Annotated in this window: 99 protein-coding genes and 2 pseudogenes (1 of these 101 only partly in view); 34 read left to right on the top strand and 67 right to left on the bottom strand. The window is 72.4% G+C overall.

Translation table 11 applies throughout. From position 1 onward, the window contains the following. The 3 genes in view from ACFVXJ_RS16860 to ACFVXJ_RS16850 are tightly spaced (at most 11 nt apart) and all read left to right on the top strand, a layout consistent with a single transcriptional unit that may run on beyond the window. On the top strand, positions 1-224 hold the 3' portion of the coding sequence (locus ACFVXJ_RS16860; RefSeq protein ID WP_389662414.1) for a hypothetical protein. It extends 181 nt beyond the left edge of the window; 224 of the gene's 405 nt are visible here — the last part of the coding sequence; its start codon lies beyond the left edge, outside the window; its stop codon occupies positions 222-224. A gap of 6 nt (positions 225-230) precedes the next feature. Continuing rightward, entirely contained in the window at positions 231-683 is a 453-nt protein-coding gene (locus tag ACFVXJ_RS16855; RefSeq protein ID WP_389662413.1) for a thiol-disulfide oxidoreductase DCC family protein, read from the top strand. An 11-nt stretch (positions 684-694) separates the two neighbouring features. Next, on the top strand, positions 695-1,429 hold the full coding sequence (locus ACFVXJ_RS16850) for a TetR family transcriptional regulator (RefSeq protein ID WP_389662412.1): 735 nt from the start codon (positions 695-697) through the stop codon (positions 1,427-1,429). Between the two features lie 22 nt (positions 1,430-1,451). Here the strand turns inward: ACFVXJ_RS16850 and ACFVXJ_RS16845 are convergent, their stop codons facing one another. From ACFVXJ_RS16845 to ACFVXJ_RS16835, 3 genes are all read right to left on the bottom strand, one after another. Next, positions 1,452-3,008, bottom strand: a complete 1,557-nt coding sequence (locus tag ACFVXJ_RS16845) for an ABC transporter substrate-binding protein (RefSeq protein ID WP_389662411.1) — start codon at positions 3,006-3,008, stop codon at positions 1,452-1,454. A gap of 89 nt (positions 3,009-3,097) precedes the next feature. Next, a complete protein-coding gene (locus tag ACFVXJ_RS16840; RefSeq protein ID WP_389662410.1) occupies positions 3,098-4,360 on the bottom strand; it encodes a metallophosphoesterase in 1,263 nt (420 codons plus the stop codon). After that, complete coding sequence (locus ACFVXJ_RS16835) at positions 4,357-4,602, bottom strand: SCO4848 family membrane protein (protein ID WP_361312280.1); 246 nt, start codon at positions 4,600-4,602, stop codon at positions 4,357-4,359. The genes ACFVXJ_RS16840 and ACFVXJ_RS16835 overlap by 4 nt, the downstream gene beginning before the upstream one ends. A gap of 121 nt (positions 4,603-4,723) precedes the next feature. On the opposite strand from ACFVXJ_RS16835, the gene ACFVXJ_RS16830 reads away from it, so the two are divergent. Further along, a complete protein-coding gene (locus ACFVXJ_RS16830) occupies positions 4,724-5,986 on the top strand; it encodes a D-alanyl-D-alanine carboxypeptidase family protein (RefSeq protein WP_389662409.1) in 1,263 nt (420 codons plus the stop codon). Here the strand turns inward: ACFVXJ_RS16830 and ACFVXJ_RS16825 are convergent. From ACFVXJ_RS16825 to glyA, 4 genes are all read right to left on the bottom strand, one after another. Then, on the bottom strand, positions 5,983-6,936 hold the full coding sequence (locus ACFVXJ_RS16825) for a YihY/virulence factor BrkB family protein (RefSeq protein WP_389662408.1): 954 nt from the start codon (positions 6,934-6,936) through the stop codon (positions 5,983-5,985). The genes ACFVXJ_RS16830 and ACFVXJ_RS16825 overlap by 4 nt on opposite strands. 165 nt (positions 6,937-7,101) lie before the next feature. Continuing rightward, on the bottom strand, positions 7,102-7,695 hold the full coding sequence (locus ACFVXJ_RS16820; protein WP_389662407.1) for a 2'-5' RNA ligase family protein: 594 nt from the start codon (positions 7,693-7,695) through the stop codon (positions 7,102-7,104). A gap of 97 nt (positions 7,696-7,792) precedes the next feature. Next, positions 7,793-8,806 (bottom strand): tryptophan--tRNA ligase, encoded by a 1,014-nt coding sequence (gene trpS, locus ACFVXJ_RS16815; RefSeq protein ID WP_389662406.1) that lies wholly within the window; start codon positions 8,804-8,806, stop codon positions 7,793-7,795. Between the two features lie 627 nt (positions 8,807-9,433). Next, entirely contained in the window at positions 9,434-10,702 is a 1,269-nt protein-coding gene (gene glyA, locus ACFVXJ_RS16810; protein ID WP_389662405.1) for a serine hydroxymethyltransferase, read from the bottom strand. Between the two features lie 234 nt (positions 10,703-10,936). On the opposite strand from glyA, the gene rocD reads away from it, so the two are divergent. Beyond that, the gene (gene rocD / locus ACFVXJ_RS16805) at positions 10,937-12,142 is read left to right on the top strand and encodes an ornithine--oxo-acid transaminase (protein WP_389662404.1); all 1,206 of its coding nucleotides are present in this window, start codon (positions 10,937-10,939) and stop codon (positions 12,140-12,142) included. Positions 12,143-12,155: 13 nt separating this feature from the next. Here rocD and ACFVXJ_RS16800 read toward each other — a convergent pair whose 3' ends face one another. Together ACFVXJ_RS16800 and ACFVXJ_RS16795 are read right to left on the bottom strand one after the other, a co-directional pair. Beyond that, a complete protein-coding gene (locus ACFVXJ_RS16800) occupies positions 12,156-13,346 on the bottom strand; it encodes a glutathionylspermidine synthase family protein (protein WP_389662403.1) in 1,191 nt (396 codons plus the stop codon). 16 nt (positions 13,347-13,362) lie between these two features. Further along, positions 13,363-13,662: a hypothetical protein gene (locus ACFVXJ_RS16795; protein ID WP_389662402.1), complete on the bottom strand. Its 300-nt coding sequence runs from the start codon at positions 13,660-13,662 to the stop codon at positions 13,363-13,365. Positions 13,663-13,787: 125 nt separating this feature from the next. Between ACFVXJ_RS16795 and ACFVXJ_RS16790 the strand changes: the two genes are divergently transcribed. Then, positions 13,788-14,588 (top strand): hypothetical protein, encoded by an 801-nt coding sequence (locus tag ACFVXJ_RS16790; protein ID WP_389662465.1) that lies wholly within the window; start codon positions 13,788-13,790, stop codon positions 14,586-14,588. 669 nt (positions 14,589-15,257) lie between these two features. Here ACFVXJ_RS16790 and ACFVXJ_RS16785 read toward each other — a convergent pair. Then, positions 15,258-16,673, bottom strand: coding sequence for a PLP-dependent aminotransferase family protein (locus ACFVXJ_RS16785; RefSeq protein ID WP_389662401.1), 1,416 nt, complete (start codon positions 16,671-16,673; stop codon positions 15,258-15,260). A gap of 46 nt (positions 16,674-16,719) precedes the next feature. On the opposite strand from ACFVXJ_RS16785, the gene ACFVXJ_RS16780 reads away from it, so the two are divergent. Continuing rightward, a complete protein-coding gene (locus ACFVXJ_RS16780) occupies positions 16,720-17,223 on the top strand; it encodes a carboxymuconolactone decarboxylase family protein (RefSeq protein ID WP_389662400.1) in 504 nt (167 codons plus the stop codon). 36 nt (positions 17,224-17,259) lie between these two features. Here ACFVXJ_RS16780 and ACFVXJ_RS16775 read toward each other — a convergent pair whose 3' ends face one another. The 5 genes from ACFVXJ_RS16775 to ACFVXJ_RS16755 form a co-directional block, all read right to left on the bottom strand. After that, positions 17,260-18,207 carry a hypothetical protein gene (locus ACFVXJ_RS16775; protein ID WP_389662399.1) on the bottom strand — a complete coding sequence of 316 codons (948 nt, stop codon included), beginning with the start codon at positions 18,205-18,207 and terminating at the stop codon, positions 17,260-17,262. A 3-nt stretch (positions 18,208-18,210) separates the two neighbouring features. Beyond that, a complete protein-coding gene (locus tag ACFVXJ_RS16770; protein ID WP_389662398.1) occupies positions 18,211-18,606 on the bottom strand; it encodes a hypothetical protein in 396 nt (131 codons plus the stop codon). Further along, complete coding sequence (locus ACFVXJ_RS16765) at positions 18,596-20,326, bottom strand: hypothetical protein (protein ID WP_389662397.1); 1,731 nt, start codon at positions 20,324-20,326, stop codon at positions 18,596-18,598. Before ACFVXJ_RS16765 ends, ACFVXJ_RS16770 begins: the two co-directional genes overlap by 11 nt. 151 nt (positions 20,327-20,477) lie before the next feature. Then, positions 20,478-21,467, bottom strand: coding sequence for a malate dehydrogenase (locus tag ACFVXJ_RS16760; RefSeq protein WP_389662396.1), 990 nt, complete (start codon positions 21,465-21,467; stop codon positions 20,478-20,480). 200 nt (positions 21,468-21,667) lie between these two features. Beyond that, positions 21,668-22,282 (bottom strand): short chain dehydrogenase, encoded by a 615-nt coding sequence (locus ACFVXJ_RS16755; protein WP_389662464.1) that lies wholly within the window; start codon positions 22,280-22,282, stop codon positions 21,668-21,670. Positions 22,283-22,385: 103 nt separating this feature from the next. Between ACFVXJ_RS16755 and ACFVXJ_RS16750 the strand changes: the two genes are divergently transcribed. Beyond that, positions 22,386-23,288: a LysR family transcriptional regulator gene (locus ACFVXJ_RS16750; RefSeq protein ID WP_389662395.1), complete on the top strand. Its 903-nt coding sequence runs from the start codon at positions 22,386-22,388 to the stop codon at positions 23,286-23,288. Between the two features lie 51 nt (positions 23,289-23,339). On the opposite strand, the gene ACFVXJ_RS16745 is transcribed toward ACFVXJ_RS16750, so the two are convergent. Further along, positions 23,340-23,783, bottom strand: a complete 444-nt coding sequence (locus ACFVXJ_RS16745; protein ID WP_389662394.1) for a DUF3017 domain-containing protein — start codon at positions 23,781-23,783, stop codon at positions 23,340-23,342. Then, the gene (locus ACFVXJ_RS16740; protein ID WP_389662393.1) at positions 23,773-24,633 is read right to left on the bottom strand and encodes a bifunctional methylenetetrahydrofolate dehydrogenase/methenyltetrahydrofolate cyclohydrolase; all 861 of its coding nucleotides are present in this window, start codon (positions 24,631-24,633) and stop codon (positions 23,773-23,775) included. Before ACFVXJ_RS16740 ends, ACFVXJ_RS16745 begins: the two co-directional genes overlap by 11 nt. A 254-nt stretch (positions 24,634-24,887) precedes the next feature. Between ACFVXJ_RS16740 and ACFVXJ_RS16735 the strand changes: the two genes are divergently transcribed. Then, the gene (locus ACFVXJ_RS16735) at positions 24,888-25,622 is read left to right on the top strand and encodes an RDD family protein (RefSeq protein WP_389662392.1); all 735 of its coding nucleotides are present in this window, start codon (positions 24,888-24,890) and stop codon (positions 25,620-25,622) included. 82 nt (positions 25,623-25,704) lie between these two features. On the opposite strand, the gene purH is transcribed toward ACFVXJ_RS16735, so the two are convergent. Both purH and purN read right to left on the bottom strand, forming a co-directional pair. Continuing rightward, complete coding sequence (gene purH / locus ACFVXJ_RS16730) at positions 25,705-27,312, bottom strand: bifunctional phosphoribosylaminoimidazolecarboxamide formyltransferase/IMP cyclohydrolase (RefSeq protein WP_389662391.1); 1,608 nt, start codon at positions 27,310-27,312, stop codon at positions 25,705-25,707. Next, positions 27,309-27,932 (bottom strand): phosphoribosylglycinamide formyltransferase, encoded by a 624-nt coding sequence (gene purN / locus ACFVXJ_RS16725; RefSeq protein WP_361312313.1) that lies wholly within the window; start codon positions 27,930-27,932, stop codon positions 27,309-27,311. The genes purH and purN overlap by 4 nt, the downstream gene beginning before the upstream one ends. A 295-nt stretch (positions 27,933-28,227) precedes the next feature. Here purN and ACFVXJ_RS16720 point away from each other — a divergent pair, with 295 nt between their 5' ends. Continuing rightward, positions 28,228-28,761 carry a hypothetical protein gene (locus ACFVXJ_RS16720; RefSeq protein ID WP_389662390.1) on the top strand — a complete coding sequence of 178 codons (534 nt, stop codon included), beginning with the start codon at positions 28,228-28,230 and terminating at the stop codon, positions 28,759-28,761. A gap of 232 nt (positions 28,762-28,993) precedes the next feature. Here ACFVXJ_RS16720 and ACFVXJ_RS16715 read toward each other — a convergent pair whose 3' ends face one another. Beyond that, positions 28,994-30,574, bottom strand: coding sequence for a DUF6350 family protein (locus ACFVXJ_RS16715; RefSeq protein ID WP_389662389.1), 1,581 nt, complete (start codon positions 30,572-30,574; stop codon positions 28,994-28,996). Positions 30,575-30,693: 119 nt separating this feature from the next. On the opposite strand from ACFVXJ_RS16715, the gene ACFVXJ_RS16710 reads away from it, so the two are divergent. Then, positions 30,694-32,160 carry a helix-turn-helix domain-containing protein gene (locus ACFVXJ_RS16710; protein WP_389662388.1) on the top strand — a complete coding sequence of 489 codons (1,467 nt, stop codon included), beginning with the start codon at positions 30,694-30,696 and terminating at the stop codon, positions 32,158-32,160. An 81-nt stretch (positions 32,161-32,241) separates the two neighbouring features. On the opposite strand, the gene sucD is transcribed toward ACFVXJ_RS16710, so the two are convergent. The 5 genes from sucD to ACFVXJ_RS16685 form a co-directional block, all read right to left on the bottom strand. After that, positions 32,242-33,132: a succinate--CoA ligase subunit alpha gene (sucD, locus tag ACFVXJ_RS16705; RefSeq protein ID WP_031145895.1), complete on the bottom strand. Its 891-nt coding sequence runs from the start codon at positions 33,130-33,132 to the stop codon at positions 32,242-32,244. A 21-nt stretch (positions 33,133-33,153) separates the two neighbouring features. Beyond that, complete coding sequence (sucC, locus tag ACFVXJ_RS16700) at positions 33,154-34,332, bottom strand: ADP-forming succinate--CoA ligase subunit beta (RefSeq protein ID WP_329197633.1); 1,179 nt, start codon at positions 34,330-34,332, stop codon at positions 33,154-33,156. A gap of 276 nt (positions 34,333-34,608) precedes the next feature. Further along, positions 34,609-35,778, bottom strand: a complete 1,170-nt coding sequence (locus tag ACFVXJ_RS16695) for a VWA domain-containing protein (protein ID WP_389662387.1) — start codon at positions 35,776-35,778, stop codon at positions 34,609-34,611. Positions 35,779-35,921: 143 nt separating this feature from the next. Continuing rightward, the gene (locus tag ACFVXJ_RS16690; RefSeq protein WP_389662386.1) at positions 35,922-38,210 is read right to left on the bottom strand and encodes a DUF5682 family protein; all 2,289 of its coding nucleotides are present in this window, start codon (positions 38,208-38,210) and stop codon (positions 35,922-35,924) included. Further along, positions 38,207-39,313, bottom strand: a complete 1,107-nt coding sequence (locus tag ACFVXJ_RS16685; RefSeq protein WP_389662385.1) for an AAA family ATPase — start codon at positions 39,311-39,313, stop codon at positions 38,207-38,209. Before ACFVXJ_RS16685 ends, ACFVXJ_RS16690 begins: the two co-directional genes overlap by 4 nt. Before the next feature lie 135 nt (positions 39,314-39,448). On the opposite strand from ACFVXJ_RS16685, the gene ACFVXJ_RS16680 reads away from it, so the two are divergent. Then, entirely contained in the window at positions 39,449-40,786 is a 1,338-nt protein-coding gene (locus ACFVXJ_RS16680) for an SWIM zinc finger family protein (RefSeq protein WP_389662384.1), read from the top strand. A gap of 267 nt (positions 40,787-41,053) precedes the next feature. Continuing rightward, positions 41,054-42,679: a DUF5691 domain-containing protein gene (locus ACFVXJ_RS16675; protein WP_389662383.1), complete on the top strand. Its 1,626-nt coding sequence runs from the start codon at positions 41,054-41,056 to the stop codon at positions 42,677-42,679. A gap of 98 nt (positions 42,680-42,777) precedes the next feature. Here the strand turns inward: ACFVXJ_RS16675 and ACFVXJ_RS16670 are convergent, their stop codons facing one another. After that, a complete protein-coding gene (locus ACFVXJ_RS16670) occupies positions 42,778-43,182 on the bottom strand; it encodes a cobalamin B12-binding domain-containing protein (protein WP_389662382.1) in 405 nt (134 codons plus the stop codon). Between the two features lie 241 nt (positions 43,183-43,423). Here ACFVXJ_RS16670 and ACFVXJ_RS16665 point away from each other — a divergent pair, with 241 nt between their 5' ends. Continuing rightward, positions 43,424-44,251 carry an esterase/lipase family protein gene (locus ACFVXJ_RS16665; RefSeq protein WP_389662381.1) on the top strand — a complete coding sequence of 276 codons (828 nt, stop codon included), beginning with the start codon at positions 43,424-43,426 and terminating at the stop codon, positions 44,249-44,251. A 257-nt stretch (positions 44,252-44,508) separates the two neighbouring features. After that, positions 44,509-46,062 carry a peptidoglycan DD-metalloendopeptidase family protein gene (locus tag ACFVXJ_RS16660; protein WP_389662380.1) on the top strand — a complete coding sequence of 518 codons (1,554 nt, stop codon included), beginning with the start codon at positions 44,509-44,511 and terminating at the stop codon, positions 46,060-46,062. 54 nt (positions 46,063-46,116) lie between these two features. Here ACFVXJ_RS16660 and pcrA read toward each other — a convergent pair whose 3' ends face one another. Both pcrA and ACFVXJ_RS16650 read right to left on the bottom strand, forming a co-directional pair. Further along, the gene (gene pcrA / locus ACFVXJ_RS16655) at positions 46,117-48,630 is read right to left on the bottom strand and encodes a DNA helicase PcrA (RefSeq protein WP_389662379.1); all 2,514 of its coding nucleotides are present in this window, start codon (positions 48,628-48,630) and stop codon (positions 46,117-46,119) included. Positions 48,631-48,717: 87 nt separating this feature from the next. Further along, on the bottom strand, positions 48,718-49,017 hold the full coding sequence (locus tag ACFVXJ_RS16650; RefSeq protein ID WP_389662378.1) for an ArsR/SmtB family transcription factor: 300 nt from the start codon (positions 49,015-49,017) through the stop codon (positions 48,718-48,720). A 120-nt stretch (positions 49,018-49,137) separates the two neighbouring features. Between ACFVXJ_RS16650 and ACFVXJ_RS16645 the strand changes: the two genes are divergently transcribed. The 3 genes from ACFVXJ_RS16645 to ACFVXJ_RS16635 all read left to right on the top strand — a co-directional run bounded on the left by ACFVXJ_RS16645 (position 49,138) and on the right by ACFVXJ_RS16635 (position 51,626). After that, the gene (locus ACFVXJ_RS16645) at positions 49,138-50,022 is read left to right on the top strand and encodes an alpha/beta fold hydrolase (RefSeq protein ID WP_389662377.1); all 885 of its coding nucleotides are present in this window, start codon (positions 49,138-49,140) and stop codon (positions 50,020-50,022) included. 86 nt (positions 50,023-50,108) lie between these two features. Next, complete coding sequence (locus tag ACFVXJ_RS16640; RefSeq protein WP_389662376.1) at positions 50,109-50,462, top strand: hypothetical protein; 354 nt, start codon at positions 50,109-50,111, stop codon at positions 50,460-50,462. A 129-nt stretch (positions 50,463-50,591) separates the two neighbouring features. Continuing rightward, positions 50,592-51,626, top strand: coding sequence for an NlpC/P60 family protein (locus ACFVXJ_RS16635; RefSeq protein WP_389662375.1), 1,035 nt, complete (start codon positions 50,592-50,594; stop codon positions 51,624-51,626). Between the two features lie 15 nt (positions 51,627-51,641). Here the strand turns inward: ACFVXJ_RS16635 and ACFVXJ_RS16630 are convergent, their stop codons facing one another. From ACFVXJ_RS16630 to ACFVXJ_RS16620, 3 genes are all read right to left on the bottom strand, one after another. After that, a complete protein-coding gene (locus ACFVXJ_RS16630) occupies positions 51,642-52,745 on the bottom strand; it encodes an alpha/beta hydrolase (protein ID WP_389662374.1) in 1,104 nt (367 codons plus the stop codon). A 122-nt stretch (positions 52,746-52,867) separates the two neighbouring features. Further along, complete coding sequence (locus tag ACFVXJ_RS16625; protein WP_361129670.1) at positions 52,868-53,557, bottom strand: response regulator transcription factor; 690 nt, start codon at positions 53,555-53,557, stop codon at positions 52,868-52,870. Further along, on the bottom strand, positions 53,554-54,843 hold the full coding sequence (locus ACFVXJ_RS16620) for a PspC domain-containing protein (RefSeq protein ID WP_389662373.1): 1,290 nt from the start codon (positions 54,841-54,843) through the stop codon (positions 53,554-53,556). Before ACFVXJ_RS16620 ends, ACFVXJ_RS16625 begins: the two co-directional genes overlap by 4 nt. A 130-nt stretch (positions 54,844-54,973) precedes the next feature. Between ACFVXJ_RS16620 and ACFVXJ_RS16615 the strand changes: the two genes are divergently transcribed. Together ACFVXJ_RS16615 and ACFVXJ_RS16610 are read left to right on the top strand one after the other, a co-directional pair. Beyond that, on the top strand, positions 54,974-56,290 hold the full coding sequence (locus tag ACFVXJ_RS16615; protein ID WP_389662372.1) for a PspC domain-containing protein: 1,317 nt from the start codon (positions 54,974-54,976) through the stop codon (positions 56,288-56,290). Further along, positions 56,277-56,501, top strand: coding sequence for a hypothetical protein (locus ACFVXJ_RS16610; protein WP_389662371.1), 225 nt, complete (start codon positions 56,277-56,279; stop codon positions 56,499-56,501). The genes ACFVXJ_RS16615 and ACFVXJ_RS16610 overlap by 14 nt, the downstream gene beginning before the upstream one ends. On the opposite strand, the gene ACFVXJ_RS16605 is transcribed toward ACFVXJ_RS16610, so the two are convergent. The 5 genes and pseudogenes from ACFVXJ_RS16605 to ACFVXJ_RS16585 form a co-directional block, all read right to left on the bottom strand. Beyond that, on the bottom strand, positions 56,447-56,965 hold the full coding sequence (locus ACFVXJ_RS16605; RefSeq protein WP_389662370.1) for a DoxX family protein: 519 nt from the start codon (positions 56,963-56,965) through the stop codon (positions 56,447-56,449). The two genes, ACFVXJ_RS16610 and ACFVXJ_RS16605, sit on opposite strands and share 55 nt — an antisense overlap. A gap of 18 nt (positions 56,966-56,983) precedes the next feature. After that, positions 56,984-58,249 carry a hypothetical protein gene (locus ACFVXJ_RS16600; RefSeq protein WP_389662369.1) on the bottom strand — a complete coding sequence of 422 codons (1,266 nt, stop codon included), beginning with the start codon at positions 58,247-58,249 and terminating at the stop codon, positions 56,984-56,986. Positions 58,250-58,365: 116 nt separating this feature from the next. After that, positions 58,366-59,157, bottom strand: coding sequence for a class II aldolase/adducin family protein (locus ACFVXJ_RS16595; RefSeq protein WP_389662368.1), 792 nt, complete (start codon positions 59,155-59,157; stop codon positions 58,366-58,368). A 122-nt stretch (positions 59,158-59,279) separates the two neighbouring features. Then, positions 59,280-60,872: a glutamine-hydrolyzing GMP synthase gene (gene guaA, locus ACFVXJ_RS16590; RefSeq protein ID WP_389662367.1), complete on the bottom strand. Its 1,593-nt coding sequence runs from the start codon at positions 60,870-60,872 to the stop codon at positions 59,280-59,282. 119 nt (positions 60,873-60,991) lie between these two features. After that, positions 60,992-61,835, bottom strand: a pseudogene (locus tag ACFVXJ_RS16585) (helix-turn-helix domain-containing protein). A gap of 43 nt (positions 61,836-61,878) precedes the next feature. Between ACFVXJ_RS16585 and ACFVXJ_RS16580 the strand changes: the two are divergent. Together ACFVXJ_RS16580 and ACFVXJ_RS16575 are read left to right on the top strand one after the other, a co-directional pair. Further along, entirely contained in the window at positions 61,879-62,160 is a 282-nt protein-coding gene (locus ACFVXJ_RS16580) for a hypothetical protein (RefSeq protein WP_389662366.1), read from the top strand. Positions 62,161-62,341: 181 nt separating this feature from the next. Then, positions 62,342-62,635 (top strand): chorismate mutase, encoded by a 294-nt coding sequence (locus ACFVXJ_RS16575; protein WP_389662365.1) that lies wholly within the window; start codon positions 62,342-62,344, stop codon positions 62,633-62,635. A 324-nt stretch (positions 62,636-62,959) separates the two neighbouring features. On the opposite strand, the gene ACFVXJ_RS16570 is transcribed toward ACFVXJ_RS16575, so the two are convergent. The 7 genes from ACFVXJ_RS16570 to ACFVXJ_RS16540 all read right to left on the bottom strand — a co-directional run bounded on the left by ACFVXJ_RS16570 (position 62,960) and on the right by ACFVXJ_RS16540 (position 77,313). After that, complete coding sequence (locus tag ACFVXJ_RS16570) at positions 62,960-64,603, bottom strand: peptidase (protein WP_389662364.1); 1,644 nt, start codon at positions 64,601-64,603, stop codon at positions 62,960-62,962. A 188-nt stretch (positions 64,604-64,791) separates the two neighbouring features. Continuing rightward, positions 64,792-66,573 (bottom strand): GMC oxidoreductase, encoded by a 1,782-nt coding sequence (locus ACFVXJ_RS16565; RefSeq protein WP_389662363.1) that lies wholly within the window; start codon positions 66,571-66,573, stop codon positions 64,792-64,794. A gap of 24 nt (positions 66,574-66,597) precedes the next feature. Continuing rightward, positions 66,598-68,229 carry a succinic semialdehyde dehydrogenase gene (locus tag ACFVXJ_RS16560; protein ID WP_389662362.1) on the bottom strand — a complete coding sequence of 544 codons (1,632 nt, stop codon included), beginning with the start codon at positions 68,227-68,229 and terminating at the stop codon, positions 66,598-66,600. 103 nt (positions 68,230-68,332) lie between these two features. Then, positions 68,333-70,003, bottom strand: a complete 1,671-nt coding sequence (locus ACFVXJ_RS16555; protein WP_389662361.1) for a serine/threonine-protein kinase — start codon at positions 70,001-70,003, stop codon at positions 68,333-68,335. Positions 70,004-70,127: 124 nt separating this feature from the next. Further along, positions 70,128-72,752 carry a serine/threonine protein kinase gene (locus ACFVXJ_RS16550; protein WP_389662360.1) on the bottom strand — a complete coding sequence of 875 codons (2,625 nt, stop codon included), beginning with the start codon at positions 72,750-72,752 and terminating at the stop codon, positions 70,128-70,130. Positions 72,753-72,880: 128 nt separating this feature from the next. After that, a complete protein-coding gene (locus tag ACFVXJ_RS16545) occupies positions 72,881-75,457 on the bottom strand; it encodes a protein kinase (protein ID WP_389662359.1) in 2,577 nt (858 codons plus the stop codon). Positions 75,458-75,606: 149 nt separating this feature from the next. Beyond that, positions 75,607-77,313, bottom strand: a complete 1,707-nt coding sequence (locus ACFVXJ_RS16540) for a glycerol-3-phosphate dehydrogenase/oxidase (protein WP_389662358.1) — start codon at positions 77,311-77,313, stop codon at positions 75,607-75,609. Between the two features lie 298 nt (positions 77,314-77,611). Between ACFVXJ_RS16540 and ACFVXJ_RS16535 the strand changes: the two genes are divergently transcribed. Further along, positions 77,612-78,841: a nucleotide sugar dehydrogenase gene (locus ACFVXJ_RS16535; protein ID WP_389662357.1), complete on the top strand. Its 1,230-nt coding sequence runs from the start codon at positions 77,612-77,614 to the stop codon at positions 78,839-78,841. A gap of 117 nt (positions 78,842-78,958) precedes the next feature. Further along, the gene (locus ACFVXJ_RS16530) at positions 78,959-79,432 is read left to right on the top strand and encodes a hypothetical protein (protein WP_389662356.1); all 474 of its coding nucleotides are present in this window, start codon (positions 78,959-78,961) and stop codon (positions 79,430-79,432) included. Between the two features lie 83 nt (positions 79,433-79,515). Here ACFVXJ_RS16530 and ACFVXJ_RS16525 read toward each other — a convergent pair whose 3' ends face one another. The 4 genes from ACFVXJ_RS16525 to ACFVXJ_RS16510 all read right to left on the bottom strand — a co-directional run bounded on the left by ACFVXJ_RS16525 (position 79,516) and on the right by ACFVXJ_RS16510 (position 84,041). After that, a complete protein-coding gene (locus ACFVXJ_RS16525) occupies positions 79,516-80,640 on the bottom strand; it encodes a GuaB3 family IMP dehydrogenase-related protein (RefSeq protein ID WP_361312369.1) in 1,125 nt (374 codons plus the stop codon). Positions 80,641-80,813: 173 nt separating this feature from the next. Further along, on the bottom strand, positions 80,814-82,322 hold the full coding sequence (gene guaB, locus ACFVXJ_RS16520; RefSeq protein ID WP_389662355.1) for an IMP dehydrogenase: 1,509 nt from the start codon (positions 82,320-82,322) through the stop codon (positions 80,814-80,816). A gap of 213 nt (positions 82,323-82,535) precedes the next feature. Further along, a complete protein-coding gene (locus tag ACFVXJ_RS16515) occupies positions 82,536-83,165 on the bottom strand; it encodes a sigma-70 family RNA polymerase sigma factor (protein ID WP_361312372.1) in 630 nt (209 codons plus the stop codon). A 264-nt stretch (positions 83,166-83,429) separates the two neighbouring features. After that, positions 83,430-84,041 (bottom strand): response regulator transcription factor, encoded by a 612-nt coding sequence (locus ACFVXJ_RS16510; RefSeq protein WP_003948568.1) that lies wholly within the window; start codon positions 84,039-84,041, stop codon positions 83,430-83,432. A gap of 376 nt (positions 84,042-84,417) precedes the next feature. Here ACFVXJ_RS16510 and ACFVXJ_RS16505 point away from each other — a divergent pair, with 376 nt between their 5' ends. After that, complete coding sequence (locus ACFVXJ_RS16505) at positions 84,418-84,744, top strand: WhiB family transcriptional regulator (RefSeq protein ID WP_361312373.1); 327 nt, start codon at positions 84,418-84,420, stop codon at positions 84,742-84,744. 173 nt (positions 84,745-84,917) lie between these two features. On the opposite strand, the gene ACFVXJ_RS16500 is transcribed toward ACFVXJ_RS16505, so the two are convergent. Further along, on the bottom strand, positions 84,918-85,826 hold the full coding sequence (locus ACFVXJ_RS16500) for a LysR family transcriptional regulator (protein WP_389662354.1): 909 nt from the start codon (positions 85,824-85,826) through the stop codon (positions 84,918-84,920). Positions 85,827-85,955: 129 nt separating this feature from the next. Between ACFVXJ_RS16500 and ACFVXJ_RS16495 the strand changes: the two genes are divergently transcribed. Together ACFVXJ_RS16495 and ACFVXJ_RS16490 are read left to right on the top strand one after the other, a co-directional pair. Beyond that, entirely contained in the window at positions 85,956-86,729 is a 774-nt protein-coding gene (locus ACFVXJ_RS16495; RefSeq protein ID WP_389662353.1) for an SDR family NAD(P)-dependent oxidoreductase, read from the top strand. 124 nt (positions 86,730-86,853) lie between these two features. Next, positions 86,854-87,639, top strand: a complete 786-nt coding sequence (locus tag ACFVXJ_RS16490; protein ID WP_389662352.1) for an ester cyclase — start codon at positions 86,854-86,856, stop codon at positions 87,637-87,639. A gap of 94 nt (positions 87,640-87,733) precedes the next feature. Here the strand turns inward: ACFVXJ_RS16490 and groL are convergent, their stop codons facing one another. Together groL and groES are read right to left on the bottom strand one after the other, a co-directional pair. Further along, positions 87,734-89,362: a chaperonin GroEL gene (groL, locus tag ACFVXJ_RS16485; RefSeq protein WP_389662351.1), complete on the bottom strand. Its 1,629-nt coding sequence runs from the start codon at positions 89,360-89,362 to the stop codon at positions 87,734-87,736. Between the two features lie 138 nt (positions 89,363-89,500). Continuing rightward, positions 89,501-89,809 carry a co-chaperone GroES gene (gene groES / locus ACFVXJ_RS16480; protein ID WP_030230757.1) on the bottom strand — a complete coding sequence of 103 codons (309 nt, stop codon included), beginning with the start codon at positions 89,807-89,809 and terminating at the stop codon, positions 89,501-89,503. A 303-nt stretch (positions 89,810-90,112) separates the two neighbouring features. Between groES and ACFVXJ_RS16475 the strand changes: the two genes are divergently transcribed. Further along, positions 90,113-91,516 carry an FtsW/RodA/SpoVE family cell cycle protein gene (locus ACFVXJ_RS16475; protein WP_389662350.1) on the top strand — a complete coding sequence of 468 codons (1,404 nt, stop codon included), beginning with the start codon at positions 90,113-90,115 and terminating at the stop codon, positions 91,514-91,516. Between the two features lie 137 nt (positions 91,517-91,653). Here ACFVXJ_RS16475 and ACFVXJ_RS16470 read toward each other — a convergent pair whose 3' ends face one another. Together ACFVXJ_RS16470 and ACFVXJ_RS16465 are read right to left on the bottom strand one after the other, a co-directional pair. Beyond that, a complete protein-coding gene (locus ACFVXJ_RS16470; RefSeq protein ID WP_389662349.1) occupies positions 91,654-92,028 on the bottom strand; it encodes a VOC family protein in 375 nt (124 codons plus the stop codon). A gap of 258 nt (positions 92,029-92,286) precedes the next feature. After that, positions 92,287-93,165 (bottom strand): polysaccharide deacetylase family protein, encoded by an 879-nt coding sequence (locus ACFVXJ_RS16465; RefSeq protein WP_389662348.1) that lies wholly within the window; start codon positions 93,163-93,165, stop codon positions 92,287-92,289. 143 nt (positions 93,166-93,308) lie between these two features. On the opposite strand from ACFVXJ_RS16465, the gene ACFVXJ_RS16460 reads away from it, so the two are divergent. Beyond that, on the top strand, positions 93,309-94,205 hold the full coding sequence (locus tag ACFVXJ_RS16460; protein WP_389662347.1) for a transposase: 897 nt from the start codon (positions 93,309-93,311) through the stop codon (positions 94,203-94,205). A gap of 15 nt (positions 94,206-94,220) precedes the next feature. Continuing rightward, positions 94,221-94,469: pseudogene (locus ACFVXJ_RS16455) on the top strand (zinc ribbon domain-containing protein); the annotation flags it as partial. Positions 94,470-94,567: 98 nt separating this feature from the next. Here the strand turns inward: ACFVXJ_RS16455 and ACFVXJ_RS16450 are convergent. After that, positions 94,568-95,527, bottom strand: coding sequence for a polysaccharide deacetylase family protein (locus ACFVXJ_RS16450; RefSeq protein ID WP_389662346.1), 960 nt, complete (start codon positions 95,525-95,527; stop codon positions 94,568-94,570). Positions 95,528-95,619: 92 nt separating this feature from the next. On the opposite strand from ACFVXJ_RS16450, the gene ACFVXJ_RS16445 reads away from it, so the two are divergent. Continuing rightward, positions 95,620-96,807, top strand: a complete 1,188-nt coding sequence (locus ACFVXJ_RS16445) for a methyltransferase domain-containing protein (protein WP_389662345.1) — start codon at positions 95,620-95,622, stop codon at positions 96,805-96,807. 38 nt (positions 96,808-96,845) lie between these two features. On the opposite strand, the gene ACFVXJ_RS16440 is transcribed toward ACFVXJ_RS16445, so the two are convergent. The 5 genes from ACFVXJ_RS16440 to tsaB are packed head-to-tail and all read right to left on the bottom strand — an operon-like array spanning position 96,846 to position 100,094. Then, the gene (locus ACFVXJ_RS16440) at positions 96,846-97,478 is read right to left on the bottom strand and encodes a hypothetical protein (protein ID WP_389662344.1); all 633 of its coding nucleotides are present in this window, start codon (positions 97,476-97,478) and stop codon (positions 96,846-96,848) included. A 46-nt stretch (positions 97,479-97,524) separates the two neighbouring features. Continuing rightward, complete coding sequence (locus tag ACFVXJ_RS16435; protein ID WP_389662343.1) at positions 97,525-97,797, bottom strand: hypothetical protein; 273 nt, start codon at positions 97,795-97,797, stop codon at positions 97,525-97,527. Next, entirely contained in the window at positions 97,794-98,912 is a 1,119-nt protein-coding gene (gene tsaD / locus ACFVXJ_RS16430; RefSeq protein ID WP_389662342.1) for a tRNA (adenosine(37)-N6)-threonylcarbamoyltransferase complex transferase subunit TsaD, read from the bottom strand. Before tsaD ends, ACFVXJ_RS16435 begins: the two co-directional genes overlap by 4 nt. Then, a complete protein-coding gene (gene rimI / locus ACFVXJ_RS16425; RefSeq protein ID WP_389662463.1) occupies positions 98,905-99,399 on the bottom strand; it encodes a ribosomal protein S18-alanine N-acetyltransferase in 495 nt (164 codons plus the stop codon). Before rimI ends, tsaD begins: the two co-directional genes overlap by 8 nt. Before the next feature lie 17 nt (positions 99,400-99,416). After that, entirely contained in the window at positions 99,417-100,094 is a 678-nt protein-coding gene (gene tsaB / locus ACFVXJ_RS16420) for a tRNA (adenosine(37)-N6)-threonylcarbamoyltransferase complex dimerization subunit type 1 TsaB (RefSeq protein WP_389662341.1), read from the bottom strand. A gap of 248 nt (positions 100,095-100,342) precedes the next feature. Between tsaB and ACFVXJ_RS16415 the strand changes: the two genes are divergently transcribed. Then, on the top strand, positions 100,343-100,894 hold the full coding sequence (locus ACFVXJ_RS16415; protein WP_389662340.1) for a hypothetical protein: 552 nt from the start codon (positions 100,343-100,345) through the stop codon (positions 100,892-100,894). Between the two features lie 48 nt (positions 100,895-100,942). On the opposite strand, the gene ACFVXJ_RS16410 is transcribed toward ACFVXJ_RS16415, so the two are convergent. The 8 genes from ACFVXJ_RS16410 to ACFVXJ_RS16375 form a co-directional block, all read right to left on the bottom strand. Further along, positions 100,943-101,155: a hypothetical protein gene (locus tag ACFVXJ_RS16410; protein WP_389662339.1), complete on the bottom strand. Its 213-nt coding sequence runs from the start codon at positions 101,153-101,155 to the stop codon at positions 100,943-100,945. A 143-nt stretch (positions 101,156-101,298) separates the two neighbouring features. After that, positions 101,299-101,883, bottom strand: a complete 585-nt coding sequence (tsaE, locus tag ACFVXJ_RS16405; protein ID WP_389662338.1) for a tRNA (adenosine(37)-N6)-threonylcarbamoyltransferase complex ATPase subunit type 1 TsaE — start codon at positions 101,881-101,883, stop codon at positions 101,299-101,301. Further along, positions 101,840-103,099, bottom strand: a complete 1,260-nt coding sequence (locus ACFVXJ_RS16400; RefSeq protein ID WP_389662337.1) for an alpha/beta fold hydrolase — start codon at positions 103,097-103,099, stop codon at positions 101,840-101,842. The genes tsaE and ACFVXJ_RS16400 overlap by 44 nt, the downstream gene beginning before the upstream one ends. Before the next feature lie 47 nt (positions 103,100-103,146). Next, positions 103,147-104,283, bottom strand: a complete 1,137-nt coding sequence (gene alr / locus ACFVXJ_RS16395; RefSeq protein ID WP_389662336.1) for an alanine racemase — start codon at positions 104,281-104,283, stop codon at positions 103,147-103,149. Between the two features lie 110 nt (positions 104,284-104,393). Next, complete coding sequence (locus ACFVXJ_RS16390) at positions 104,394-105,782, bottom strand: NAD(P)H-hydrate dehydratase (RefSeq protein ID WP_389662335.1); 1,389 nt, start codon at positions 105,780-105,782, stop codon at positions 104,394-104,396. A 49-nt stretch (positions 105,783-105,831) separates the two neighbouring features. Beyond that, a complete protein-coding gene (locus ACFVXJ_RS16385; RefSeq protein ID WP_361312411.1) occupies positions 105,832-106,200 on the bottom strand; it encodes a holo-ACP synthase in 369 nt (122 codons plus the stop codon). 12 nt (positions 106,201-106,212) lie between these two features. Then, positions 106,213-108,063, bottom strand: coding sequence for a glutamine--fructose-6-phosphate transaminase (isomerizing) (glmS, locus tag ACFVXJ_RS16380; RefSeq protein WP_389662334.1), 1,851 nt, complete (start codon positions 108,061-108,063; stop codon positions 106,213-106,215). Positions 108,064-108,198: 135 nt separating this feature from the next. Next, the gene (locus ACFVXJ_RS16375) at positions 108,199-108,996 is read right to left on the bottom strand and encodes a hypothetical protein (protein ID WP_389662333.1); all 798 of its coding nucleotides are present in this window, start codon (positions 108,994-108,996) and stop codon (positions 108,199-108,201) included. 296 nt (positions 108,997-109,292) lie between these two features. Between ACFVXJ_RS16375 and coaA the strand changes: the two genes are divergently transcribed. After that, a complete protein-coding gene (gene coaA / locus ACFVXJ_RS16370) occupies positions 109,293-110,312 on the top strand; it encodes a type I pantothenate kinase (protein WP_361312415.1) in 1,020 nt (339 codons plus the stop codon). A 17-nt stretch (positions 110,313-110,329) separates the two neighbouring features. Further along, positions 110,330-111,283: a DUF389 domain-containing protein gene (locus ACFVXJ_RS16365; RefSeq protein WP_389662332.1), complete on the top strand. Its 954-nt coding sequence runs from the start codon at positions 110,330-110,332 to the stop codon at positions 111,281-111,283. A 125-nt stretch (positions 111,284-111,408) separates the two neighbouring features. Here ACFVXJ_RS16365 and glmM read toward each other — a convergent pair whose 3' ends face one another. Next, a complete protein-coding gene (glmM, locus tag ACFVXJ_RS16360) occupies positions 111,409-112,767 on the bottom strand; it encodes a phosphoglucosamine mutase (protein ID WP_389662331.1) in 1,359 nt (452 codons plus the stop codon). Between the last annotated feature and the right edge of the window lie 37 nt (positions 112,768-112,804).

The following is a 112,804-nucleotide window of genomic DNA, read 5'->3' as shown; positions in this document are numbered from 1 at the left end:
TCGGTTTCGTGACCCTCTACCTGCGCTCGACCGAGACCATCACCGAGGCGCGCGGCCTCTTCGAGGCGCTCTCGGTGAAGCTCGGCGTCGTCCTCCTCGTGCTCGGCGTGATGCACCTCGGCAACGTGTGGGTGCTCAACAAGATGCGCCGGCGCGGCGTCATGGAGCGCCGGCAGACCCCGCCGGTCGCCCCCCAGGGGTGGACCGCACCGGCCGGGGCCTGAGCCCCGATGAGCGCGGCCACCACGCCGACCGGCCCGACCGGCCCGACCGAGCCGATCCGGCACCTGACCGTCCTCTACGACGCGAACTGCCCGCTCTGCGTGCACATCCGGCACTGGCTCCTCGGACAGCGGTGGCTCGTGCCGCTGCGGCTCGTCCCCGCCGGATCGGACGCGGCACGGCAGCGGTTCCCGGCCCTGGACCACGCGGCGACACTGCGCCGGATCACCGTGGTCGGGGACCGGGGCCAGGTCTGGACCGACACCGACGCCTTCATCGTCTGCCTGTGGGCCCTGTCCGAGCACCGACCCAAAGCCCATTGGCTCTCCACCCCGGCGGGCCGGCCCTTCGCCCGGGCCGCCATGTACACCGCCTCCGCCTGGCGGGCCGCGGTCCGTACCAACGGCGAGGCCGGTGCGGAAGAAGCGGCCTGTGACGATGCCTGCGCCGTACCCCGATAGGGTCGTACACCGTGACCGATCAGAAGGCTCCGAAGAGCGAGCAGACCCGCACTCTCATCCTCGAAACCGCCCTCCGCCTGTTCCAGGAGCGCGGGTTCGACAAGACGACCATGCGGGCCATCGCCAAGGAGGCGGGCGTTTCGGTCGGCAACGCCTATTACTACTACGCTTCGAAGGAACACCTGGTCCAGGGGTTCTACGACCGGATCTGCGCCGCACACCAGGCGGCGGTCCGGCCGATCCTGGAGAACGAGACCGATCTCCAGAAGCGCCTCGCCGGCGTCCTGACGACCTGGCTGGACATCGCGGCGCCGTACCACGAGTTCGCTTCCCAGTTCTTCAAGAACGCGGCCGACCCGGAGAGCCCGCTCAGCCCCTTCTCGCCCGAATCGGAGCCCGCGCGCAACGCGGCGATCGACATGCACCGCGAGGTGCTGGCGGGCGCGAAGACGAAGGTGCCGGAGGAACTGGCCGACGCGCTGCCCGAGCTGATGTGGCTCTCGCAGATGGGGCTCGTCCTGTACTGGGTCTTCGACCGCTCGCCCGACAGCGAGAAGACCCGCCGGCTCGCCGAGCGCGGCGCGCAGCTCACGACGCGGGGCATCGTCCTCGCCCGGTTCCGGGTGCTGCGGCCGTTGGTGCGGGAGGTCCACGAACTGTTCGCGGACTTCCTGCCGGGCATGGCCCAGACGGCGGTCTCCCGCAAGAAGCGCGCCTCCGACCCGTACCCGCAGGAGAAGGCGTAGGCACCGGTGGCGCGCCGCCGCGTTACAGCCAGTTGAGTTCCGACAGGCGCCAGACGCCCGTGCCGTCGGAGAGGTACTGGGCTCCGCCGACGGCCTCGCGGGACATCACGTAGTCCTTCTTCTGCCAGATCGGCAGGATCGGGATCTGCTGGGAGAGCAGCTTCTGGAGCTCGCGGAAGTCGGTGGCCGCCTCGCCGCGGTCGGAGTGGGTCCGGGTGCGGGCGATCAGGTCGTCGACGGCCTTGTCGGAGTAGCCGTTGTTCATACTGGAGCCGGTGGCGACGAGCGGGGCGAGGAAGTTGTCCGCGTCGGGGAAGTCGGCGATCCAGCCCAGGGTGTAGGCGTCGAATTCACCCGCCGCGTACTCCTTCTGGTAGTCCTGGAACGTGCCGACCACCTTGGTCTTCAGCTGGAACAGGCCGGTGGCGGTGAGCTGCTTGGCGATCTCGTCGGCTTCCCCGACGTTGGCGCCCCGATCGTTGACCCCCAGGGTCAGCGACACCGGAGCCTCGATCCCGGCGTCCTTGAGGATCTTCTTGGCCAGCGCCTCGTCGGGCTTGGGGTAGGTGTCGAAGAACGGCGTGCTGTGGCCGGCGACCCCGGCCGGGACCAGGGAGTAGAGCGGGGTGACGGTTCCCTTGTGGACGTCGGCGGCCAGTTTGGAGCGGTCCAGGACGGCCGCGATGGCCTGGCGCACGGCGGGCTTGGCCACGGTCGACCCGGGCCGGACGTTGAAGATCATGATGCGCGTCTCGGTGCCGCCGGAGACCGCGTAGCGGGTGTCCGTCAGGCCGGGGCCGAGGCCCGCGAGCACCTCGGGCGGCATGTCGCGGTGGGCGACGTCGATCTTGCGGTCCGTCCAGGCCTTGTCGAGTTCGGCGGAGCCCTTGAAGTACTTGACGCTGATGGACGCCGCCGCCGGTTTGGCCTGGCCCTTGTAGGTCGGGTTGGGCTTGAGGTCGGCACTGGCGCCGGCCTCGTACCCGGTGAGGGTGAAGGGGCCCGAGCCGTCGACCTTCTTGCCCTGGCGCAGGGCCTTGGCCGGGTACACGTCCTTGTCGACGATCGAGGCCGCGCCCGTGGCGATCTTGAAGGGGAAGGTGGCGTCGGGGGCCGAGAGGTTGAAGGTGACGGTGTTGCCGCTCGCCTTGACCGATTCCAGGGTGTCGAAGAGCGAGGCCGGACCCTGCTCCGCCTTGATCGCCTTGATCCGGTCGAAGGAGAACTTCACGTCGTCCGCGGTGACCGCGCGCCCGTTGGAGAACTTCACCTCCGGGCGCAGCCGGCACTGGTAGGTGGTGAGCTTCTGCCCCACGAAAGCGCACTCGGAGGCGGCGTCCGGGACCGGCGTGTCGGAGCCGGGCTTGATGGTCAGCAGCGACTGGTAGACGTTGCTGAACAGCGCCCAGGAGCCGGCGTCGTACGCCCCGGCCGGGTCGAGGCTGGAGACGGAGTCGCTGGTGCCGACCCTGATGGCGCCCCCGCCCTCGCCGTCCGGCAGCAGTTGCCACGCCGCCACGCCGCCGGCCGCCGCGAGGACGAGACCTGCCGCGATGACCTTCAGTCGGACAGAACTCATCCCCTGACCCCCGCTATTCACACTAGGCGCTCCGATTATCGGTCAGCCAATCACGGAATATCAGCCACCGGAAGGCCCGTTATGCCTGGTCAGGCCTGGTATGACGCCAGTTCGACCACAGTGATGTCCGACGGCGCGCCGACCCGGACGGGCGGCCCCCAGGCACCCGCTCCCCTCGACACGTAGAGCTGCGTGTCCCCGTAGCGCTCCAGTCCGGCGACGGTCGGGTTGGCCAGTTCGGCGATGTAGTTGCCGGGCCAGAGCTGGCCTCCGTGGGTGTGACCGGAGAGCTGGAGGTCGACGCCGTGCCGGACGGCGTCGTGGATGACGATCGGTTGGTGCGCGAGGAGCACGGCGGTCCGGCCGCGGTCGCGGTCGCCGAGGGCCTTCTCGAAGTCGGGGCCGTGGCCCTCGCTCTGCCCCTGGATGTCGTTGACGCCGGCGAGGTCGAAGTACGGCAGGGCGCGGCGGGCGTTCTCCAGGGGCTCGATGCCGAGTTCCCGGACGTGGTCGACCCACTGTTGGGCGCCGGAGAAGTACTCGTGGTTTCCGGTGACGAAGAAGGAACCGTGCCGGGCCCTGAGCCCGCGCAGCGGCTCGGCGGCCGGGCCGAGGTCGTGCACCGAACCGTCGACGAGGTCGCCCACGATGGCGATGAGGTCGGGTTGGGTGCGGTTGACGGTCTCGACGATCCGGGTGGTGTGGGCGCGGCCGAGGATCGGGCCGAGGTGGATGTCGCTGACGACGGCGATCCGGAAACCCTGCGCGGCGCGGGGCAGCTTGGCCAGGGGCACCCGCACCCGCTTGACGCGGGGGCCGCGCAGCACCCCGTACGTGCCGACGCCCACGGTGCCGAGGGCCGCGGCGGCCGCGGCCCCGCCGACGGTGCGCGAGACGAACCGCCGCCGGGTGAGGTCGGCGGGGGCGGGTTCGGGCGCGGGCGCGGCGGCGGGCGCGGGCTCGGGCGGCTCCGGCGCGGGGGGCGCGGCGGCCCGTACGGGAGTGGCCACGGGGGCGGGGTCCGGTCGGCGCGCGGCGGAGCCGCGCAGCCAGAGCCGGCGCACCGGCTCCGCCACCAGCATCGCCAACGTCAGGTACAGCAGCACGGCCGGCCACATGAACCCGGGCCAGGCCACCGCCCGCTGGAGCCAGAACGGCGCGCCCGCGTGCCCCGCCACCAGCGCGGCGACCGCGAGGACGGGCAGCGCGAACGCCAGGACGGTGCCCGCGCGGCGTGCCGGTCCACCCGGTCGGGTGGTGTCACGGACCAGCCGGACCCACAGCCACCGGTGCACCAGGGCCAACAGGAGCAGTACCGCGAGCGCGGCCACCGCGAAGACGAATACGGTCATCGTGATGCACGCCGCAGCGCCCGCACCCCGCGCAACCCGATCACCCCAACGGCCGTCCCCAGGAGAAAGGACGTGACCGCGAGGAGAAGGTGGACCCAGAAGTACGCCGTAGGGTCACCGGCCGCGTCGAAGGACAGGCCGCTTCCGTTCTTCCACAAATTCCGGACGAAGGTCACCCAGATGAACCAGCTCCACACTCCGAAGGCGAGCAGGAACCAGGAGGCGGCGCGGCTGAGTTTCATGCCCTCAGTATCGGTTTCGCCGTCCGGACGGACACGCCGGGGTGGGCTGTACCGGCGGTGGTCGCGGCGGGTTGACCTGCCCGCTGCCGCGGGCAGCCCATCGGGATGTACGTTCACCTGCGTGTCTGCCAAGAAGACCGCGCTGACGGTCCTGTCCGCCGCGCTGCTGGTCCCCGCCATCCTTTCGGCCCCCGCACACGCCGACCCGGCGGCGCCGCCGTCGGCGCCGGCCGACGGCAAGGGCAAACCTCCCAAGGCGCCCGCGCCGCCGTCGTCGATGTCCAGCGTCGGCGGCGCCGCGCTCGGGCAGCCCGGCACCCAGGTGAGCCTGCTGCCCGGGGCCCCGGCCCTGCCGGCGAACCTCACGGGACGGTCCTGGATCGTGGCGGACGCCGACACCGGCGAGGTGCTGGCCGCGCACAACGCGCACTGGCGGCTCCCGCCGGCCTCCACGATGAAGATGCTGTTCGCGGACACGGTGCTGCCGACCCTCCCCAAGGACCAGGTGCACAAGGTGACCGAGCAGGAGATGGCCGACGTCGGCCAGGGCAGCAGCCTGGTCGGGGTCAAGGAGGACACCGAGTACACCGTCCACGACCTGTGGCTCGGCGTCTTCCTGCGCTCGGGGAACGACGCGGTGCACGTGTTGTCCGCCATGAACGGCGGCATCGACAAGACCGTCAAGGACATGCAGGCGCACGCCGAGGAGCTCCAGGCCCTCGACACGCACGTGGTCTCGCCCGACGGCTACGACGCCCCCGGTCAGGTGTCGAGCGCGTACGACCTCACCCTCATCGCCCGCTCCGGACTGCAGAAGCAGGACTTCCGGGAGTACTGCGGCACGGCGAGCGCCCAGTTCCCGGGCCGGCAGGAGTCGGGCAAGCCGCGCGACTTCTTCGAGATCCAGAACACCAACCGGCTGATGACGGGGGCGGGTGGCATCTCCCCGTACAAGGGCATCGCCGGGGTGAAGAACGGCAACACCAGCATGGCCGGCTCGACCTTCACCGGGGTGGCGCAGCGCGGGAACAAGAGGCTGCTGGTCACCGTGATGAACCCGGACGCCGGCGGGATCAATCCGGTGTACGAGGAGACGGCCGAACTGTTCGACTGGGGCTTCGCGGCGACCGGGAAGGTCAAGCCGGTCGGTGAGCTGGTGCCGCCGAAGAGCGCGGACACCAAGTCGAAGGGGGCGCCGGCGCAGTCGCACGAGCAGAGCCGGGCGGCGGCCGGCGGCGGCGACCCGGGCGACAACGGACTGGGGACCGCGCTGGGCATCGCCGGCGGCGTGTTGGCCGCGCTGGCGGGCGGCACCTTCGCCTTCAACCGGCGGTGGCCCCCGGGCCGGCGCGGGCGCCGGTCGGCGGACGAGGACCTCGTCTAGAGCGCGTCGCCCTTCCGGGCCGGGGCGTCGGCGACGGGTTTCGCCTGGGCGTCGGCGGTGGGTTTCGCCGGGGGCACGTCGGTGGGGGCCTTCTCCGGGCGGGCGTCGTCGGCGGCCGTCCACGCGGCGCAGAACAGCAGCAGCTTGGCCGTGAAGTTGATCCAGAGCAGCAGGGCGATCGGCACGCCGAAGGCCCCGTACATGCTCTTCCCCGCGACCTCCCTGATGTAGCCGCTGAGCAGCAGTTTCAGCAGCTCGAAGCCGGCCGCGCCGATGAGGGCCGCCTGGACCAGCCGGCCCCGCCGCGGCTCGACGCCGGGAAGCAGGGTCAGCAGGTAGAGCAGCAGCAGGAACGCGGCCAGCACGCCGACCAGGAAGGCACCCGTACGCAGGACCACTCCGCCCGCGCCGCGCTGGGGGACGCCGAGCAGCTCGCCGAACTTGCCCACCGCGCTGGCCCCGATGATCGAGGCGGCGGCCGAGGCGAGTCCCGCGGCGCCGAGCCCGAGCAGGACGAGCGCGTCCTTGCCCTTGCGCACGATGGGGTTGCCCTGGTCCTCGTCGTCCTTGTGCCAGACGGCCCGCAGGCAGTCGCGCATCGAGCCGACCCAGCCGATGCCGGTGAAGAGCAACAGGCCGGCGGCCACGAGTCCGACGGTGCCCGCGTTGGCGACGAGCCCGTTGAGGTCGAGCTGGTCGGAGATGCCGGGGACCTGCTGGGAGAGGGTCGTCTGGAGGCGGTCCAGTTGCTCCTGGCTGAGGAGCGCCGCGCCGATGGCGGCGGCCACGGTGATCAGCGGGAAGAGCGCGAGGAAGCTGATGAAGGTGATCGCGGCGGCGAGCCGGGACCAGTGGACGCGGTCGAGTCGCTCGTACGCACGCCAGGCGTGGGTCCGCATCAGGGCTGCCACCAGCGGCCCGATCACCGGGATCTTCGTCAGCCAGTCCATGGGGTCACCGTAAATAGGATGCCGGAAATAGCCGGGATTGCTCCGCTTTGGGCTACGGTCGTCGCTTGTGACTTTTCGCCAGGTGTATTCGATGGGGCATCCGTTTCACGCCCTGGTCCTACGGAGGCTCAGGTTCCGCACGTTCCGGGTCCTTCGGCCCCTCCGTCAGGAGCGGCGTATGACCGTCCCGGCCGCCTCGTTCGTCGGCGAGCCCTGCGCGGGGAAGCCCGCCGGGCCGGGGCCGAAAGGGTACTCGCGCAGCTTCCGCCAGACACCGTCCGAGCCCTGCTCGTAGAGCGCGAACCCGCCGCACAGCCATTGGGCCGAGTAGTCCGCGAGCGTGTCGAACGCCACGTCCATCGCTTCCTCGGAGATCCCGTGGGCGACGGTGACGTGCGGGTGGTACGGGAACGCCAGCTCCCGGTCGAGCGGCCCCTGCGGGTCGCGGAGCCGGCCCTGGAGGCGGGTGCAGCCGGAATCGCCCTCCACCACCTTGACGAAGACGACCGGCGAGAGCGGGCGGAAGGTTCCCGTGCCCTCCAGCCGCATCGCGAAGGCGCGGAAGCCGGCCGCGACCTCGGCGAGGTGGGCCCGGATCGCCGGGAGCCGGTCCGCGTCCACCTCGGTGGGCGGGACGAGGGTGACGTGCGTGGGAATGCCGTGCGCGGCCGCGTCCCCGAAGCCTGCGCGCAGCTCCTGGAGTCGGCTGCCGTACGGCTCCGGGACCGCGATCGAAACGCCGAGCGTTACGGTCCCCACGTCTGTCTCCTCCGTCTGTCGGTTGGCTCTGTCACCGAAGGGTGGTGCCGCCTCAGTGTGGCGGCACCACCCGCCGGACCGCCAGGGCTGTCGTCGGTCAGTGCTTGGCGGGCAGGAAACCGAGCCGGTCGTACGCCTGGGCCAGGGTTTCGGCGGCGACCGCGCGGGCCTTCTCCGCGCCCTTGGCCAGGAGGGAGTCCAACGTCTCCGGGTCGTCCAGGTACTCCTGGGTGCGCTGCCGGAACGGTGTGACGAAGTCGACCATCGCGCCGGCGAGGTCGGTCTTCAGCGCGCCGTACCCCTTGCCCTCGTAGGCGGCTTCGAGGGCGGGGATCGACTCGCCCGTGAGGGTGGAGTAGATCGTGAGCAGGTTGCTGACGCCGGGCTTGTTCGCCGTGTCGAAGCGGATCTCGGCCTCGGTGTCGGTGACCGCGCTCTTGATCTTCTTCTCGGTGACCTTGGGCTCGTCGAGGAGGTTGATCAGGCCCTTGGGGGACGACGCGGACTTCGACATCTTGATCGTCGGGTCCTGGAGGTCGTAGATCTTCGCGACCTCCTTGACGATGTGCGCGGCGGGCAGCGTGAAGGTCCGGCCGAACCGCTGGTTGAAGCGCTCGGCCAGGTCGCGGGTGAGCTCGATGTGCTGGCGCTGGTCCTCGCCGACGGGGACGGCGTTCGCCTGGTAGAGCAGGATGTCGGCGACCTGGAGGATCGGGTACGTGAACAGGCCGACGGTGGCGTTGTTGACGCCGCCCTTGGCGGACTTGTCCTTGAACTGGGTCATCCGGCTGGCCTCGCCGAAGCCGGTGATGCAGTTCATGACCCAGCCGAGCTGCGCGTGCTCGGGGACGTGGCTCTGGATGAAGAGCGTGCAGCGCTCGGGGTCCAGGCCGGCGGCGAGCAGCTGCGCGGCGGAGAGCCGGGTGTTCGCGCGGAGGTCCTTCGGATCCTGCGGCATGGTGATCGCGTGCAGGTCGACGACCATGTAGAAGGCGTCGTGCGTCTCCTGGAGGGCGACGTACTGGCGGATGGCTCCGAGGTAGTTCCCGAGGTGGAACGAACCGGAGGTGGGCTGGATGCCGGAGAGCGCGCGAGGACGATCAGAAGCCATGGCTTCATTCTCTCAGGTGCGACGGCGGGCTCGGGTCCGTCGCCGGCCGGAACCTTCCGGGTCGCACGGCCCGTCCCGGGCCCCCACCGCGATACCGCCGGGTAGCGGCCCGTCCGGATCTTGCCCCGGCCGAGCGACCGCTTTCCGCCGGCCGTTCGCCCCCTGCCGGCGGGGCCGAGCCACTCCTCGCGGCTGCGCCGCCCACCCTCCGGCGGGGGGCCGGCCGCCCGGTGCGGCGGCACCGCGCGCTCTTGTTGTCCCGCGAGGCCGGACCACTCGCTGGGGCTACGCCGCCCACCCTCCGGCGGGGCCGGGCACCTTCCCGCGGCTACGCCGCCGCACCCTCAACCCGGGCGGGGCCACGTCCCTCCACGGTTGCGCCGCGCGCGGTCCGGCCGGGCCGGCCATGCCGTGCGGCGACACCGCCGCTGCACGACGGCGGGGCGCGGCCGCATAAGCCTCGCCGGCGTTTGAGGCGCGGGGTCTGGGGCGGAGCCCCGGGAAACCCGGCCCCGCTGAACACCGGGCTCCGCCCGGACCTCCCCCGGACTCCGTTCGGGGGAGGTCCACTCAAACGCCGGCGAGGCTGGATTTGCGGCCCGGTCAGCCGGCGGGGCCGGGCGACCGTCAGGACAGGGGGAGGCCCGGGGCCGGGTGGGCGGACATCAGGTCCGAGACCTCGCCGCGGATCGCGGCCAGGGCGCGCTCGTCCGAAGCGGCCGCCGCGGGCACCGCACGCGCGATCCACTCCGCCACCACCGGCATGTGCTCCACCGACAACCCCCGCGACGTCAGCGACGGCGTACCGATCCGGATCCCCGACGGGTCGAACGGCTTGCGCGGATCGAACGGCACCGTGTTGTAGTTCACGACGATCCCCGCCCGGTCCAACGCCTTCGCCGCCACCTTGCCCGGCACCCCGCGCGACGTCAGGTCCAGCAGGATCAGGTGGTTGTCGGTACCGCCCGACACCAGGTCGAAGCCCCGCTCCAGCAGCGCGGCGGCCAGCGCCTTCGCGTTGGCGACGACCGCGTGCGCGTACGTGACGAACGCCGGCTGCGCCGCCTCGTGCAGCGCCACCGCGATGCCCGCCGTCGTCTGGTTGTGCGGGCCGCCCTGGAGGCCCGGGAAGACGGCCTTGTCGATGGCCTTCGCGTGCTCCTCCCGGCACATCAGCATCGCGCCGCGCGGCCCGCGCAGGGTCTTGTGCGTGGTCGTGGAGATGACGTCCACGTGGCCCGCCGGGCTGGGGTGCGCCCCGCCCGCGATCAGGCCCGCGATGTGCGCCACGTCCGCGACGAGGATGGAGCCCGCCTCCTTGGCGATCGACCCGAACGCCTCGAAGTCGATCGTGCGCGGCAGCGCGGTACCGCCACAGAAGATGATCTTCGGTCGCTCGGCGAGCGCCAGCTCCCGCACCGCGTCGTAGTCGATCCGCCCCGTCTCCGCGGAGACCCCGTACTGCACGCCCCGGAACCAGGAGCCCGTCGCCGAGACGCCCCAGCCGTGCGTGAGGTGCCCGCCCATCGGCAGGGCCATGCCCATCACCGTGTCGCCCGGCTTCGCGAAGGCCAGGTACACGGCCAGGTTCGCCGGGGAGCCGGAGTACGGCTGCACGTTCGCGTGGTCCACGCCGAACAGGCCCTTGGCCCGCTCGATCGCGAGGGACTCCACCCGGTCGATGTTCTGCTGGCCCTCGTAGTAACGGCGGCCCGGGTAGCCCTCGCTGTACTTGTTCTGCAGGACGGTGCCGGAAGCCTCCAGCACCGCCGCGGACACGTAGTTCTCGCTCGGGATGAGGCGGAGCGTCTCCGCCTGGAGGGTTTCCTCGGCCGCGACGAACGACGCCAGTTCGGGGTCGGTCGCGAAAAGGGCGGGATGGCGGCGCTCTGTCATGGCGGTCCTCCGGGGTCGATGTCTGGTCTCGTCCCCGCGAGGCCCAGGCGAGCGGCCCTGTGTGCGGTCCTGCCCGCACGACTCCCCCGGAGTCGTTTCTCCGTGCGCCAGTCGCCGTGCGTACGCCCCACCCTAGCGGGCGCGCCGCAAGAAAGGTTTCTCCGTCCCCTCCGCGAGCGAACATGGAAGGTGACGCCACCCTCGTCGACTTCCCGCCGGACGATCGGAGACCCCGTGTCGAAGACTGCTGATGCCATCCGCACCGCCGACGCGCACAGCGCGCACAACTACCATCCGCTCCCGCTCGTCGTCGCGTCGGCGGAGGGCGCGTGGATGACGGATGTGGAGGGCCGCAGGTATCTCGACATGCTCGCCGGCTACTCGGCGCTCAACTTCGGCCACGGCAACCGCCGGCTGATCGACGCCGCCCGCGCGCAGTTGGAGCGGGTCACGCTCACCTCCCGCGCCTTCCACCACGACCGGTTCGCGGACTTCTGTACCGAACTCGCCGCCCTGTGCGGCAAGGAGATGGTGCTGCCGATGAACACGGGCGCGGAGGCCGTGGAGACGGCGGTCAAGACGGCCCGCAAGTGGGGGTACGAGGTCAAGGGCGTCCCGGACGGCCACGCCAAGATCGTGGTGGCGGCCGACAACTTCCACGGCCGGACCACCACCATCGTGTCGTTCTCGACGGACCACGAGGCTCGCGACCACTTCGGGCCGTACACCCCCGGCTTCGAGATCGTCCCGTACGGCGACCTCACCGCCCTCTCCCACGCCGTGACCTCGAACACCGTGGCCGTGCTGCTCGAGCCGATCCAGGGCGAGGCCGGTGTCCTCGTACCGCCCGCCGGCTACCTGAAGGGCGTACGGGAACTCACGCGCGAGCGGAACGTGCTGTTCATGGCGGACGAGATCCAGTCGGGCCTCGGCCGCACCGGCGAGACGTTCGCGTGCGCGCACGAGGGCGTCGTGCCGGACGTGTACATCCTCGGCAAGGCGCTGGGCGGCGGCGTCGTCCCCGTCTCCGCCGTGGTCGCCGACCGGGACGTGCTCGGGGTGTTCCGGCCCGGCGAACACGGGTCCACCTTCGGCGGGAACCCGCTCGCCTGCGCGGTCGCCCTGGAGGTGATCGCGATGCTGCGGACCGGCGAGTACCAGCAGCGCGCCACCGAACTCGGCGACCACCTGCACCGGGAGCTGAACCTGCTGGTGGGCGGCGGCGCCGTGACCGCCGTACGGGGCCGCGGGCTGTGGGCGGGCGTCGACATCGACCCGGCACGCGGTACGGGCCGGGAGATCTCCGAGAAGCTGATGGAGCTGGGCGTGCTGGTGAAGGACACCCACGGCTCGACCATCCGGATCGCCCCGCCGCTGGTGATCGGCAAGGAGGACCTGGACTGGGGCCTGGACCAGCTGCGGTCGGTGCTCGCGGTCTGACCGCCGTACCGGTCTAGAGGATGACGTGGGGCAGGAAACGGGCGTACTCGTCCGTGACCGGCCCCGCCGATTCCCGGATGCCGAGCCCCGCCGCCTCCTCCTCGACGACCCACGCGCCGAGCACCACCCGGTTGCCGTCGAAGTCCGGCAGCGGGGCCAGCGCCTGGAATACGTACGTCTCGTCCTCCTCCGCCGCGAACGGCTCCCCGCCCACCGGGTGCAGGGTGACCCCCGCGCCCTCGCGGCCGAGCAGCGGCTTGGCCGCGAAGCCGGTGGTGTGCGCGAGCTCGCGCGGCCCGTCGAGATAGGCGGGCAGCAGGTTCGGGTGTTCGGGGAACAGCTCCCACAGGATCGCCAGCAGCGCCTTGTTGGCGAGCAGCATCTTCCACAGCGGCTCGATCCAGCAGGTGCTGCCGGAGCCGCCGCCGTGATCGTACGTGGCCAGGACCTGCGGACCGAACTCGTCGGCCGCCAGCCACTCCCACGGGTAGAGCTTGAAGCAGCTGCGGATGAACCGCAGCCGGTCGTCCACGAACCGGCCGGACAGGCTGTCCCAGCCGATCTGCTCCACGGACAGTGCGTGCGTGGCCAAACCGGCCTGCTCGGCGGTCTCCTGGAGGTAGGCGACCGTCATCAGGTCCTCGCCGAGTTCGTCGGTCTCGGAGTGGGCGAAGTGGACGGGCCCGGGCGGCAGCAGCTCCGCCTGCCGGCGCCACGCCTCGACGAGGCGCTCGTGCAGGGAGTTCCACTGGTCGGCGCCGGGGAAGCGTTCCTCCATCCAGAACCACTGCGGACTCGCGGCCTCCACCAGCGAGGTGGGGGTGTCCGCGTTGTACTCCAGCAGCTTGGCCGGGGCGCCGGTGTCGTCGTAGCGCAGGTCGAACCGTCCGTACAGGGACGGTTGTTCGGCGCGGCGGCGCCAGGACTCGGCGATGCGCGCGGCGAGCCCCGGATCGGCTATGCCGAGGTCGGCGAAACGGTCGTGCTCGACGATGTGGGCGGCGGCCGCGAGGCACATGGCGTGCAGTTCCTCGACGACGTTCTCCAGCGCCTCCACCTCGGGGAGGGAGAAGGAGTAGTACGCGCTCTCGTCCCAGTAGGGGCGCAGGGAGTCGTCGGGGTAGCGGGTCAGGGGGTAGATCAGGCCCTGCTCCTCGACGGTCTTCTGCCAGTCGGGGCGGGGCTCGATGGTGTGCCGCTTCACGGGGTCTTGCCTTTCCTCAGCCGCCGCCGGAGCCGCTGTGGCCGCCGATGCCGCCGCGGGTGACGGCGGACTTGTCGAAGCTGCCGCCCTTGACCTTGCCGCTGCTGGTGCTGCCGCCGTAGTAGTACGCGCCGCGCCCGCCGCTGCGGCACTCGTTGTCGTTCAGCTTCTGCAACGTGGCGCGGTCGGCGCAGCGCTTGTCGGGCGCGCTGCTGCCGCAGGCCACGAGGGTGGCGGCGAGCAGGCCCATACCGCCGAGGGCGACGGCGCCGGAACGCATGCGGCGCCGGGTGGTGGTGTCGTTGGTGGTGTCCATGTACGGGTTCGCTCCCCCTGGGTGGCTTGCCCGACAGACTAGAGCGGGGCGGCGGGGGGATGGAATCCGGCCGTCGTCACACCCTCGTCACGACGGTGACCTACAGTCTGTTCGTGCTGATTGGGATGGTTTGCGCGCTGGGGGCGGCGGTCTGTTTCGGGACGGCGTCGGTGTTGCAGGCGGTGGCCGCGCGGGCGACGGCGCCGGGAACGGGGTCGGGGGTGGACGCGGCCCTGCTGCTGCGGGCGGTCCGGCAGTGGCGTTACGTGGCGGGGCTGGGCTTGGACGCGGTCGGGTTCGTCCTGCAGATCGTGGCGCTGCGGCACATCCCCATTTACGTGGTGGGAGCGGCGCTGGCGGCCAGCCTGGCGGTGACGGCGGTGGTCGCGGCGCGGCTGCTGCGGGTGCGGCTGAGCCGGGCGGAGTGGTGGGCGGTCGCCGTGGTGTGCGGGGGGCTGGTGATGCTGGGGCTGTCCTCGGGCGAGGAGGGCACCCAGCCGGGGCCGCCCGCGCTGAAGCCGGCGCTGCTGGTGGTGGCGGTGCTGGTGCTGCTCGCCGGGGCGGCGGCGGGCCGGCTCCCGGGCCGCGCGCGGGCGTTGGCACTGGGGCTGGGGGCGGGTACCGGCTTCGGGGTGGTGGAGGTGTCGGTCCGGCTCATCGACGGCGTGGACTTCGCCAACCCGGCCGTGTACGCGCTGCTGTTGGGCGGGGGTGCGGGGTTCCTGTTGCTCACGTCGGCGCTCCAGCGGGGTTCGGTGACGGCGGCGACGGCGGGCCTGGTCCTGGGCGAGACGGTCGGCCCGGCGGCGGTGGGGGTGGTCTGGCTCGGCGACACCCCCCGCGAGGGCCTGGCCTGGCTGGCGGTCCTCGGCTTCGCGGTGGCCGTGGCGGGGTCACTGGCGTTGGCCCGCTTCGGCGAACCGTGACCCTGGCCGGGTGTTTTGCGGGTGCCCTGGCCGGGCGTCTTTGCGGGGCACCGCGGGGGTTGCCCGTGCCGCCGGGCGGGGTCGGTGTTCGCCTCAAACGCCGGCGCGGCTGGGGGTGGTTGCGCCTGGGCGGGGGGTCGGGGGCGTGGACGGGGTGGGCATGATTTATGGCGCCCGAACCGGCTCCCATGGCCGGGCGGGCCGACGCGCCACAAATCACGTTTTAGCCCCGGTCGACCCCCCACCCCGCCCCCACCCCCGACCAACACCTCCAGCCCAACCAGAGGGGACAAACCACCGCCCGGCCGTCAACCTCAGATGACCGCCGGTCCCAGCGGAAAGACAACCGCGGACTCATTCATGCAGCCCAGGGCAGGACGAGGATCAGATACCCACCCAGCGGGCCGGGGTCGGGTGGGGGGTGGGGTGTTGACCGGGGCCAAAACGTGATTTGTGGCCGCCCACAGGCTCCGACATCTCCGATACGGAACAGGCGCCATAAATCATGCCCGCCCCGGACAACACCCCACCCCACGCCCGGCCCCGGCCCCACCCCCAGCCCCGTGGGGGCACCTCCCAGCGGTAGCTGGGGGAGTTTGAGGCGAACACCCACCCCGGCCGGCCCACCGGGCAACCCCCGCGGGACCCCGCACAACGACCCGGCCAGGGCTACGGTAGGGAGGACAGCAGCGCCGACAGCGTCAGCGACCACGCGCTGTCCGGTGGGGTGCCGTAGCCCACCACCACCGCCTCACGGGCCGGCAGGTCGGTCGTGGGGTGGCGGAAGGCCGAGAGGCCCGCCAGGGCCAGGCCCTGGCCCGCCGCCGCCTGGAGCACCGGCCGTTCCATGCCCGGCGCGAGGTCCAGCACCACGTGCAGCCCCGCCGCGATGCCCGCCACCCCCGTCACCGACGCCCGGTCGGACACCGCCTCGACCACCGCGTCCCGCCGCCTGCGGTACCGCGTCCGCATCCCCCGCACGTGCCGGTCGTACGCCCCCGACCGGATGAACTCCGCCAGCGTCAGCTGCTCCACCGCGCCGGAAGTCCAGTCGCTGTGGCCCTTCGCCGCGAGCACCTCCTCCAGCAGCGCGTCCGGCACCACCATCCAGCCCATCCGCAGCCCCGGCGCCAGGGACTTGCTCGCCGTGCCCAGGTACACCACCCGGTCCGGGTCCAGCCCCTGGAGCGCGCCGACCGGCTGGCGATCGTAGCGGAACTCGCCGTCGTAGTCGTCCTCCAGGATCAGGCCGCCGGTGCTCCGCGCCCAGTCGACCGCCGCCGCCCGCCGCCGCGGGGTCAGCGCGCCGCCCGTCGGGAACTGGTGGGCCGGGGTGAGCAGCACCGCGCCCGCCCCCGTACCGGGCAGTTCGTCGGTCCGCGCCCCGGCCCCGTCCAGCCGCAACGGCTGCGTGCGCAGCCCGGCTTCCGTGAGCAGGTCCCGGTGGATGTCGAGGCCGTAGCCCTCGACCGCCACGTCCCGTACCCGCCGCGCCCGCAACACCTTCGCCATCAGCATCAGCCCGTGCGCGAACCCGGCGCACAGCACGATCCGTTCGGGCTCCGCGTACACGCCGCGCGCCCGGGCCAGGTACCCGGCCAGTGCCTCCCGCAGCTCCACCCGGCCGCGCGCGTCGACGGCGTACCCGAGCGCGTCGTTGGGGGCGGCCGTCAGGGCCCGTCGGGTCGCCGCCGCCCAGGCCGCGCGGGGGAAGCTGCCCAGGTCCGGCGAGCCGGGGATGAGGCTGTACGCGGGCCCCCGGCGGGCGGGGGGACGTACCCGGGCGGCGGTGGGCGCCGGGGTCGCGCGGCGAGGTCTGGCCCGTTCCGCGACGCGGGTGCCCGAGCCCTGGCGGGCCGTCAGCCAGCCCTCCGCGACGAGTTCCGCGTACGCCTCCGCGACCGTGTTCCGGGCGATGGCCAGGTCCGCCGCGAGCGACCGCGAGGACGGCAGCCGGGTTCCGGGCGCGAGCCGCCCGCTGCGCGCGGCCTCGCGCAGGGCCTCCGTCAGTCCGGCGCGCAGGCCCCGTCCGGCGGTGAGGTCGAGGTGCAGGTCGGCACCGAAAGTGGCCCAGGATTCCGTCATGGATGTGGACCATATCGGCGGGCTGCCCTCTTCGTACGGTGGAAGCATGACGACGACGACGAACACCACGGAACACGCCCCCGAAGAGCCCGCCCGGCTGAACTGGTACAAGCACGCGCCCGAGGTCTACAAGGCCATGGTCGCCCTGGAGATCGCCTCCAAGAAGGGCCTCGACCCGGTCCTGACCGAGCTGGTCAAGACCCGCGCCTCGCAGCTCAACGGCTGCGCCTTCTGTCTGGACATGCACACCAAGGACGCCCTGGCGGCGGGCGAGAGCGTCGAACGGCTCGTGCAGCTCTCCGCCTGGCGGGAGTCCCGGCACTTCTACACCGAGAAGGAGCTGGCCGCGCTGGCGCTGACGGAGGCGGTGACCGTCCTGACGGACGGTTTCGTCCCCGACGAGGTCTACGCGACCGCCGCGGAGCACTTCGAGGAGCCCGAACTGGTCCAGCTGATCGCCGCGATCACGACGATCAACGCCTGGAACCGGTTCGGGGTCACCTGCCGCCTGGTCCCGGGCCACTACACGCCGGGCATGTACGGCAACTGAGTCACCGGGCCCCGGCGGCACCGGGCCGCCGGCGCCTCATCCGCCGGGCCGGAACGCCTCCAGCGCCGCCGCGTGGTGCGCCCGGGTGACCGCCCAGTCGGCGGCCGGTCCTGCGGTCAGTACGGCCCATTTGCCTCCGTCGGGGGTACGGGAGACCCGTTCCACGCCCCGGCGGCGGCCGTGGGACTCCACGCTGTCGTACTCGTAGACCAGTTCCGCCGCGTCATCCGATCCGGGGACCTGGCCGACGCGGATCTCCTCGTAGCCCGGGGTGCGGGCGCGCAGGTCGGCGGAGGCGCCTTGTACGGCCTGCAGCGGGCTGAGTTCCGCTTCGCTGACCCGGAAGACCTGGAGCAGCGACGTGCGGTCGGGCGACCGGTAGAAGACGCCGCTCTCGCTCTCCTCGCGGGCCCAGCCGGTGGGGACGGCGATGGTGAAGCCCTTGGGGTCGCGGACCGTCTCGTGCGCACCGCCCGCGGGGGAGCCGGTGCCCGCGGAGGGGCTCCCGGTCGGGTCGTCGGCCGGCGGGGAGGTGCGCGGCGGCCGGGACCCGGACGCGCCGCCAGCCGTCGAGGCGCCGGACGCGGTCGCCCCGGCGTGTGCGGGCGGCCCCGAGGGGCTGCGCTCGACGAACCAGACGGCCGCCGCCCCGATCGCGAGGGCGGCCACCGCGATGCCGGCCGTGGTCGGCGTCAGCCACCGTCCGCCCGGCCCCTCGGGGCGCGGGGGCCCCGGGGGTACGGGCGGCGCCGGCGGCAGGTGCGGGTCGTACACCGGCGGCAGCGGCGGCAGGTTCCCCTCGTACGCGGGCGGCGCCGGCGGCCGGCCCGGGTCGTAGGCCTGTGGCGCGGTCGGTGCGAGCGGGTCGTACGCCGGCCCGGCCTGCGGGGGCGCGGCCGGGGCCGGTGCGTCGGCGGGGGCGTCCCACACCCAGCGCTGCGTCCGCGCGTCCCAGCGGGGCGCGCCCTGCGGCTGCGGTGCCACGGCTCAGCCTCCCAGCGAGGTGAGCAGCCCGGCCAGCGCGGTCGCCGCGCTCACCGACTCCACCAGCGGGGCCCAGCGTTCCAGGGCCGCGCGCAGCCGGGCGGCGAGCCCCGGCCGGATCTCGCCCGCCGTCTCCAGTTCCTCGGCGGCGCCGTCCAGTTCGGCGTCCAGGGCCGACCGGTCGTCGCCCCGCGGCACCCGTACGAGGGCGGCGCGCAGTTCCAGTACCGCGTCGAGCAGCACCTGCGGGGTGGGGACCTCGGTCTCCGCTCCCCCGTGCCGGACGGTGTTGGTGTTGTTGCTGCCGCCGATGCTGAACGCGCTGCCGGTGATGTCTCCGAGTGTGACCGACGGCTGCGCCGAGTCCCTCGCGCCCGCGTTGCTCCCGTCAGTTGCCACCGCTGCTCCCCCTGCCCTTGCCGCCGTTGTGGTGACCGGTGTTGGTGTTGTTGCTGCCGCCGACGCTGAAGGCGCTGCCGTTCACCGACTGGATGAACACCCCGCCCTCGGCGACGTTGACGGCGCGGGCCGCGAACTCCTCGGTGTGCCAGCCCGCTTCGTGCAAGGCGACGATAATCCCGCCGACGACGCGGTCCTGAACGGTTTTCAGGAAGCGGTCCAAGTCCATGAGGTGGAACAGGGACCCGTTGTCCTCGGAGGCGAGTTCGCGGACCGACAGGCGCGGCCCCTCGGGGCGCGCGCCGCCGTGGCCGCCGGTGACGATCCGCCACCAGCTCGCCAGGCCGCGGGCCAGGGTGGCGACGGAGGCGGCGATCGAGCCGGGGGTCTGCCGCAGGGCCCAGACGGCCTTACCGAAGCCGTTGTTGTTGCGGTAGCGCTGGGCGTCGGCGTCCGCGTTGTGGAAGGCGACGTCCACCGGGAGCAGCACGTGCGGAGCGACTTCGAGCATCATCATGCCGCCTTGGGTGTGGACCCGTACGAAGACGGTGACGACGAGGTTCTCGTCCCAGCCGCCCACGCGTACGCGCAGGAAGTGTCGGCGGCGCTCGCCGCCCTCCTCGATGGCGGCGGCCCGCTGCTGCGCGTACTGGGCGTGGATGGCCTGTGCGGCGTCCCGGTGCGGCAGCCCGTTGGCGGGCAGGAACACGCATTCGTCGACGACCAGTTCCCGCATCCGGTCGCCGACGGCGGCCTGGGCCTCGACGGAGCCGTGCGGCGAGGGCACCCGCAGGCGCTCCAGCAGGGGCACGATCCGGGAGACGAGGTGGGCGTTGGTGACGGGCGTCGGCTTGCGGTCGGGGCCCAGGTCCTCGCGGGGGCGCAGTTCGACGGAGAGCTGCCAGGGCCGGTAGGGGTCACCGGCGCCGCAGAACGGGTCGTTGACGTCGTACATGATCACCGGTGCGTGCTGCTCGGCCCGGATGCGGGCGCGCACGCGCTGGAAGCGCACTCCGGGGGCGGCTTCGGCCGGGTCCCCGGCGTGGTCGGCGTAGCGGCGCTCGTTGAGGTCCTGGGTGATGGTCCGGTACACGTGGCCGCGTTGGAGGCCGACGACGGTGACGACCGCCGCGAAGACGACGGGCACCCACCAGAAGGCGGCGGTGGCCGCCGCGGTGTCCCCGAAGGAGGGGGTGAGGAACAGGGCGCCGGGCGCGCCGGAGTCACCGAACGCGCTCATCAGGGCGAATCCGCCGAGGACGAGGAAGAGCAGGCTGAAGGCGAGCGTGAGGAAGACGTAGACGCGGACGATCACGGCCAGCGCCCGCATGAGCGCCGTGTTCCGGCGGCGCAGCCAGTCGGCGAGGCTCAGCAGCAGGAAGGGGAGGACCAGCAGCATGAGGGCGCCGCCGGTGAGGAGGGAGCCGACGAACCAGGCGCCGAGCACCCCGGCCGCCCAGCCGAGTTCGGTGCGGCGGGCGCGCAGCGCGTGGGCGAGCACCCGGGAGGCGTCGTAGCCGTAGGAGGGGGCGACGATGCGCTCTTCGTGGACGTAGAGCTCGTCGATGACCCGGTCGCGGAAGCCGGCGTCGAGGTAGGTACCGGCGCACAGGAACCGGCCGGCCTCGCTGAGCGAGGGGTGTACCGGCGGGCGTCCGGCGCGTGGATCGCCCCAGCCGGTCGGACCGGTCGGCTGGTGGGGAATCGGTGTCTCGGTCACCGACCGACCTTAGGTTCCCCCTACATGGCGCGACAGGCCGAATCACGCCAAAACGCCCCGACCTGGTTTGGCCGGGGCGCTTCGTCGTTCGTACTGGTTCGAACTGGTGGGGCCGGTGCGAGGACCGGCCCGACCCGTTCGGTCAGTCGGTTCAGATCAGGCCGAGCTCGCGCACCGCGTCGCGCTCCTCGACCAGCTCCGCCACGGACGCGTCGATGCGCGTACGGGAGAACTCGTTGATGTCGAGGCCCTGGACGATCTCGTACTTGCCGTCCTTGGTCGTGACGGGGAACGAGGAGATGATGCCCTCGGGGACGCCGTAGGAACCGTCCGACGGGACACCCATGGACGTCCAGTCACCGGCGGCGGTGCCGTTGACCCAGGTGTGGACGTGGTCCAGGGCGGCGTTGGCGGCGGAGGCGGCCGAGGACGCGCCACGGGCCTCGATGATCGCGGCGCCGCGCTTGGCGACGGTCGGGATGAAGGTCTCGGCGAGCCACAGCTCGTCGTTGACGACCTCGGCGGCGTTCTTGCCGGCGATCTCCGCGTGGAAGATGTCCGGGTACTGGGTCGCCGAGTGGTTGCCCCAGATGGTGAGGCGCTTGATGTCGGAGACGGCGGCGCCGGTGCGGGCGGCCAGCTGCGAGATCGCGCGGTTGTGGTCCAGACGGGTCATCGCGGTGAACCGCTCGGCCGGTACGTCCGGGGCGGCGGCCTGCGCGATGAGCGCGTTGGTGTTGGCCGGGTTGCCCACGACGAGGACCTTGATGTCGTCCGCGGCGTGCGCGTTGATCGCGGCGCCCTGCGGCTTGAAGATGCCGCCGTTGGCGGAGAGCAGGTCACCGCGCTCCATGCCCTTGGTGCGGGGGCGGGCGCCGACGAGCAGCGCGACGTTGGCACCCTCGAAGCCCTGGTTCGGGTCGTCGAAGATGTCGATGCCGCGGAGCAGCGGGAAGGCGCAGTCGTCGAGCTCCATGGCGGTGCCCTCGGCGGCCTTCATGCCCTGGGGGATTTCGAGGAGCCGGAGCTTGACCGGCACGTCCGCGCCGAGCAGGTGACCGGACGCGATGCGGAAGAGCAGCGCGTAGCCGATCTGGCCGGCGGCGCCGGTGACGGTGACATTCACGGGAGTGCGGGTCATGGCCTTCTCCGTTAGACAGCTGGCGGTGGGGCGTCCCTGCCCCATGTGCTGGAGGACGCCGCTTCGCTGTCCTCTAAATCTTGACGTGAAGAGACATCCGCGGTCAGGCTATCCGACCCCGGGGGCGGCTAATCCACAGGCCCGTGTGGTGCGTGGCACACGGACCCGGATGTTCGAAGGCCCACCGGCCGTCCGGGCCCTCATTCCACCCGGAAGACCTCCCCCGTCCGGTGTCCTTCGACGGATTTCACATAGGCGTTCGCCGCGCGGGCGACCGGCACGGCGTCGAAGCCCGCGAAGGCGTCCCCGTAGGCGTCGAGGGACTCGGTGAAGACGGTGGGACTGACGGCGTTGACGCGCTGGCGCCCGGGGAGTTCGATGGCGGCGGCCCGGACGAACGCCTCCACCGCGCCGTTGACGAGGGAGGCGACGGAACCGGTGAGCAGCGGTTCGCGGGCCAGGATTCCGGTGATCAGCGTGTACGAGGCGTGCGCGGGCAGCCGGGCGGCGCCTTGGCGGACCAGCTCGATCTGGCTGACGGCCTTGCCTTCGAGGCCCGCGCGCACGTCCTGCGTGGTCAGTTCGCCGAGCGGGCGCCACGGGACGCTGCCGGCCGCGCTCGCGACGGCGTCGACCGCGCCGAAGCGCTCGGCGACCGTCTCGTACATGGCGCGGATCGACTCGGGGTCGGTGATGTCGACGAGGACCTCGGCGTCCTTGCGCGAGGCGGTGATGACCTGGTGGCCGCGCTCGCGCAGGGCGGTGTGGACCGCGCGGCCCAGGGTTCCGTTGGCGCCGATCAGTACGACTTTCAGGGAGCTCATACCCGCGAGCATCACCCGGCCTGACCGTTAAGTCCAGCTACCTTTCCTTCATCGAAAGTGAAGTACAACTACGTGGCGGGCGTAGGCTGGCCCCATGCTGGACGTGAAACGCATGGTGATGCTCCGCGACCTCGCCGAACACGGGAAGGTGACAGCGGTCGCCGACCTGCACCGGGTGACCCCCTCCGCCGTCTCCCAGCAGTTGCGCGCCCTGGAGGCGGAGGCGGGCGCAGTCCTCGTCGAACGGGAGGGCCGGGGGCTGCGCCTGACCCCGGCCGGGGCGGCTCTGGCCCGTGCGTGCGAGCCGGTACTGGCCGCCCTGGAACGGGCGGAGGGGGCGGTACGGGCCCTGGACGCCGGACCCGTCGGCGAGGTGCGGATCGGCTGCGCCCCGAGCGCGCTGGCCACGGTCGCGGCCCCGTTGCTGGCGGCCCTCGCCGAACACCACCCCCTGCTGCGCCCGCGCATCGTGCAGGCCGACCCGGAGGAAGCCGTCCCGCGGCTGCGGCAGCGCCGCCTGGACCTGGCGGTGGTGTACGCGTACCCGCTGCTCGGCGCCCCGCCCGCGAGCGGGACCGCCGCCGTCCCGCTGTTCGAGGACCCGCTGTGCCTGGCGCTGCCCGAGGCGCTGCTGCCGGCCTACGAGCGGGACGGCCTGGCGGCGCTGCGGGAGGCCGACTGGGTCAGCGCGCCGGCCCCGAGCAGTTGCCGCGAGATGCTGCTGCACGCCTGCCGCAACGCCGGCTTCACCCCGCGGCTCGCGCACGAGTGCGGGGACCTGCGGGCCGGGTTGTGGCTGGTGGCCACCGGCCGGGCGGTCTCGATGCTGCCGAAGCTGATGTGCGACGCGCCGCCGCCGGGCACGGTCCTGGTGGACCTGCCGGGCCCGGGGCGGACCCTGGAGGCGCTGGTACGGGCGGGCACCGAGGCGCAGCCGGCGGTCGCGGCGGTCCTGGCGGCCCTGGCGGCCCTGGCCGCCGCGCCGGGCGGCCGGTGAACCGCGGCTAGTGGTGAACCGGGCGGGTGGTCGGCCCGGCGTGCGGTGCGCTCAGCGGACGGTGAAGCGGACCGCCGTCTCCAGGAACGGGATGTGCACCCAGGGAGCGGGCTCCATCACCAGCGCGAGCAGCGTGATGGCCACGCCGAGCACCCCGTACGTCAGGAGGTCCGTGAACCGGGAGCGGACCGCGAGCATCCCCACCGAGGGCAGTACGCGCCGCATCACCGCGGCCGCGATCAGCGCGACACCGATGATCAGGCAGCCCACCCGGGCATAGCCCACGGCCGTCGTCAGCAGCCCGGCGGCGGTGGCGGCGAGGACGCTGAGCATCGGCCACTGCCGGGCGGGCGCCGGCGCGTCCCCGGGAGCGGCCCGGCCGCCGCCCTCGGGGCGGGCGGTGTCCCGGGTGACCGACGGGAACCGACGGGACTTGGGGGCCTCGGCGGCCCCCTCGTCCCCGGCGGTCGGGCCGGTGGTGTGCTCAACCCGCACTGGTGGTCCGTTCCGCCGCCTCGACGACATTGACGAGCAGTTGGGCGCGGGTCATCGGGCCCACACCGCCGGGGTTCGGCGACAGCCAGCCCGCGACCTCCGCGACGCCCGGGTGCACGTCGCCGACGATCTTCCCGCTCTCGTCGCGGCTGACGCCGACGTCCAGCACGGCCGCGCCCGGCTTCACGTCCTCCGGCTTGACCAGGTGCGGCACCCCGGCGGCAGCGACGATGATGTCCGCCTGCCGCAGCAGCCCGGAGAGGTTCCGCGTACCGGTGTGACAGAGGGTCACGGTGGCGTTCTCCGACTTGCGGGTCAGCAGGAGGCCGATGGAGCGCCCGACGGTGACCCCGCGACCCAGGACGACGACGTGCGCGCCGTTGATCTCCACGCCGTGGTGCCGCAGCAGCGCCACGATCCCGTACGGGGTGCAGGGCAGCGGGCCGGGCTCGTTGAGGACCAGCCGGCCGAGGGACATCGGGTGGAGTCCGTCGGCGTCCTTGAGCGGATCCATCAGCTCCAGCACGCGGTTGGTGTCGATGCCCTTGGGGAGGGGGAGTTGCACGATGTAACCCGTGCACTCGGCGTTCTCGTTGAGTTCCCGCACGACCGCCTCGATGTCCTCCTGGGAGGCGGTGGCCGGGAGTTCGCGCTGGATGGAGGCGATGCCGACCTCCGCGCAGTCCTTGTGCTTGCCGTTGACGTACCAGCGGCTGCCCGGATCGTCACCGACCAGCAGGGTGCCGAGGCCGGGGGTGACACCCCGGGCCTTCAGCGCCGCCACGCGGGCGGTCAGTTCGGACTTGATCGCGGCTGCGGTGGCCTTGCCATCGAGAATCTGGGCGGTCATGCGGTCCATCCTCCCGGATGGAGCGCTCCCGGTTCCAGTCGGGCAGAACCGGACGGTCTACTTCATTGCACTTGCACAACAAGTACGCCCCAGCCTCGCAACTGGCTGGACAAGGCCGGTACGGGACCACCACGATGACGGTCGGCAACACGATCGCAACGAGTGCCGCGGGCAGTGCCGGGGGGCGTACCGCAGAAAGCCGAAGTCCTCCGTGCGTGCCGTGCGTCCCCGCACTTCACGGAGGAAAGACCCAGATGAGCTTCGGCGACCCGAACAACCCGTACGGGCAGCAGCAGCCGCCGGCCCCGCAGGGCCAGCCCGGCTACGGATACCCGCAGCAGGCCCCGCAGGGCGTTCCGCCGCAGGCCGGTTACGGATACCCGCAGCAGCCGGGTCAGCCGCCGTACGGCGCCGTGCCGCCCCAGGCACCGGGCACGCTGCAGGCGAACAACGGTTACATCAACGTCGCGGGCCTGGGCACCGTCCAGGTCGCCACGATGGGCCGCCGGTTCGGCGCGCGCCTCATCGACGGCGCCGCGATCGGCATCCTGTACACGATCCTCAGCCTGGTCGGCGTAGCCGGCATCTTCAGCACCTCGAAGTCCGTCAACGACTGTGACGTGACGTCGACGACGTACACGTCCTGCGTCAACGACGCGAACGCGGCCACCGGCAGCATGCTGATGACCTTCCTGGGCGTCATGCTGCTGTTCTTCCTGGTCACCGCGCTCTACGAGTGGCTGATGATCGCCTTCGTCGGCGCGACCGTCGGCAAGATGGCGCTCGGCCTGAAGGTCGTCAAGGAGAACACAGGCCAGGCCCCCGGCCTGGGCGGCGGCTTCATCCGCTGGATCATCCCGATCGTCGGCGCCTTCCTCTGCTACATCGGCGCCGTCCTGGTCTACCTGTCCCCGTTCTTCGACAACTCGGGCAAGCTCCAGGGCTGGCACGACCGCGCCGCCGGCACCCTCGTCGTCAAGACGAAGTAACCGTCACCGCGTTCACCGCTCGAACGCCCGAAGGCCGCGCCCCCCGATGGGGGACGCGGCCTTCGGCCTGTGACGGGGTCCGTCAGTGGAAGAAGTGGCGGGTTCCCGTGAAGTACATCGTCACGCCGGCCTGCTTCGCGGCCTCGATGACCTGCTCGTCACGGACCGAACCGCCCGGCTGCACCACGGCCTTGATGCCCGCCGCGGTGAGGATCTCCAGCCCGTCCGGGAAGGGGAAGAACGCGTCGGAGGCGGCGTACGATCCCCGCGCCCGCTCCGCGCCGGCCCGCTCGACCGCGAGCTTCGCGGAGTCGACCCGGTTGACCTGGCCCATGCCGACGCCGACCGAGGCGCCGTCCTTGGCGAGCAGGATCGCGTTGGACTTCACGGCCCGGCACGCCTTCCACGCGAAGGCCAGCTCGGCGAGTTCGGCGGCCGAGAGGGCCTCGCCGGTCGCCAGGGTCCAGTTCCGCGGGTCGTCGCCCTCGGCGCCCCGTCCCGCTTCGAACGTGTCGGACTGCTGGAGCAGCACGCCGCCGGAGATGGGCTTGAGGTCACCCGGCTGGTGCGGGGTGCCGTCCACCTTCAGCACGCGGATGTTCTTCTTCTTGGCGAGGATCTCCACCGCGCCGTCCTCGTAGCCCGGGGCGGCGATGACCTCGGTGAAGATCTCCGCGACCTGCTCGGCGAGCTCCACGGTCACCGGTCGGTTGACGGCGATGACGCCGCCGAACGCGGAGAGCGGGTCGCAGGCGTGCGCCTTGCGGTGGGCGGCGGCCACGTCGTCGCCCACGGCGATCCCGCACGGGTTGGCGTGCTTGATGATCGCGACGCAGGGCTCTTCGTGGTCGTAGGCCGCGCGACGGGCCGCCTCGGTGTCCACGTAGTTGTTGAAGGACATCTCCTTGCCGTGCAGCTGCTCGGCGTTGGCGAGGCCGCCCGGCTGCCCGTCCGTGTAGAGGGCGGCGGCCTGGTGGGGGTTCTCGCCGTAACGGAGGGTCGACTTGCGCTCCCAGGCGCCGGCCAGGAACTCGGGCAGGACGGCCTCGGGCTCGGGGGCGTAGGCGCTCGTGAACCAGGAGGCGACGGCCACGTCGTAGGCGGCGGTGTGCTGGAACGCCTCGGCGGCGAGCCGCTTGCGGGCGGTCAGGTCGAAGCCGCCGCCCCGGGCCGCGGACAGCACGTCGGCGTACCGCTCGGGGCTGGTCACGACGGCGACCGAGGGGTGGTTCTTGGCGGCGGCGCGGACCATCGAGGGGCCGCCGATGTCGATCTGCTCGACGCACTCGTCGGCGGTGGCGCCGGACTGCACCGTGGCGAGGAAGGGGTACAGGTTGACGACCACCAGGTCGAAGGGCTCGACGCCGAGCTCTTGGAGCTGCTCGCGGTGGCTGTCCAGGCGCAGGTCGGCGAGGATGCCGGCGTGCACGCGCGGGTGCAGGGTCTTGACCCGGCCGTCCAGGCACTCGGGGAAGCCGGTCAGCTCCTCGACCTTGGTGACGGGCACCCCGGCCGCGGCGATCTTGGAAGCGGTGGAGCCGGTGGAGACGAGCGCGACGCCCGCCTCGTGCAGGCCGCGGGCCAGCTCTTCCAGTCCCGTCTTGTCGTAGACGCTGATGAGCGCACGACGGATCGGCCGCTGGGTCGTGGTCGGGTCGTTGCTGCTGTCTGCGGTCTCTACGGCGGTCACTGGATTGTTACCTTTCGTCCCTCAATGCGGTAGCCGTGCCGGGCCAGGCGCCCCACGACGTCGACGAGCAGCGTGCGCTCGACTTCCTTGATGCGCTCATGGAGAGCGGCTTCGTCTTCCCCGTCCCGGATCTCGACGACACCCTGGGCGATGATCGGGCCGGTGTCCACGCCGCCGTCCACGAAGTGGACGGTGCAGCCGGTGACCTTGGCCCCGTAGGCGAGGGCGTCGCGGACGCCGTGCGCGCCCGGGAAGGCGGGCAGCAGGGCGGGGTGGGTGTTGATGAACCGGCCGCCGAAGCGCGCCAGGAACTCCGGCCCGACGATCTTCATGAACCCGGCGGAGACCACCAGGTCCGGCTCGTGGGCGGCGGTGGCCTCGGTGAGCGCGACGTCCCACTCGGCGCGGGTGTCGTACGCCTTGACCGGACACACGAAGGTGGGGATCCCGGCCTTCTCGGCGCGCTCCAGGCCGACGATGCCGTCGCGGTCGGCGCCGACCGCGACGACCCGGGCGCCGAAGCCCTCTGGGCCCTCGGGGTGGGAGTCGATGGCGTCGAGCAGGGCCTGGAGGTTGGTGCCGGAACCGGAGACCAGCACGACCAGGCGGGAGGCGGCCATGGGAGGCCCTTTCTTGGGGGGCGTCACTTGCACGTGGTGCGCTTGCTGCACTTGTACGGTCATACGAAACTCCGGGTCCCCGATATACGGGGAACCATACGAAGCGGTGGACCGCCTGCAACGATACCGGCACGCGGGACCGCCCCCGAGGGACGGGGGGACGGCCGGGGGGTAGCGTGCGGCGTGGAAGCCGCGAACGGCGTGACCCGAGGTGCCCGACGCCGGAGCCACTGCGATGCCACGCCGATGCCACGACCACAGCACCGTCCACGACACAGGGGAAGTAACGCACTCGATGCCGGACCGCCGTCAGCCCGACTCCTCGACCGACGACAACCCCTTCGCGGCGCCCCCCGAGGGCAGGCCCGACCAGCCGTGGCAGCCGCGGGGCGGTGACGGCTCGGGCGGCCCCGGCGGCGCCGGCCCGACCCCCGAGGGCCCGGCCCGATGGGACCCGACGGACCCGATCCAGCGCCGCGCCCGGTACGCGCTGCTCGCGGGCATGTGGGGGTTCTTCTTCGGCATCTTCGGGATTCAGTCGGTGGGGCTGCTGCTGGGCGCGCTCGCGCTGTACTGGGGCATCAGCGCCCTCCGCGGCGACGTCGAATCCCTCGGCCCCGCGGCCCGCCCGCAGCGCACGGCGGCGGTCAGCGGCCTGGTGACGGCGACCCTGGCCCTGCTGCTGGCGGCGAGTTCGTACGCGGTGCAGTTGGCGTACAAGGACTTCTACGTCTGCCGCGACGACGCCCTGACGAAGACGGCCGAACTCGAATGCAACACGCTCCTCCCGGACAACTTCCTGGGCAAGGTCCTCAAGGTCCAACGCTGAGCCGACCAGACCCAGCCCCGCCGGTCACCCCGGCCCCGCCAGGTACTCCAGCGCCGCTGGCGCTTGCGGCACGGGGCAACTCCAGCCCCGCCGGCGATTGAGGCGCGGGGTGCGGGGCGGAGCCCCGGAAGGCCCGGCGCAGCCGGCCTGTCCAGCCCCGCCGGCGTTTGAGGCGCGGGGGTCCGGGGGCCGGCCCCCGGCAACGGCGCCGCACCCGCCGTGCGCCCGCCCGTCAGACGGTCGGCCGCCGCGACAGCACCCGCGCCCCGGACACCCCCGGCACCAACTCCGCCGCAACCGCCGCCACCGGCACGGCCGCCACATCCGACTCCGACTCCGGCACCGGCACCGCCCCGGGCACCGGCACCACCTCCGACGGCACGTCAGCAACCCCCGCCCCCGCCATAACCGGCGGAGCCACGGGCGGAGCCACCATCGGAACCGCCGCCTCCCGCAACGCCGCCCACCGCAACTCCCGTACGCCCGAGTCGTGCCACTCGTCCGCCACGTCCACCCCCCGCGCCCCCCTCACCGGCCGCACCCGCCACCCGTGCACCGCCACAGCCACCGGCACGGCCAGCACCACCGCCCACACCACCGCCGCGCCCCCCACCTGCCACCACACCGGCCCGAACCGCGCCAGCTCCCGCGACCCCAGCGGCCCCGCCGCCACCGCGGCGAGCCCCGCCATCAGCACCCCGCACACCACCGCGCCCAGCGCCGCCGTCCACGCGGTCTCCCCGTACGAGACCTCCCGCGCCCGCCGCACCGCGAACCACCCCACCGCCAACCCCGCCACCACCGGCACGGCCAACGCCACCCAGGTCAGCGGCGTCCCCGCCCCCACCCCCGGCAGCGCCGCCAACAGCGGGAACCTCGGCAGCGCCGCTTGCGATCCGACCGTGCCGAGCGGCGTCACCGTCGCGCCCGTGCCCAGCGCGAAGCCCGGCCCCAGGCCGTACGCCGCGCCCCACACCATCGCGTTCGGAACCAGCGTCACCGCCAGCAGCAGCACCGCGAACCTCCCCGACCACACCCCGGTCAGCCCCAGGAACGATCCCCGGACCTCCGCTCCGTGCCACACCAGCGACGCCCCGACCAGCAGCACGCCACCACCCAGCAGCACCAGCGCCCCGGCCGCGCCGGAACGCAGCGCCAGCTCGTAGCGGGGGCGCGCGATGGCCCTCCGTACGCCCCCCGCCACCCATGCCGGCACCCATCCCGGGAGTTCCCGGAGCGGTCTTCCCCGCGCCGCCCAGACCCCGCCCGCCGCGGCCAGTACGGCCACCAGCGGCAGGTGCCACGCCGCGCTCAGCGGGTCGGCCGGCATCGGGCCACCCGACGCGTACACCGTCGCCAACGCCCCGACGCCGAGGTACCCGCAGGTCACCGCCGAGAACACGACACCGGCCGGCAACACCTCGTCGTCGCCCCGGCCGTCCACCTGGCCGTCGCCCAGGGCGCTGCCCAGCCGCGCGGCCCGCCGCAGCAACAGCACCGGCAGCGCCACCAGCAGCAGCGGCGTCACCCCTACGGGCGCCGGCACCCCCGACAAGGTCTCGTAGCGGACGAGTTCGGTCCCGTGGGCGAGCAGCCACAGCCCGGCCGCCAGGTGCAGCGCCCCACCCGGCCCGCTGTCGGGGTAGGGGGAGCTGATCCACAGCACGATCACGAGCACGGCCAGAAAGCCGAGCCCCAGTCCTGCGGCCACCGCGCCGCCGAACACGCACGCGGCGGCCGCCGGCGAGCGGCGCCGCACGGCGGCCCGGGGGGCCATCGACAACGAGGTACCGCGTTCCGTCACTTGGGTCACCCCGCCATGGTGCCAACGACACGCGCTATGGCCGGGTAACAGGCGATTGTCCGTGGTGTCGCTCAATATACGTTTATGTACTTTTTCGCGCAGAGCTACCGGGTCGCGGGGAGAGTGGCATGACACAAGGCGTCGGAACGACCTCCGCCTCGGGGGAGGCCGACCTCCCTTCCCCCCAGGAACGCCGAAGGCTGCGCGAATCCGCCGAACTGACGCACGGTGAGGTGGCAGCGGCCGTCGGGGTCAGTCCGGCCACCGTCCGCTCCTGGGAGTCGGGGCGGACGCAGCCGCGCGGTCGAAAACGCAAGGCGTACGTCCGGTTCCTCACCCGTCTCTCGGCGTCCCGTCCCCCCGACGCGCCGGAACCGGAGGCCACCGAGACCGCGAAGGCCGCCGGCCCCACCGCCGTACGGGTCTCCCCCGCCCCCGCGCGGCCGATCGGCTCCCGAAAGCGGCCCAAGGCGGCGTCGAAGCGGGCCGCGAAGCCGCCGGCCAACTCCGCGCGCCACGAGAGCAGGACCCCGGCCAAGGCCGACGGCGACCACACCCCGCAGCCCCCGGAGGCCGGGCCCGAGCCCCCACCACAGCCCCCACCACAGCCGCAGCCGCAAGCCCACCCACAGCCACAGCCACAGCCCGAGACCCGGACCGACCCCGAACCCGTCGCCGGCACCGACCCCGACCCCAACCCCGACGCCGACGCCGACGCCGACACGCCGCCCGCCGAGGCCCCGGCCGCCGCCGAGGCCGAAGCACCCGTGGACCCGGGCCCCCTGACGCCCGCTCGGGCCTTCGACGCCCTGCACACCTACGCCGCTCCGGCACTCGTCCGCCAGGCGTACCTGCTCACCGGTCGCCGTTCACTCGCCCTTGAGGCCGTCGACAAGGCGTTCCTCCAGGCTTGGGCGCGTTGGCCCGAGGTCGCCACCGACCCGGACCCGGTGGGGTGGGTGCGCGCGGTCTCGCACGAGTACGCCCTCTCCCCCTGGCACCGGTTTCGCCGGGCCTTCCGCCACCCCGACAAGCCCCCGGCCGAGCCCGCCGACCGGATCACGATGGACGCGCTGTTGGCGCTGCCGACCGCGTACCGCCGGGCCGTCCTGCTCTACGACGGCGTCGGCCTCGACCTTCCCGACACGGCCGCGGAGATCGAGGCGTCGACCCCGACCGCCGGCCTGCGCCTCCTGAACGCGCACGCCGCGCTCGCCGCCCGGATGCCCGAGCTGGACGGCCTGCCGCCCGCGCAGCGCTCGGCCCGGCTGCGTGAACGCATGGGCTCGGTCAGACCGGCCGTTTCCCTGGAGCCCCGCCCGGCCGCCGCCGTACGCACTTCCTGCGAGCGCCGCTCCCGGTCGCTGAGCCGGGCGGCGCTCGGGCTGACGGCGGTGATCGCGGTCGCGACGGCGTACACGGCGACCACGGCGCCGACCGAGTACATCGCCCCGATCGCACCGGGTTCGAGCGTCTCGGGGGTGCCCCCGCTCAGCGGACCGCAGCGGTTCACCGAACAGAGCAAGGAGCTGCACGACAGGCTCCGCTCGGACCCGGCGGCCGGTCCGGCCCGTCTCGCGCCGAAGGTCGAGTAGCGGGGCGGCGCACGGCAAAACGGGCGTGGCCCGCACCCCGAGAGGGTGCGGGCCACGCCCGTACACGCGTACGGCTACTGCTTACTGAGCGGCGTTCAGGATCTCGCGCGCCAGCTTGGCCGTCTCGGTCGGCGTCTTGCCGACCTTCACGCCCGCGGCCTCAAGGGCCTCCTTCTTGGCCTGTGCGGTGCCAGAAGAACCGGAGACGATGGCGCCGGCGTGGCCCATGGTCTTGCCCTCGGGGGCGGTGAAGCCCGCGACGTAGCCGACGACCGGCTTGGTGACGTTCTTCGCGATGAAGTCCGCCGCACGCTCCTCGGCGTCGCCGCCGATCTCACCGATCATGACGATGAGGTCGGTGTCGGGGTCCGCCTCGAACGCCGCGAGGGCGTCGATGTGCGTGGTGCCGATGACCGGGTCGCCACCGATGCCGACGGCGGAGGAGAAGCCGATGTCACGGAGCTCGTACATCATCTGGTAGGTCAGCGTGCCGGACTTCGACACGAGACCGATGCGGCCGGGCTTGGTGATGTCGCCCGGGATGATGCCGGCGTTGGACTGGCCGGGGGTGATCAGACCCGGGCAGTTCGGGCCGATGATCCGGGTCTTGTTGCCCTTGGCGGTCGCGTACGCCCAGAAGGCGGCGGAGTCGTGCACCGCGATGCCCTCGGTGATGACGACGGCCAGCGGGATCTCGGCGTCGATGGCCTCGACGACGGCGGCCTTGGCGAAGGCCGGCGGGACGAACAGGACGGAGACGTTCGCGCCCGTCTTCTCCATCGCCTCGGCGACCGAGCCGAAGACCGGGACCTCGGTGCCGTCGAAGTCGACGGTGGTGCCGGCCTTGCGCGGGTTCACGCCGCCGACGATGTTGGTGCCGTCAGCCAGCATCAGCTTGGTGTGCTTCATGCCCGTGGCACCGGTCATGCCCTGGACGATGACCTTGCTGTCCTTGTTGAGGAAGATAGCCATGTGAGTCTGTGACCTCTGCCCTTACTTCGCAGCCGCGAGCTCGGCGGCCTTGTCGGCCGCGCCGTCCATGGTGTCCACGCGCTGCACCAGCGGGTGGTTGGCGTCCGAGAGGATCTTGCGACCCAGCTCGGCGTTGTTGCCGTCGAGACGGACGACGAGCGGCTTGGTGACCGCCTCGCCCTTCTCCTCCAGCAGGGCCAGCGCCTGGACGATGCCGTTGGCGACCTCGTCGCAAGCGGTGATGCCACCGAAGACGTTGACGAATACGGACTTGACGTCCGGGTCGCCGAGGATGATCTCGAGACCGTTGGCCATGACGGCGGCGGAGGCGCCACCACCGATGTCCAGGAAGTTGGCGGGCTTCACGCCGCCGTGGTTCTCGCCGGCGTAGGCGACGACGTCGAGGGTGCTCATGACGAGACCCGCGCCGTTGCCGATGATGCCGACCTCACCGTCGAGCTTGACGTAGTTGAGGTTCTTCGCCTTGGCGGCGGCCTCCAGCGGGTTCGCGGCCGCGTGGTCCACGAACTCCTCGTGGCCCGGCTGGCGGAACTCGGCGTTCTCGTCGAGCGAGACCTTGCCGTCGAGCGCGATGACGTCGCCGTTGGCGACCTTCGCGAGCGGGTTGACCTCGACGAGGAGCGCGTCCTCGGCGATGAAGGTCTGCCACAGGGTCACGAGGACCTCGGCGACCTTCTCGGCGACCTCGGCCGGGAACTTCGCCAGGGCGACGATCTCGCGGGCCTTCTCGATGGTCACGCCCTCGTTGGCGTTGACCGGGACCTTCGCGAGGGCCTCGGGGGTCTTCTCCGCGACCTCCTCGATGTCCATGCCGCCCTGCACCGAGGCCATTGCCAGGAAGGTGCGGTTGGTGCGGTCGAGGAGGTACGAGACGTAGTACTCCTCGAGGATCTCGGGAGCGGTCTCGGCGATCATCACCTTGTGGACCGTGTGGCCCTTGATGTCCATGCCGAGAATGTCCGTCGCCCGGGCGACGGCCTCGTCCGGGGTGGCGGCGAGCTTGACGCCGCCGGCCTTGCCTCGGCCGCCGACCTTCACCTGCGCCTTGACGACCGACTTGCCGCCCAGCCGCTCGGTGGCCTCGCGAGCCGCCTCAGGCGTGTCGATCACTTCACCGGCCAGCACCGGTACACCGTGCTTGGCGAAGAGGTCCCTCGCCTGGTACTCGAACAGGTCCACGCGCGTCCGTCCCTTGTCTTCAAAGATTCGCAGTGATTCGCGGTTGTCTGCTATCTGCGTGGGCGTGCCGCGGAGGGCAACGTGACGGCGCTGTCACAAGGAAGGCGCACACGGTGACCGTGGACGCGGCATGTCCGTCTCGCAGGTTATCCCCGTGGGACCTGCGTCCCTAAATCGCAGGTCACACCTGAGCGGTGATACCTGTCACAGATCCCCTCATGGTTGAGCTGCGCGTTCGTACGATCCGCCGAGGGCAGGTCGTGGGCGCGGGACCGCTCACGGCACGGGCAGCGGCCGCTTCTCCAAGGCGGCTGCCATGACGTCCGGGAACAGGTCGGGAGTGCAGGCGAAGGCGGGCGCGCCGAGGGCGGCGAGGGCCGCCGCGTGCTCGCGGTCGTAGGCGGGGGCGCCCTCGTCGGACAGGGCGAGCAGGGTCACGAACTCCACTCCGGCGCCCTTCATCGCGGCGACCCGCTTGAGCATCCCGTCGCGTATGCCGCCCTCGTATAGATCACTGATCAGGACCACGACGGTGTCGGCCGGCCGGGTGATCTTGGACTGGCAGTAGGCGAGGGCCCGGTTGATGTCGGTGCCGCCGCCGAGCTGGGTGCCGAAGAGCACGTCGACGGGGTCGTCGAGCTGGTCCGTGAGGTCCACGACCGCCGTGTCGAACACCACCAGCCGGGTGGCGATCGCGCGCATCGAGGCGAGCACCGCGCCGAAGACGGAGGCGTAGACGACGGAGGCCGCCATCGAGCCCGACTGGTCGATGCAGAGGATGACCTCCTTCTTCACCGACTGCGCGGCGCGGCCGTATCCGATCAGCCGCTCGGGGACCACGGTGCGGTACTCGGGCAGGTAGTTCTTGAGGTTGGCGCGGATCGTGCGGTCCCAGTCGATGTCCCGGTGGCGGGGGCGGCTGACGCGGGCGGAACGGTCGAGGGCTCCGGTGAGGGTGGCACGAGTGCGGGTCGCGAGGCGCTTCTCCAACTGTTCGACGACCTTGCCGACCACCGCGCGGGCGGTCTCGCGGGTCGTCTCGGGCATGGCCTTGTTGAGCGAGAGCAGGGTGCCGACGAGGTGGACGTCCGGTTCGACGGCCTCCAACATCTCCGGCTCCAGCAGCAGGGAGGACAGGCCGAGCCGTTCGATGGCGTCGCGCTGCATGACCTGGACCACGGAGCTGGGGAAGTACGTCCTGATGTCCCCGAGCCAGCGGGCCACCTGAGGCGCGGACCCGCCGAGCCCGGCCGACCGCTCCCCCGCCCTGGTGCGCGAGCCGGCGCCGCCGCTTCGGCCGTACAGCGCAGTGAGCGCGGCGTCCATCTCCGCGTCCCGCCCGGAGAGCGCGCATCCGGTCCCGTCGCCCTCGCCGCCGCCGAGCACCATGCGCCACCGCCGCAGCCGCTCCCCGGCGTCCGTCGGCCGCCCCGTGCTGATCTCCATCTGCCCGTCCCCCTCGTCCGTGTCCGTTGTCCCGCTGTCCTGCTGCCTGCTGCCTGCTGCCTGCTGCCTGCTGTCCTGTGTCGCGTTGTCCCGCTGGGCCGGTCCTCGTCCGCGGCGCCCTCCACTCCCCGCGGGGCCGGGCGTCAGCCCGCCGCCACCGCCGCTCCGGCCGCTCCGGCCGCTCCGGCAAGCAGCAGGCGGGCCACCTCCGCCGCCGCGTCCGCGCGGACGGGGTCCAGCTCCGGGGCGAAGCCCGCGGGGGCCGAGCCCGGGCCGGCCGTACGGGTCCGGCCGGACGGACCCCGCCGGACCAGTTCGCCCAGGGCCCGCTTCACCCCCGGCTCGTACGCCCCGAAGGTCCGCCGCAGCAGGGGCAGTACGTCGATGAAGGCACTCGGTGGCACCGACACCAGCCAGTTGTCGATCAGGCCGAGCAGCCGTTCGTCGTGGACCAGCAGGGTGCCGCCGCCCGCGCTGCCGCCGGCGAAGCCTTCGATCCAGCCCGCCGCGTCGGCCGGGGTGCCCGCCGGGGACAGGGCGAGGCTCATCAGCCGCGCCGTCTCCTCGGGCGGGAGCCGGCCCTCGTCCAGGAGCAGCCGCGCGGCGCGGCCCCGGATCAGCCCAGGCACGGTGTCCCGGCCGGCCAGCGTCCGCAGGACCGCCGACCAACGCTCCCGGAGCCCCTCGTCGACGTCGGCCAGCAGGGCGATCGCCCCGTGCACGGCGTCGACGTGCCCGCGCAGCTCCGCCGCCGCGTCCGCGTCCAACCCGACCGTGCAGGCGGGCGGCAGGGCCACGCATATCCGCTCCGCGAGTCCGGCGGCGACGGTGCCGAGCGCTTGCGCGTCGGTGCCCCGTACGTCGCCGTACCGCAGCGAACGGGCCAGCGCGGGCAGGGCCTTGGCGAGGCGGGCCACATCGGTGTCCAGCGCGGCCCGGTCCGCGAGGGCGCGCAGTACGGCGGGCAGTGCCTCGGACAGCCCGGCCAGCAGGCACCGTTCGGCCAGGGCGGTGACCTCGCCCAGTTCCCCGGCGTCGGCCGCGAGCGCCTCGGCCCGGGCGGTGGCCGCTCCCGGGACGGTGGTGCCCCAGATGCCCGCCTCCGCGACCCGTACCGACAGTTCGGGCTCCCAGCGCAGCCGCCAGGTTTCCCGGAAGGTGCCGGTGCCGCCGCGGGAGGCGGTGGGTATCCCCCAGTCGACGCCGAGCAGCCGGAGCCGGTGCAGGAGCAGGGACTTGGCCGCGTCGGTGTCCTTGCGCAGGTCCAGCTCCAGCTCGCGCTCCTCGGCCTCGACCTTGAGGCGCAGGGACCGCTGTCTGCGGGTGAGGTCCCGTTGGAGGGGGACGGCGGGCGCCGTGTCGGGGACTTCGCCCAGCACGTCCCCGACCACCAGACGGTCCTCGATCAGGGCGAGCGGTATGTCGGAGCCGTCGCACATGACCGCCCGGACCGCTTCCAGCGTTTCGGTCAGGCCGGGCACCGGGCGTCCCCGGACGGCGGCGAGGGTCTGCGCCAGCCGGACCGCCTCGATGACGTGGGCGGAGGAGACCTGCCGGTCCTCGTCCCGGAGCAGGCCCGCGACCTTCGTCAGCCAGCGTTCGACGGGCCGGTCGGGGGCGGTGAAGAGGTGTGCGTACCAGCCGGGCGAGGTGATGCCGGCGCCGTATCCCCCGGCCCGGGCGAGCCGGCGGTGGGTCCAGGGCACCCAGGTCGTCTCCACCTTGATCTTGGGCAGTCCGCCGAGCAGTGCCTTGTCGGCGGTGGCCGTGGTCGGGGCGCGCAGGGCCGGGACGTGCCAGGCGCCGCAGACCACGGCGTAGGTGTCGCCGAACTCGCGGCGCGCGGCCCGCATCCGCTGCCGCATGTACGCCTCGCGGATCAGGTCGCGCGGGTCGCCGTCGGCGCCGTACGCCTCGCGCAGCGCCCCCATGGCCTCGCCGAGGGCCTCGAAAGCGGCCAGGGGATCGTCCCGTACGGCGTCCCGGTGTTCGACGACGTCCTCCCACCAGCGCTCGGGGTCGTCGTACCCGGCGCTGTCGGCCAGCACCGCGAGGGGGTCGATCCGGACGGAGTGGGCCTCCTGCTCGCGGTCCTCCGGAGCGGCGAGCGAGTGCGCGGCGGGGAGGTCGATGAACCGGACGGGTGCGTCGCGCGCCTGGGCCCAACGGATGGCGGCCCATTCGGGAGAGAACCCGGCCAGTGGCCAGAACGCGGCCCGGCCCGGGTCGTCGGCGGCGTGGGCGAGCAGGGCGACGGGCGGCCGCATTCGCGGGTCGGCGGCGAGCGGGAGCAGCGCGTCGCCTTCGGGTGGCCCTTCGATGAGCACCGCCGACGGCTGCGCTTCGTCCAGCGCGGCCCGCACGGCGCGGGCGGAGCCCGGTCCGTGGTGTCGGACGCCCAGCAGGAGGGGGCCCTCGGCCCGGGCGTTCATGCCGTCACCTCCCGGCAGGCGCGGTAGAAGTCCTTCCAGCCCTCCCGCTCGCGGACGACGGCTTCGAGGTACTCCTGCCAGACCACGCGGTCGGCGGCCGGGTCGCGGACGACGGCGCCGAGGATTCCGGCGGCCACGTCGGAGGGGCGCAGGACGCCGTCCCCGAAGTGGGCGGCGAGGGCGAGGCCGCCGGTGACCACGGAGATGGCCTCGGCGGTGGACAGGGTGCCGCTGGGTGACTTGACCTTGGTGCGGCCGTCACCGGTGACGCCGTCGCGCAGTTCGCGGAAGACGGTGACGACGCGGCGGATCTCCTCCAGGCCCTCGGGCGCCGCCGGCAGGTCGAGGGCGCGGCCCAGCTGGTCGACGCGGCGGGCGACGATGTCGACTTCGGCGTCGGCGGTGGCGGGCAGGGGCAGCACCACGGTGTTGAAGCGGCGGCGCAGGGCGCTGGAGAGTTCGTTGACCCCGCGGTCGCGGTCGTTGGCGGTGGCGATGAGGTTGAAGCCGCGCACGGCCTGCACCTCTTGCCCGAGTTCCGGTATGGGGAGCGTCTTCTCGGACAGGACGGTGATGAGGGTGTCCTGGACGTCGGCGGGGATGCGGGTGAGTTCCTCGACGCGGGCGGTCATGCCGTCGGCCATGGCCCGCATGACGGGGCTGGGGACGAGGGCTTCGCGGCTCGGGCCGTCCGCCAGGAGGCGGGCGTAGTTCCAGCCGTAGCGGATGGCCTCCTCGGGGGTGCCGGCGGTGCCTTGGACGAGGAGCGTGGAGTCCCCGCTGACGGCGGCGGCGAGGTGTTCCGACACCCAGGTCTTGGCGGTGCCGGGGACGCCCAGCAGGAGCAGGGCGCGGTCGGTGGCCAGGGTGGTGACGGCGACTTCGACGATGCGGCGCGGTCCGACGTACTTGGGCGTGATCACCGTGCCGTCGTCCAGCGTGCCGCCGAGCAGGTACGTGGCGACCGCCCACGGGGAGAGTTTCCAGCGGGTCGGGCGGGGCCGGTCGTCGGTGGCCGCCAGGGCTTTCAGTTCCTCCGCGTAGGCGTCTTCGGCGTGCGGTCGCAGTGCCTCTGCGCGGTGTTCGGTCTCGGTCGTGCTCATGGTCCCCCTCCAATGCCCGGCAGCCGCTTCCGACTGCTGACACCAACGGTGCACCACGCCACTGACAACGCCCCCTGTTCGAACCGTTGTTGCAGGTCAGAGCGATTGTCAGTGGGGGTCTCTACGGTGGGACACATGACTGAGCAGGGGGTCCGCTGGACGGCGGAACAGGTACTGGCTCTGGCTCCTGACGACGCGTCGCGGAAGGCGGGGGGCAGGCTGGGTGGGGCGGGTCCGTGGTCACAGACCGGAGGTTCCGCTTCCGGTGCGGTGTGGGGGTTGTGCAAGGGCAGTGGGAGGACGCCGTACCGGACGGTCGTGGACCTGACGGGCCCGGCATACAAGTGCTCGTGTCCGAGCCGGAAGTTCCCGTGCAAGCACGCGCTGGGGCTGCTGCTGCTCTGGGCGGCGGAGGGGGTGGGTGATCCGGCGGAGGCGCCGGAGTGGGCCGGGGGGTGGCTGGCGGAGCGGGCGGCGAAGGCGGCCCCGCCGGCGGTCGCGAAGCCGGTGGACGAGGAGGCGGTCAGGAAGCGGGCGGAGCGGCGGGCGGCCCGGATCGGGGCGGGGGTCGTGGAGTTGGAGCAGCGGCTCGCGGATCTGCTGCGGGGTGGCCTGGCCGGCCAGGAGCAGGCGGGGTACGGGGCGTGGGAGGAGACGGCGGCCCGGATGGTCGACGCCCAGGCGCCCGGACTCGCCGCCCGGGTAAGGGAGTTGGGGACAATACCCGGTTGCGGCCCCGGCTGGCCCGCCCGGATGCTTGAGGAGTTCGCGCTACTGCACCTGCTCGACCGGGCCTGGCTGGGGGTGTCCGGGCTGCCGGAGCGGTTGGCCGCGACGGTACGGACCCGTGTGGGGCTTCCGCCTTCGACGGAGGGCGAAGTCGTACGGGACCACTGGCTCGTGCTGGCCCAGTACGACTCGGTGTCCCCGGACGGCCGGCTCACCACCCGCCGGATATGGCTGCGCGGGTTGGCGAGCGGGCGGCCGGCCCTGGTGCTGGACTTCGGGCCGCCCGGGCGGGCTCCGGGGTTGGCGCTGCCGATCGGACTGGTACTGGAGGCGGAAGCCCGCTTCCGGCCCGGTTCGGCGGGGCTGCGGGCGGACCTCGGGGAACGGGATGCGGCCGCGGTGCCGGGCGACCGGGCGCCGGTCGGGGTCAGCGCGCAGGCGGCTCTGGAGGCGTACGGGGCCGCGCTGCGGGAGGACCCCTGGCTGGAGTCGTGGCCGGTGGTGCTGGGTCCGGTCGTTCCGATACCGGGTGAGCAGGGCTGGCAGTTGGCGGACCCGGAGGGGACGGCAGCGCTTCCGGTCCCGCTCTCGGGGGCCGGTAGCGGATCCCGGTCGGGTCTGTGGCGGCTCGCCGCGCTGTCGGGCGGGGGGCCGGTGACGGTGTTCGGGGAGGTCGGCCACCGGGGGTTCACGCCCCTGACGGCTTGGCAGCCGGATACACCGCAACCGGTGGCTCTGGTCTGACACCCGGGGCGGTCGCGGCCGGCCGGCCGTCGGCGGCCGGTCCGGTAAGGGCACGAGGCGATCGGCGCGGGGAGCGTCGGCGCTGGGGAGGGACCGGCGGCGCGGGGGCGTCGTCGTGCGGGACCGAGAAAGCCGGGGGGCTTTGATGAACGACAACCACGCCAGCTGACAGGCGTTTTGAGGCGACATTTCACCATAGGGCTCCGGTCCCGCGGAGGGGGCGGGACCGGGGCACGGCACGACGGCACACCACGAGGGAGGGGTCCGATGAAGACGGCGGGGGCGGTGCGCGCCGATCAGACGGCGCGGGCGGGACACGAGGAGCGCGGGGCGTACGCCGACTGGGACGAGCTGGTCGCCGCGGCGCTGCTCGGCACCGAGCGGCGGGGCGGCGGCTCCCCGGAGGCACTGCTGGACGAGGCGGCCGTGCAGACCCTGCGGCGCCGGGCCGGGCTGCGGCCCGCCCGGCCGCGGGATCTTCCGGAGGCGGCGCCGCGCGATCCGCGTCCGGAGCCGCCGGAAGCGGCCCGGCGGCGGCTCGCACAGCTCCTGGCGGGCCGCGCCGGCGCCGGCGGCGGATCGAGCGGGCGGCGGGGGGCCGCCCCGGATCTGACGGAGCTGCTGCCGCAGTGGATGGCCGCCGCGGTCCGGCACGGCTATCGCGCTCCGGTGGCGCTGGTCCCGGCGCTGCTGGACGCCGCCAAGGCCCGCACCGACCTGCGGCCGCACGCCTTGGCCCTGACCGGGAGCCGGGGCCTGTGGCTGGCCCGACTGAATCCGGAGTGGCGGTTCGCGTTGCGCGGCACGGCGGGCGGCACCCTGGAGCGGCCCGACCCGGAGGACCGCGAGGGCGTCGAACGGCTCTGGCAAGAGGGCCTGTTCGCGGAACGGGTGGCCGTCCTGGGCGCCGTACGCGCCCACGACCCGGCCGCCGCCGTCCGGCTGCTCCGGACGACCTGGGGTACCGAACGGGCCGAGGACCGGCTGATGTTCCTGGACTCGCTGCGGGTGGGGCTGTCCGACCGGGACGAGCCGTTCCTGGAGGCGGCCCTGGGCGACCGCAGTCGCAACGTCCGGGCGACGGCGGCCGAGCTGCTGTCGGCGCTGACGGGTTCGGCGCTGGCCGGGCGGATGGCGGAGCGGGCGCTGGCCTGTGTGGGCCCGGACGGGATCGATCCCCCGGCGGAGTGCGACGCGGGGATGCTGCGGGACGGTGTGGTGAAGCGGCCGCCGGCCGGGCGCGGGGAGCGGGCCTGGTGGTTGGGGCAGCTGGTGGAGGCGGCTCCGTTGTCCTGTTGGCGGGAGCGGTTCGGGGGGCTCGGGCCGGCGGAGATCGTGGCCCGGCCGGTGGGGGACGGCTGGGCGGAGGAACTGCATGCGGCGTGGTGCCGGGCGGCGGTGCGTCAGCGTGACGCTCGGTGGTCGAAGGCGCTGCTCGGCTCGGCGTCGGCCCCGCCCGCGGCCGGCCCGGGCACGGCCTCGCTCGCCGAACGGGCGAAGCTGCTGTCGGTCCTGCCGGACGGGGAGCGGGCCGAGTGGGTGGCCGAGTTCATACGGGCGCACGGGCTCTCGGAGGCGTTCCAGCTCCTCGGGGTGTGCGTCGTGCCGTGGGCCGGAGCGCTGGGCCGGGCGGTGGTGGACGCGCTGGACGCGGCCCGGCGGGCGGGCGGCTACCCGTGGAGCTTCAGCGGGGTGATGGGCCTGGCGGAACGCTGCCTCGACCCCGCGGACGCGTCCCGGCTGGAAGCCCTGACCAGGGCGACCGGCGACCTCGCCGAGCCGGCGGAGCCCGCCGCGGGGGCGGCGGCGTACTGGGAGGAGGCGTTCCAGCGTCTGGCCTCCACCCTGCACCTGCGCGCCACCATGCTCGCGGAGCTCGCCCCGCCCGCCTGAGCGGGCTCCTCAGGTCCCGGCGCCGGCAGGGCGGCGCGGGGAGGGGCGCCGGGGGCGCGGGGAGGGGCGACCCCGGGGGCGGCGGGGGCGGCCCGGGGTCAGGGCCGGCGGATGTTCGCGTGGACCCAGTCCACGATGGCCGTGGTCGTGGCCCCCGGGGTGAAGATCTCAGCCACGCCCTTCTCCTTCAGCGGGGCGATGTCGTCCTCCGGGATGATGCCGCCGCCGAAGACCTTGATGTCCTCGGCGTCCCGCTCCCTCAGCAGCTCCAGCACGCGCACGAAGAGCGTGTTGTGGGCGCCCGAGAGGATCGAGAGGCCGATCGCGTCCGCGTCCTCCTGGATCGCGGTGTCCACGATCTGCTCGGGGGTCTGGTGCAGCCCCGTGTAGATGACCTCCATGCCCGCGTCACGCAGCGCACGCGCGATCACCTTGGCCCCGCGGTCGTGGCCGTCGAGACCCGGCTTGGCCACCACCACACGGATCGGACCGGTCACACCCATCGCACTGCCTCCCGAGTGAACGAACGTTAAGTACAGCATCGCGCACCAGCCCGTTTCGCGGTCAAGCAGGAGGGGGAAATCACACGTGGGAGCGTGGAACCAGCGCCACTGGTTCACCGCCCCCGCCAATGATCACGGGGAGCGACACCGAGTCGTCCCGCCGCCGTGCCGCCAGCCGCACGGCACGGAGGCGGGACACGTCGGCCGTACGGCCGCATTCCCACGAGGCCCGGAGGCCGCCATGGGGCTGTCGATCACGCCGATATCCACACCCTTAACGCTCACCGTCTCACAGTCGGCGGCGGCCCTTCGGGCAGCCGTCCTGGAGGCGGTGGTACTGACCGGACACCTGGTCCTCTACCCCACCGGGGTACTCGCGGAGCGGCTCGCCGCCGAGGCGGCCGCCGAGTCGACCGGGCAGCGCCCCCCGGTGCTGCTGCTGCACGGGTTCACCGACAACCGCTCGGTCTTCGTCCTGCTGCGCCGCGCGCTCGCGGCGGACGGCAGCCGGCGGGTGGAGACGTACAACTACTCGCCCTTCACCCGCGACCTGCGCACCACCGCCGCGCACCTGGCCCGCCGCGTGGAGGAGCTGTGCGAGCGCAGCGGACAGGAACGGGTCGACCTGGTCGGGCACAGCCTCGGCGGTCTGGTGGCCCGGTACTACATCCAGCGGCTCGGCGGCGACACCCGCGTGCGCACCCTCGTCACGCTCGGTACTCCCCACTCCGGCACCAGCGTGGCGCCGTGGATGGACGCCCACCCGCTGGTCCGCCAGATGCGGCCGGGCTCGGAGGTCATGAGGGAACTCGAGGCGCCTGCCCCGGGGTGCCGGACCCGTTGCGTGGCCTTCTGGAGCGAATTCGACGCGCTGATGACCCCGCCGGGCACGGCCCGCCTCGACCACCCCGACCTGATTGCCGAAAACGTGCTGGTCACCGGCATCGGCCACTTGGCGCTCCCGGTACACCCCACCGTCACCGGCGCGATCCGGCGCACCCTGGACGGACCGCTCGCGCGGTCGTCGTCCCCCGGCGAGGAAACCGAAGTGCGCCGCATCGCCATCTGAGGTACGGCCCGGGCAAGGACGCGATGGCGGGGCAACACCGGACGATCCACAGTCGAACGAATATCGAACTCAAGGCCAAGGGTCGGTGTGCACGGGACCGAAAGACAGCCGAATGCCCGGTTCCCCGGAGGCCGAAACCCTCCGAAGATTGTCGTCTCCAGTAACCGCCGGGTACAGTCGCGCCACTGCTCTCCTCCGGGGAACCTCCGATTCCCCGGCCACCCAGGCCCCCCACTGCCGAGGCGAAAGAGAAGTTGGTGAACGACCGCCCCTCGTCGGGCCAGTACTCCGAAAACGGGTACGACGGCCTCTCCACCACCACTTTCGCTGGTGACCAGCCCTACGTTTCCTATGAAACACAGGGCCAGGACGCCAACTACGGTGTATCCAACGGCTACGACACCTACGGCTCGTACCAGTCGACCGGCACCTACGACGCCACCGCCTGGACCGGACAGGAGAGTTACCTCTCCTCCGTCCCGCACCAGAGCGCGCCCGAGGACACCACGGGCCAGTGGGACGCGAGCGCCTGGAACGACGCCAACACCGCCGCGTACCAGCCGACTTCCTTCGGCTACGACACGACGGGCCCCGAGCAGTCCGCGGACCCGACCGCGCAGTGGAACGTGTTCCCCGCGTACGGCCAACAGGACACCGGCACTTACGACGCCACCGCCTGGAACACCGGCCACACCGACGGCTATGACAGCGCCCCGCACACCGATGTGGCGCACACCGATACGGCGCACGCCGGCTACGACGCCTACGCGTACGAAGCGACCAGTGTCGTCCCGATGGTCGTGCCGCAGGACACCCCCTCGGACGCCGCCGACCTCCACGCCGCCGAGACCGCCGTCTTCGAGGTCCTCTCCGACGAGGACGGTCCGGAACCCCCGGCCGCCGTGCACGCCATGGCCACCCAGACGATGCCGGTGACGCCCGCGGAGCCGCGCGCCTCGCGCCGGGCCGGCAGCGCGAGGTCGAACGGCGCCAAGACCGCCAACTCCAAGACCTCCAATGCCAAGGCCGCCAACTCCAAGGCCACCGGCGGTAAAGCGACCGGCGGCAGCAGCCGTCGGCGTACGCCGGCGAAGCGTTCCGCCCTGCTGACCGTCGCCGTGCCCTCCGCCTGCGTCATGGGCGTCGCCGGAGTCGCGGCCGCCTCGGTCGGCGGCCTCACCGGCCCCGATCAGCCCGCCAAGGACACCACCACGATGGCCGCGGCCGACCCGGCCTCGGTGAAACCCGTCGCGGCGAACAACAAGCTGGACACCCAGATCACCGCGCTCAGCGCGGACGCGGGTGACTTCGCGGACCGTGCGAGCCGCACGCAGGAGCGCCTCGACCTGAAGCAGCGTCAGGAAGACGAGAAGAAGAAGCGCGCCGAGGAGGCCGCGGCCAAGGAGGCCGCCCGCCCCAAGTTCGCCCTTCCCGTCACCCAGCACGGCCTCAGCGCCGGATTCGGGCAGGCCGGCGGCATGTGGATGTCCGTGCACACCGGCATCGACTTCCCGGTCTCCTACGGCACTCCGGTCATGGCCGCCACCGACGGCACCGTCCGCACGCAGTGGAACAGCGCCTACGGCAACATGGCCATAGTGACCTCCCCCGACGGCACCGAGACCTGGTACTGCCACCTCAGCAGCACCAAGATCCGCTCCGGCACGGTCAAGGCCGGTGACGTCATCGCGTACTCCGGCAACTCCGGCAACTCCACCGGCCCGCACCTCCACTTCGAGGTACGCCCCGGGGCCGGCTCCCCGATCGACCCCCAGGCGTGGCTGCGCAACCGCGGCCTCGACCCGACGTAGACCTCCCCGAACCCCCTCCGGGCCAACGGCCCCGCGGGCCAACAGCCCCCGGACCTACAGCTTCTGCACCGGCGCGTAGCGCAGCAGCAGCCGCTTCGGCTTGTCGTCCCCGAAGTCGATGGTGGCCTGTGCGTCCGCGCCCGCTCCCCGGACCTCCACGACGGTGCCCAGGCCGAATTGGTCGTGGGTGACCCGGTCTCCGACGGTCAGTGCGATGACCGGCTTGTCGGTGGCCCGACGCGTCGCGAACCCGGAGGGACCCGACTTCGTGCGCGAGGAGGACAGGAACGCCTCGGGCGAGGTCCCGAACGAGGCCCTGCCACCGCCCGACCCGCCGGCCGAACCCCCGCCCGACCCGCGCAGGGGACCGGCCGGCTTCTGTGAGGCGCCCGTCCGCTTCCACTGCAAATACTCCGCCGGGATCTCCTCCAGGAAACGGGACGGCGGGTTGTACGAGGGGGTGCCCCACGCGCTGCGCATCGAGGAGCGGGTCAGGTACAGCCGCTCGCGCGCCCGGGTGATGCCCACGTACGCGAGGCGCCGCTCCTCCTCCAGTTCCTTGGTCTGACCCAGTGCGCGCATGTGCGGGAAGACCCCGTCCTCCATGCCCGTCAGGAACACGACGGGGAACTCCAGGCCCTTCGCCGTGTGCAGGGTCATCAGCGTGATGACCCCGGTGCCCTCGGTGTCCTCGTCGGGGATCTGGTCGGAGTCGGCGACGAGCGCGACCTGCTCCAGGAACTCCGCCAGGGTGCCGCCGGTGGCGCCGGCCGCCGACGCTCCGGCGTCGTCACCGCGGGCCTGCTCGAATTCGAGTGCCACCGCCGCGAGTTCCTGGAGGTTCTCGATCCGCGTCTCGTCCTGCGGGTCGGTCGACGCCTGGAGTTCGGCGAGGTAGCCGGTGCGCTCCAGGACCGCTTCCAGCACCACCGCGGGGCCGGCGCCGGATTCGACGATCGTGCGCAGTTCCTCCATCAGCGTGTTGAACCGCTTGACGGCGTTGGTGGATCGGGCGGCCATGCCGAACGCCTCGTCCACCCGCCGCAGCGCCTGCGGGAAGGTGATCTTCTCGCGCATCGCGAGAGCGTCGATCATCGCCTCGGCCCGCTCGCCGATGCCGCGCTTGGGGACGTTGAGGATGCGCCGGAGCGGGACGTTGTCCTCGGGGTTCGCCAGTACGCGCAGGTACGCGAGGATGTCGCGGACCTCCTTGCGCTCGTAGAACCGGACACCGCCGACGACCTTGTAGGGGAGGCCGACGCGGATGAAGATCTCCTCGAACACGCGGGACTGCGCGTTGGTCCGGTAGAAGATCGCGACGTCACCGGCCTTGGCGTCGCCCGCGTCCGTCAGCCGGTCGATCTCGTCGGCGACGAACTGGGCCTCGTCGTGCTCGGTGTCGGCGACGTAGCCGGTGATCACGGCTCCGGTGCCGGCCTGGGTCCAGAGGTTCTTGGCGCGGCGGTTCTCGTTGCGCTCGATGACCGCGTTGGCGGCGGAGAGGATCGTCTGGGTGGAGCGGTAGTTCTGCTCCAGCAGGATCGTCGTCGCGTTCGGGTAGTCCTCCTCGAACTGGAGGATGTTGCGGATGGTCGCGCCGCGGAAGGCGTAGATCGACTGGTCGGCGTCACCCACGACGCACAGTTCGGCGGGCGGCAGGTCCGGGTAGCCGGTGCCGACCAGCTCGCGCACCAGCGTGTACTGGGCGTGGTTGGTGTCCTGGTACTCGTCCACCAGCACGTGGCGGAAGCGGCGCCGGTAGTGCTCGGCGACGTCGGGGAACGCCTGGAGCAGGTGCACCGTCGTCATGATGATGTCGTCGAAGTCGAGGGCGTTGGCCTCGCGCAGCCGCCCCTGGTACATGGCGTACGCCTGGGCGAGGGTCTTCTCAAATCCGTCGGCCGCCTGGTCGGCGAACGCCTCTTCGTCGATGAGCTCGTTCTTCAGGTTCGAGATCTTGGCGTTGAACGCCTTCGGCGGGAACTTCTTCGGGTCCAGGTCCAGGTCGCGGCAGACGAGCGCCATCAGGCGCTTCGAGTCGGCCGCGTCGTAGATCGAGAACGAGGAGGTGAAGCCGAGCCGCTTGGACTCGCGGCGCAGGATGCGGACGCACGCGCTGTGGAAGGTGGAGACCCACATGGCGTTGGCGCGCGGGCCGACGAGGCCCTCGACGCGCTCCTTCATCTCGCCGGCGGCCTTGTTGGTGAAGGTGATCGCGAGGATCTGGCCGGGGTGGACGCCGCGGGCGGCCAGCAGGTGCCCGATGCGGTGGGTCAGCACCCTGGTCTTGCCGGAGCCGGCGCCGGCCACGATGAGCAGCGGGGAGCCCGCGTGCACCACGGCGGCGCGCTGCTCGGCGTTCAGCCCCTCCAGGAGCGCCGCCGGGTCGATGACGGGTTTGGGTGCCCCGTTGCGGTAGTAGGCGTCCCCGGTCATGGGTACGTCGAACCGGCCGCCGAAGAGGTCGTCCACGCCCGGCTCGGGGGCGGGGTGGTCCTCGGGCGGCGGCGGGACCTCGTCGGAGGGGGAGAGGTCCGCCAGGAAACTGTCGTCAAAGAGGCTGCTCATCGCTTTCCGAGTCTAGGGGGCGGGACCGACAGCCGGTCCCGCGCCGGGAAATTTCACAGACCCGCCCCGCACCGGAAGCGCGGCGCCTCAGCGCAGTACCAGCTCCAGCAGCCCCGGGAAGTGCCGCTCCAGGTCGTCGCGGCGCAGCGCGAGGTACTGCCGGCGGCCTTCGGGGCGCTGGCAGATCACGCCGCTCTCGCGCAGTGTCCGCAGGTGGTGGGTGACGGACGAGCGGGGCAGGTCCGGGACGACCTCGCCGCAGAACGCCTCCTCGCCGGAGGCGAGCTTGCGGACGATCTCCAGTCGGGCGGGGTGCCCGAGTGCCGCGAGGACCTCTGCCAGGTCGAGGGCGTCGGCGTCGGGGTGGGTGGGTTCGGCTGCGGCCATGGCCCCACTGTACGCAAATCCGGTACGGACATTGACCCACCGTACGAAGATCCCGTACGGTTCGACCATGCCCACTGTACGAAATCTTCGTACGGTTACGCCCCGACCGGAGGACTCCCCATGCCCACCCCCGCGCCCCTGGACGACGCCGCCCTCGCCGCCTCCCTCGACGGCGGCTTCACCAGCCACCACGCCGACGTCAACGGCACCCGGCTGCACTACGTCGACGGCGGCGCCGGCCGACCGCTCGTGCTCCTCGGCGGCTGGCCACAGACCTGGTGGCAGTGGCACAAGGTGATGCCCGCCCTCGCCCGCACCCACCGGGTCATCGCGGTGGACCTGCGCGGCATGGGCGGTTCCGCCAAGCCCGCGGGCGGCTACGACAAGAAGACGCTGGCCGCCGACGTCCGCGCCCTCCTCGCCCACCTCGGGATCGACCGCGCCCATCTCGTGGGCCACGACATCGGCGCGATGGTCGCTTACGCCCACGCCGCCAACCACCCCGAGGCCACCGACCGGATCGCCCTGCTCGACGTCTCCCACCCCGACCCCGGCTGGTACGAAGGCACGCTCCTCCCCCGTCCCGGCCGGTTCCACAAGTGGTGGTTCGCCTTCAACCAGGTGGAGGACCTCCCCGAACAGCTCCTCGCCGGCCGCTACCACCACCTGCTGGACTGGCTCTTCGCCCGCGCCGCCGCCGATCCCGCCGCCGTCGACGCCCACTCCCGCGCGGTCTACGCCCGCGCCTACGACTCCCCCGAGGCGATCCGGGCGTCCAACGACTGGTACCGCGCCTTCCCCCAGGACATCGAGGACCTCGCCGGCTACGCCCCGGTGACCACCCCGCTGCTCGCCCTCGGCGGCGAGTTCAGCAACTACGACCTGCTGACGGAGGCGGTGCCGGCGCTGGGCACCCGGGTGGTCCGTGTCGACAAGAGCGGCCACTACCTCCCCGAGGAGCGGCCGGAGGTCGTCGTGGAGGAGCTGCTCCGCTTCCTCTGCTGACGGCGGGCCGACGGCCCGGCCGGCCCCCTCGGCCGACGCCCGACCTGCCCACGGACCGCCGCCGGCCGCCCCGTACGCTCGACGCCATGGACGTACTGATCAGCGTTTTCCTCGGCCTGCACATCATCGGCATCGCCTCGCTCCTCGGCGGCTTCCTCACCCAGATGAAGGCGATGGGCGCCGGCACCGCCCGCTTCGTGCCCGCGATGCTGCACGGCGCGCTGACGATGCTGGTCACCGGCGTACTGCTGGTCGGCTTCCGGGAGATGGACGGCGGCACCGTCGACAACATCAAGATCGGTGTGAAGCTCGCGATCCTGTTCGTCGTCCTGGCGCTGGTCTACGTCAAGCGGGACGAGGAGCGGGTGGACAAGGCGCTGTTCGGCGCGGTCGGCGGGCTGACCATGGCCAATATCTTTATCGCCGTCCTCTGGCACTGATCGCTTGACACCGATCGCCCAACGCCACTGATCGCTCAACACCGATCAGTTGGGGGCATCTCGTCATCTCCCCGTTACCTCCAGGTTTAGCGTCCTCCCCCAAGACCGACGGAAGGACGTGAGGCCCCCGTGGCCAGTCATCGAAAGCCCAGGCAGCGCCCGCTCTCCCGCGGCCCCGTACGGACCGCCGCCACCACCCTCGCCCTCGCGGGCGCTGCCACCGCCACCGCCTTCGAAGGCACCTCCCAGGCCGAACCCGTCCAGACGCCGACCCAGGTCAAGGCCGAGGTGGACCGGCTCTACCAGGACGCCGAGGCGGCCACCGAGCGATACAACGGGGCGAAGGAGCAGGCCGACGCGGCCGAGCGCGAGCTGTCCGGCCTGCGCGACGAGGCCGCCCGCCGGGCCGACCGGCTGGGCGCGGCCCGCAGCGCGCTCGGCGCGCTCGCGGCCGGCCAGTACCGCAGCGGGGGCCTGGGCCCCACCGTGCGACTCGCGATGTCCGGGAACCCGCGGGAGTACCTCGACCGGGCCGCGTTCCTCACCCGGGCCGGGGACCGCACCGCCGCGCGGGTGGCCGCCGTGCGCCGGGGGCTCGACGAGGTCGACCGATTGCGTGACCAGGCGTCGGGGCGGCTCGCGGACCTGCGGGCGCGACGGGACGAACTCGCCGCGGCCAAGGCGGCCGTCGAAGCCAAGCTGAGCACCGCCAAGCAACTGCTGAACAAGCTCACCGCCGAGGAACGGGCCGCCTACGAGGCTCAGTCCGCGCCGGCCGGCACGCAGGGGCCGCTGCCAATCCCCGCGGGGGACGGGAGCCGCGCCGCCCGCGCGGTGGCGTTCGCCTACGGGGCGATCGGCAAGCCGTACGTCTGGGGCGCCACCGGACCGGGGTCCTTCGACTGCTCGGGCCTCACCCAGGCGGCCTGGGGCGCGGCCGGGGTCTCGCTGCCCCGCACCACCTACACCCAGATCAACGCCGGACAACGTGTCTCCCGCGACCGGCTGGCCCCGGGCGACCTGGTGTTCTTCTACTCCGGGGTCACGCACGTCGGGCTCTACATCGGCGACGGCAAGATGATCCACGCCCCGCACCCCGGGGCGCCGGTCCGCGTCGCGCCGATCGACTCGATGCCCTGGGCCGGCGCGGCCCGGCCCGCGTAGACCCCGGGTCCCGGCCTACGGCGCCTTGACCGTCTTGCTCAGCCAGTCGAAGGTCTGCGGGATCTGCTTGGACCACGATTCCAGGTTGTGGCCGCCGGTCACCTTCTCCGCGTGCACCGTGGTCGGGCTCTTCGCGATCGCCTTGAGGTCCATGCCGGACAGGTAGCCGTCCTGATCGGCCCCCGACATCCACAGCGAGACCGGCGGCGGGGCGGGCGCGGCCGTCAGCACGTTCTTGAGGTTGTGCGTGCGGCGCAGCTCCGGGTCCTTGGCGACCAGCGACGAGGGCTCCTGGCCGGGGTCGTTGTAGCCGGACAGGGAGACGGCCGCGCTGTACCGGTCGGGGTGGTTCATCGCCAGCTTGGCGGCGCAGTACGCGCCGGCCGAGTACCCGGCCACTCCCCAGGTGCGGGCCTCGGGCGAGACCCGGAAGTTGTCGCTGACCATCTTGCGGACGTCGACGCTGAACCAACTGTCGGCGTTGACCTTGCCGGGGATGTTCGCGCAGCCGGTGTCGGCGTTGCCGAGCAGCATGGCGCGCGGCGAGACGAGGACGAAAGGTTGTACCTTGCCGCTCTTCATCAGCGGTTCCAGCACCTCGTGCGCCTTCAGGCCCTGGAACCAGGACTTGCCGGTTCCCGGTATGCCCGGGATCAGCTCCACCACGGGGAACTTCTTGTCCTTGTAGGCGGGGTCGTCGTACTGGGGCGGCAGCCACACCATCACGTCGCCCTTGACCCCGGAGACCTTGCCGTCGAGCTCGGTCTTCCTGACCCGGCCGCCGAGTCCCTCGACCGGCTGGAAGTCCTGGCGCACCTTCGGCTCGGCCTCGACCTTCTTCCCGCCGAGTCCGTCCGCTCCGAGGTCGGGGGCGGCGGTGACGTAGCTGCCGGTGCCCAGCAGATCGCCCCACGAGGCGTAGAAGGTCTCCTGCCGGTTCACCGCGACGAACACCAGCGCGACCGCCGTGACCTGGGCGAAGCCCACCATCAGGGCGCGCGTGGCGACGCGTGCGACGACGGGGCCGCGCACCCTGCCCCACACCAGCAGGGGCAGCAGTACGGCGAGCACGGTCAGGGCGATCGCCGTGGCGAACAGGGGGGTGCCGGTCAAGCTCATCACGAGTGCCAAGAGGCCGGGCGCCCGCACCGGGGTTCCCGGTCCCCGGTGCGTCGTTGATCACAGACGGCGCGGCGGGACGCCTGGCACCGGGGACGGGCCGTCACACCGGGGACGGGCCGTCACACCAGGCGGCGGGCCGTCGCCCAGCGGGTCAGCTCGTGCCGGTTGGAGAGCTGGAGCTTGCGCAGGACGGCGGAGACGTGCGACTCGACCGTCTTGACGGAGATGAACAGCTGCTTGGCGATCTCCTTGTAGGCGTAGCCGCGCGCGATCAGCCGCAGCACCTCGCGCTCGCGCTGCGTGAGCCGGTCCAGGTCCTCGTCCACCGGCGGGGCGTCCGTCGAGGCGAACGCGTCAAGCACGAAGCCCGCCAGGCGCGGCGAGAACACCGCGTCGCCGTCCTGCACGCGGAAGACGGAGTCGACCAGGTCGGTGCCGGTGATGGTCTTGGTGACGTAGCCGCGCGCACCGCCCCGGATGACGCCGATGACGTCCTCGGCCGCGTCCGACACCGACAGGGCCAGGAACCGTACCGGGTTCTCGGCCGCCGCCATCAGCGGGGCGCAGCGCCGCAGCACCTCGACCCCGCCGCCGCCGGGCAGGTGCACGTCGAGGAGCACCACCTCGGGGCGGGTGGCGGTGATGACGGTGACGGCCTGGTCGACGTCGGCCGCCTCGCCGACGACCTCGACGCCGGTCCGTGCGGTGTCGCCGATCTCGGCCTGTACGCCGGTGCGGAACATCCGGTGGTCGTCGACGAGCACCACCCGGACGTTCCTCGTCTGCTGCGCCCCGCTGTCCTCGGTCATGCCGCCCTCTCCATCTCCAGCTCGACTTCCGTGCCGCCGTCGGGCGCGGACCGCAGCCGTGCGGTCCCGCCGTGGCGCCGCATCCGGCCGATGATCGATTCTCGTACGCCCATGCGGTCGTCCGGTACCGCGTCGATGTCGAAGCCCGGTCCCCGGTCCCGTACGGACACGAACACGGTGCGGCCCTCGACTTCCGCGTAGACCTGTACGGGTCCGCCGTCGCCACCGTACTTGGCGGCGTTGACCATCGCCTCGCGCGCGGCCTGGATCTGGGCGGCCAGCTTCTCGTCGAGGGGGCAGTCGCCGACGACGACGACCTCGATGGGGACGCCGTGGTGGTCTTCCACGTCGGCGGCGGTCTTCTTCACGGCCTCCGCGAGGGTGCCGGGCTCCTCGGCCTCGTCCTTGCCGGTGCCCTCCGGCTTGTAGAGCCAGTTCCGCAGCTCGCGTTCCTGGGCGCGCGCGAGGCGGCGCACCTCCCCCACGTCCTCGGCGTTGCGCTGGATCAGGGTGAGGGTGTGCAGCACCGAGTCGTGGACGTGGGCGGCGACTTCGGCGCGTTCCTGGGCGCGGATGCGCATCAGGCGTTCCTCGGAGAGGTCCTGCGTCATCCGGATCAGCCAGGGACCGGCGAGCAGGGCGACGCCGACGAGGACGGCGAGGGTGGCGGTGAGGACGTTGCCGAGTTGGGCGGCCGAGCCCCGTACGACGATGAAGACGGTCAGGCCGACGCCGACCAGCACGACGCCGGCGAGCGCCCGGCCGGCTTGGAGCAGGCGCTTCTGGCGTCCGGCGGCGGCGCTCCAGTGGGCGCGGCGGGCGTTGTCGGCCTGCCGCCACACCAGGACGACCCCGGCGCCGACCAGCAGCGTCGGCCAGACGTAGCGGCCGTTGGAACCGCCGACCCGGAGTTGGGAGAAGTAGATGGCGGCGCCGACGCACAGCGCTATCAGGGCGGTGATCTGTCCCTTGTCGGGCTTGCGCAGCCGTCGGGTGCCGTCCGCCAGGGTCTCGAAGTAGGAGCGGTGGCCGGTGCGGCCGCCCACGCCGAGCGGTACGAAGACCCAGAACGCGGCGTACAGCAGCACGCCGAGGCCGTCCCCCCACATGAACATGGCGAGGAAGACGAGCCGGACCCAGATCACGGGCAGCCCGAGGTGCCCGGCGAGTCCGCGCGCGACCCCGCCGAGCATCCGGCCGTCGGCGCTGCGGTACAGCTTGCGGTGCGGGATGTCCTCGGGGTCCTTCGGCGCGTTCGGGAGGCGGGGGACGGCGGCTACGGGCATGTCACCGATGGTCACATGCCGGCGGTGCGGGGTCATCAGGGCGTTCCCCCAGTTCGACCCGGGGGATATCAGGGTTGTCCCAGGGTCGGGCCGGATGTCCCGGGCCCCGGCGGCCCGTCACCATGGACGCATGACCGACGTACACGACTCCCCACCGAAGGACGCCGGTGCCGGGGCCCCCGCCCCGGCCGGGCGTCCCGCGTTGCGCCGCAGCAAGCACGACAAGGTCCTCGCGGGCGTGTGCGGCGGTCTCGGCCGGTACTTCGACCTGGACCAGGTGGTCTTCCGCATCGTGCTCGGCGTCCTCGCGGTCACCGGAGGCGTCGGTCTGATCTTCTACGGGTTCGCCTGGCTGTTGCTCCCGCCGGACGGCGAGGAGGACTCGGAGGCGAAGAGGCTGCTCACGGGCCGGGTGGAGGGGGCGACCCTGGCGGCCCTGTTCGCGGCCCTGGTGGGCTGTGCGCTGTTCCTGTCGATGCTGGACAACGGCGGCCTCGGCGTCTTCTCCATCCTGGTCGTCCTGGCGCTCGGCGCGGCGGCCTACTGGTCCCGCCGGCACCGCGCCTCGGCGCCGCCGGAGGCCGCTTCGCCCGAGGCCCAGCGGGTCGCCGCGCACCGGCCGGTGCCGCCGCCGGAGACGCAGGCGCCGCCCGTGCCCGGCAGCCCGTCGTGGTGGCGGGATCCGCTGGTCAAGGACGGCACCACCGGTCCCGTCGGCTCGACGGGCTACCTGTGGGGGCCGGACGACAGCGCGGCCGGTGCGAGCGGTCCGGCCCCGGCGGCTCCCGCACCCGCCTCCCCCGCGGTGCGCCCGGGGAACGGGATCGGCGGCAGGGTGTTCGTCCTGGCCTTGCTGGCCGGCGGCGGCGCCTGCGCCTCGGTGTGGCAGGGCAGCACCCTCTCGCACGCCCTCCAGGTCGGGCTGGCCGCCGCGCTGGCGGTGTTCGGCCTGGGCCTCGCGGTCAGCTCCGTCAAGGGCCGCACCGGCTTCGGCACGATCCTGCTGTCCCTGCTGACGGCCGGGCTGCTGGCGGGGGCGGCCGTACTGCCCCGCGACATCAGCACCGACTGGCACGACGTGCGGTGGCGGCCGGCCGCGGTGACGGACGTACGGCCGCTGTATACCTCGGGGACCGGGCTCGCCACCTTGGACCTGAGCCGGCTGGACGTGCCGAAGGGCAGCACCCTGACCGTCCGGGCGTCGATCGAGGCGGGCCGGCTGAAGGTGGTCGTGCCCCGCGAGGTCACCGCGAAGACCGACGTCTCGATCCGGGTGGGCGACATCCGGTTCCCCGGGGAGACGAGCCGGGACGTGCGGATCAAGAGCGGTGGCGAGACCCGGCAGGTGACCCTGCCCCCGGCCGCCGGCACCGAGGCCGGCGGGACGATCGAGCTGCACCTGGACGCGGGTGTGGGACAGGTGGAGGTGGCCCGTGCGGCGTCATGAGTTCCAGCCCGGCCGGCTGATCGCGGGCCTGGTCCTGCTCGCGGGCGGTGTCCTCTACCTGCTCGACGCGACGGGTGAGGCCGACGCGCCGTGGTACGCCGTCGTCCCGATGACGATCGGCGGTTTCACCCTCGCGGCCCTGGCGGGGCTGGTGACCTACGCCGTGCGCCGGGACCGGCGCGCGCGCAACAGCGCGTCCAGCGACAGGTAGGGCGCCCCGGCGAGCACCAACGGCAGCCAGGCCATCAGGTAGACCAGGTCGTTGCCGTAGTAGTACGGGGTGACGGCCCAGGAGACCGTGAGCCACAGGCTGAGCGAGATCAGCGCGCCGCCGGTGGCCGCGATCCGGGTCAGCAGGCCCGCGAGGACGCCGAGGCCGACGAGCAGTTCACCGATGGCGAGGGCCACGGCGAAACCGACGGGGGACTTGAGGGCGAGGTCCACCAGGGCGGGCACCGCGGCGGTGTCCCGTACGCCGTGCATCAGCTCGCCGATGGAACCGGGGCCGGAGGCGGAGAGGAACGCGGAGTCGGTGAGCTTGTCCAGACCCGCGTAGACGAAGGTCACGCCGAGGAAGATCCGCAGCGGGAGGAGCGCGTACCGGGCGGCGAGGCCCCGTACGCCGTTTCCGGCCTCGGGAGGGACGCCGGCCGCGGAGACATCAGTTCGGTTCACGCCCCATGTGTACCCGCTTCATTCGGCCACGTCGATGGCACAGCGGTTGGATTCCACTCCGGCGGCCGTGACCACCTGGACCTCGACCCGGCCCGGTTCCACTTCCGCCGGGACGGGGACCGTGAGCACCGTGTCCGACGGGTTGGTGAAGCCGCCCGCCACCGGCACCAGCGGCACGTGGACGTGCACGGCCCCGATCCGCACCACCAGCCGGGCCAACATCTCCGGCGTCTGCGCCCCGGGCGGCACGAACCCCACGCCCCGGATCTCGATGTCGTCGCCGGGCCGGACGGCCGCGTCCAGGTCCCCGGGCTCCCGTCTGCGCACCACGGACAGCACCAGGGGGCGGCTGCCCTCCGCGTACTTCGCCGCGAGGTACACCGCCGCCGACAGCGCCACGAGCAGCGTCAGCGCCCACGGCAGCCTGGGCAGCCGGTCCGGGAAGCGGGCCAGCGACACCGCCGCGAAGGCCAGCACCACCGTGGAGACCAGTACGTACTGGGCGTCGGGGAAACTGCCCCGCCCGGCGTCGTCGGTGAGCAGGTCGGCGCCGCTGGGGTGGTCGGCGGGCAGCTTCTGCAGCCGCTGGCCCATGATGCGTACGCAGACCACCCGGCGCACCAGCACCGCGACGCCCGAGGTCAGCGCGAGCACCGCCAACAACGGCAGCGCCCGCCCGAGCGCCAGCCCCGCGTACAGGGCGTCGCGTTCCGGTCCGGGCGCGGAGGCGGCCAGCCGCAGCGCGGGCAGCAGCGCGGCGAAGGCGGTCAGAACCAGCCAGGCGACGGGCACCGCCTTCGAGGTGGACAGCCGGTTGTCCTCGCCGACCAGCGGGGCGAGCAGCCCGCCGCGCAGCGACTGCGCGCGGGCGGCGACGGTCAGCAGCCCGGCCAGCACCAGCGCCGCGAGCAGTCCGGCGGTGCGCGCGGTGGACCAGCCGTTGCCGAGCGCGGTGCCGATCTGGACGACCAGCAGCACCCCGGCGGCGATCCACAGGGTGAGGACGGCGCGCCGGGAGAGCAGGTACAGCCAGGAGTGGCCGGCCTCCCGGCCACGGTCGGCGACGGTGCGCGCGGACAGCGTCAACTCGTCGGAGACCCACTGCCGCGACGCCCCGGCGGAGCGGGCCACGGCGGCCGGCAGGCCCTGTCCGGCGGCGAACTCCTCCCGCTTCTCCAGGAACGCGGCGACCGCGCGGCGGTGGCCCTCCCGGGCGCCGTGCGGGCAGTCGTCGCAGGTGCAGGTGCCGCCGTGGGTACTTCTGGGGATCTCTTGGACAGCCACGTGCGTGCCGCCTCTCTGAACTCCGGTGCGATGCCAGCGAATTGTGCACCACTGCGGCACTGTTCCGGATTGCGCACGATGTCAGAGCAGGTGATTAACCGTTCATGATGTTGACGTCACCCGTCCGGCGCCCCTCCCGTCAGGCGGCGGGGCGCGTCCGCCACGGTCTGCCACAGCGGCTGGTAGCTCACCCAGGCGGCCAGGTCCGTGCCGAACCGCTCCCGCGTCGCGAGCGCGGCGCGGTGGTCGACGGGCACCGGTTTCCCGGCCGCCCGCGCGATCAGTTGGACCTGCGCCGCCCGCTCGGCGGCGATGAACCACCAGGCGGCCGCGTCCACGGAGCCGCCGACCGTCAGCAGCCCGTCGTTGCGCAGGATCAGCGCCTTGTACGGGCCGAGGGCGCGGGCGATCCGTACGGGGTCGCGGGGCTCGGTGTACTCGTCGAGGAGCGCGTGGTCCTCGAAGAAGGCGCAGGCGTCGCGGGAGACCGGGGCCAGCAGTTCGCCGAGCGCGGCCAGTGCCCTGCCGTACGGGGCCTGCGCGCGGACCACCGCCACCACCTCCGGGCGCGCGCGGTGCACGGCGGCGTGCGCGGCGAAGGCCAGTTGGTTGACCCGTCGGGCCCCCTGGAGCACCTGTCCGTCCCCGTCGACCAGCAGCAGGTCGGCGGCGGTCAGGGAGGCGAAGGCCCGGCCGAAGGGGTTCACCCAGTAGCAGTCCTCGAACTCGGGGTCGCGCGCGGTGAGGTGCCCGCCGACGCCGTCCTCGTAGCCGAGCCGGGCGAACAGCCGCAGCGTCCCGGCGAGCCGTTCCCTTCGGTGGGCGCGTTCGCGCGCGGGGTCCGGGTGCGCGGGCGGCAGCTCGAAGCGCAGCTCCTCCGCGGGCACGGGTGCGGGTCGTTCCGCCATGGCCCTCCCTCCTCCGGTCGCGGCGCAAGGTACCGGCGGGTGCCCGAAGAGGCCATACACGCGGCGAAGCCGCCGTCCCCCCTCAGGGGAGCGGCGGCTTCGTCAGCGGGTACGGGCGGGGATCACTCCCACTCGATGGTGCCCGGCGGCTTGCTGGTGCAGTCCAGGACCACGCGGTTCACGTCCGGCACCTCGTTGGTGATGCGGGTCGAGATCCGGGCGAGCACCTCGTACGGCATGCGCGTCCAGTCCGCGGTCATCGCGTCCTCGGAGGAGACGGGGCGCAGCACGATCGGGTGGCCGTAGGTGCGGCCGTCGCCCTGGACGCCCACGCTGCGCACGTCGGCGAGCAGGACGACCGGGCACTGCCAGATCTCCCGGTCCAGGCCGGCCGCGGTCAGCTCCTCGCGGGCGATGGCGTCGGCCTCGCGCAGCAGGTCCAGGCGCTCCTTGGTGACCTCGCCGACGATGCGGATGCCGAGGCCGGGGCCCGGGAAGGGCTGGCGGTGGACGATCTCGTCCGGCAGGCCCAGCTCCTGGCCGACCATCCGGACCTCGTCCTTGAACAACTGGCGCAGCGGCTCGACGAGCTCGAACTCGATGTCGTCGGGCAGGCCGCCCACGTTGTGGTGGGACTTGATGTTGGCGGTGCCGGTGCCGCCGCCGGACTCGACCACGTCCGGGTACAGGGTGCCCTGGACCAGGAACGCCACGGCCGGGCCGCCCTCGGCCTCGGCGATGATCTCGGCCTGGGCCTGCTCGAAGACGCGGATGAACTCGCGGCCGATGATCTTCCGCTTGGTCTCCGGGTCGGAGACGCCCGCGAGCGCGTTCAGGAAGCGGTCCTGCGCGTCGACGACCTTGAGCTGGACGCCGGTCGCGTTGACGAAGTCCTTCTCGACCTGCTCGGTCTCGCCCTTGCGCATCAGGCCGTGGTCGACGTAGACGCAGGTCAGCTGGGAGCCGATGGCCTTCTGGACGAGGGCGGCGGCGACGGCGGAGTCCACGCCGCCGGAGAGGCCGCAGATGGCGCGCTTGTCGCCGACCTGCTCGCGGATGGCCGCGACCTGCTCCTCGACGATGTTGCCGGTGGTCCAGGTCGGCTTGAGGCCCGCGCCGCGGTAGAGGAAGTGCTCCAGCACCTGCTGGCCGTGCGTGGAGTGCATGACCTCCGGGTGGTACTGCACGCCGTACAGCTTCTTCTCGTCGTTCTCGAACGCGGCGACGGGGACGACGTCGGTCGAGGCGGTGACGGAGAAGCCCTCGGGGGCGGCGGAGCAGGCGTCGCCGTGCGACATCCACACCGACTGGCTCTCGGGGGTGCCCTCGAAGAGGGTCGAGCCGGCCTTGGACACGGCGAGCGGGGTACGGCCGTACTCGCGGGCGCCGGTGTTGTCGACCTGGCCGCCGAGGGTGGTCGCCATCAGCTGGAAGCCGTAGCACATGCCGAAGACGGGCACCCCGGCCTCGAAGATCGCGCGGTCGAGCTGCGGGGCGCCTTCTTCGTAGACGGAGGACGGGCCGCCGGAGAGGATGATCGCCTTGGGGTCCTTGGCCAGGATCTCGGCCACGGGCATGGTGCTGGGCACGATCTCGCTGTAGACCCGTGCCTCGCGGACGCGGCGGGCGATGAGCTGGGCGTACTGTGCGCCGAAGTCGACGACGAGAACCGTGTCCGGGGCGCTGTCGTGGGCGGCGGAGGGTGCTTCTGGCACGGGGGCGGCCTTCCGGCGGAGAAAAGGTGGCTGTTTTGTCGATTCTAACGGCGGCGGCACCCACTGCTTTGTCGTACCGTCCGAGGACCGTGCGGCCGTGACGCGGAGCGACACCCCGGTCACAGCGCGCGCCGTGCGTCCCCGATCACGCGCTGCGCGTCGGCGCCGCAGACCGCGGACTCGCGGAGGGCGTCCCAGACGCGCAGATGGGTCGCGACGCTGTCGGCGTCATCGAGCCACAGCTCGGCGTGCCAGGTCTCCACGATCACCTGCCGGTCGTCGTAGAGCCAGAACGACGTGGCGGGAGAGATCTTGAGCGCCGCGCCGAAGGGGACGATGCCGAGTTCCACGGTGTCCAGGCCGACGACGCCCAGCAGGCGGTCGGGCTGCGCCGCGAGGACGGCGGGCGGGCAGATCCGCGCGTGGAGCGCGGCCTCCCACATCAGCAGGTGGAAGCGCTTCGCGGGGTCGTAGAGCGCCTCCTGCCGACGCATGCGCGAGCGGACGGCCTCTTCGGTGTCCCGGGGCGACCGCTGGAGTTCGGCGTACCGGGTGAAGACGGACCGCGCGTAGTCGGGCGTCTGCAGGATGCCCATGATCATGGAGGTCTCCCACCCGCGGAACACGGTGGCGTCGGCGTGCGCGGCGAGGTGCGTGTCCTGCACGCGCTTGTGTCCGGAGCCGAGCCGGCGCCGCCAGGAGCGGATGTGGCTCTCGAAGCCCCGGAGCCGGGCGAGCAGTTCGTCGTACGCCTCCGGCTGACCGGTTCCGTCGGCCCAGGCGCGCAGGTCGTCCGGGGTCGCGGTCTGCCGGCCGTTCTCCAGCTTGCTGACCTTGGGCTGGGGCCGGCCCAGCCGCCGGGCCAGGGGCCGCACCGGTGAGCCGGCCATCGGCGGCCGAGAGCCGGAGTTCGCGCAGCCGTATGCCGAGCGCTTCCCGCGCCTGCTGATAGTCCGTGCTCACCGGTACCCGCTCGTGTGATCGTCGCCCACCGCGGGCGGGACGGGTGCTGAGGCGGCCGGTGTACGGGTACGTCGCGCACACCATCCGGCACGCGCCCGAGGGCGGGATCACCTACGAGGCGTTCTGCACGGCCCCGCGCTGCGGGGCCGACTCCGGGCCGCAGGAGGCGCACGAGGCCGCGCAGGACTGGGCCCTGCGGCACACCGGGCTGACCGGCCACGACCTGTTCCGCCGGGTGTTCACCGACCACGCGCGCCTCACGCGCCCGACCGCCGGGCCGTCTCACGATCCGGGCGGGATTGGTCGGGAAGGGGAGGGGTGGTAATAATCCCTTCCATGCGCAAGCAGCTGAGCTTCCTCTTTACCTATGGCACCGGCCGGTCCGGTCGCCATGGGTCCTCGTGATGCTCGCTTGAGCCGCTGACTTCCCAGAGCGCCCCGGTCCGACAGGACCGGGGCGCTCTCGCGTTTCCGCTCCTGACGGCACTATCCACAGGAGAACCGCCATGAGCACGATGACCACCACCACGACGACCACCGCGACGATCGCCACCACCCCCGAGCAGCTGATCACCGACTCCCGCGCGCGCATCGACGCGATCGACGACCGGATCATCGGTCTGATCCAGGAGCGGATGGCCGTCTCGACGGTCATCCAGGAGGCCCGGATCGGCTCCGGTGGCCGCCGGGTGCACCTGTCGCGCGAGATGGAGGTGCTCTCCCATTGGAGCGATGCTCTCGGGAAGCCCGGCACCTCCCTCGCCATGACCCTGCTGGAGCTGTGCCGCGGACGCGTCTGAGGTCGCGGCCGAGGTCGCGGCCGAGGCCGTCGCCGCACGAGCTCGCCCGCGGGCGGCTGTTCGTCACCCGTCCGGAGGCGTGACCGGCCGCCGGCCGCCTTCGTTGATGCCGGTGACCGCGCCTGCCAGGCGCGGTCGGCAGCACCACGCGTGGCTCCACGGGAGCGATGAGGCGTACCGCCCGACGGGTGTGCGTCGTGGGACCTCGCTCCCGCGTGACCGGACGGCAGGGGACAGCGGTCCGGTCACCCAAAGGAACGGCCGGCCCGGGGGACGCCCCGGGCCGGCCGTTCCGTCATCACGTCAAGACCTGCGCGCGGACCGCTAGCCGCGGGCGCCCCGCCGGCGGACGGCCACGTACAGCGCGCCGCCCGCCGCGACCAGTGCCGCCGCGCCGACCGCGAGCGGCCCGACGGTGCTGCCGGTGGAGGCCAGGTTGCCGCCCTGCGCGGTGGTGCCCGTACCGGTGCCGCCGGAAGCGGTCGACGTGGACGACGGGCTCGCCGACGCGCTCACGCTCGGGGACGGGGACGGGCTGCCGCTCGTCGACGGGCTCGGGCTCGGGCCGGTGCCCGTGCCGCCCTTCGCGTTGATGACGACGGCGGCCGTGTTGTCCGCCGCGTTCGGGTCGAAGGCGTGCGGTCGCGGCGCGCTCGCGCCCCAGTCGCCGACGGTGACGGAGCCCTTGGCGCCCTCCACCACCTTCTCGATCTTCAGGTCGAAGGGGTAGACCACCTTCTCGTTCTCACTCACCCGGCTGCCGAGCGCGCACTCGTAGCGCGGCGCGCCGAGCTGCTCGGCACGCTTGGTGCCGTCCGCGTCGACGGCGAGGCACTCCTGCGGCTTGCGGGTGACCTTGGCGCCTTCGGGGACCACGACGACCGTGCGGGCCAGCGAGTCGGCCGGGAGCGCGGCGCGGATCCAGGCCGGGCCCTTGTTCTCGAACGTGAAAGCGGTGCTGAGGGTGTCGTCCTTCTTGCCCTTGAGGGACACCGGGCTCGTCGCGAAGTCGGCGGTGTTCTGGGTGTGGAAGGCGAACTCGCGCCGGTTGTCACCCGGGTTCAGGTCCGTCGCGCGCAGCGGCGCGGACGCGGCCGGCGCACTCTTCGCGGGGATGGCGGTCAGGGTGCGGCCGGTCGCCGCCTTGCCGCTCCACGACGCGGCCTTCGGCTCGTCGCCCGCCGGGTGGATGCCGTAGACGAGCGAGTCGTCGTAGGCGTGCCGGGTCGCCTTGATGTGGAGCGGGCTGTCGCCGGCCAGCTCGTAGACCGCGCCGGGGACGAAGTCGCCCTCGACGGCGCAGAGCACGGTGGTCAGGTCACCGGCGGTGCGGGTGCGGCAGTTGTCGTACGTCTCGACGAGCTCCATCCCGCGCGTGGTGCCCAGTTCCAGGACCACTCCCTTCGCCGCCTGCGTGCCCGCGTTGGCGAACACGAGGGGCATCGGCTGGCTCTCGCCCGGCGTGAGGTCCTTCTTGAGCTTCATCTCCCGCATCACCAGGTCGGGGCCGCCGACACTGATCTTGGTGGTGAGGGGGGTGATGGTGGCGCCGGGGGTCTTGCCCGTCACCGTGATCTCACCGGTCGCGCCGTTCGCGGCTCCCTTGGCGGCGGCCACGTCCAGTTCGAGGCCGACGGGAAGACCGACGTAGGCGCACTCCAACCCGCCGTCCTTCTCGATGCAGTGGTGCGCGGGGCCGCTGGTGTGCTCGCGGACGGTCGCGACGCCGGCGACCTTGCTCAGGTCGACCGTGAACAGGCCCTTGAAGGAAGGGGTGGGGGTGGCGGGCTGGTCGAGGCTGATGCTCAACCGCTGCTCCCTGGCGGAGCCGCCGTCGACCGGCAGCGGGAGGTCCAGGGCGGCGGGGCCGACGAGCGGAAAGACGGGATCCGCGGCGTTCGCCGGGACGGCGGCCGTGCCCAGGGCCACCAGGCCGCACGCGGCCAGCAGGGAGATGCGCTTTCTCATGTTCCCCTGGACCCCCGAACGCGCGGCGCGGTTGCCCGCCCCGCTGTGTGATGGACACCACAGCCTCCCCGGTGGGATTCCGCTACAACCTTCTACGTCGGCCACCGGTCACTCATGTGTGTCAGGCGGGCACCGCGCTCGGAGGGGGAGCGCGGTGCCCGCCGCTTTCGTACGGGCCTCCCGTGCGGTCAGTTCCCGGGTTCCGTTTGCCTGCCGGGAATCTCGGGCACCGCGAGGAACGGCAGCCGCAGCGCGCCGAACGCCTCCTCGGGAACGGCCGGGGCGACCGGTTTCACCGCGGCGAGCCGGACGTATCCGGCGCCCTGCGCGGGCCGCGGGTCCGGCTCGCCCTTGTTGGGCCAGTACGACATCGCCCGCTCCGCCTGCGCCGTGATCGTCAGCGACGGATTGACGCCGAGGTTCGCGGAGACCGCCGCGCCGTCGACCACCGAGATGCCCGGGTGCCCGTAGAGCCGGTGGTAGGGGTCCACGACGCCTTCCTCGCGGGACGCGCCGATGGGGCAGCCGCCGAGGAAGTGCGCGGTCAGCGGGGTGCCCATCAGCTCGCCGACGTTGCTGCCGGGGAAGCCGTTGATCTCCTCGGCCAGCAGGGTGGCGGCTTCGGTGGCTTCCGCGATCTGCACCGGGTTGGGGGCGCCGTGGCCCTGGCGGGCCGTCAGCAGGCCCTTGCCGAGGCCGCCGGGCTTGCGGTAGGTGGTCAGGGAGTTGTCCAGGGACTGCATGACCAGGCCGATGATGGTCCGCTCCGACCAGCGGCGGTTGGAGAGGGAGCGCAGCAGTTGGACGGGGTGGGTGGCGGTCCGGGCGAGCCAGGCCCGTACCCGGTGGGTGTGGTGCGGGACCTGGAGGATGGTCAGGAACCCCATGGCGTTGGAGCCCTTGCCGTAGCGGACGGGCTCGATGTGGGTGTCCGTGTTGGGGTGGACGGACGAGGTGATGGCGACGCCCTTGGTGAAGTCGGCGCGGGCGGCGGCGCCGTGGCGCCGGCGGTAGCGGCGGTCGTCGGTCTGGGCGCCGACCAGGCCCTCGGAGTTGGTCCGGGTGAGGTCGCCGAGCCGGTCCGAGATGCCGGGCAGTTCGCCGCGGTCCTTCATCGCGTGCAGCAGGGTCTGGGTGCCGTAGGTGCCCGCCGCGACGACCACGTACCGGGCGCGCAGCACCTTGGCCTTGCCCCGGCGCCGGTTGTCGGTGGGGACGGTGCGCACGCGGTGGCCGCCGTCGGGGTGTTCGGAGAGCGCGGTGACGGTGGTCATGGGGTGGATGACGGCGCCCGCGCGTTCCGCGAGGTGGAGGTAGTTCTCGGTGAGGGTGTTCTTCGCGCCGTGCCGGCAGCCCGTCATGCACTCGCCGCATTCGGTGCATGCCGTGCGGGCGGGGCCGGCGCCGCCGAAGTAGGGGTCGGGTACCTCTTCGCCGGGCCGGACCTTGCCGTTTTCGCCGGCGTCCGCGCCGTCGCCGAAGAAGACGCCGACGGGGGCCATGTGGAAGGAGTCCCCGACGCCCATCTTCTCGGCGACGGCCTTGAGGTGGACGTCGGAGGGGGTCATCGTCGGGTTGAGCCGTACGCCGAGCATCCGCTTGGCCTGGTCGTAGTACGGGGCGAGTTCCTCGCGCCAGTCGGTGATGGACGCCCACTGCCGGTCCTCGAAGAAGGCGGTGGGCGGCACGTAGAGGGTGTTGGCGTAGTTGAGGGAGCCGCCGCCCACCCCGGCGCCCGCGAGCACCATCACGTTGCCGAGCAGGTGGATGCGTTGGATGCCGTACAGCCCGAGCGCCGGGGCCCACAGGTAGTTGCGCAGGTCCCAGCTGGTGCGGGGCAGGCTCTCGCGGGTGAAGCGACGTCCTGCCTCCAGGACGCCGACCCGGTACCCCTTCTCGGTGAGCCGCAGTGCCGAGACCGACCCCCCGAAGCCCGATCCGATGACGATGACGTCGTAGTCGTACGACACTGCCGTGCCTCCCGGTCGGTGGAGCTAGCGCAGGTGGAGAGCCTTCATGATCTTGAGGCTGCGGGTCATGAACGCGGCGTACTTCTCGTCGTCCATGCCCAGCGAGGGCGCCATCGGCAGCAGCCGCTGGTGGGCGACGGTCTGGGCCTCGGTGTACTTGAGGATGCCCTCGGCGCCGTGCCGGCGGCCGAGGCCGGATTCCTTCATGCCGCCCATGGGCGACTGGGCGCTGCCGTAGGCCGGGGCGTAGCCCTCGTTGATGTTGACGGTGCCGGTGCGCAGGCGGGCGGCGACGGCGTGGCCGCGGCGGGCGTCCTTGGTCCAGACGCTGGAGTTGAGCCCGTAGGGGGTCGCGTTGGCCAGGGCGACGGCCTCGTCCTCGTCGGTGAAGCGGTAGATCGAGACGACGGGGCCGAAGGTCTCCTCCCCGCACACCGCCATCGGGGCGTCGACGCCGTCGAGGATGGTCGGCTCGTAGAAGAGCGGGCCGATGTCGGGGCGGGCGACGCCGCCCGCGACGAGGGTGGCGCCCTTGGCGACGGCCTCGTCCACGTGCCGGCGTACGGTCTCCAGCTGGCGTTCCCCGACCAGCGAGCCCATGTCGGCCCCGTACGCGAGGGAGTTGCCGAGCCGCATGGCCTTCGTGCGGGCGGCGAACCGTTCGACGAACGCGTCCGCGACCGAGGCGTGGACGTAGAGCCGCTCGATGGAGATGCACAGCTGGCCCGCGGAGGAGAAGCAGGCGCGGACGGCGCCGGCGGCGGCCTTCTCCACGTCGGCGTCGTGCAGGACGAGCATGGCGTTCTTGCCGCCGAGTTCCAGGCTGACGCCGACGAGGCGGGCGGCGGCCCCCTGGGCGACCTCGCGGCCGGTACGGGTGGAGCCGGTGAAGGAGACGTAGTCGGCGTGGCGGACCACCTCGGGGCCGACGACGGGGCCCTCGCCGAGCACGATCTGGAACACCTCGGCGGGCAGTCCCGCCTCGATCAGCAGGTCCCGGGCCCACAGGGCGGTGAGCGCGGTCTCCGTGTCGGGCTTCATGACGAGTGCGTTGCCGGCGACGAAGGCGGGCAGCGCGTCCCCGACGGACAGTTCGAGGGGGTAGTTCCAGGGGGCGATCTGGCCGACGACGCCGCGCGGCTGGCGCAGCTCGGTGACCTTGGTCAGCGTCGGCATCGCCCCGGTGTGGCCCTTGGGGCGGAGGTAGGACGCGGCCTTGCGGCCGTAGTGGCGGGCGCCGACGGCGACGGCCTGCACCTCCTCGTGGGCGTGCAGGCGGGCCTTGCCCGTCTCCAACTGGATCAGGTCGAGCACCTCGGCCTGCCGCTCCAGTACGAGGTCGTGGAAGCGGAGCAGGACGGCCGCGCGCTCGCGTACGGGGACGGCGGCCCAGGCGCCCTGCGCGGCCCGCGCCCGGTCGAAGGCGGTGGCCACGTCCTCGGGGGTGGCCTCCGGGAGGTCCGCCAGCTTGGCGCCGGTGAAGGGCGAGTGGTTGGCGGTGCGGCCGGAGCCGATCACTCCGCGGGTCAGCCGGGCGACCAGGTCGGGGGTCACCACGTCGGCCGCGGTACGGGCGCCGGCCGGGGCGGCGGCGACCGGGTTGGTGGGCTGCGGAGCGGAGCGGAGAGGGGCGGCGGGGGCCTGCGAGTCCGTCATGGCGGTGAGCGTATGCCGCCCCGGAGCCTTTGGGTACCCGTCGGTAACCCGATTTTGCCATTTCCGCCAGTGTCCGCTGGCAGGATGACCGGCGGGCGCCGGTTCAGCCCGCCTTGCCGGCGGGCTGCCAGCCGCTGAGCACCGTGTCGAACTGCTGGCGCGTCGTCGCCCAGTCGGCCGCCGGGCCCGACATGTAGACCGCGTACTCGACCTCGTCCGGCGTCACGTACATCTGCTCGACGGCCCGGCGGGGTCCGGCCTGGGCGCCCTTCTCGGTCCAGCTGAAGTCCCACAGCGCCGCCCGGGTGGTGCCCCGGAAGGTGTTCCCGTGCAGGTCGTGGCGCTTGTAGTCGGTGCGCTCGCGCAACTGCTTCTCCAGGTCGAGCAGGTGCGTGTACGGGTTCGGGTAGTCCGGGCTCTTGTCGACGGCGATCCGGATGAAGTGCTTGCCGCCGTCCGGCGTGTAGTCGATCTGGTCGCCGTCCATCCGACGCACCCAGTCGTTCGGGACGAAGAGCGAGAAACCGGCCGGGTCGACGACCTTCTTCCAGCCGGCCGGCGGGGCCACGGCATCGTTGTCTTCGTCCTGCTGCCCGTCCGGCGCGCTCGTGTTCTTGTCCGAGCCTCCGCCCCCGTCGCCGTCCTGCGTGTACTTGAGCACACCGAAGACCCCGCCGCCGCCCAGCAGCGCCGCCACCAGGGCGACGACGGCGGCACGCCGGATACGGCCCCCCACCGGATTGCCGGACGCCTGTCCCGGCCCGGACCTCGTCTGCGACCGCGGCTGTTCGGCGAGGTGCGCCGTCCGCGTCTCGGGCGTCGTTCCCGCCGCCCCCACCGCCCCTGTCGTCCCCGCCGCGCGCTCCGCCCGAGCCTCCTGGGCGGGAGCCAGTTCGTCCGTGGTCATCGCACGGGTGGGCACGTACGCCTGCGCCGCCTTCGGCTCCCGGCCCTCCATCGCCTCCAGCAGCATCCGCTCGGCCTCCTGCGCCGAGGGCCGCTCGGCGGGGTCCTTGCGCAGCAGGGCGGTGATGACGGGGCCCAGCGCGCCGGACTGGCGCGGCGGGGGAGGCTCGTCGTTGACCACCGCCTGGAGGCTGGAGATCGGCGAGGTACGGCGGAACGGCGAGCGCGCCTCGACGGCCGTGTACAGGGTGGCGCCCAGCGACCACAGGTCGGAGGCCGGGTCGGGCGCACCTCCCGTGACCCGCTCGGGGGCCAGGTAGTCGATGGAGCCGACCAGTTCACCGGTGCGCGTGATCGAGGTGTCGCCCTCGATCGCCGCGATCCCGAAGTCGGTGAGCAGGACCCGGCCGTCCTTGGCGAGCAGCACGTTGCCCGGCTTCACGTCCCGGTGCAGGACACCGACCGCGTGCGCCGCGCGCAGGGCGCCCAGGACGTGCAGTCCGATCCGGGCCGCCTCGCGCGGCTCGATCCGGCCGGCCGCCTTGGCCGCCTCGGCCAGCGAGGGACCGTCGATGTACTCCATGACGATCCAGGGCCGGTCGTCGTGCTCCAGGACGTCGTGGACGGTGACCACCGCCGGGTGCTGGATCCGGGCAGCGGCCCGGGCCTCCTTCTGCGTCCGGGCGTGCAACACGTCCCGGTCGGCCTGCGCGACGTACAGACCCGCCGTCAGTTCCTTGACGGCCACCGTACGGTGCAGCAACTCGTCGTGCGCGCGCCACACCTTGCCCATGCCGCCGCTGCCGATCGGCTCGACGAGCCGGTACCGGCTCGCGAGCACCGCGCCCGCGCCTGTCTGCTGTTCCACGAAACCCCGCCACTCTGTGCACTTCGGGCCAGATTACGGAGCCCCGGGCGATGCTCCCACCGCGCGGGGGCGGTAAGACAGCACTGTGACGGAATCGCCGTACTGATGGCCCGTCAATCCCGGTTCAACCGCCGGTTCGGTAACTCGCCGTGGCCTTGTCGAAGACCTCGGTCACCTTGCCCTCCTCGTCCTGCGGACCCGTCACCAGCACCACGTGATAGGTGCCGCCGAGCGCGACGACGAAATTGCGCGCGACGACGGACCGGCCCGCGGAATCGATCCACGTGTACCGGCCGCTGGCCCGCAACTGGTTGCCGACCTTCGTGGTCTTCACGTCACCTCCGCTCGCCCAGGTGGAGGAGCGGTACGGGGACAGTTCCGGTTCCTTGTCCTTCTGGTACGTCGCCGGGTCGGGGCTGCCCTCCACCTTGTCCCGGCCCGGCACCACGGTCAGCGTGAACTGGCCGTCGGTGTACCGGACCTGGCCGGCCTCGTTGACGCCCCGGCGCTCCCAGCCCTCCGGGACGGCGATCTCGAAGTGCTCGGGGTCCTGCTGCGTCGTGTACCCGGGCGGCGCCGGGGCCGTGGTCTGCGGGGCCGGCCGGGACTCGGGGCTGCCCGAGGGCGTCCCGGCGCTCGGCTTCGGCGGGGCCTGGCTCGGCGGAGGCGTCGTGGGCGCGCCCGGGGCGGCCCGCGGCGGCTTCGCCGTCCCCGGATCGGCGGAGCGGGGCATGAACAGCAGCGCGTACGCCACCGCCGCGGCGAGGAGCGCGAGGACGGCGACCAGCAGGGTCCGTCCCAGGGAGCGCGGGGCGCGGGCGGTGTCCGCGCTGCGGTGGCGGCCGTGCAGTTCCCCGCGCCGGCGCACGACGGGCAACCGCGCCGGGTCCGGCTCGGGCATCGGCGGCATCCCGAAACCGGCGTCCGGCTCGGGCGCGGACCGGACCAGGGACCGCAGCCAGCCGCGGAGCTCCTCGAAGTCGGGCCGCTCGGTGGGGTCCTGGCGCAGCAGCGACTCCACGATCGGGCGCAGCGGGCCGCACTCCTCGGCGAAGGCGGGAGGCTCCGCGCACACCATCTCGACCAGCTCGGAGACGCTGTCCTCGGGGTACGGGGCGTGGCCCTGGACGGCGCGGTACAACAGCGCGCCGAGCGCCCACAGATCGGTGGCGGGGCCGACGGGCGGGGCCAGTTGCCAGTGGCCGTGCACGGGGCCGGCCTGTTCGGGCGCCCACCGCTCGGTGACGGCGCCGACGACGGCCATCCGGGTCTGCCGCGCGCGCTCGGCGTCCAGACCGGTACGCGGGCCGCCGGCCCAGCCGGCCCCGGCTGAAGGCATGGGGACTGGGGCGGGGTCGGGGGCCGGGGCGGGGTCGGGGTCGGGGGCTTCGACCTGGTGGTAGCCCTCGGGCAGGGCCAGTTGGGCGGGGAGCACGGGCCGGGCCGGGGGCAGCTCGGCGCGCCCGGGTCGCGGCTCCGCCGGGTGCCGGGGGCCGGGGTGGGGGCCGGGCTCGGCGTCGGGCTCGGGCCGCGGATCGCCGTCGGGATCGGGTCGGCGGCGGGGGGTGGCGCCGTGCCAGGGGGCGGCGGCGGTAGTCTCCGGGCCGCCGTACGGGTACGAGTACCCCTGCGGCAGGTTCGAGCCGCCGGGGAGGGCCTCCGGGAGGGCTTGCGGCAACGCTTCCGGCAGGCCGGCGCCGGCGGCCCGGCGCTCCTCGTCGACCCGGGCGGCGGCGGCCCGCGCCCCGGCCCGGTAGGCGGCGATGGTCCCGGCGCGGGCGGCGGCCTGCCGGTCGGGCCCGTCCTGCGACGGCGGCTCGGGGTGCGCCTCCGGGCGGATGTGGTCGGAGTACCGGGGGCCGGTGTCGTACCCGGGCGCCACGAGCGGCGCGTAGACGGGTGCGTACGGCTCCGCGCCGGAGCTCGCCCCGAACGCCTGGGCCCCGGGCCCGGACGCGTACGGCTCGGCGTCGGAACCGGAGGCATACGAATCCGCCTCGACCTCGGGCGGGAACGCCTCCGCGCCGGGGTCGGGGGCGTACGGATCGGTCTCGGGGCCCGGGCCGTACGGCTCGTCCGCGCGCGCCCGGGTGGCCGGAGTGCCCCACCCCGCCCCACCGCCACCGCCGGCATCGTCCCCGCCGACACCGACGACACCGACACCGCCGTCGGAACTGTCGGGCACCGGGTCGTATCCGCACAGGGCCTCCTCGGCGGCGCCCGCCGCCAGGCCCGTCAGGACGACCCGCCCGTCCTCGCATATCAACACGGTCCGGACGGTGATGTTGCGGTGGGTCCAGCCGTGGGCGTGCAGCACCCGCAGCGCGGTCAGTACGTCGGAGGCCACTTCCGCCGCCCGGTAGGGGCTCAGCGGCTCATCGGCGATCAGGGCGGCCAGCGGCCTCGCCGGGACCAGTTCGCTCACTATCCACAGCGACCCGCCCTCCGCGAACACGTCGAAGACCTGGTCCAGCCGCGGATGGTCCGGAACCGAGGCCGCCGCCTGCGCCGCGGCGATCGCCCGGCGCACCGCCGGTAGTTCCCCGGACGAGCGCCGCCCGGCCGCCGGCCCGCGCGTCCCGTCCAACAGCTCCGCGTCCACGACCTCCGGCAACGGCACCTGCCGCACCAGGACTTCTTGTCCGCTGCGCGTGTCGAAGGCGCGCGTCTCGACCGGTTCGTACTCGTCCGACGGCGGCAGCGGCAGACGGTAGCGGTCCGCCAGGATCCGCCCCGCGTAGTCCTCCACTCCGCCTCCCCCGAGTGCGCCGGGCCCCTTTGGTCCCCGCGGACACGATACGTCGCCCGACGCTCCCGCGTCCCGGGTTGACGAGGGCCGCCCCGGGCGGGCTGTCAGCCGGTCAGCCGGTCAGCCGGTCAGCCCAGGATCTGGAAGGTCTGGAACGCCGTGTCGCGCAGCTGCGTGCACTCGGGGCCGTCCCACTGGTCGGCCGGGCAGCTGATCATGATGGCGTAACCGTGTTTGGCGTCGGCCCTGAAGCCCCGGTTGAGCACGCGGACCCGGGTGCCCTGCTGATTGCGTTCGAACTCCCAGTCGGCGACGGTCGGGTAGTCGCGGTAGCCGACGGTGTCGATCCGGCGCAGGTGGTAACCGTTGCTGCTCGACTCGACGGCGGGGGCCAGCGCGAGCCAGGCGAGGCGGGCGTCCTTCCCCGGGCTGTCGGTGAAGTCGACCTGGACGCTCGGGAAACCGCCGTTGCGGCTGAAGATCGCGCCGGAGTCATCGCCCGCGGTGCCGGTCTGGTGGAAGCCCTCGGGCATGGCCATGGAGAAGTGGAACCGAAGGTTCGTCACCTGCGCGTAGCCGGCGGGCAGTGCGCCGCCCGCCGATCCGGGAGTCGCCCCCTGCCCCTGGCTCTGGCCTTGGCCCTGCCCTTGGCTCTGACCGGGGTTGGGTGACGCGTCGTTCGCGGCGCCCCCCGAGGAGGTGCTCGGGGTCGGGGTCGGGGTGGCGACCGAAGAACCGCCGGCCGACGCGCGGGGGCTCGGCGTCCGGGAGGCTGACGGCTGCGGGCCGCCCTTGCCCTGGTTCTTGTGGCCGTCCGCCTCGTCACCGCTGAACGCGTAGGCGATCAGCGAACCGACCAGCGCGAGCACGACCACCAGCCCGGCTATCGCCAGGGCTATGGTGCGGGGCGCCATCACATCGGTCAGCGGCGCCACGGCCTTCGCGGGCCGCGCCGGCGGGGCCTCGGCGGCCGAAGCCGCGGCCGCCTCCGCGGCGGCGGCCTTGCGGGCCGCCTTCAGCGCGGCGCGGGCCCGCTCGCGCTGCTCCCGCTCACGCCGCTCGCGTTCCTTCTTCTCCGCCTTCGCCGCGGCGGCCTCCGCCGCCTTGGCCGCCTTCTCGGCCTTCTCCGCCTTCTCGGCATCCGCCTTGGCCGCCGCCGCTTGGGCGTCGGCCAGGGATATCGCCCGGGTCTGCTCGACCGCCGGGGGCAGCACCTCCGGGACGGGTTCGGGCTCGGGGGCGTCGATGACGGCGGTGAGCATGGCCCGCGCCCGCACCTCGTCGAGCCGCTGGGCGGGGTCCTTGGCCAGCAGCCCGTAGATCACCTCGGTCAGCGGCCCGGCGTTCTTCGGCGGGTCCACCTGCTCGGTCATCACGGCGGTGAGGGTGGCGAGCGCGGAGCCCTTGTCGTACGGGGGCACTCCCTCGACGGAGGCGTACAGCAGGCCGCCGAGCGACCACATGTCGGCGGGCGGCCCGGGCTTGTAGCCGCGGGCGCGCTCGGGGGAGATGTAGGAAGGGGCGCCGACGAGCATGCCGGTGGAGGTGATGGAGGGGTCGCCCTCGACCTGCGCGATGCCGAAGTCGGTGAGGACGACGCGGCCGTTGTCGGCCATGAGCACGTTGGACGGCTTCACGTCGCGGTGCAGGATGCCCTGGCGGTGGGCGGCGCTCAGCACGTCGAGCACCGCGAGCCCGACCTCGGCCGCCCGACGGGGGGTCAGGGCGCCGTGCTCGCGGATGAACTCCGCCAGCGAGGGGCCCTCGATGAGCTCCATGACGATCCACGGGCGGGCGTCCTCGTCGACGACGTCGTAGACGGTGACGGCGCCGCCGCTGCGGATGCGGGCGATGGCCTTGGCCTCGCGGAGGGTACGGGTGATGAGCCGGCGCTTCTCGTCCTCGTCGACCCCGTTGCCGAAGCGGAGTTCCTTGACGGCGACCGTCCGGCCGAGGATCTCGTCCTCGGCGCGCCACACGGTCCCCATGCCGCCCTTGCCGAGCACGGCGCCCAACCGGTACCGCCCGGCCAGCAACCGCCCCCGGTCCCGGCCCGCGCGCTTCGCCTCGTCCGGCTTCCCGCCGGCGGCGTTCGCCGCCGGCTCCGCGTCGGCGGGCTCGCCGCTCACCGACCCGACGTCAACACGCTCGCCGTCCGCCGCCTTACCACCGGCGGGGCCGGAGCGGGCAGGCTTCGCGTTCGCACGCTCATCGCGGGCCGACTTCGCGCCCGTGGCCTCGCCGCGAGCGGCCTCCGCTTCAACCGGCTCGGCTGCCGCGGACTCGTCGCGAGCGGGCTCGTCACGAGCCGGCTCCGCGTCGGCGGACTCGACGTCGGCCGCCTTCGCCACCGCCGGCTCCTCGGACCCGGGCTTCCGCGCAGCCGGGACCGACTCCGCAGGGGCCGCCTCGTCCGCCCGCACCGCGTCCGGGACCGCCTTGCTCAGGTTCGCCTTCGCGCCCCGCGAGGCCTCAGCCGGCTTGCCGTCAACCGGCTCCTCCGGCACGGGCTTCCGCGCGGCCGGAACCGCCTTCGCGGGGGCCTTAACGGGTTCCGCCTTCGCGGGGGCCGGCTTGCCCGAACCCGGCTTCGCTCCGGACCCCGCCTCGCCCGCACCCCGATTCGCAGCGGCAGCGTCTCCGGCGGCAGCTTCCTCGGCGGCAACGCCACCGGCAGGCGATTCGGTGTGATCCGGCTTCGACATGCGTCCCCTCTGCGATCGTGCAGCCTGCCCCGGCTGCCCCGGCAGCCGCCGGGGGGCACGGTAAACCGCCCCGGCAGAAACCTCATTGTTGCTCACTCCGCAACGGACGGGCGCCCCGGGTCCGCGGTTCCCCCTTCCGGATCCCGGAGTTACAACGGAACGATGTCGGGCGCCCCGAGCCGCGCCGCGTCCGCCGTCTGGTCGTCCGGCTGGCGCTGCGATTCCCGCTCGGCCTCCACCCGCTTCTCGTAGTGCTCGACCTCTTTCTCGATCTGCTGCTTGTCCCACCCCAGGACCGGAGCCATCAACTCCGCGCACTCCCGCGCCGATCGCGTCCCCCGGTCGAACGTCTCGATCGAGATCCGCGTCCGCCGCGTCAGTACGTCCTCCAGGTGCCGCGCCCCCTCGTGCGAGGCGGCGTACACCACTTCTGCCCGCAGATAGTCGTCCGCACCCGACAACGGCTCCCCCAAACCGGGATCGGTCGCGATCAGATCGAGCAACTCCTCCGTCAGCGAGCCGTACCGGTTCAACAGGTGCTCCACCCGCACCACATGCAGGCCCGACCGCCCGGCGATGCGCGCGCGCCCGTTCCACAGCGCCCGGTACCCCTCCGCGCCCACCAGCGGCACGTCCTCCGTCACGCACTCGGCCACCCGCTGGTCCAAGCCGTGCACGGCCTCGTCCACCGCGTCCTTCGCCATGACCCGGTACGTCGTGTACTTGCCGCCCGCGACCACCACCAGCCCCGGCACCGGGTGCGCGACCGTGTGCTCGCGCGAGAGCTTGCTCGTCGCGTCGGACTCGCCCGCCAGCAGGGGTCGCAGGCCCGCGTACACGCCCTCGACGTCGTCCCGCGTCAGCGGCACCGCCAGCACCGAGTTCACGTGCTCCAGCAGGTAGTCGATGTCGGCGCTCGACGCCGCCGGATGCGCCTTGTCGAGGTCCCAGTCGGTGTCCGTGGTGCCCACGATCCAGTGCCGGCCCCACGGGATGACGAACAGCACGGACTTCTCGGTGCGCAGGATCAGCCCGGTAGAGGAGTTGATCCGGTCCTTCGGTACGACCAGATGGATGCCCTTCGACGCCCGGACGTGGAACTGGCCGCGCTCCCCGATCAGCGCCTGGGTGTCGTCCGTCCACACGCCCGTCGCGTTGACGATCTGCTTGGCGCGGATCTCGTACTCCCCGCCGCCCTCGACGTCCCGCACCCGGGCCCCGACCACCCGTTCGCCCTCGCGCAGGAACCCGATGACCTTCGCCCCGTTGGCGCAGTGCGCCCCGTACACGGCGGCCGTGCGGACCAGGGTCGTCACGTACCGGGCGTCGTCCATTTGGGCGTCGTAGTACTGGAGGGCCCCCACGAGCGCGTCCTTGCGCAGGGCGGGCGCGATCCGCAACGCGCGCCCCCGCGAGAGGTGCCGGTGGGTCGGCAGGCCCCGGCCGTGGCCGCTGGACACCGACATCGCGTCATAGAGGGCCACGCCCGAACCGGCGTAGAACCTCTCCCAGGCCGCGTGCTGGAGCGGGTAGAGGAACGGGACGGGCTTGACCAGGTGCGGGGCCAGCCGTTCCAGCAGCAGGCCGCGCTCTTTCAGGGCCTCGCGGACGAGCGCGAAGTCGAGCATCTCCAGATACCTGAGGCCGCCGTGGATCAGCTTGCTCGACCTGCTGGACGTGCCGCAGGCCCAGTCCCTGGCCTCGACCAGTCCGGTCGAAAGGCCCCTGGTCACGGCGTCGAGCGCGGTTCCGGCGCCCACCACGCCCGCGCCGACCACCAACAGGTCCAGTTCGCGTTCGGCCATTGCGGCGAGCGCCTCGGCGCGCTGCGCCGGTCCCAGTGTCGCTGTCCTCACGGCTGCCTCCCGTTGGTGCGGGCGAACCCGCTCGATGCGGGCGAACCCGCCTGCCGCGGGCGTACCCGTACACATCCCCGTCCACGATTCTCACCGGCCGCTCCCGACTCGGCCACCGCCTGTGGACAACACAACGGTAGCCATCCCCCCGGAATGCGACATTTCTGTCATATATATGCCTAGTCTGACATTGCGCCGGCTCCAATCACCACAGACCGGATCACCCGCATTCCGGGGCGTCCGCGGACTTGCGCGCCCAGCCCGCTCATGTAAGGGAAGGGAAGGGACGGCTACCCCCATGCCCGCAGATCTCGCCGTCATCGGACTCGGCCACCTCGGCCTCCCCCTCGCCCAGGCGGCCGTCGCCGCCGGAATCGAGACAGTCGGCTACGACAGCGGTCCGGCCACGGACAGCACCCTCACCGCCGCCGAGATCCGCCGCATGTCGGCGGCCGGCTTCCGGATCACCACCAACCCCGCCGAGCTGGGCCGGGTCCGCACCGCCGTCATCTGTGCCCCCACCCAGCTCGGCGCCGACCGGGCCCTCGACCTCTCCGCCGTCGGCGAGGCCGGCCACACGCTCGCCGCCCGGCTGCGGCCCCACACCACCGTCATCCTCGAATCCGCGGCCCATCCGGGGGTCACCGAGGACTACCTGCGGCCGATCCTCGAAGCCGGCTCCGGACTGCGCGCCGGCCGGGACTTCCACCTGGCCTACTCCCCCAGCCGCCTCGACCCCGGCAACCGCACCCACGGCATCGCCAACACCCCCAAGGTCATCGGCGGCCTCACCCCCGCCTGCACCGAGTCGGCGCACGCCTTCTACACCCGCATCACCGAGAAGGTCGTCCGCGCGCGCGGCCTGCGCGAGGCCGAGACCGTACAACTGCTCGAAACCAACTACCGGCACGTCAACATCGCCCTCATGAACGAGATGGCGGTCCTCTGCCACGACATCGGCGTCGACCTCTGGGACGTCATCCGGTGCGCCGAGACCAAGCCGTACGGATACCAGGCATTCCGCCCCGGCCCCGGCGTCGGCGGCCACGGCGTCCCCCTGGACCCCACCTACCTCCCCCACACCACCCGCACCCCGGGCCACCCGTTGCGCATGGTCGGTCTGGCCCAGGAGATCAACACCCGGATGCCGCAGTACGTCATCCAACGCTCCGCCACCCTGCTGAACGAGCACGGCAAATCCGCGCGGGGCGCCCGCGTCCTGCTGCTCGGCGTCACGTACAAGCCCGACCTCGCGGACCAGGAGGGCTCCCCCGCCCCGGAGATCGCGAGCCGGCTCATCGACCTCGGCGCGCTGATCAGCTACCACGACCCGTACATCTCGGGTTGGCGCGTCCGGGACCGGCCGGTCCCCCGGGCCGAATCGTTGTACGAGGCCGCGGCCAACGCCGATCTGACGATCCTGCTCCAACACCACCGCACGTACGACCTCCAAGGTCTCGCGGTGAAGGCCCAGTTGCTCCTCGACACCCGCGGCGCCAGCCCCCCGGGCGCCGCCCACCGGCTCTGACCCGCCGCCACATCCCCCCACCGGATGTCGGAGCGGCCTGCTAGCCTGCGGCGTCGCTTATCTCGCACTTACGTCCCCAGGACGTACATGCGTACGCATCCCTGGGGGGATTTCTTCATGAGCCAGCAGTTCCAGCCGCCCGCGCCCTCGTCGTACACCGAGGCGCCGACCCCGGCTCCGACCCGCCCGGGCAACCTCGGCCTCGGTCTCGTCGCCGCCGTCGTGGCGGCCCTGGTCGCGGCCGGCGTCTACGGCGGCATCATGCACGCCATCGAGCGCCAGATCGGCTACGCCGCCGTCGGCGTCGGTCTGCTCATCGGCTACGCGGCCGGAAAGCTCGGCGGCCGCAACCCCGTCCTGCCCGTGGTCAGCGTGGTCCTGTCGCTCGGCGCCGTCTACGCCGGCCAGCTCTTCTTCACCGCGCTCGTGATGGCCGACGTCAACCACGTCGGCCTCGCGGATGTGCTGGACCAGGTCGGCATCGGCGGGGTGAACGACGTCTGGAAGGAGTCGGCCGACGTGATCGACTACCTGTTCCTGGCGATCGGCGGCTTCATCGCCTTCGGCGCGGCCAAGAAGGCCGCGGCCTGACCCCGGACCGCTCACGCCGCAGGGCCCGGCTCCCCCCGACGGGGGAACCGGGCCCTGCGGCCGTTACGGGGTCCGGAAGCCGCTCAGCGGCTGTGCTGGGAGTCCGCGACCGTGACCTCGACCCGCTGGAACTCCTTGAGCTCGCTGTAGCCGGTGGTGGCCATCGAGCGGCGCAGCGCGCCGAAGATGTTCATCGAGCCGTCCATGGTGTGCGACGGTCCGGTGAGGATCTCCTCGGTGGTGCCCACCACGCCCAGGTTGACCTTCTTGCCGCGCGGCACGTCCTCGTGCACGGCCTCCATGCCCCAGTGGTTGCCCTTGCCGGGCGCGTCCGTGGCACGGGCCAGCGGGGAGCCCATCATCACGGCGTCCGCGCCGCACGCGACGGCCTTGGGGATGTCCCCGGACCAGCCCACGCCGCCGTCGGCGATGACGTGCACGTAGCGGCCGCCGGACTCGTCCATGTAGTCGCGGCGGGCCGCGGCCACGTCCGCGACGGCGGTGGCCATCGGGACCTGGATGCCGAGCACGTTGCGCGTGGTGTGCGCGGCGCCGCCGCCGAAGCCGACCAGGACGCCCGCGGCGCCGGTGCGCATCAGGTGCAGGGCCGCCGTGTACGTGGCGCAGCCGCCCACGATGACCGGCACGTCGAGCTCGTAGATGAACTGCTTCAGGTTCAGCGGCTCGGCGGCGCCGGAGACGTGCTCCGCCGACACCGTGGTGCCGCGGATCACGAAGATGTCCACGCCCGCCTCGACGACGGCCTTGGAGAACTCGGCGGTGCGCTGCGGGGAGAGCGCGGCGGCGGTGACGACACCGGAGTCGCGCACCTCCTTGATGCGCCGGCGGATCAGGTCCGCCTGGATCGGCGCGGAGTAGATCTCCTGGAGCCGACGGGTCGCGGACGCCTCGTCCAGCTCCGCGATCTCGTCGAGCAGCGGCTGCGGGTCCTCGTAGCGGGTCCACAGACCTTCGAGGTTCAGCACGCCGAGGCCGCCGAGCTCGCCGATGCGGATCGCGGTCTGCGGGGAGACCACCGAGTCCATGGGGGCGGCCAGGAAGGGGAGCTCGAAGCGGTACGCATCGATCTGCCAGGCGATCGAGACCTCCTTCGGGTCCCGCGTCCGCCGGCTCGGGACGATGGCGATGTCGTCGAACGCGTACGCCCTGCGGCCGCGCTTGCCGCGCCCGATCTCGATCTCAGTCACGTGTGGTGGCCTTTCCTCTGGGTCTGCCCGTCCAGTATCCCCGAACGCCGGCGGCCCGCGTTCCGGTGACCGCTGTACGGACGCATGACGCCGTACGGACGCCACGGCGCCGTACGGACGCACGGCGAAGGGGCGGCCCCGTCGTACGCGGGTCCGCCCCTTCATGGAACCGATCAGCCCTTGCGGGAGTAGTTCGGCGCCTCGACCGTCATCTGGATGTCGTGCGGGTGGCTCTCCTTGAGGCCCGCCGACGTGATGCGCACGAAGCGGCCCCGGTCCTGCAGCTCGGGGACCGTGCGACCGCCGACGTAGAACATCGACTGGCGCAGGCCGCCGACCAGCTGGTGCACGACCGCCGACAGGGGGCCGCGGTAGGGCACCTGGCCCTCGATGCCCTCGGGGATCAGCTTGTCGTCGCCGCCGACGCCTTCCTGGAAGTAGCGGTCCTTGGAGAAGGAGCGCTGGTCGCCGCGGGACTGCATCGCCCCGAGGGAGCCCATGCCGCGGTACGACTTGAACTGCTTGCCGTTGATGAAGAGCAGCTCGCCCGGGGACTCCTCACAACCCGCGAGGAGCGAGCCGAGCATCACGGTGTCGGCGCCGGCGACGAGCGCCTTGGCGATGTCACCGGAGTACTGGAGGCCGCCGTCGCCGATGACCGGGACGCCCGCGGCCTTCGCGGCCAGCGCGGCCTCGTAGATGGCGGTGACCTGCGGGACGCCGATGCCGGCGACGACGCGGGTGGTGCAGATGGAGCCCGGGCCGACGCCGACCTTGATGCCGTCACAGCCGGCGTCGATCAGCGCCTGGGCGCCGTCGCGGGTGGCGACGTTGCCGCCGATGACATCGACACCGGAGTTCGACTTGATCTTGGCGACCATGTCGCCGACCAGGCGGGAGTGGCCGTGGGCGGTGTCGACGACGATGAAGTCGGCGCCCGCCTCGATCAGGGCCTGGGCGCGCTCGTACGCGTCACCGGCGACACCGACGGCCGCGCCGACGAGCAGCCGGCCGTCCTTGTCCTTGGCGGCGTTCGGGTACTTCTCGGCCTTAACGAAGTCCTTGACGGTGATGAGGCCCTTGAGGATGCCCGCGTCGTCGACGAGCGGCAGCTTCTCGATCTTGTGGCGGCGCAGCAGCTCCATGGCGTCCACACCGGAGATGCCGACCTTGCCCGTGACCAGCGGCATCGGGGTCATGACCTCGCGCACCTGGCGGCTGCGGTCCGACTCGAAGGCCATGTCGCGGTTGGTGACGATGCCCAGCAGCTTGCCGGCCGCGTCGGTGACCGGGACGCCGGAGATGCGGAACTTCGCGCAGAGCTGGTCGGCCTCGCCGAGCGTGGCGTCGGGGTGGACGGTGATCGGGTCGGTGACCATGCCGGACTCGGAGCGCTTGACCAGGTCGACCTGGTTGGCCTGGTCCGCGATGGAGAGGTTGCGGTGCAGCACGCCCACGCCACCCTGGCGGGCCATCGCGATGGCCATGCGGGCCTCGGTGACCTTGTCCATGGCCGCGGAGAGCAGCGGGACGTTCACCCGGACGTTGCGGGAGATGAGGGAAGAGGTGTCGATCTCGTCCGGCGCCATGTCCGACGCGCCCGGCAGCAGCAGCACGTCGTCGTAGGTCAGTCCGAGCGTGGCGAATTTGTCTGGCACTCCAGTCGTACCGCTGTCGGTCATGACACCTTCCCAATGGTCTTGCTCAGCGCGGATGTCCATGCTAACGGGATCGCGAGGCGTCTCATTCCACTACCAAGGTCAACCGGCACTTTCGTCGGTTCCTACGACCCCTGGCGAAACGTTCCCTCTTGATCGGTGCGGCTCGACTCGCATGCGACGTGCATTCGACTCGGACTCGACCACGACACGGTGACGGCTCGGCCACGGGCTCGGCTACTGCTCGGCGAGGGCCCGCAACCGACTGAGCGCCCGGTGCTGGGCCACCCGGACCGCGCCGGGGGACATGCCGAGCATCTGCCCGGTCTCCTCGGCGGTCAACCCGACGGCCACCCGCAGGACGAGCAGCTCGCGCTGGTTCTCCGGCAGGTTGGCCAGCAGCTTCTTGGCCCAGGCGGCGTCGCTGCTGAGCAGCGCGCGCTCTTCGGGGCCCAGCGAATCGTCGGGCCGTTCCGGCATCTCGTCGGACGGGACGGCGGTACTTCCGGGGTGGCGCATGGCGGCCCGCTGGAGATCGGCGACCTTGTGTGCGGCGATGGCGAAGACGAACGCCTCGAAGGGGCGCCCGGTGTCGCGGTAGCGGGGCAGCGCCATCAGGACGGCGACGCACACCTCCTGCGCGAGGTCCTCCACGAAGTGACGAGCGTCACCGGGAAGCCGCGACAGGCGGGTACGGCAGTAGCGGATGGCGAGCGGGTGCACGAAGGCGAGCAGGTCGTGCGTGGCCTGCTCGTCGCCCTCCACCGCGCGCCGTACGAGCGCGCTGACAGCCCCGGCACCGCCGCCTTTGGCGGCGTCCGTGGGGCCGGTGGCCGTGGGTGACCCCTGGGCCTCGTCGTCGCGCATCGATCCATGGTGCCTTGGCGCGGGACCGTTCGTGGCACCGCGGCCCTGGTTGTGCGTCGAAGCGTTATGAGCGGGTGCGCCGGAACTCATGGTGTGCGCCCTCCCCTCCGCTCGGCCCGAATGATCCCTGAGGCCACATCCTCGAAAATGCGGCACACCCTCAAGGATGCGGCATCGCGCCCGAAGCGACACGTCCCCCGGATTGTGCCCCGCCAACCCCCGCTTGCGCACCGGGTACGGCGGGACACTCTGGGTGGTCCGCCGTCAGCGGACCAGGCCCCAGCGGAACCCGAGTGCCACCGCGTGCGCCCGGTCCGAGGCGCCGAGCTTCTTGAAGAGCCGGCGGGCGTGCGTCTTGACCGTGTCCTCGGAGAGGAACAGCTCGCGCCCGATCTCCGCGTTGGAACGGCCGTGGCTCATGCCCTCCAGCACCTGGATCTCGCGCGCGGTGAGGGTGGGCGCCGCGCCCATCTCGGCCGAACGGAGCCGGCGCGGGGCCAGTCGCCAGGTCGGGTCGGCGAGCGCCTGGGTGACCGTGGCCCGCAGTTCGGCGCGCGAGGCGTCCTTGTGCAGGTAGCCCCGGGCTCCGGCGGCGACCGCGAGGGCCACGCCGTCCAGGTCCTCGGCGACCGTCAGCATGATGATGCGGGCGCCCGGGTCGGCCGAGAGCAGCCGGCGGACCGTCTCCACACCGCCGAGGCCCGGCATCCGTACATCCATCAGAATGAGATCGGAGCGGTCGGCACCCCAGCGGCGGAGGACTTCCTCGCCGTTGGCAGCCGTCGTCACACGCTCGACGCCGGGCACGGTGGCCACCGCGCGACGGAGCGCCTCTCGGGCAAGCGGGGAGTCGTCGCAGACGAGGACGGAAGTCATGACCGCCCTCCGCAGCTGATGCGCGTCACCTTGAGCCTCCAGGCTGGTACGTATCGTCACCTGTGCGGTCGATGCCCCCGGACACCTGTCCGAGAACTTCTTGGTTCAACCGCCTTCGCACTCTCAACGATGGTCACTCGAAAGAGTTACGGGTCGGACGGACACCTTCGGCACTCTACGTGAGGACGCGATCACGGCGCAGGAGCCACGAGCCCCCTGTCCTCCATCTGGAGCTATGACCTATTTGGCGGCTTTCCTTCCGTTCGCCATGTGTCTGAGGCTAGATTCCCAATGAGTCATATTTACATCTACTACGACAGTAGATGTGGAGACATGGATCCCATCCGCCTCAGTACCGGCACCAAGAGGACTACCCATGGCAGATTTCTCACGGCTCCCCGGACCGAACGCCGACCTCTGGGACTGGCAGCTCCTGGCTGCCTGCCGGGGGGTCGACAGCTCCCTCTTCTTCCACCCCGAAGGCGAGCGGGGCGCGGCCAGGAGCGCGCGCGAGACCTCGGCTAAAGAGGTCTGCATGCGCTGTCCGGTGCGCGCGGAATGCGCCGCGCACGCACTCGCCGTCCGTGAGCCCTACGGGGTGTGGGGCGGCCTCACCGAAGACGAGCGCGAAGAACTGATGGGTCGCGCCCGGCACCGCCTGATCCCCGCGTCGAGCGCGACCGGCCCGGCCGCTCCGCACTGACCGCCGCTCCCCGAACCGCCCGAAGGAACGTTTCCTCACCTCGAAGGCGGATCATCCGAAGATCATCCCGACAGCTCTCCGACGAACCTCCGCACCCCCTTCGCGGAACCCGACACGCGGCGCGTCCCCGGGCGTGTCGCACCCCCGAACGTGTCGTCCACGGCGCGGTGCCGTCACGCCCCCATGGACGCGGCGGCCCGCTCCAGTTCCACCAGGGTCGCGGCCACCGCCGGCACCCGCGCCAGGTCGGGCAGGGTCAGCGCCACGACCTCCCGTTCGACGGCCGGCTCGACGACCACGGTGCTGACCCCCTTGGCCCGTACGGACTCCACCGCGAGCTCCGGCAGCACCGCCACTCCCAGCCCCGCCCCGACCAGGCCGACCACCGCCGGGTAGTCGTCGGTCGCGAAATCGATGCGCGGGGTGAACCCCGCGTCCTCGCACACCTCCACCAGATGGCGGCGGCAGCGCGGGCAGCCCGCGATCCAGGGCTCCCCGGCCAGCTCGGCCATGCCCACCCGGTCGGCCCCGGCCAACCGGTGCCCCCGGGGGACCAGGCCCACGAGCCGGTCCGTCAGCAGGGGCCGCACCACCAGGTCCTCCCATTCGGCGGTGAACCCGGCCGGGCCCCCGTACCGGAAGGCCAGCGCCAGATCGCAGTCGCCCTCGCGCAGCATCTCCACCGAGCGCGGGGGCTCGGCCTCGACGAGCGAGATCCGGGTGCCGGGGTGCTCGGCTCGCATGGCCGCCAGCGCGGTGGGGACCAGCGTGGAACTGCCGCTGGGGAAGGACACCAGCCGGACCCGGCCCGCGCGCAGCCCGGCGATCGCCGCGACCTCCTCCTCGGCGGCCGTCAGCCCGGCCAGGATGCCGGCGGCGTGGCGGACCAGCGCCTCGCCGGCCTGGGTCAGCCGCATCTCGCGGCCGGTCCGGATCAGCAGCGGGGTGCCGGCCGACTGCTCCAGCGCCTTCATCTGCTGTGACACGGCCGGCTGGGTGCAGCCCAGTTCGCGGGCGGCGGCGGAAAAGGACCCGGTCCCGGCGACGGCGCGCAGGACGCGTAGATGACGTGCCTCGATCACCCTTCGAGCATAAGCCCTGCTTTGATCAGGAGCGGAATGCCCATGACCGGCCTTTGGGAACTTCGCCCGGTGAGGCCGGCCGCACGGCCCGCAGACGAACCCCACCCCGAATAAAGCTAGGTTGCGCGTATGACGACTGCGTTGATTACGGGATCCACGGCGGGCATCGGCGCCGCCTTCGCCCGGCGGCTCGCCGCCCAGGGACACAACCTGGTGCTGGTGGCCCGGGACACCGAGCGCCTGGGCGAGCAGGCCACCGAACTCCACGACCGGCACGGCATCGAGGCGGAGGTGCTGACCGCCGACCTGTCCACGGAGAAGGGCATCGCCGCGGTCGAGGCGCGCCTCGGCGACCGCACCCACCCGGTGGACCTGCTGGTCAACAACGCCGGCTTCGGCAACAAGGGCCGCTACCTCCAGGTCTCCATGGCGGACGAACTGACGATGTTGAAGGTGCACATCGAAGCGGTGCTGCGGTTGACCTCGGCGGCGGCCGAGTCGATGCGCTCGCGCGGGCGGGGCGGCGTGATCAACGTGGCCTCGGTGGCCGCCTTCGTACCGCGCGGGACCTACGGGGCGAGCAAGGCGTGGGTCGTGCAGTTCACCCAGGGCGCCGCGAAGGACCTGGCCGGGAGCGGGGTGCGGCTGATGGCGCTGTGCCCGGGGTTCGTACGGACCGAGTTCCACGAGCGGGCCGGGATGGGCACGGACAACATCCCGGGCTGGCTGTGGCTGGACGCCGACAAGCTGGTGGCGGCGGCGCTGGCCGACCTGGCGCGCGGCAAGACGGTCTCCATCCCCGACCCGCGGTACAAGGCACTGATGGGCGTGGTGAAACTGACGCCGCGCGGGCTCCTCGGCGGGGTCTCCTCGCGTACGGGCCGCAAGTACGGGCCCCAGTAGGCGCCTGCGGCAAGCGACCGGGGTGCGGGCGGCCGACGCCGACAGCCGGCGCCGAAAGGGATATTCCTCCCTAAACTGGAGGTGTCTCATCCACCCGGGAGGCGACGCGATGACATTCGTGCAAGTGATTGATTACGAAACCACGCGGTTCGAGGAGATGAACGCGCTCATCGACCGCTGGGCGGAGCAGGCGAGCGGCCGACGGACGGTCACCCACACCATGATCGGCCGGGACCGCGACGCGAAGACGCACTACGTCGATCTCGTCGAATTCCCGTCGTACGAGGAGGCGATGAGGAACTCTCAGCTTCCGGAGACGGACCGGATGTTCCAGGAGATGGTGGCCCTCTGCGAGGGCATGCCGAAGTTCATGAACCTGGACGTCGTCCGCGACGAGTACCTCAACAAGCTGCTCGTGAACCGGATCTTCGAGGAGCTGGCGGAGAAGGGCAACTTCGACGTCATGGAGGAATGCGTCGCGGCCGACTACATGGACCACGACATGATGCAGCAGCCGGGCGCCGGCGACGGCCGCGAGGGTCTTCGCCGGAGCATGACCATGTGGCGCGACGCCTTCGACTTCACCTTCGACCTGCACCGCCAGATCGCCGAAGGCGACTGCGTCACCACCTTGTGGAACTGGACCGGCCGGCAGAAGGGCGACTTCATGGGAATGGCCCCGACGGGCCAGGAGGTCGGCATGTCGGGCTGCACCACCTTCCGGATCGAGAACGGCCAGATCGCGGAGGGCTGGTGGTACTACGACGCCCCGGGCCTGATGCGGCAGATGGGCATGGACATGGACGCGGGCATGGGCGCGGCGTCCGGCACGGGAACGGGCATGGGCACGGGCACGGCGTCCGACATGGGCACGGCCTCCGGCGGCGCGGCCCAGGACATGGGCATGTGACGGCCCGCCCCACGGCACGGGAAAGCCCCGGTCACCACCGCTTCGCAGCGGCGGGGACCGGGGCTTTCCTCAGCTCAGCCCGGCTCTGACGAGGTCAGTGGCTGTGGCCGTGACCGTGGCCGTGACCGGCGTCGGCCTCTTCCTCGGCCGGCTTCTCGACGACCAGGGTCTCGGTCGTGAGCAGCAGGGAGGCGATGGAAGCGGCGTTCTCCAGCGCGGAGCGGGTGACCTTGACCGGGTCGATGACGCCGGCCTTGACCAGGTCGCCGTACTCGCCGGTCGCGGCGTTGAAGCCCTGGCCCTTGTCGAGCTCGGCGACCTTGGCCGTGATGACGTAGCCCTCCAGGCCCGCGTTCTCGGCGATCCAGCGCAGCGGCTCGACGGCGGCGCGGCGGACGACGGAGACGCCGGTGGCCTCGTCACCGGTGAGGCCGAGGTTGCCCTCCAGCACCTTCACGGCGTGGACGAGGGCGGAGCCACCGCCGGAGACGATGCCCTCCTCCACCGCGGCGCGGGTCGCCGAGATGGCGTCCTCGAGGCGGTGCTTCTTCTCCTTGAGCTCCACCTCGGTGGCGGCGCCGACCTTGATGACGCAGACGCCGCCGGCGAGCTTCGCCAGCCGCTCCTGCAGCTTCTCGCGGTCCCAGTCGGAGTCCGTGGACTCGATCTCGGCCTTGATCTGGTTGACGCGGCCGAGGACCTCCTCGGAGCTGCCGCCACCGTCGACGATGGTGGTGTCGTCCTTGGTGATGGTCACGCGGCGCGCGGTACCCAGGACGTCGAGACCGGCCTGGTCGAGCTTGAGGCCGACCTCCTCGGCGATGACGGTGGCACCGGTGAGGGTGGCCATGTCCTGGAGCATCGCCTTGCGGCGGTCACCGAAGCCGGGGGCCTTGACGGCGACGGCGTTGAAGGTGCCGCGGATCTTGTTGACGACCAGGGTCGACAGGGCCTCGCCCTCGACGTCCTCGGCGATGATCAGCAGCGGCTTGGAGGCGCCGGCCTGGATGACCTTCTCCAGCAGCGGCAGGAGGTCCTGGATGGAGGAGATCTTGCCCTGGTTGATCAGGATGTACGGGTCGTCGAGGACGGCCTCCATACGCTCCTGGTCGGAGACCATGTACGGCGAGAGGTAGCCCTTGTCGAAGGCCATGCCCTCGGTGAACTCCAGCTCCAGGCCGAAGGTGTTGGACTCCTCGACGGTGATGACACCGTCCTTGCCGACCTTGTCCATCGCCTCGGCGATGAGCTCGCCGACCTGCTGGTCCTGCGCGGAGAGCGCGGCCACGGCGGCGATGTCGGACTTGTCCTCGATCGGGCGGGCGGTCGCGAGGAGCTCCTGCGACACGGCCTTGACGGCGGCGTCGATGCCCTTCTTGAGGGCGGCCGGGGAGGCGCCGGCGGCGACGTTGCGCAGACCCTCGCGGACCAGCGCCTGGGCCAGCACGGTGGCGGTGGTGGTGCCGTCACCCGCGATGTCGTTGGTCTTGGTCGCCACCTCCTTCACGAGCTGGGCGCCCAGGTTCTCGTACGGGTCGTCCAGCTCGACCTCGCGAGCGATGGTGACACCGTCGTTGGTGATGGTGGGGGCGCCGAACTTCTTGTCGATGACGACGTTGCGGCCCTTGGGGCCGATCGTCACCTTCACCGTGTCGGCAAGCTTGTTCACACCGCGCTCGAGGGCGCGACGGGCGTCCTCATCGAACTTCAGAATCTTCGGCATGGGAGCGGTTCAGTCCTCTCGTTGCGATCCTCGGCCGCTCACCGCGACCGCCACCGCCTAGAACGAACTACGCCCCTCGCCCCCCGGCATCAGCAGGGTGACCAGGGGCGCAGCTCAAAGCAAAACTGGAGAAGTGACTTACTTCTCGACGATCGCGAGCACGTCGCGGGCCGAGAGGACGAGGTACTCCTCGCCGCTGTACTTCACTTCGGTGCCGCCGTACTTGCTGTACAGCACGATGTCGCCGACGCTGACGTCCAGCGGGAGACGCTGGCCGTCCTCGAAGCGACCCGGACCGACCGCAAGGACGACGCCCTCCTGGGGCTTCTCCTTCGCGGTGTCCGGGATGACCAGGCCGGAGGCCGTGGTCTGCTCGGCGTCGAGCGGCTGGACCACAATGCGGTCCTCAAGCGGCTTGATGGCAACCTTGGAGCTGGCGGTCGTCACGATCCGACCTCCCCCTTCGGAGATCCGGGGTTAACTGTCTGAGGTGGCGACCAGGTCGATCCGTCGTCGCGGGTGCCGGACCTGCCTGTCGCTGTGTTGGCACTCACCAGGGGCGAGTGCCAGGTGCGAGACTATTCCGGCGATTAGCACTCGGTCAAGCGGAGTGCCAACACGCCACCCGAGAGATTGCGGATCGCCCCCTTCCGGAAGGCCCCGCCAGGCCCCCAGGAACCATCACCAGGGGTTCCTCGTCGTAGTGGATATGAAGATAAAACGCCCTAATACCGACGGCGAAGGCACCCCGTGCGGGGACTGAGGCCGCTGACGGTCGCCGGCGCGCGCCGGCGCACCGAGGCATTGCTGCTGGTTCTCGTCATCTGCATCGCCGTTTTCGGCCACGCCCAGGCCGGTCTGGCGATGAACGGCGTGCTGCCGCCGCAGCTCACCGGCTTCACGATCAGCCTGTCGCTGCTCGCGCTGGTGGGGCACCTGGGCATCCGCCGGTTCGCGCCGTACGCGGATCCGCTGATCTTCCCCCTCGCCATGCTGCTGACCGGGCTCGGGCTGGTCCTCATCCACCGCCTCGACCAGGGGTACATCGAGCGCTACGGATCGGACGCGAACGCGCCCGGCCAGTTGATGTGGACCGTGGTCGGGGTCGCCGCCTGTCTGCTCGTGGTGGCGCTGCTGCGCGACCACAGGCTGCTACAGCGGTTCATCTACATCACGATGGCCGTCGCACTGGTGCTGCTCATCGCCCCGGCCTTCTTCGGCGCGGACACCTACGGCGCGAAGCGCTGGATCATCCTGTTCGGGTTCTCGCTCCAGCCCGGCGAGTTCGTGAAGATCATGATCGCGATCTTCTTCGCGGGCTACCTGGTCGTCCACCGGGACTCGCTGGCCCTGACGGGCCGCAAGTTCCTCGGCATGCGGCTGCCGCCGATGCGCCAGCTCGGGCCGATCGTCACCGTCTGGATCCTGTCGCTGCTGGTGCTGGTCTTCGAACGCGACCTGGGGACGTCGCTCATCTTCTTCGGCGTGTTCGTGGTGATGCTGTACGTGGCCACGGAACGCACCAGCTGGATCGTCTGCGGCCTCGTCATGGCGGCGGGCGGCGCGTTCGTGGTGGGCTCGACGGAGCCGCACGTGAAGGCGCGCGTGGCCGCCTGGCTCAATCCGCTGTCCTACTACTGGAAGGACCGGCCGCCGGGCGTCACCTCCGACCAGTCGGCGCAGGCGCTGTTCAGCTTCGGCACGGGCGGGATCACCGGTACCGGGCTCGGCATGGGCCACCCGGAGCTGATCAAGTTCGCCGGGCGCAGCGACTTCATCCTGACGACCGTGGGCGAGGAGCTCGGCCTGACGGGCGTGATGGCCGTTCTGCTGCTCTACGCGCTCCTCGTCCAGCGGGGGCTGCGGATGGCGCTGGCCGCGCGGGACCCGTTCGGCAAGCTGCTGGCGGTGGGCCTCGCGGCGGCCCTGGCGCTCCAGGTGTTCGTGGTCGCCGGCGGTGTGACGGGCCTGATCCCCCTGACGGGCAAGGCCCTGCCCTTCCTGGCCAAGGGCGGCTCGTCCCTCCTCGCGAACTGGATCATGATCGCCCTGCTGCTCCGCATCAGCGACAGCGCGGAACGCCAACGCGAGGCGGACGCCCGGGGCCCGGTGGAAACCACCATCACACCGCTGGTGGCGCGGCCGGGGCCCTGACGGGCGGGGGCTTCGGAGGCGGGACACCGGCCGGGGCGGTTGCGCTGCCGGGCGGGGCTGCGGGGGGCGGGGGCTGCGGGGCGCGGCGTTTCGGTGGGGCGGTGTCAGGGACGGTACTGATATCGACTACAGGACTGTCAGTTGGCGCGCTCAGCGGCGCTGCGTTCCACGCAGAACTCGTTGCCTTCGGGATCGGCCAGCGTCACCCAGCCGGTTCCGTCCGGCTTGCGGTGGTCGCCCACCACCGTCGCGCCGAGGGCGAGGACACGCTCCACCTCTTCGTCGCGCGACCGGTCCTGCGGCTGCAAGTCGAGGTGCACGCGGTTCTTCACCGTCTTGGCATCGGCCACCGCCACGAAGAGCAGATGCGCACCGGACGCCACGACCGTTGCCTCGGGGTCACCGGGAAAGTCATCGGGGGCGAGCGAGCCGTCCAGCAGGGCGGCCCAGAACTGCGCCAGACGGTAGGCGTCGGAGCAATCGACGGTGATGTGTCGGATCAAGGAAGTCATTGGCGCACTATCGACCGGCCCGACGACCGGTGTCCACCGACTTGTCGTGCGGGTCCATGACCGGCCACGGACGGGGGTCAGGCGCCGAGACGGGAGGAGCGCGTAGCGATCTGTCGCGCGCGGGTGCCGGTTCGGTGTCCGGTTCGGTGTCTGATGTGGTCTTGCTCGCCCCGGGCGATCCCTGACGGTCCCTGAGGGGTCGCTGACACCGCCCCACCGAAACCCCGCCCCCGAAGCCCCCGCCCCGCCGAAGCGCCCCTACAGGTAGTCCTCCAGGCGGCCCACCTTGAAGCCCTGTTCCTGGATGCGCTGGAGCATGTGGGTGGTCATCTGGGTTTCCGTCTCGCCCTTGAGTTCGGCCGGGCCGCGGAAGTGGGCGAGGACGATGTCCCCGGGACGCAGCGCGGAGCCTTCGGCGTACTGGAAGCCGGTGATCTGCATCGACACGCGCCACAGGATGACCTGGGAGATGCCGCACTCGGAGGCGGCCTTGAGGGTGTCGTCGTTGTAGTTGCCGAACGGCGGGCGGAAGCGGGTGGGCTTGGTGCCGAAGCGCTTCTCCAGGCGTTCCTGCTGACCGCATATCTCCTTCTTCTGCGCCGCGAAGCCCAGCGTGCGCAGGTTCGGGTGGGTCAGGGTGTGGTTGTTTATCGTGCTGCCGCTGCCGTTGTCGCGCAGCGTCTGGAAGTGGCCGTAGTCGGACGAGGCCACGTTGTCCGTCAGGAACATGCTGATCGGCAGCTTGAGGTCGGCCGCCATCTTCAGGAACTGCGGGTCCTTCTCCGCGCCGTCGTCGAAGGTCAGGAAGACGACCTTGTCGCCCGGCGCGACGGGTATTCGGTCTATGACGGCCGGCTTGCCCGGTGCGGGCTTGGGGAGTTGCGGCTTCTGGACGGGCTTGGGCGCGTACTGGACCGGGGCCGTCAGCCCCCATTTGCGGTACGCGTCGTCCGCCGACGCCGACGGCGCGGGGGACGAGGCGGCGGTGGACGGGGAGGCCGAGGGCTTCCCCGTCTCCTGTTTGGTCTTGCGCCCCAGACGTTCGATGGGGTCCACGCTGTTCCCGCACCCCGAAAGGGTCAGCGCGAGCGCGCCGGCTGCGAGCGTCCCGGCCACCAACCGGCGCGCGTACTTCACCTGGCTTCTCCCAAGTTGCCCCGGCCTTCAGGTCGGAGAGGAATGGGTCCATGGCTCGAAGCCGGGAGGCGATGGAGTTCTCTACGCATCTGCCATGACCTGTACTTTCGGCTGTTGTCAGTGGTCGGGGCTAGGTTGAAAGCGTGAAGATTGTGGTGCAGGTGAAGCTGCTGCCGTCACCCGAGGTGGCGACGGCTTTGTCCACAACCCTGCACGCGTGCAACCGAGCGGCCGATATCGTATCGGGGGTGGCGTACGAGACGGGCATCACGTCCCGCAACGAGTTGCAAAGGGTCGTTTACGCCCGTCTCAAGACCGAGTTCAGGCTTGCGGCCCAGCCGGCCGTCCGCACGGTGAAGAAGGTCGTGGACGCCTACACGACCTTGAGTGCGAACATTCGGGCGGGCGGCCTCGGCCCCCAAGGGTCGAACCGGCGTAGGCGCGCGGAGTCGAAGCCGATCCGGTTCCGGTCGGATGCGGCCCAGCCGTATGACGACCGGATCCTGTCCTGGCAGCACGAGGCGCGCACCGTCAGCATCTGGACCTTGGCCGGGCGGATGAAGGGGGTCCCGTTCGCAGGGTTCCCAGATCACCTGGCGATGTTGGCGAAGTACCGGCAAGGTGAGTCGGATCTCGTCTACCGGGGCGGCATGTGGTTCCTGATCGCGGTGTGTGAGGTTCCGCAAGCGCCGCTCGATGTCGACCCGGTGGACTGGATCGGTGTGGACCGGGGGATCGCCAACCTCGCCACCACCTCTGACGGGGACAACTACCAGGGCCGCCGTCTGGCACGGTACCGGCGCTGGAACGCCCGGAAGCGCGCCGAACTCCAGGCGAAGCACACCCGCTCCGCCACCCGGCGCGTCAAGCGGCGAGCCAAGCGCGAGGCCCGGCATGCCACGCACGTCAACCATAAGATCAGCAAGGAGATCGTGGCCGTCGCACGACGCACCGGTCGCGGAATCGCCCTCGAAGAACTGAGTGGCATCCGCGACCGGGTACGGCCTTCCCGCGACCAGCGGGCCGCGCTATTCTCCTGACCGTTCCACCAGCTCGAAGAGCACATCCGGTACAAGGCCCAACGGGCCGGAGTGCCGGTGGTCTTGGTGGACGCCCACTACACCTCGCAGATGTGTCCCAGATGCGGGCACACAGCGAGGTACAACCGTCCCACCCGGGACACCTTCCGCTGTCGTCGGTGCGGGCTCGCCGGCCCCGCCGATCACGTCGCCGGGATCAACGTGCGCAACCGCGCGCGCTCGGCGTGGGTTCTCGCCAACGGACCCGTACCACAAAGGGCTTAGCATCCCTTGTCGGTAGATGCGACCCGTGACCGCCCTGTCGTAGGGGGCAGTCGGGAGCGCGACAAGGCGTAGGCGACTGAGTCGACAAGCTCGGTCGTTTACGGCTGAGGAGTTGGCAAGTAGTCCTCCAGGCGAGCCACGGCGTAACCCTTGTCCGTGACGGTCTTCATGACATGACGGATCATGTCAGGCATCGTGCCCTTCCAGTCCTCCCGCCCCCGGAAGTGCGTGAGGATGATGTCACCGGGGTGCAGGTCACGGTCCCATTCCCGGTAGTCCATCCGGTTGACGAACGCCTCGGCGTTCCACAGCGGGACCGCCTTGATGCCGCAGGACTTCGCCGCGCGCAGGGTGTCCTGGTTGTAGTTGCCGTAGGGCGGCCGGAAGAGGGTCGGCCGCTTGCCGAACTCCTTCTGGATGGTGTCCTGCTGCCCGCAGATCTCCTCGCGCTGCTTCTCGTAGTCGAGGGCCGGCAGGTAGCGGTGGTTGAGCGTGTGGTTGTTCAGGGTGACGCCCGCGGCCTGCATCTCCTTGAAGTACGGGTAGTTGTCCCGCACCAGGTAGTCGCTGAGGAAGGCCGTGTAGGGAATCTTGAGTTCCTTCATCATCTTGAGGAACTCGGGGTCCTTCTCGGCGCCGTCGTCGATCGTCAGGAAGACGACCTTGTCCTCGGTGGGGACCGTGGTGAAGACCGGCGGGAGGTCCTCCTGGCCCTCGACCTCGAAACCGTCGCGGGTGGTGATCTCCGGCTTCGTCTTGGGCGCGGCCGGGGCGGTCAGCGGCGGCTTGGCCAGCTTCCACTTCTTCGCCGCGACGATCCGGGCCTGCTGGGCGGCCTTCTGCTGCTCGGCCGGGTTGGCGAGCGCGCCCGCCGCGCCGGCTCCTTCGGCGCCCTGGCCGCCCTTGTGCTTGGTGGCGGGCGCGTCGGGGGAGCCGCATGCGGTGCCCAGCGCGGCGACCAGCAGCGCGGTGAGGGCCACCCCGTACCGGCCGAGCGGACGCGCCGCCGACCGATGACCTTGTTGCGTATTATTTCCCTTTTGTCGTACAGGCTGCATAGCGTCGGATACTCCCAGGACGCTCCCCCGGTCCCCCGCAGACACCGCGAGCGGAGTTCGACCTTCCATCGACTGGCCCACACTGGCCGACAATGGACCGTGTGACCCCCGAAGACTTCGCCGCCCTCCTGACCCCCGAGGGGCGCGCCCTCCTCGACTCGCTCCACGACTACGACCCGGCCCGGGAGCTGGCCGTGGCCACCCGGCTGCGCCGGGAACACCCCGCCGCCCTGGTGTCGGCCGCGCTCGGGCAGGCCCGGCTGCGGCAGCGGGCGGTGGCGAAGTTCGGGGCCGAGGACGCCGGCCGGATGTACTTCACCCCCGGCGGCGGCGAGATGGCCACCCGCGCCTCGGTGGCGACCTACCGCGCCGGCCGGCTCGCGGCCCTCGGCGTACGCAGCGTCGCGGACCTGTGCTGCGGCATCGGCGGCGACGCGCTGGCCCTGGCCCGGCTGGGCATCCGGGTGCTCGCGGTGGACCGCGACCCGCTCACCGTCGCCGTCGCCCGGGCCAACGCCGAGGCGCTGGGGCTGGCGGAGCTGATCGAGGTCCGGGAGGCGGATGTGACCGCCGTCGACACCGCCGGCTACGACGCCGTCTTCATCGACCCGGCGCGGCGCGGCGGCCGGGGCCGGATCTTCGACCCCGAGGGCTACTCCCCGCCGCTGTCCTGGGCCGTCGCCGCCGCGCGCAGCGCCCCGTACGCCGCGATCAAGATCGCTCCGGGCATCCCGCACGAGGCCGTCCCGGCGGAGGCCGAGGCCGAGTGGATCTCCGACCAGGGGGACGTGAAGGAGGCCGTGCTGTGGTTCGGTACGGAGCCCGGCGGCGTACGGGCCACCCTGCTGCCCGGGCCGCGCGCGCTGCGCACCGCCGATCCGCTGCCCGATCCGGCGGCGGGGCCGGTCGGCCGGTACCTCTACGAGCCCGACGGCGCCGTGATCCGCGCCCATCTCGTCGCCGAGGTCGCCGACCAGCTCGGCGGTCGCCTCATCGACCCGACCATCGCCTACATCACCGCGGACGAGTTGCGGGCGACGCCGTACGCGACCGCCTACGAGATCACCGATGTGCTGCCGTTCGGCCTGAAGAAGCTCAAGGCGCTGCTGCGCGAGCGGGGCGTCGGCATCCTGACGGTGAAGAAGCGCGGCTCGGCGATCGAGCCGGAGGAACTGCGCAAGAAGGTCAAGCCGCAGGGACCGCACTCGGCGACGGTGATCCTGACCCGCGTCGACGGCGCGCCCTCGATGCTGATCGGCGGCCCCGTCACAGGGCGGTGACGGGGCCGCCCCGCCTCCGGGCCGGCCCTTCTTTCGGCCTAGCCGGACACCTCGCGGCCGGTGGTCCGCAACGCGCGCAGGGCCCAGCGGTAGTGGGCGCCGGCCTTGCCGAGGCCGAGGAGTCCGGTGATCCACAGGATCAGGCCGAGGCCCATGAAGTACGTGACCTCGCCGTACGTCACCTCGCCCGGCCGGGCCCCCGCCGCCGTCCCGAAGGTCACCCAGAGCCCCAGCGCGCCGAGGGCGAAGGAGGTGAGCAGCCAGGTCAGGCTGCGCCAGGGTGCTCGCACGAGGGCGTCGGCCGCCGGGTCCCGGTCGGATTCGGCCCACGCGCACAGCAGGTGCCGCAGCTGCCGGTCCCGTTCGACGCCCTTGGCGAACCAGATCCCGGCGGGGACCAGCACCCCTACGCCGAGCACGCCGAAGATGAGCCCGAAGAGGTACGAGAGCGGATCGTCGCTCTCGAACGACATCAGCGCCATGCCGATGAAGGTCCAACCGAGCGCGAAGACGGCGGCCACCGCCCAGAGCAGCAGCAGCCGGCCCGGGCCGAGGGTGCGCCGGCCCAGTTCCTTGAGGAAGCGCGCGCGGTCGGCGCGTACGACGGACTCGTCCATCCAGTCCCGCAGGTGCGCGGGCGGCGGCGGAGGCGGCAGGTCACGACGGGACATGCACATGACCATACCGGGATCTGATGCAGAGTCACTCGATGGGCGCTCAGCCGCCCGTGACCTCCACCGACTCGAACCGCCAGCGGTGCACCGCCCGGGTGATCAGGTCGGCGGCCGGCTCGGGCAGCTCGGGCAGCTCCGCCGCCACGCCCTCGGCGGCCTGCCACCAGGTGACCACCAGCACCCGGTCCTGCGGGGCCCGCAGGACCTCGCGGCGCACCGGCTCCCGGGCCAGGACCTGGGCGCGGGCCCATTCCAGCAGCTCGTCGGCGCGGCCGGGCACCGCCCGGGCCTCCCACATCAGCGCGACCGTGCTCATGAGTAGAGGTTGTCCTTGCTCGACTCGTGCACGTGGTCGTGGTCGTGGCTGTGGGCGTGACCGTGGTCCTGTGTCCCCGGCACGTGCGGGTCCGTCACCGGCAGCGAGGAGTCGGCCGACAGGTCCCAGTCCGAGGCCGGACGGTTCCGCTTGACCATCTCCGCGCCCAGTGCGGCCACCATGGCGCCGTTGTCCGTGCACAGCTTCGGCCGCGGCACGCGCAGGATGATCCCCGCGTCGTCGCACCGCTCCTGGGCCAGCGCCCGCAGCCGGGAGTTGGCCGCGACACCGCCGCCGATCATCAGGTGGTCGACGCCCTCGTCCTTGCAGGCGCGGATCGCCTTGCGGGTCAGCACGTCGACCACGGCCTCCTGGAAGGACGCCGCCACATCCCGCACCGGCACCTCCTCGCCCGCCTTCCGCTTCGCCTCGATCCAGCGGGCCACCGCCGTCTTCAGGCCGGAGAAGGAGAAGTCGTACGCCGCGTCGCGCGGCCCCGTCAGACCGCGCGGGAAGTTGATCGCCTTCGGGTCGCCCTCCCGCGCGAGCCGGTCGATGACCGGACCGCCGGGGAAGCCCAGTTGCAGCACGCGGGCGATCTTGTCGAACGCCTCGCCGGCCGCGTCGTCGATGGTCGCGCCGAGCGGCCGTACGTCGGCGGTGATGTCCGGCGCCAGCAGCAGCGAGGAGTGTCCGCCCGACACCAGCAGCGCCATGGTCGGCTCCGGGAGCGGCCCGTGCTCCAGTTGGTCGACGCAGATGTGCGAGGCCAGGTGGTTGACCCCGTACAGGGGCTTGCCCAGGGCGTACGCGTACGCCTTGGCCGCCGAGACGCCCACCAGCAGGGCGCCCGCGAGGCCCGGGCCGGCGGTGACCGCGATGCCGTCGAGGTCGCGGGCGCTGACGCCGGCTTCCTTCAGGGCGCGGTCGATGGTCGGGACCATGGCCTCCAGGTGCGCGCGGGAGGCCACCTCGGGCACCACCCCGCCGAAGCGGGCGTGCTCGTCGACGCTGGAGGCGATCGCGTCGGCCAGCAGGGTGGTGCCGCGGACGACGCCGACGCCGGTCTCGTCGCAGGAGGTCTCGATGCCGAGGACGAGCGGTTCGTCAGCCATGGGTCTCACCTTGTACGTGTACGGACGGTGCGGAGTCTGGGGATGTGGGGCCGGAGAGGCGCATCACGAGCGCGTCGACGTTGCCGGGCTGGTAGTAGCCGCGCCGGAAGCCGATCGGCTCGAAACCGAAGCGCTCGTAGAGCTTTTGGGCGCGCGTGTTGTCCACCCGCACCTCCAGCAGCACCTCGGCGCACTCGAAGGCGGTCGCCGCGCGCAGCAGGTCCTCCAGCAGGCGGGCGCCGAGACCGGTGCCCCACTGGTCGCGGGAGACGGCGATGGTCTGTACGTCGCCCAGGTCGCCGGAGGCGGCCAGTCCGGCGTAGCCGACGATGCGCCCCCCGGACCCCTCGGCGACGACGTAGCGGCGGGTGGCGCGCGGGCCGCGCGCGTGGGCGAGTTCGGACCAGAACATGCCGGCGGACCAGGCGTCCTCGGGGAACAGCTCGTGTTCCAGTTCCAGCACGGGCTCTATGTCCCACCAGCGCATCTCGCGCAGTACCGAGGTCACTGCGGGGTGACCACCTTGTAGTTCTTGGGCACCTGGGCGTCGGGCCGGCGCAGGTACAGCGGCGTCGGGGGCATGCCCTCCGCGTTCTCGAACGGGGTCCCGGCCGCGAGCCGTTCCGCCGCCAGCGCGGCGAGGGCGCCGGCGCTCTGGTGCTCGGGCTGCCGGGCGTCGGTGAAGACCTCCGGGTACAGCAGCGCGCCCTGCCCGACGGCGGGCAGGCCGGCGACCCGCTCGGCGATGTCGGCCGGGCGGTCCACGGCCGGGTCGCCGACGCGCGTGCGCGGGTCCTCGTACCGCGCCCAGTAGACCTCCTTGCGCCGCGCGTCGGTGGCGACGGTGAAGGGGCCCTCGATCCCGGCGGCGCCGGCCGCGTAGGCCAGGCCGTCCAGGGTGCACAGGCCGTGCACGGGGACGCCCAGGACGGCGGCGAAGGTGGAGGCGGTGACGAGGCCGACGCGCAATCCGGTGTAGGGGCCGGGGCCGACGCCGACGACGATGCCGGTGACGGCTTCGAGCTTCACCCCGGCCTCGGCGAGGACCGCGTCGACGGAGGGCAGCAACAGCTCCCCGTGACGGCGGGCGTCGACCTGGTTGGATTCGGCGAGGACCGACTCGCCGTCGTGCAGGGCGACGGTGACGGCGGGCGTGGCGGTATCTACAGCGAGCAAGAGCACGCGAACAGCCTACGACTCCTTGGGCCCCGGCCCTTGCGGCCGGTCGCGGACCACCCCGGCTGCTACCTTTCGACCGAGGCGGTCGGTGCGGTGCTCGACCGGATGTTCCAGCGCCCCCCGGGCCGGGTGGCCGGCGGACCCGGTGCCCCCGCGGGCCCGGTGCCCCTGCGGACCCGGTGGCCCGTGGACGACGCGCCACAGAGAACGCGACACAGAGAACGCGGGAGACCGCGGAGAGGCGGAGCAAGGTGGCACGCAGCAGCTCGGGAATCGTGGCCGGGCTCACCGTCGCGGCGCTGGTCGCCATCGCTTTCCTCGGCTACCAGGCGTCGGCCACGGCGCCCGCGCACCCTGCGAAGGCGGCGCCGCAGGCCCCGGCGCCCGCACCGGCGCCCGCCCGGCAGGACCCGTCGAAGCCCGCGCCGGTACCGGCCGACTCCGGGACCGGAATGCGCGTCGTGTACTCGGTGTCGCAGAAGCGGGTGTGGCTGGTCGGCGAGGACGGGCAGGCGCCGAAGTCCTTCGCGGTCATGCCGAGCACGGTCCACCCGGCGCCGGGCAGCTACCCGGTGGGCTCGCGCTCGGGCACGGTCACCGGCTCGGACGGGGTGCCGATCGAGCACGTCGTACGGTTCGCCACCACCGACGGCATCGCCGTCGGCTTCAGCGCGCGGGTGGACGGCCAGGTGCCGGAGCCGGACCAGACGAAGAAGACCGGCGGCATCCGCATGTCGCGGGCCGACGGCGACGCCATGTGGGCCTTCGCGACGATCAACACGAAGGTGGTCGTCGTGCCCTGACGGGCACCCTTCATGTTTCACCCGTACGGGCGATGCGCGTACGGGGCCTCAGGCCGCTTCGGACTCCGGGGCGGCCTGTTCGCCGTCGACGGCCACATCGAGGGCCCCGTCCCGGCGCTCGGGCCGTACGGGGAGGGGGGCGGGCGGTGTGGAGACGGCGGTGGCGGCCGCGCAGGAGGCGAGCAGCGCCCCCATGGACACGTCCGTGCCCGACGCCCGCCCTGCTCCCGTTGCTGCGCGTGCTGCTCCTGCTGCCGACATGGCTGCCTCCTGGACCGGCCCGGGGCGCTGTACTTAGGCACACCTAACCAGCGCTCGGAACCATGTCACCACGAGCATCCGCACTCGCGCAACGTTTTCCCGACGGACTGTCGGAACGTCGTCCGCCCCCAGGGTCGGCCCGGCTAGCGGGACACCCGCTCCGCGAGTCCGGCCAGGCCGTCGGCCGCGCCGGCCCACCGCGTCCCGATGCCGCGCACCGCGACCTCGCGCACGTCGTCGAGGACCTCCTCGTGGCCGACGGCGCGCGCGATCACCACGTGCAACCGGTCGTCGGAGAGTTCCTCGACCTTGCCGTCGCCCCACTCGACGACGACCACGGACTCGGGCAGGGACACGTCGAGGTCCAGGTCCTCCATCTCCTCCAGCCCGCCGCCCAGCCGGTACGCGTCCACGTGCACCAAGGCCGGTCCGTCGCCCAGCGGCGGGTGCACGCGGGCGATCACGAAGGTGGGGGAGGTGACGGCCCCGCGCACGCCGAGGCCCTCGCCGAGGCCGCGCGTGAGGGTGGTCTTGCCCGCGCCGAGCTCGCCGGTCAGCAGGACCAGGTCCCCGGGACGCAGCAGGCCGGCGATCCGGCGGCCCAGCTCGCGCATGGAGTCGGGCGAGTCGACGGTGATCAGGGTCTCGGTGACGGCGCCTTCGCCCGCGCCGGGCGCGGCGGCCTCAGCAGCCGGGGTGTGCGGCGCTTCTCGCGGTACTTCTTCCATGCGGGCCAACGTTAGTCGCTCCGGAAGTCGCTCCGGACGCCTCGGCGGGTACCGCGCCGGGCGCGTCCCCGGGCGGGTTCCGGTCCGCGCTCCCGGGCGCCGCCGCCGGCACGGCGCCGGTGCGCGCCAGCAGGCCGTTCAGCAACGCGGTCACGGCGTCCGGGCGCTCCAGCATCATCAGGTGCCCGGTGTGCTCCAGGACCACCAGTTCCGCGGCGGGCAGCACCTCCTTGATGGCGAGGCTGTGCTCGGGCGGGGTGATCATGTCGCGGTCCCCGGCGATGACGGTGACGGGGATGTCCGCGAACCGCCGCAGCGCGACGGTCTTGTCGTGGATCTGGAAGGCCGGATAGAACTCGGCGACCACGTCGATGGGGGTCGCCTCGATCAGCCGCTCGGCGAAGCGGGCCACGCCCGGGTCGATGTCCCGGGAGCCGAACGAATACTGCTTGATCATGCCCGCGAAGAGGTCGGCGGTGGCGCGGCGGCCCCGCTCCACGAGCTCCACCTGGGAGCCGAGCACCTTGAGCACCCCGGGCAGGAGGCGGCGTACGGCGCCCATTCCGACCGCCGGGAGTCCGTACGTGACCTCGGACAGCCGTCCGCCGGAGGTGCCGACCAGGGCCACGCCGAGTACCCGCTCCCGTACGAGGTCCGGGAACTGCTCGGCCAGCGCCATGATCGTCATACCGCCCATGGAGTGGCCGACGAGCACCAGCGGGCCGTCGGGGGTGGTGGCGTCGATCACCGCCTTGAGGTCCCGGCCGAGCTGCTCGATGGTCACCGGTTCGCCGGCGGCCTGGGCGAGGCCGCGCATGCTGCGGCCGTGGCTGCGCTGGTCCCAGTAGACGGAGCGGACGGTTCCGCGCAGGGCGGCGCGTTGGAAGTGCCAGGAGTCCTGGCCGAGGCAGTAGCCGTGGCAGAAGACGACGGTCGCGGCGGGCGGCTTCTTGCGGCGGGACCTCCCGCGCCGGCCCGGCTCCTCGGGCAGTTCGTCGACCTCGTAGTACAGCTCGGTGCCGTCCTCGGCGCGGCAGATGCCCTCCGCCCCGCGCAGGGACCCGTAGTCGCCGGCGGCGTCGAGGGCGAGCCGCGCCTTCCTGCGGATGCCGCGACCCACGGTGATCCGCTCGACCGCGACGCCGGCGGCCGCGCCGGCGGCTATGACACCGATGGCCGCTCCGGCCCAGCCGGCCTTGCGCCAGTTCTCGCTCACGCGGTCGCCGTCCTCACTCGGCCGTCCTCGGCCGTACTCCGCCCCGCTCAGCCGTTGCGGTACACCCTGGGCACGCGGCCCCCGATACGGGTGACGATCTCATACGCGATGGTGCCTGCCGCTTGAGCCCAGTCCTCGGCGGTGGGTTCGCCCTGGTCACCGGGGCCGAAGAGGATCGCCGGGTCTCCGGCGCGCACGTCGGCGCCCTCGATGTCGACGACGAACTGGTCCATGGCCACCCGGCCGGCGACGCGCCGGACGGCGCCGCCGACGAGGACGGGACCGGTTCCGGAGGCGTGGCGGGGGACGCCGTCCGCGTACCCGACCGGGATCAGGGCCAGCCGGGTCTCACGGTCCGTCACGTAGTGGTGTCCGTAGCTGACTCCGTGACCGGCGGGCACGTCCTTGACCAGCGCGACGGACGCCCGGAGGGTCATCGCGGGGCGCAGGCCGAGCTGCTCGGGCGTGCCCAACTCGGGCGCGGGCGAGACGCCGTAGACGGCGATGCCGCAGCGCACGAGGTCGAAGTGGCTGTCGGGCAGGGTGAGCGTGGCGGGCGAGTTGGCGATGTGCCGGACCTCGGGCTCGACGCCCTCCTTCTCGGCGTAGCCGAGCATCTCGCGGAAGGCGGTGAGCTGGAGGGCGATGGAGGGGTGTCCGGGCTCGTCGGCGCAGGCGAAGTGCGACCACACGCCGGTGACGTGGACGGTCCCCTCGGCCTGGGCGGCGACGGCGGCGCCCACGAGTTCCGCCCAGTCGGCGGGCTGGCAGCCGCCCCGGCCGAGGCCGGTGTCGGCCTTGAGCTGGACGCGCGCGACCCGCCCGGCCGCGCGGGCGGCGGCCCGCACCTCCTCCAGGGCCCACATCGCGCTGACGGACACGTCCAGATCGGCCTCGACGGCCTCCCGCCAGGGGCCGCCCGGCGTCCACAGCCAGCACATGATCCGGGCCCCGATGCCGGCGGCGCGCAGCGCGAGCGCTTCCTCGGGGGTCGCGGTGCCGAGCCAGGTCGCACCGGCGTCCAGGGCGGCGCGCGCGCAGGGGACCGCCCCGTGGCCGTAGGCGTCCGACTTGACGACGGCCATGAGCTCGGCCCGGGGCGCCCGCTCGCGCAGTGCGCGGACGTTGGCCCGCACGGCGGCTAGGTCGATCTCGGCGTACGCGCGCGTCGGTGTCTCGTTCATCGAGCACAGTCTCTCAGAACCCCTGCCGGCCGCCCCGCGCCCCGCCGGCGCGGGCGCCCGGCGCAGGCCCGGGGTCAGGGGGCGCGGACGGGGTCATGGGTGCGGACTGGTCATGGGGTGCGGACGTCGCGCCAGGCGGAGGGGAGGGCTTCGGCGACCTCGTGGGCGAGGAGGGGGGCGCCGCGGGCGGCGCGGCGGGCCGCCAGGCCGTGGAGGTAGGCCGCCACCGAGGCGGCGTCCGGTGCGGACAGTCCCGCCGCCAGCAGGGAGCCCGCCAGCCCGGACAGCACGTCACCGCTGCCGGCGGTGGCCAGCCACGGGGTGCCGGTCGGGTTGACCCGGACCACCCCGCCGTCGCAGACCAGCGTCGTCGAGCCCTTCAGCAGCACCGTCGCCCCGTACCGCCGCGCCAGTGCCCGTACGGCGGCCAGCCGCCCGGCCTCCACCTCCTCGCGCCGGACGCCCAGCAGGGCCGCCGCCTCGCCCGCGTGCGGGGTCAGCAGCGTCGGCGCCGTCCGGGCCCGCACCGCCTCGGGATCCAACCCGCGCAGCCCGTCGGCGTCCACCAGGACCGGCACGGGGTCCGCCAGGACCTCCGGGCCGCGCTCGTCCCCCAGCCCCGGCCCGATCACCCACGCCTGCACCCGGCCGCGCCCGATCAGCGTCTCGGGGTACCTGGCCAGGACCGCCTCGCCCACCGCCGCCGGACCCACGTACCGCACCGCGCCCGCGCCGCCGCGCAGGGCCCCCGCGACGGCGAGCACCGCCGCGCCCGGGTACCGGGTCGAGCCGGCCACGATGCCGACCACGCCCCGTCGGTACTTGTCGCTGGCCGCGCCCGGCTCGGGCAGCAGCCGCGCCACGTCGGCGTGCTGCAACGCCTGCGCGTGCGGCGCGGGGAGGGCGAGTCCGATGTCCACCAGCCGTACCGCCCCGGCCCGCTCGGCGCCCGGGTCGATCAGCAGTCCCGGCTTGTACGCCCCGAACGTCACCGTGACGTCGGCCCGCACCGCCGCCCCCGCCACCTCGCCCGTGTCCGCGTCCACGCCGCTGGGCAGGTCGGCGGCCACCACCACCGCGCCCGCCGGGATCCGCTCCACCAACGCCGCGGCCGCCGGCCTCAGTCCGCCGCGGCCGCCGATGCCGAGCAGTCCGTCCACCACCAGGTCGGCCCGTCCCGGCACGGCCGCCGCCACCGTGCCGCCCGCGCCCCGCAGGGCGGCCAGGCCGCCCGGGTGCATCCGCCGGGGGTCCATCGGCACGGCCGTCACGCCGGCGCCGCGCCGGGCGAGCCGTGCGCCGGCGTACAGCGCGTCGCCACCGTTGTCCCCCGGGCCCACCAGCAGCACGACCCGCGCGCCGTACACCCTCCCCAGCAGCCCCGCGCAGACGGCGGCCAGCCCGGCCGCCGCCCGCCGCATCAAGGTGCCCTCCGGCAGCCGCGCCATCAGCTCGTGCTCGGCGGCCCGTACGGTCTCCACGCTGTAAGCAGTACGCATGCCCCCACCCTGCCCGAAAAGGCCGCCGCGACCACCGAGGCGGTGGCGCCTACCCCTCGGCAATGACCACGGCGGAGGCGACCCCCGCGTCGTGGCTCAGCGAGATGTGCCACGACTTCACGCCGAGCGCCACGGCCCGCGCCTCCACCGTCCCCGACACCCGCACCCGCGGCTGCCCGGTCTCCTCGACGTAGACCTCGGCGTCCGTCCACAGCATCCCGCCGGGCGCGCCGAGCGCCTTGGCGAGTGCCTCCTTGGCCGCGAACCGGGCGGCGAGCGAGGCGGTTCCGCGCCGCTCGCCGCTCGGCAGGGTCAACTCGGCGTCGACGAAGAGCCGTTGCGCCAGGTGTGGCGTCCGCTCCAGGGCGGCGCCGAACCGCTCGATCTCGGCAACGTCAATCCCCACACCGATAATCACAACACCAGATCCCTACTCGACCGTGACCGATTTGGCGAGGTTACGCGGCTGGTCCACCTCGTTGCCCCGAGCGGTCGCCAGCTCGCACGCGAACACCTGCAACGGCACCGCCGCCACCAGCGGCTGGAGCAGCGTCGGCGTGGCCGGGATGCGGATCAGGTGGTCCGCGTACGGGACCACCGCCTCGTCACCCTCCTCCGCGATCACGATCGTGCGCGCACCGCGGGCCCGGATCTCCTGGATGTTCGACACGATCTTGTCGTGCAGCACCGAACGCCCGCGCGGCGACGGCACCACGACCACCACCGGCAGGTCCTCCTCGATCAGCGCGATCGGCCCGTGCTTCAGCTCGCCCGCCGCGAAACCCTCCGCGTGCATGTACGCCAGCTCCTTGAGCTTGAGCGCGCCCTCCAGCGCCACCGGGTAGCCGACGTGACGCCCGAGGAACAGCACGGTGTTCTTGTCGGCCAGCGACCGCGCCAGCTCCCGCACCGGCTCCATCGTCTCCAGCACCGTGTCCACGGCCGCGGCGATGTCCGACAACTCGCGGATGACCGCGCGGATCTCGTCGCCCCACTTGGTGCCCCGTACCTGTCCGAGGTACAGCGCGACCAGGTAGCAGGCCACCAATTGGGTCAGGAACGCCTTGGTCGAGGCGACGGCCACCTCCGGGCCGGCGTGCGTGTACAGCACCGCGTCCGACTCGCGGGGGATCGTGGACCCGTTCGTATTGCAGACGGCCAGCACCCTGGCGCCCTGCTCGCGCGCATGCCGCAGCGCCATCAGGGTGTCCATGGTCTCGCCGGACTGCGAGATCGCGATCACCAACGTCCGCTGGTCCAGGATCGGGTCGCGGTAGCGGAACTCGCTGGCCAGTTCCGTCTCGCACGGGATGCGGGTCCAGTGCTCGATGGCCAGCTTCGCGATCATGCCCGCGTGGTACGCCGTACCGCACGCCACGATCACGACCTTGTCGACCTCGCGGAGCACCGAGGCGGGGATACGCACCTCGTCCAGGGTCAGCAGGCCGCTCGCGTCGATCCTGCCCAGGAGGGTGTCGGCGACAGCCTTCGGCTGCTCGGCGATCTCCTTGAGCATGAAGTAGTCATATCCCCCCTTCTCGGCCGCCGAGGCGTCCCAGTCCACGTGGTACGCCCGCACCGTCGCGGCCGAACCGTCGAAGTTGGTCACCGAGACCCCTTCGCGGCGGAGCTCGACGACCTGGTCCTGCCCCAACTCGATCGCGGACCGCGTGTGGGCGATGAACGCGGCCACATCCGAGGCGAGGAAGTTCTCACCCTCTCCAACGCCCACCACCAAGGGGGAGTTCCGACGCGCCCCGACCACCACGTCCGGTGCGTCGGCGTGCACCGCGACCAGCGTGAACGCGCCCTCCAGCCGCCGGCAGACCCGCCGCATGGCCTCCGCCAGATCACCTGACGCGACATCGAACTGCTCGGCGAGCAGGTGCGCCACGACCTCGGTGTCCGTCTCGGACTCCAGCTTGTGCCCGCGCTCGGCCAGTTCGGCGCGCAGCACGGCGAAGTTCTCGATGATCCCGTTGTGCACGACCGCCACGCGCCCCGAATTGTCGAGGTGCGGATGGGCGTTGACGTCGGTGGGACCGCCGTGGGTCGCCCACCGGGTGTGCCCGAGGCCCGTGCAGCCGGCCGGCAGCGGGTGCCCGACCAGTTCCTTCTCCAGGTTGACCAGCTTGCCGGCCTTCTTGACCGCGTCCAGACCCCCGTCCGCGAGCACGGCGACACCCGCCGAGTCGTAGCCGCGGTACTCCAGCCGCTTGAGTCCGGCGATGACCACATCGAGCGCCGACTGCGCTCCCACGTAACCCACAATTCCGCACATAGGCGGCAGGGTACGCCGTGGCCGGCCTCCTGCCCCGTACCCGAACCGGACGAAAACCCCGCCCCGGCGAATGCGGCGGAGCGGGGTTGACGACCATCCGAGGGCAAGTCGGTCGATCAGGCGAGCAAAGGTCGCTCAGAGCTTCTTCGCCTGCGCGTCCACGACGGCCTTCGGCTGCTCGGCCTCGCCGGTCAGGCTGAGCGCGGTGAACGTCGCGAGGGTGTTGCCCTTGCGCAGGACGACCACGCGGGTCACGTTCCGGTCGCCGTCGCCCAGGTCCATCACGGTGACGAAGGAGACCGCCTCGTCGCCGCCGGGGAGCGCGGTGTCGGCCTTGACGCTCTCGATGGCCGTCCTCTCCCCCGTCTGCGTCACCGAGAAGCCGCCCGCGCACGCCTCGACGCCCGCCTTGACGGCGCCGATGGCCTCCTCGGCGCCCTTCCCGTCGTAGGAGACCAGCGCCACCGACGTGGCCGTCGTCCTGACGGCGTCCGCGACCGCGTCCGCCTTTCCCTCGGCGCCCGCGCCCTCGGTCGCGGCCCGGGGCCTGCCGCTCGCGACGACCCGGGCGACGCCGGCGGACACGCCGATCGGCTGCATGCCCTCGGCCTGGGCCAGCGGCTTGCAGGGCGCCTTGTCCGTCTCGATCGGGTCGTCCTGCGCCGCGCTGTCCTCCACCCGCTCCAGCCGGTGCTCGGGCAGGTCCGCCTCGGTCACCAGCAGCGGGCGCAACTCGCCGGCCGTCTTTCCCTTGGGGCCCGCCGCGGCTCCGCTCGACGGCGCGGCGGACGGCCTGGTGGCGGACGCGCGGGCGGCGTTTTTGAAGTCGGCCTCGGCCCCGCCGGCCTTGCCCGAGCCGCAGGCCGTGGCCAACAGCGTCAGGGACACCGCCGAAGCGGTCAGGACGGCACGGCGGACAAGCACGGTACGCACGAAAGATCTCCCCCGGAACACGAAAACACACAGAGGCAGCCCCGGGCGGCGCCCTCGGCCGCAGGCGCGCACCGGAGCTGCGGCGATCAGCAATGTACGGCGGGAAGCACACGCGCACGATCCGGTTTTCACAGACCGTCGCCAATCGTGATCGCCGCGAGACCGACACGACACTCGAATCGATATCCGCCCCCCGGAAGGGCCCTCCCGGCAAGGCCCCGGCGCGCTGCGGCCCTCCTCCGGCACGTGACCGACCACACCACCCATAAGCGAGCGCGAGCCCCGACAATGGCCTTGTGATCACTTCGCCGCCACGAAGCACGCCCGGCCGCGCAACGGAGCGCGCCGGCCACCGCCGGCCCGCCGAGGCTTCCCCCTACGTCGACCTCACCCGGGCCGAGTGGAGCGCCCTGCGCGAGCGCACTCCCCTCCCGCTCACCGCCGACGAGGTCGAGCGGCTCCGCGGCCTCGGCGACGTCATCGACCTGGACGAGGTCCGGGACGTCTACCTGCCGCTGTCGCGCCTGCTGAACCTCTACGTCGGCGCCACCAGCAACCTGCGCGGCACCCTGAACACCTTCCTCGGCGACGCCGGCAACGGCCACGGCGCGCAGCAGGGAACCCCCTTCGTCATAGGGGTCGCCGGCTCCGTCGCCGTCGGCAAGTCCACCGTCGCCCGTCTGCTCCAGGCGCTGCTCGCGCGCTGGCCGGAGCACCCCCGGGTCGAACTCGTCACCACCGACGGCTTCCTGTACCCGATGAAGGAACTCCGGCGCCGCGGCCTGACCGCCCGCAAGGGATTCCCCGAGTCGTACGACCGTCGGGCGCTCACCCGCTTCGTCGCCGACATCAAGGCGGGCAAGGACGAGGTCACGGCCCCCGTCTACTCCCACCTGATCTACGACATCGTCCCCGGCGAGCAGCTCGTCGTCCGCCGCCCGGACATCCTCATCGTCGAGGGGCTCAACGTCCTCCAGCCGGCCCTGCCGGGCAAGGACGGCCGGACCAGGGTGGGCCTCGCCGACTACTTCGACTTCAGCGTGTACGTGGACGCGCGTCCCGAGGACATCGAGCGCTGGTACCTCAACCGGTTCCGGAAGCTGCGCGAGACCGCCTTCCAGAATCCTTTCTCCTACTTCCGCAAGTACACGCAGGTCTCCGAGGAGGAGGCCCTGGAGTACGCGCAGACGATGTGGCGGACCATCAACAAGCCCAACCTGATGGAGAACGTGGCCCCGACCCGCGGCCGCGCCACCCTCGTCGTGCGCAAGGGTCCGGACCACAAGGTGCAGAAGCTCAGCCTGCGCAAACTCTGAAAAGCTACTGTTCGGGCATGCTGCACCTGCGGATGATCACCCCGCCCGACCGGACGCACGCCGTCCTCCGCCTCGTCGAGGACACCGTCGGCACCACCCACCTGGTGGTGCTGACCGGCGCGGCCCTCGTCCCCGCCGGTGACCTCGTGCTGTGCGACGTCGCGCGCGAGGCGGCCGACGAGCTGCTGCACGCCCTGCGCGCACTGGGCATCGACGAGGACGGCTCGATCTCGGTCGAGAACATCGACCTCACCCTCTCCAAGCGCGCCGACGAGGCCGAGGAGGAGGCGCCCGGCGAGGCCGCCGACGCCGTGCTGTGGGAGCAACTGACCGAGGCGACGCACGAGGAGTCGACCCTCACGGTCACCTACGTCGCATTCATGATCGTCGCGACCCTGATCGCCGCCTGCGGCGTGGTCCTGGACAACGCCATCCTGATCGTGGGCGCGATGGCCGTCGGCCCGGAGTTCGGCCCGCTCGCCGGTGTCTGTACCGGTCTGGTCCGGTGGGCCCCCAAGGCGGCCGGGCGGTCCCTGGTGGCGCTGCTGGCGGGTTTCGCCGCCGCGATGGCGGCGACGACCCTGTTCAGCCTGGCGATGAACGCGCTGGGCCTGTTCCAGCGCTCGATGCTGGAGAACCCGCGCCCGAACACCAGCTTCATCTGGCAGCCCGACTCGTTCTCCTTCACGGTCGCCCTGCTCGCCGGGGTGGCCGGCGTGCTGTCCCTGACCTCCGCGAAGTCGGGTGCGCTGGTCGGCGTGGCCATCTCGGTGACCACCGTCCCGGCGGCCGCCAACGCCGCCGTGGCCCTCAGCTACGGCGAGGTGGGCCAGATGTGGGGCTCGGCGGAGCAGTTGCTGCTGAACCTGGGCGGGATCATGCTCGCCGGCACCCTGACCCTGTACGCGCAGAAGCGGCTCTGGCGCACCCAGCGTGGCCGCTGGAGCCGCAAGCGGCCCGAGACGACCTGAGCCACGACCACCCGGGCCGGGACGACCCGAGCCCGGAACGACCCGAGCCCCGCCGCCCCACGAAGGGGCGACGGGGCTCGGATGACGACTCCGGTGACGACTGCTGACGACTCCGGGGGCAGGGCCTAGCCGAGCGCCGACTTCACGGCGTCCGCCAGCCGCCCCGCGACCGCGCGGGCCTGCTCGATGTCGGCGGCCTCCACCATCACCCGTACGAGCGGCTCCGTACCGGAGGGACGCAGCAACACCCGTCCGGTGGCGCCCAGCTCGCGCTCGGCGTCGCCCACCGCGGCTGCCAGGTCCCCGGAGGTCGCGACCCGGGACTTGTCCACGTCGGGCACGTTGATCAGGACCTGCGGCAGCCGCTGCATCACACCCGCCAGCTCCGCCAGCGACCGTCCGGTGGCCGCGACGCGGGCCGCCAGCAGCAGACCGGTCAGGGTGCCGTCGCCGGTGGTCGCGTGGTCGAGGATGATCACGTGGCCGGACTGCTCACCGCCCAGCGCGTAGCCGTGCTCCTTCATCGACTCCAGCACGTAGCGGTCGCCGACGCCGGTCTGGACGACCTGGATGCCCTCGGCCTCCATGGCCAGCTTGAACCCCAGGTTCGACATGACGGTGCCGACCACGGTGTTCGCACGGAGCTGTCCCGCCTCGCGCATGGCCAGCGCCAGCACCGCGAGGATCTGGTCCCCGTCGACCTCCGCGCCCGAGGCGTCCACGGCCAGGCAGCGGTCGGCGTCGCCGTCGTGCGCGATGCCGAAGTCGGCGCCGTGCTCGATGACGGCCTGCTTCAGCAGGCCGAGGTGGGTGGAGCCGCAGCCGTCGTTGATGTTGAGGCCGTCGGGCTCGGCGCCGATCGTGACGATCTCCGCGCCCGCCCGGGCGAACGCCTCGGGGGACACGTACGCGGCCGCCCCGTGCGCCTCGTCCAGGACGACCTTGAGTCCGTCGAGACGGTTGGGGAGGACCCCGATGAGGTGGGCGACGTACTTCTCGAAGCCCTCGGTGTAGTCCGAGACCCGGCCCACGCCACCACCGGTGGGACGGTCCCAGGGGGCGCCGGTGCGGTGCTCCTCGTAGACGGACTCGATCCGGTCCTCCAGCTCGTCGGCGAGCTTGTGGCCGCCGCGCGCGAAGAACTTGATGCCGTTGTCGGGCATCGCGTTGTGGCTGGCGGAGAGCATCACGCCGAGGTCGGCGCCCAGCGCACCGGTGAGATACGCCACCGCCGGGGTGGGCAGCACACCGACGCGCAGGACGTCCACGCCCGCGCTCGCGAGGCCCGCGACGACCGCGGCCTCCAGGAACTCACCGGAAGCGCGGGGATCGCGGCCGACCACGGCGGTCGCCCGATGGCCCGCGAAGGTACCCGCCTCGGCCAGTACGTGTGCGGCCGCCACGGAGAGACCGAGCGCGAGCTCGGCCGTCAGATCCGCGTTGGCGACGCCTCGTACACCGTCCGTCCCGAAGAGTCGTCCCACTGTTGTCCTCCCGAGTTCACGCTTCGCTTAGTACCGC

Source organism: Streptomyces sp. NPDC058279 (assembly GCF_042881255.1).
GTDB lineage: Bacteria > Actinomycetota > Actinomycetes > Streptomycetales > Streptomycetaceae > Streptomyces.
Note: the sequence above shows the minus strand (reverse complement) of the source record. Positions and strands in the feature narration are given on the sequence as shown.

Bases quoted from the DNA above. Each gene is read 5' to 3' on its own strand.
- ACFVXJ_RS16855 (WP_389662413.1), top strand. From the start codon at position 231: ATGAGCGCGGCCACCACGCCGACCGGCCCGACCGGCCCGACCGAGCCG.
- ACFVXJ_RS16845 (WP_389662411.1), bottom strand. From the start codon at position 3,008: ATGAGTTCTGTCCGACTGAAGGTCATCGCGGCAGGTCTCGTCCTCGCG.
- ACFVXJ_RS16840 (WP_389662410.1), bottom strand. From the start codon at position 4,360: ATGACCGTATTCGTCTTCGCGGTGGCCGCGCTCGCGGTACTGCTCCTG.
- ACFVXJ_RS16835 (WP_361312280.1), bottom strand. From the start codon at position 4,602: ATGAAACTCAGCCGCGCCGCCTCCTGGTTCCTGCTCGCCTTCGGAGTG.
- ACFVXJ_RS16825 (WP_389662408.1), bottom strand. From the start codon at position 6,936: ATGGACTGGCTGACGAAGATCCCGGTGATCGGGCCGCTGGTGGCAGCC.
- trpS (WP_389662406.1), bottom strand. From the start codon at position 8,806: ATGGCTTCTGATCGTCCTCGCGCGCTCTCCGGCATCCAGCCCACCTCC.
- glyA (WP_389662405.1), bottom strand. From the start codon at position 10,702: ATGACAGAGCGCCGCCATCCCGCCCTTTTCGCGACCGACCCCGAACTG.
- ACFVXJ_RS16795 (WP_389662402.1), bottom strand. From the start codon at position 13,662: ATGGACACCACCAACGACACCACCACCCGGCGCCGCATGCGTTCCGGC.
- ACFVXJ_RS16790 (WP_389662465.1), top strand. From the start codon at position 13,788: ATGGTTTGCGCGCTGGGGGCGGCGGTCTGTTTCGGGACGGCGTCGGTG.
- ACFVXJ_RS16785 (WP_389662401.1), bottom strand. From the start codon at position 16,673: ATGACGGAATCCTGGGCCACTTTCGGTGCCGACCTGCACCTCGACCTC.
- ACFVXJ_RS16780 (WP_389662400.1), top strand. From the start codon at position 16,720: ATGACGACGACGACGAACACCACGGAACACGCCCCCGAAGAGCCCGCC.
- ACFVXJ_RS16760 (WP_389662396.1), bottom strand. From the start codon at position 21,467: ATGACCCGCACTCCCGTGAATGTCACCGTCACCGGCGCCGCCGGCCAG.
- ACFVXJ_RS16750 (WP_389662395.1), top strand. From the start codon at position 22,386: ATGCTGGACGTGAAACGCATGGTGATGCTCCGCGACCTCGCCGAACAC.
- ACFVXJ_RS16740 (WP_389662393.1), bottom strand. From the start codon at position 24,633: ATGACCGCCCAGATTCTCGATGGCAAGGCCACCGCAGCCGCGATCAAG.
- ACFVXJ_RS16735 (WP_389662392.1), top strand. From the start codon at position 24,888: ATGAGCTTCGGCGACCCGAACAACCCGTACGGGCAGCAGCAGCCGCCG.
- purN (WP_361312313.1), bottom strand. From the start codon at position 27,932: ATGGCCGCCTCCCGCCTGGTCGTGCTGGTCTCCGGTTCCGGCACCAAC.
- ACFVXJ_RS16720 (WP_389662390.1), top strand. From the start codon at position 28,228: ATGCCGGACCGCCGTCAGCCCGACTCCTCGACCGACGACAACCCCTTC.
- ACFVXJ_RS16710 (WP_389662388.1), top strand. From the start codon at position 30,694: ATGACACAAGGCGTCGGAACGACCTCCGCCTCGGGGGAGGCCGACCTC.
- sucD (WP_031145895.1), bottom strand. From the start codon at position 33,132: ATGGCTATCTTCCTCAACAAGGACAGCAAGGTCATCGTCCAGGGCATG.
- ACFVXJ_RS16695 (WP_389662387.1), bottom strand. From the start codon at position 35,778: ATGGAGATCAGCACGGGGCGGCCGACGGACGCCGGGGAGCGGCTGCGG.
- ACFVXJ_RS16690 (WP_389662386.1), bottom strand. From the start codon at position 38,210: ATGAACGCCCGGGCCGAGGGCCCCCTCCTGCTGGGCGTCCGACACCAC.
- ACFVXJ_RS16685 (WP_389662385.1), bottom strand. From the start codon at position 39,313: ATGAGCACGACCGAGACCGAACACCGCGCAGAGGCACTGCGACCGCAC.
- ACFVXJ_RS16680 (WP_389662384.1), top strand. From the start codon at position 39,449: ATGACTGAGCAGGGGGTCCGCTGGACGGCGGAACAGGTACTGGCTCTG.
- ACFVXJ_RS16675 (WP_389662383.1), top strand. From the start codon at position 41,054: ATGAAGACGGCGGGGGCGGTGCGCGCCGATCAGACGGCGCGGGCGGGA.
- ACFVXJ_RS16670 (WP_389662382.1), bottom strand. From the start codon at position 43,182: ATGGGTGTGACCGGTCCGATCCGTGTGGTGGTGGCCAAGCCGGGTCTC.
- ACFVXJ_RS16665 (WP_389662381.1), top strand. From the start codon at position 43,424: ATGGGGCTGTCGATCACGCCGATATCCACACCCTTAACGCTCACCGTC.
- pcrA (WP_389662379.1), bottom strand. From the start codon at position 48,630: ATGAGCAGCCTCTTTGACGACAGTTTCCTGGCGGACCTCTCCCCCTCC.
- ACFVXJ_RS16650 (WP_389662378.1), bottom strand. From the start codon at position 49,017: ATGGCCGCAGCCGAACCCACCCACCCCGACGCCGACGCCCTCGACCTG.
- ACFVXJ_RS16645 (WP_389662377.1), top strand. From the start codon at position 49,138: ATGCCCACCCCCGCGCCCCTGGACGACGCCGCCCTCGCCGCCTCCCTC.
- ACFVXJ_RS16640 (WP_389662376.1), top strand. From the start codon at position 50,109: ATGGACGTACTGATCAGCGTTTTCCTCGGCCTGCACATCATCGGCATC.
- ACFVXJ_RS16630 (WP_389662374.1), bottom strand. From the start codon at position 52,745: ATGAGCTTGACCGGCACCCCCCTGTTCGCCACGGCGATCGCCCTGACC.
- ACFVXJ_RS16625 (WP_361129670.1), bottom strand. From the start codon at position 53,557: ATGACCGAGGACAGCGGGGCGCAGCAGACGAGGAACGTCCGGGTGGTG.
- ACFVXJ_RS16620 (WP_389662373.1), bottom strand. From the start codon at position 54,843: ATGCCCGTAGCCGCCGTCCCCCGCCTCCCGAACGCGCCGAAGGACCCC.
- ACFVXJ_RS16615 (WP_389662372.1), top strand. From the start codon at position 54,974: ATGACCGACGTACACGACTCCCCACCGAAGGACGCCGGTGCCGGGGCC.
- ACFVXJ_RS16595 (WP_389662368.1), bottom strand. From the start codon at position 59,157: ATGGCGGAACGACCCGCACCCGTGCCCGCGGAGGAGCTGCGCTTCGAG.
- ACFVXJ_RS16575 (WP_389662365.1), top strand. From the start codon at position 62,342: ATGAGCACGATGACCACCACCACGACGACCACCGCGACGATCGCCACC.
- ACFVXJ_RS16570 (WP_389662364.1), bottom strand. From the start codon at position 64,603: ATGAGAAAGCGCATCTCCCTGCTGGCCGCGTGCGGCCTGGTGGCCCTG.
- ACFVXJ_RS16560 (WP_389662362.1), bottom strand. From the start codon at position 68,229: ATGACGGACTCGCAGGCCCCCGCCGCCCCTCTCCGCTCCGCTCCGCAG.
- ACFVXJ_RS16545 (WP_389662359.1), bottom strand. From the start codon at position 75,457: ATGTCGAAGCCGGATCACACCGAATCGCCTGCCGGTGGCGTTGCCGCC.
- ACFVXJ_RS16535 (WP_389662357.1), top strand. From the start codon at position 77,612: ATGCCCGCAGATCTCGCCGTCATCGGACTCGGCCACCTCGGCCTCCCC.
- ACFVXJ_RS16530 (WP_389662356.1), top strand. From the start codon at position 78,959: ATGAGCCAGCAGTTCCAGCCGCCCGCGCCCTCGTCGTACACCGAGGCG.
- guaB (WP_389662355.1), bottom strand. From the start codon at position 82,322: ATGACCGACAGCGGTACGACTGGAGTGCCAGACAAATTCGCCACGCTC.
- ACFVXJ_RS16515 (WP_361312372.1), bottom strand. From the start codon at position 83,165: ATGCGCGACGACGAGGCCCAGGGGTCACCCACGGCCACCGGCCCCACG.
- ACFVXJ_RS16510 (WP_003948568.1), bottom strand. From the start codon at position 84,041: ATGACTTCCGTCCTCGTCTGCGACGACTCCCCGCTTGCCCGAGAGGCG.
- ACFVXJ_RS16505 (WP_361312373.1), top strand. From the start codon at position 84,418: ATGGCAGATTTCTCACGGCTCCCCGGACCGAACGCCGACCTCTGGGAC.
- ACFVXJ_RS16495 (WP_389662353.1), top strand. From the start codon at position 85,956: ATGACGACTGCGTTGATTACGGGATCCACGGCGGGCATCGGCGCCGCC.
- groL (WP_389662351.1), bottom strand. From the start codon at position 89,362: ATGCCGAAGATTCTGAAGTTCGATGAGGACGCCCGTCGCGCCCTCGAG.
- ACFVXJ_RS16470 (WP_389662349.1), bottom strand. From the start codon at position 92,028: ATGACTTCCTTGATCCGACACATCACCGTCGATTGCTCCGACGCCTAC.
- ACFVXJ_RS16450 (WP_389662346.1), bottom strand. From the start codon at position 95,527: ATGCAGCCTGTACGACAAAAGGGAAATAATACGCAACAAGGTCATCGG.
- ACFVXJ_RS16445 (WP_389662345.1), top strand. From the start codon at position 95,620: ATGGACCGTGTGACCCCCGAAGACTTCGCCGCCCTCCTGACCCCCGAG.
- ACFVXJ_RS16440 (WP_389662344.1), bottom strand. From the start codon at position 97,478: ATGTCCCGTCGTGACCTGCCGCCTCCGCCGCCGCCCGCGCACCTGCGG.
- ACFVXJ_RS16435 (WP_389662343.1), bottom strand. From the start codon at position 97,797: ATGAGCACGGTCGCGCTGATGTGGGAGGCCCGGGCGGTGCCCGGCCGC.
- tsaD (WP_389662342.1), bottom strand. From the start codon at position 98,912: ATGGCTGACGAACCGCTCGTCCTCGGCATCGAGACCTCCTGCGACGAG.
- rimI (WP_389662463.1), bottom strand. From the start codon at position 99,399: ATGCGCTGGTGGGACATAGAGCCCGTGCTGGAACTGGAACACGAGCTG.
- ACFVXJ_RS16410 (WP_389662339.1), bottom strand. From the start codon at position 101,155: ATGTCGGCAGCAGGAGCAGCACGCGCAGCAACGGGAGCAGGGCGGGCG.
- tsaE (WP_389662338.1), bottom strand. From the start codon at position 101,883: ATGGAAGAAGTACCGCGAGAAGCGCCGCACACCCCGGCTGCTGAGGCC.
- alr (WP_389662336.1), bottom strand. From the start codon at position 104,283: ATGAACGAGACACCGACGCGCGCGTACGCCGAGATCGACCTAGCCGCC.
- ACFVXJ_RS16390 (WP_389662335.1), bottom strand. From the start codon at position 105,782: ATGCGTACTGCTTACAGCGTGGAGACCGTACGGGCCGCCGAGCACGAG.
- glmS (WP_389662334.1), bottom strand. From the start codon at position 108,063: ATGTGCGGAATTGTGGGTTACGTGGGAGCGCAGTCGGCGCTCGATGTG.
- ACFVXJ_RS16365 (WP_389662332.1), top strand. From the start codon at position 110,330: ATGCTGCACCTGCGGATGATCACCCCGCCCGACCGGACGCACGCCGTC.